110 protein-coding genes and 2 riboswitches are annotated in these 114681 nt (G+C 74.0%); of the genes, 62 read left to right on the plus strand and 48 right to left on the minus strand.

Annotation, left to right across the window (positions count from 1 at the left end; all coding sequences use genetic code 11):
* Positions 1-251: 251 nt before the first annotated feature.
* The 6 genes from CLV37_RS15910 (at position 252) to CLV37_RS15930 (ending at position 6564) form a co-directional block, all read left to right on the plus strand.
* Positions 252-1208 (plus strand): carbohydrate ABC transporter permease, encoded by a 957-nt coding sequence (locus CLV37_RS15910; protein WP_211298702.1) that lies wholly within the window; start codon positions 252-254, stop codon positions 1206-1208.
* Between the two features lie 4 nt (positions 1209-1212).
* Positions 1213-2049, plus strand: a complete 837-nt coding sequence (locus tag CLV37_RS15915; protein ID WP_106212157.1) for a carbohydrate ABC transporter permease — start codon at positions 1213-1215, stop codon at positions 2047-2049.
* A complete protein-coding gene (locus CLV37_RS27685; protein WP_170127300.1) occupies positions 2046-2777 on the plus strand; it encodes a VOC family protein in 732 nt (243 codons plus the stop codon). Before CLV37_RS15915 ends, CLV37_RS27685 begins: the two co-directional genes overlap by 4 nt.
* Before the next feature lie 65 nt (positions 2778-2842).
* Positions 2843-3796, plus strand: a complete 954-nt coding sequence (locus tag CLV37_RS27690) for a LysR family transcriptional regulator (RefSeq protein ID WP_170127301.1) — start codon at positions 2843-2845, stop codon at positions 3794-3796.
* Positions 3797-4019: 223 nt separating this feature from the next.
* Positions 4020-5357 carry an ABC transporter substrate-binding protein gene (locus tag CLV37_RS15925; RefSeq protein WP_106212161.1) on the plus strand — a complete coding sequence of 446 codons (1338 nt, stop codon included), beginning with the start codon at positions 4020-4022 and terminating at the stop codon, positions 5355-5357.
* 172 nt (positions 5358-5529) lie between these two features.
* Entirely contained in the window at positions 5530-6564 is a 1035-nt protein-coding gene (locus tag CLV37_RS15930) for a glutathione S-transferase family protein (RefSeq protein ID WP_106212163.1), read from the plus strand.
* Positions 6565-6579: 15 nt separating this feature from the next.
* Here the strand turns inward: CLV37_RS15930 and CLV37_RS15935 are convergent, their stop codons facing one another.
* The 6 genes from CLV37_RS15935 to CLV37_RS15960 are packed head-to-tail and all read right to left on the minus strand — an operon-like array spanning position 6580 to position 14099.
* Positions 6580-7536: a sugar phosphate isomerase/epimerase family protein gene (locus tag CLV37_RS15935; RefSeq protein ID WP_170127302.1), complete on the minus strand. Its 957-nt coding sequence runs from the start codon at positions 7534-7536 to the stop codon at positions 6580-6582.
* Positions 7533-8468: a sugar phosphate isomerase/epimerase family protein gene (locus CLV37_RS15940; RefSeq protein ID WP_211298703.1), complete on the minus strand. Its 936-nt coding sequence runs from the start codon at positions 8466-8468 to the stop codon at positions 7533-7535. The genes CLV37_RS15935 and CLV37_RS15940 overlap by 4 nt, the downstream gene beginning before the upstream one ends.
* Complete coding sequence (locus CLV37_RS15945) at positions 8465-10027, minus strand: GMC oxidoreductase (RefSeq protein ID WP_211298704.1); 1563 nt, start codon at positions 10025-10027, stop codon at positions 8465-8467. Before CLV37_RS15945 ends, CLV37_RS15940 begins: the two co-directional genes overlap by 4 nt.
* A complete protein-coding gene (locus tag CLV37_RS15950) occupies positions 10024-12420 on the minus strand; it encodes a glycoside hydrolase family 3 protein (protein WP_211298705.1) in 2397 nt (798 codons plus the stop codon). The genes CLV37_RS15945 and CLV37_RS15950 overlap by 4 nt, the downstream gene beginning before the upstream one ends.
* Positions 12417-13523 carry an LLM class flavin-dependent oxidoreductase gene (locus CLV37_RS15955; RefSeq protein ID WP_106212169.1) on the minus strand — a complete coding sequence of 369 codons (1107 nt, stop codon included), beginning with the start codon at positions 13521-13523 and terminating at the stop codon, positions 12417-12419. Before CLV37_RS15955 ends, CLV37_RS15950 begins: the two co-directional genes overlap by 4 nt.
* 27 nt (positions 13524-13550) lie before the next feature.
* Positions 13551-14099 (minus strand): flavin reductase family protein, encoded by a 549-nt coding sequence (locus CLV37_RS15960; protein ID WP_106212571.1) that lies wholly within the window; start codon positions 14097-14099, stop codon positions 13551-13553.
* A 170-nt stretch (positions 14100-14269) separates the two neighbouring features.
* On the opposite strand from CLV37_RS15960, the gene CLV37_RS15965 reads away from it, so the two are divergent.
* The 5 genes from CLV37_RS15965 to CLV37_RS15985 all read left to right on the plus strand — a co-directional run bounded on the left by CLV37_RS15965 (position 14270) and on the right by CLV37_RS15985 (position 18695).
* Positions 14270-14956: a TetR/AcrR family transcriptional regulator gene (locus CLV37_RS15965; protein WP_106212171.1), complete on the plus strand. Its 687-nt coding sequence runs from the start codon at positions 14270-14272 to the stop codon at positions 14954-14956.
* Between the two features lie 129 nt (positions 14957-15085).
* Positions 15086-16465: an MFS transporter gene (locus tag CLV37_RS15970; protein ID WP_170127303.1), complete on the plus strand. Its 1380-nt coding sequence runs from the start codon at positions 15086-15088 to the stop codon at positions 16463-16465.
* Positions 16462-17451: a sugar phosphate isomerase/epimerase family protein gene (locus CLV37_RS15975; RefSeq protein ID WP_106212175.1), complete on the plus strand. Its 990-nt coding sequence runs from the start codon at positions 16462-16464 to the stop codon at positions 17449-17451. The genes CLV37_RS15970 and CLV37_RS15975 overlap by 4 nt, the downstream gene beginning before the upstream one ends.
* Before the next feature lie 9 nt (positions 17452-17460).
* Positions 17461-17853: a C-glycoside deglycosidase beta subunit domain-containing protein gene (locus CLV37_RS15980; RefSeq protein ID WP_106212177.1), complete on the plus strand. Its 393-nt coding sequence runs from the start codon at positions 17461-17463 to the stop codon at positions 17851-17853.
* Positions 17854-17879: 26 nt separating this feature from the next.
* Positions 17880-18695: a TIM barrel protein gene (locus CLV37_RS15985; RefSeq protein ID WP_106212179.1), complete on the plus strand. Its 816-nt coding sequence runs from the start codon at positions 17880-17882 to the stop codon at positions 18693-18695.
* 4 nt (positions 18696-18699) lie between these two features.
* Here the strand turns inward: CLV37_RS15985 and CLV37_RS15990 are convergent, their stop codons facing one another.
* The 3 genes from CLV37_RS15990 to CLV37_RS16000 are packed head-to-tail and all read right to left on the minus strand — an operon-like array spanning position 18700 to position 21375.
* A complete protein-coding gene (locus CLV37_RS15990; RefSeq protein ID WP_106212181.1) occupies positions 18700-19608 on the minus strand; it encodes a MetQ/NlpA family ABC transporter substrate-binding protein in 909 nt (302 codons plus the stop codon).
* The gene (locus CLV37_RS15995) at positions 19598-20374 is read right to left on the minus strand and encodes a methionine ABC transporter permease (RefSeq protein ID WP_245885438.1); all 777 of its coding nucleotides are present in this window, start codon (positions 20372-20374) and stop codon (positions 19598-19600) included. The genes CLV37_RS15990 and CLV37_RS15995 overlap by 11 nt, the downstream gene beginning before the upstream one ends.
* Positions 20371-21375: a methionine ABC transporter ATP-binding protein gene (locus CLV37_RS16000; protein WP_106212183.1), complete on the minus strand. Its 1005-nt coding sequence runs from the start codon at positions 21373-21375 to the stop codon at positions 20371-20373. The genes CLV37_RS15995 and CLV37_RS16000 overlap by 4 nt, the downstream gene beginning before the upstream one ends.
* 144 nt (positions 21376-21519) lie before the next feature.
* Positions 21520-21629: riboswitch (SAM riboswitch) on the minus strand.
* Positions 21630-21766: 137 nt separating this feature from the next.
* Positions 21767-21849, plus strand: a riboswitch (SAM riboswitch).
* Between the two features lie 11 nt (positions 21850-21860).
* Here CLV37_RS16000 and sfnG point away from each other — a divergent pair.
* Genes sfnG through idi form a run of 3 tightly spaced genes read left to right on the plus strand, consistent with a single transcriptional unit; the run spans position 21861 to position 24418 of the window.
* Positions 21861-23006, plus strand: coding sequence for a dimethylsulfone monooxygenase SfnG (gene sfnG, locus CLV37_RS16005; RefSeq protein ID WP_170127304.1), 1146 nt, complete (start codon positions 21861-21863; stop codon positions 23004-23006).
* 55 nt (positions 23007-23061) lie between these two features.
* Positions 23062-23856, plus strand: a complete 795-nt coding sequence (locus CLV37_RS16010) for an N-acetylmuramoyl-L-alanine amidase (protein WP_211298706.1) — start codon at positions 23062-23064, stop codon at positions 23854-23856.
* 19 nt (positions 23857-23875) lie between these two features.
* Positions 23876-24418: an isopentenyl-diphosphate Delta-isomerase gene (gene idi / locus CLV37_RS16015; protein ID WP_106212187.1), complete on the plus strand. Its 543-nt coding sequence runs from the start codon at positions 23876-23878 to the stop codon at positions 24416-24418.
* A 28-nt stretch (positions 24419-24446) separates the two neighbouring features.
* On the opposite strand, the gene CLV37_RS16020 is transcribed toward idi, so the two are convergent.
* The 4 genes from CLV37_RS16020 to CLV37_RS16035 form a co-directional block, all read right to left on the minus strand.
* A complete protein-coding gene (locus tag CLV37_RS16020; protein ID WP_106212189.1) occupies positions 24447-28187 on the minus strand; it encodes an AAA family ATPase in 3741 nt (1246 codons plus the stop codon).
* Positions 28187-29443: a metallophosphoesterase family protein gene (locus CLV37_RS16025; protein WP_211298707.1), complete on the minus strand. Its 1257-nt coding sequence runs from the start codon at positions 29441-29443 to the stop codon at positions 28187-28189. The genes CLV37_RS16020 and CLV37_RS16025 overlap by 1 nt, the downstream gene beginning before the upstream one ends.
* Before the next feature lie 99 nt (positions 29444-29542).
* On the minus strand, positions 29543-29782 hold the full coding sequence (locus tag CLV37_RS16030; protein WP_106212191.1) for an acyl-CoA carboxylase subunit epsilon: 240 nt from the start codon (positions 29780-29782) through the stop codon (positions 29543-29545).
* A 13-nt stretch (positions 29783-29795) separates the two neighbouring features.
* Positions 29796-31418: an acyl-CoA carboxylase subunit beta gene (locus CLV37_RS16035; protein ID WP_106212193.1), complete on the minus strand. Its 1623-nt coding sequence runs from the start codon at positions 31416-31418 to the stop codon at positions 29796-29798.
* A 109-nt stretch (positions 31419-31527) separates the two neighbouring features.
* Between CLV37_RS16035 and CLV37_RS16040 the strand changes: the two genes are divergently transcribed.
* The gene (locus CLV37_RS16040; protein WP_106212195.1) at positions 31528-32742 is read left to right on the plus strand and encodes an NADP-dependent isocitrate dehydrogenase; all 1215 of its coding nucleotides are present in this window, start codon (positions 31528-31530) and stop codon (positions 32740-32742) included.
* A gap of 174 nt (positions 32743-32916) precedes the next feature.
* Here the strand turns inward: CLV37_RS16040 and ypfJ are convergent, their stop codons facing one another.
* Positions 32917-33837, minus strand: coding sequence for a KPN_02809 family neutral zinc metallopeptidase (gene ypfJ / locus CLV37_RS16045; RefSeq protein WP_106212197.1), 921 nt, complete (start codon positions 33835-33837; stop codon positions 32917-32919).
* Positions 33838-33903: 66 nt separating this feature from the next.
* A complete protein-coding gene (locus tag CLV37_RS16050; protein ID WP_106212199.1) occupies positions 33904-34413 on the minus strand; it encodes a hypothetical protein in 510 nt (169 codons plus the stop codon).
* Between the two features lie 194 nt (positions 34414-34607).
* Here CLV37_RS16050 and corA point away from each other — a divergent pair, with 194 nt between their 5' ends.
* Together corA and yidD are read left to right on the plus strand one after the other, a co-directional pair.
* On the plus strand, positions 34608-35735 hold the full coding sequence (gene corA / locus CLV37_RS16055; protein WP_211298708.1) for a magnesium/cobalt transporter CorA: 1128 nt from the start codon (positions 34608-34610) through the stop codon (positions 35733-35735).
* 36 nt (positions 35736-35771) lie between these two features.
* Positions 35772-36068 (plus strand): membrane protein insertion efficiency factor YidD, encoded by a 297-nt coding sequence (gene yidD / locus CLV37_RS16060; RefSeq protein ID WP_106212201.1) that lies wholly within the window; start codon positions 35772-35774, stop codon positions 36066-36068.
* A 15-nt stretch (positions 36069-36083) separates the two neighbouring features.
* On the opposite strand, the gene purU is transcribed toward yidD, so the two are convergent.
* Entirely contained in the window at positions 36084-36941 is an 858-nt protein-coding gene (purU, locus tag CLV37_RS16065) for a formyltetrahydrofolate deformylase (RefSeq protein ID WP_106212203.1), read from the minus strand.
* Between the two features lie 23 nt (positions 36942-36964).
* Between purU and CLV37_RS16070 the strand changes: the two genes are divergently transcribed.
* The 5 genes from CLV37_RS16070 to CLV37_RS16090 all read left to right on the plus strand — a co-directional run bounded on the left by CLV37_RS16070 (position 36965) and on the right by CLV37_RS16090 (position 42631).
* Positions 36965-38095, plus strand: a complete 1131-nt coding sequence (locus tag CLV37_RS16070) for an isochorismate synthase (RefSeq protein WP_146149442.1) — start codon at positions 36965-36967, stop codon at positions 38093-38095.
* Between the two features lie 174 nt (positions 38096-38269).
* Positions 38270-39568, plus strand: a complete 1299-nt coding sequence (gene glyA, locus CLV37_RS16075; protein ID WP_106212207.1) for a serine hydroxymethyltransferase — start codon at positions 38270-38272, stop codon at positions 39566-39568.
* Positions 39569-39683: 115 nt separating this feature from the next.
* Positions 39684-40571, plus strand: a complete 888-nt coding sequence (locus tag CLV37_RS16080; RefSeq protein WP_106212209.1) for a bifunctional methylenetetrahydrofolate dehydrogenase/methenyltetrahydrofolate cyclohydrolase — start codon at positions 39684-39686, stop codon at positions 40569-40571.
* Positions 40572-40620: 49 nt separating this feature from the next.
* Positions 40621-41445 carry an exodeoxyribonuclease III gene (locus CLV37_RS16085; RefSeq protein ID WP_106212211.1) on the plus strand — a complete coding sequence of 275 codons (825 nt, stop codon included), beginning with the start codon at positions 40621-40623 and terminating at the stop codon, positions 41443-41445.
* A gap of 106 nt (positions 41446-41551) precedes the next feature.
* Positions 41552-42631, plus strand: a complete 1080-nt coding sequence (locus CLV37_RS16090) for a methyl-accepting chemotaxis protein (protein ID WP_106212212.1) — start codon at positions 41552-41554, stop codon at positions 42629-42631.
* 21 nt (positions 42632-42652) lie between these two features.
* Here CLV37_RS16090 and CLV37_RS16095 read toward each other — a convergent pair whose 3' ends face one another.
* Complete coding sequence (locus CLV37_RS16095) at positions 42653-43939, minus strand: dihydrolipoyl dehydrogenase family protein (RefSeq protein WP_146149443.1); 1287 nt, start codon at positions 43937-43939, stop codon at positions 42653-42655.
* Between the two features lie 82 nt (positions 43940-44021).
* Here CLV37_RS16095 and CLV37_RS16100 point away from each other — a divergent pair, with 82 nt between their 5' ends.
* From CLV37_RS16100 to CLV37_RS16115, 4 genes are read left to right on the plus strand one after another with little or no spacing between them, the layout of a single operon-like run.
* Positions 44022-44960: an ABC transporter ATP-binding protein gene (locus CLV37_RS16100; RefSeq protein WP_211298709.1), complete on the plus strand. Its 939-nt coding sequence runs from the start codon at positions 44022-44024 to the stop codon at positions 44958-44960.
* Positions 44957-45820, plus strand: coding sequence for an ABC transporter permease (locus CLV37_RS16105; RefSeq protein WP_106212215.1), 864 nt, complete (start codon positions 44957-44959; stop codon positions 45818-45820). The genes CLV37_RS16100 and CLV37_RS16105 overlap by 4 nt, the downstream gene beginning before the upstream one ends.
* A gap of 16 nt (positions 45821-45836) precedes the next feature.
* Positions 45837-46775, plus strand: coding sequence for an ABC transporter ATP-binding protein (locus tag CLV37_RS16110; protein WP_106212217.1), 939 nt, complete (start codon positions 45837-45839; stop codon positions 46773-46775).
* Complete coding sequence (locus CLV37_RS16115) at positions 46772-47500, plus strand: ABC-2 transporter permease (RefSeq protein ID WP_106212219.1); 729 nt, start codon at positions 46772-46774, stop codon at positions 47498-47500. Before CLV37_RS16110 ends, CLV37_RS16115 begins: the two co-directional genes overlap by 4 nt.
* 12 nt (positions 47501-47512) lie before the next feature.
* Here CLV37_RS16115 and CLV37_RS16120 read toward each other — a convergent pair whose 3' ends face one another.
* The gene (locus CLV37_RS16120; protein ID WP_106212221.1) at positions 47513-47971 is read right to left on the minus strand and encodes a hypothetical protein; all 459 of its coding nucleotides are present in this window, start codon (positions 47969-47971) and stop codon (positions 47513-47515) included.
* 120 nt (positions 47972-48091) lie between these two features.
* On the opposite strand from CLV37_RS16120, the gene CLV37_RS16125 reads away from it, so the two are divergent.
* Together CLV37_RS16125 and CLV37_RS16130 are read left to right on the plus strand one after the other, a co-directional pair.
* Positions 48092-49249: a sensor histidine kinase gene (locus CLV37_RS16125; RefSeq protein ID WP_106212223.1), complete on the plus strand. Its 1158-nt coding sequence runs from the start codon at positions 48092-48094 to the stop codon at positions 49247-49249.
* 14 nt (positions 49250-49263) lie between these two features.
* Complete coding sequence (locus CLV37_RS16130; protein WP_211298710.1) at positions 49264-49908, plus strand: response regulator transcription factor; 645 nt, start codon at positions 49264-49266, stop codon at positions 49906-49908.
* Positions 49909-50037: 129 nt separating this feature from the next.
* Here the strand turns inward: CLV37_RS16130 and galK are convergent, their stop codons facing one another.
* Genes galK through CLV37_RS16145 form a run of 3 tightly spaced genes read right to left on the minus strand, consistent with a single transcriptional unit; the run spans position 50038 to position 53155 of the window.
* Positions 50038-51252 (minus strand): galactokinase, encoded by a 1215-nt coding sequence (gene galK / locus CLV37_RS16135; protein ID WP_106212225.1) that lies wholly within the window; start codon positions 51250-51252, stop codon positions 50038-50040.
* On the minus strand, positions 51249-52382 hold the full coding sequence (gene galT, locus CLV37_RS16140) for a galactose-1-phosphate uridylyltransferase (protein WP_106212227.1): 1134 nt from the start codon (positions 52380-52382) through the stop codon (positions 51249-51251). The genes galK and galT overlap by 4 nt, the downstream gene beginning before the upstream one ends.
* Positions 52379-53155 carry a DeoR/GlpR family DNA-binding transcription regulator gene (locus tag CLV37_RS16145; RefSeq protein ID WP_106212229.1) on the minus strand — a complete coding sequence of 259 codons (777 nt, stop codon included), beginning with the start codon at positions 53153-53155 and terminating at the stop codon, positions 52379-52381. Before CLV37_RS16145 ends, galT begins: the two co-directional genes overlap by 4 nt.
* 94 nt (positions 53156-53249) lie before the next feature.
* On the opposite strand from CLV37_RS16145, the gene trpS reads away from it, so the two are divergent.
* The 9 genes from trpS to CLV37_RS16190 all read left to right on the plus strand — a co-directional run bounded on the left by trpS (position 53250) and on the right by CLV37_RS16190 (position 62217).
* Positions 53250-54302: a tryptophan--tRNA ligase gene (gene trpS, locus CLV37_RS16150; protein ID WP_106212231.1), complete on the plus strand. Its 1053-nt coding sequence runs from the start codon at positions 53250-53252 to the stop codon at positions 54300-54302.
* Positions 54299-54826, plus strand: a complete 528-nt coding sequence (locus tag CLV37_RS16155) for a 2'-5' RNA ligase family protein (RefSeq protein ID WP_106212233.1) — start codon at positions 54299-54301, stop codon at positions 54824-54826. Before trpS ends, CLV37_RS16155 begins: the two co-directional genes overlap by 4 nt.
* 15 nt (positions 54827-54841) lie before the next feature.
* Positions 54842-55912 (plus strand): YihY/virulence factor BrkB family protein, encoded by a 1071-nt coding sequence (locus CLV37_RS16160; protein ID WP_170127307.1) that lies wholly within the window; start codon positions 54842-54844, stop codon positions 55910-55912.
* Positions 55913-55953: 41 nt separating this feature from the next.
* Complete coding sequence (locus CLV37_RS16165) at positions 55954-56202, plus strand: SCO4848 family membrane protein (RefSeq protein WP_106212237.1); 249 nt, start codon at positions 55954-55956, stop codon at positions 56200-56202.
* Positions 56203-56238: 36 nt separating this feature from the next.
* Entirely contained in the window at positions 56239-57255 is a 1017-nt protein-coding gene (locus CLV37_RS16170) for a LacI family DNA-binding transcriptional regulator (RefSeq protein ID WP_106212239.1), read from the plus strand.
* Positions 57256-57402: 147 nt separating this feature from the next.
* Entirely contained in the window at positions 57403-58755 is a 1353-nt protein-coding gene (locus tag CLV37_RS16175) for an ABC transporter substrate-binding protein (protein ID WP_106212241.1), read from the plus strand.
* Positions 58756-58833: 78 nt separating this feature from the next.
* Positions 58834-59811: a carbohydrate ABC transporter permease gene (locus CLV37_RS16180; protein WP_106212243.1), complete on the plus strand. Its 978-nt coding sequence runs from the start codon at positions 58834-58836 to the stop codon at positions 59809-59811.
* Entirely contained in the window at positions 59808-60701 is an 894-nt protein-coding gene (locus CLV37_RS16185; protein ID WP_106212245.1) for a carbohydrate ABC transporter permease, read from the plus strand. Before CLV37_RS16180 ends, CLV37_RS16185 begins: the two co-directional genes overlap by 4 nt.
* A gap of 25 nt (positions 60702-60726) precedes the next feature.
* Positions 60727-62217 (plus strand): GH1 family beta-glucosidase, encoded by a 1491-nt coding sequence (locus tag CLV37_RS16190; RefSeq protein ID WP_106212247.1) that lies wholly within the window; start codon positions 60727-60729, stop codon positions 62215-62217.
* On the opposite strand, the gene CLV37_RS16195 is transcribed toward CLV37_RS16190, so the two are convergent.
* Positions 62207-62830 (minus strand): MBL fold metallo-hydrolase, encoded by a 624-nt coding sequence (locus CLV37_RS16195; RefSeq protein ID WP_106212249.1) that lies wholly within the window; start codon positions 62828-62830, stop codon positions 62207-62209. The two genes, CLV37_RS16190 and CLV37_RS16195, sit on opposite strands and share 11 nt — an antisense overlap.
* Positions 62831-62886: 56 nt before the next feature.
* Here CLV37_RS16195 and CLV37_RS16200 point away from each other — a divergent pair, with 56 nt between their 5' ends.
* The 3 genes from CLV37_RS16200 to CLV37_RS16210 all read left to right on the plus strand — a co-directional run bounded on the left by CLV37_RS16200 (position 62887) and on the right by CLV37_RS16210 (position 65839).
* Complete coding sequence (locus tag CLV37_RS16200; protein WP_106212251.1) at positions 62887-63387, plus strand: MarR family winged helix-turn-helix transcriptional regulator; 501 nt, start codon at positions 62887-62889, stop codon at positions 63385-63387.
* A gap of 89 nt (positions 63388-63476) precedes the next feature.
* Entirely contained in the window at positions 63477-64739 is a 1263-nt protein-coding gene (gene fdhA / locus CLV37_RS16205) for a formaldehyde dehydrogenase, glutathione-independent (RefSeq protein ID WP_106212253.1), read from the plus strand.
* 80 nt (positions 64740-64819) lie between these two features.
* Positions 64820-65839 carry a TauD/TfdA family dioxygenase gene (locus CLV37_RS16210; protein ID WP_245885439.1) on the plus strand — a complete coding sequence of 340 codons (1020 nt, stop codon included), beginning with the start codon at positions 64820-64822 and terminating at the stop codon, positions 65837-65839.
* A gap of 133 nt (positions 65840-65972) precedes the next feature.
* On the opposite strand, the gene CLV37_RS16215 is transcribed toward CLV37_RS16210, so the two are convergent.
* The 6 genes from CLV37_RS16215 to sdhC all read right to left on the minus strand — a co-directional run bounded on the left by CLV37_RS16215 (position 65973) and on the right by sdhC (position 72041).
* Complete coding sequence (locus tag CLV37_RS16215) at positions 65973-67628, minus strand: ABC1 kinase family protein (RefSeq protein ID WP_106212257.1); 1656 nt, start codon at positions 67626-67628, stop codon at positions 65973-65975.
* A gap of 30 nt (positions 67629-67658) precedes the next feature.
* Positions 67659-68267, minus strand: a complete 609-nt coding sequence (locus CLV37_RS16220) for a class I SAM-dependent methyltransferase (RefSeq protein ID WP_106212259.1) — start codon at positions 68265-68267, stop codon at positions 67659-67661.
* A 151-nt stretch (positions 68268-68418) separates the two neighbouring features.
* Positions 68419-69258, minus strand: a complete 840-nt coding sequence (locus CLV37_RS16225) for a succinate dehydrogenase iron-sulfur subunit (protein WP_106212261.1) — start codon at positions 69256-69258, stop codon at positions 68419-68421.
* Positions 69258-71090, minus strand: coding sequence for an FAD-binding protein (locus tag CLV37_RS16230; protein ID WP_106212263.1), 1833 nt, complete (start codon positions 71088-71090; stop codon positions 69258-69260). Before CLV37_RS16230 ends, CLV37_RS16225 begins: the two co-directional genes overlap by 1 nt.
* A 22-nt stretch (positions 71091-71112) precedes the next feature.
* Positions 71113-71607: a succinate dehydrogenase hydrophobic membrane anchor subunit gene (locus CLV37_RS16235; protein WP_211298711.1), complete on the minus strand. Its 495-nt coding sequence runs from the start codon at positions 71605-71607 to the stop codon at positions 71113-71115.
* Between the two features lie 11 nt (positions 71608-71618).
* Entirely contained in the window at positions 71619-72041 is a 423-nt protein-coding gene (gene sdhC / locus CLV37_RS16240) for a succinate dehydrogenase, cytochrome b556 subunit (protein ID WP_106212265.1), read from the minus strand.
* 308 nt (positions 72042-72349) lie between these two features.
* Here sdhC and CLV37_RS16245 point away from each other — a divergent pair, with 308 nt between their 5' ends.
* The 8 genes from CLV37_RS16245 to CLV37_RS16280 all read left to right on the plus strand — a co-directional run bounded on the left by CLV37_RS16245 (position 72350) and on the right by CLV37_RS16280 (position 81847).
* Positions 72350-73528, plus strand: coding sequence for a mannose-1-phosphate guanylyltransferase (locus CLV37_RS16245; protein WP_106212267.1), 1179 nt, complete (start codon positions 72350-72352; stop codon positions 73526-73528).
* Between the two features lie 91 nt (positions 73529-73619).
* Positions 73620-74858, plus strand: coding sequence for an amidohydrolase (locus CLV37_RS16250; RefSeq protein WP_106212270.1), 1239 nt, complete (start codon positions 73620-73622; stop codon positions 74856-74858).
* Between the two features lie 133 nt (positions 74859-74991).
* A complete protein-coding gene (locus tag CLV37_RS16255) occupies positions 74992-76098 on the plus strand; it encodes a BMP family lipoprotein (protein ID WP_106212271.1) in 1107 nt (368 codons plus the stop codon).
* 32 nt (positions 76099-76130) lie between these two features.
* Positions 76131-77645 (plus strand): ABC transporter ATP-binding protein, encoded by a 1515-nt coding sequence (locus CLV37_RS16260; protein WP_106212273.1) that lies wholly within the window; start codon positions 76131-76133, stop codon positions 77643-77645.
* Positions 77642-78859: an ABC transporter permease gene (locus CLV37_RS16265; RefSeq protein ID WP_106212275.1), complete on the plus strand. Its 1218-nt coding sequence runs from the start codon at positions 77642-77644 to the stop codon at positions 78857-78859. Before CLV37_RS16260 ends, CLV37_RS16265 begins: the two co-directional genes overlap by 4 nt.
* Positions 78856-80160 (plus strand): ABC transporter permease, encoded by a 1305-nt coding sequence (locus CLV37_RS16270; RefSeq protein WP_106212277.1) that lies wholly within the window; start codon positions 78856-78858, stop codon positions 80158-80160. Before CLV37_RS16265 ends, CLV37_RS16270 begins: the two co-directional genes overlap by 4 nt.
* Entirely contained in the window at positions 80157-80570 is a 414-nt protein-coding gene (locus tag CLV37_RS16275; protein ID WP_106212280.1) for a cytidine deaminase, read from the plus strand. The genes CLV37_RS16270 and CLV37_RS16275 overlap by 4 nt, the downstream gene beginning before the upstream one ends.
* Positions 80567-81847, plus strand: a complete 1281-nt coding sequence (locus CLV37_RS16280) for a thymidine phosphorylase (protein ID WP_106212281.1) — start codon at positions 80567-80569, stop codon at positions 81845-81847. The genes CLV37_RS16275 and CLV37_RS16280 overlap by 4 nt, the downstream gene beginning before the upstream one ends.
* A gap of 35 nt (positions 81848-81882) precedes the next feature.
* Here the strand turns inward: CLV37_RS16280 and CLV37_RS16285 are convergent, their stop codons facing one another.
* The gene (locus CLV37_RS16285; protein WP_106212586.1) at positions 81883-82704 is read right to left on the minus strand and encodes a DUF899 family protein; all 822 of its coding nucleotides are present in this window, start codon (positions 82702-82704) and stop codon (positions 81883-81885) included.
* Between the two features lie 13 nt (positions 82705-82717).
* On the opposite strand from CLV37_RS16285, the gene CLV37_RS16290 reads away from it, so the two are divergent.
* The 3 genes from CLV37_RS16290 to yidC are packed head-to-tail and all read left to right on the plus strand — an operon-like array spanning position 82718 to position 84319.
* On the plus strand, positions 82718-83218 hold the full coding sequence (locus CLV37_RS16290; protein WP_245885440.1) for a DinB family protein: 501 nt from the start codon (positions 82718-82720) through the stop codon (positions 83216-83218).
* 55 nt (positions 83219-83273) lie between these two features.
* Entirely contained in the window at positions 83274-83576 is a 303-nt protein-coding gene (locus tag CLV37_RS16295; RefSeq protein WP_106212283.1) for a DUF6412 domain-containing protein, read from the plus strand.
* A gap of 59 nt (positions 83577-83635) precedes the next feature.
* A complete protein-coding gene (gene yidC, locus CLV37_RS16300) occupies positions 83636-84319 on the plus strand; it encodes a membrane protein insertase YidC (RefSeq protein ID WP_106212285.1) in 684 nt (227 codons plus the stop codon).
* On the opposite strand, the gene CLV37_RS16305 is transcribed toward yidC, so the two are convergent.
* The gene (locus CLV37_RS16305; protein WP_106212286.1) at positions 84276-84596 is read right to left on the minus strand and encodes a DMT family transporter; all 321 of its coding nucleotides are present in this window, start codon (positions 84594-84596) and stop codon (positions 84276-84278) included. The genes yidC and CLV37_RS16305 overlap by 44 nt on opposite strands.
* Positions 84593-84973 (minus strand): DMT family transporter, encoded by a 381-nt coding sequence (locus tag CLV37_RS16310; RefSeq protein WP_106212287.1) that lies wholly within the window; start codon positions 84971-84973, stop codon positions 84593-84595. Before CLV37_RS16310 ends, CLV37_RS16305 begins: the two co-directional genes overlap by 4 nt.
* Positions 84974-85217: 244 nt before the next feature.
* Here CLV37_RS16310 and CLV37_RS16315 point away from each other — a divergent pair, with 244 nt between their 5' ends.
* Complete coding sequence (locus tag CLV37_RS16315; RefSeq protein WP_106212289.1) at positions 85218-87509, plus strand: putative bifunctional diguanylate cyclase/phosphodiesterase; 2292 nt, start codon at positions 85218-85220, stop codon at positions 87507-87509.
* Here CLV37_RS16315 and CLV37_RS16320 read toward each other — a convergent pair.
* From CLV37_RS16320 to CLV37_RS16335, 4 genes are all read right to left on the minus strand, one after another.
* Complete coding sequence (locus CLV37_RS16320) at positions 87488-88048, minus strand: hypothetical protein (RefSeq protein ID WP_106212291.1); 561 nt, start codon at positions 88046-88048, stop codon at positions 87488-87490. The two genes, CLV37_RS16315 and CLV37_RS16320, sit on opposite strands and share 22 nt — an antisense overlap.
* A gap of 94 nt (positions 88049-88142) precedes the next feature.
* Positions 88143-89117: an intradiol ring-cleavage dioxygenase gene (locus CLV37_RS16325; RefSeq protein WP_106212293.1), complete on the minus strand. Its 975-nt coding sequence runs from the start codon at positions 89115-89117 to the stop codon at positions 88143-88145.
* Positions 89118-89160: 43 nt separating this feature from the next.
* Positions 89161-90552, minus strand: coding sequence for an MFS transporter (locus tag CLV37_RS16330; RefSeq protein WP_106212295.1), 1392 nt, complete (start codon positions 90550-90552; stop codon positions 89161-89163).
* A gap of 148 nt (positions 90553-90700) precedes the next feature.
* Positions 90701-91582 carry a LysR family transcriptional regulator gene (locus tag CLV37_RS16335; protein WP_106212297.1) on the minus strand — a complete coding sequence of 294 codons (882 nt, stop codon included), beginning with the start codon at positions 91580-91582 and terminating at the stop codon, positions 90701-90703.
* A 71-nt stretch (positions 91583-91653) separates the two neighbouring features.
* Here CLV37_RS16335 and CLV37_RS16340 point away from each other — a divergent pair, with 71 nt between their 5' ends.
* Entirely contained in the window at positions 91654-92595 is a 942-nt protein-coding gene (locus CLV37_RS16340) for a DMT family transporter (RefSeq protein ID WP_245885441.1), read from the plus strand.
* On the opposite strand, the gene CLV37_RS16345 is transcribed toward CLV37_RS16340, so the two are convergent.
* Entirely contained in the window at positions 92516-93037 is a 522-nt protein-coding gene (locus CLV37_RS16345) for a GNAT family N-acetyltransferase (RefSeq protein ID WP_106212299.1), read from the minus strand. The genes CLV37_RS16340 and CLV37_RS16345 overlap by 80 nt on opposite strands.
* A 27-nt stretch (positions 93038-93064) precedes the next feature.
* On the opposite strand from CLV37_RS16345, the gene CLV37_RS16350 reads away from it, so the two are divergent.
* A complete protein-coding gene (locus CLV37_RS16350) occupies positions 93065-93631 on the plus strand; it encodes a helix-turn-helix domain-containing protein (RefSeq protein WP_106212301.1) in 567 nt (188 codons plus the stop codon).
* Between the two features lie 19 nt (positions 93632-93650).
* Complete coding sequence (locus CLV37_RS16355) at positions 93651-94766, plus strand: adenosine deaminase (protein ID WP_106212303.1); 1116 nt, start codon at positions 93651-93653, stop codon at positions 94764-94766.
* Here the strand turns inward: CLV37_RS16355 and CLV37_RS16360 are convergent.
* Positions 94736-95713: a helix-turn-helix transcriptional regulator gene (locus CLV37_RS16360; protein ID WP_106212305.1), complete on the minus strand. Its 978-nt coding sequence runs from the start codon at positions 95711-95713 to the stop codon at positions 94736-94738. The genes CLV37_RS16355 and CLV37_RS16360 overlap by 31 nt on opposite strands.
* A 62-nt stretch (positions 95714-95775) precedes the next feature.
* Between CLV37_RS16360 and CLV37_RS16365 the strand changes: the two genes are divergently transcribed.
* Positions 95776-96354, plus strand: a complete 579-nt coding sequence (locus CLV37_RS16365) for a TIGR03086 family metal-binding protein (RefSeq protein WP_106212307.1) — start codon at positions 95776-95778, stop codon at positions 96352-96354.
* A gap of 162 nt (positions 96355-96516) precedes the next feature.
* Here the strand turns inward: CLV37_RS16365 and rsgA are convergent, their stop codons facing one another.
* From rsgA to CLV37_RS16380, 3 genes are all read right to left on the minus strand, one after another.
* On the minus strand, positions 96517-97590 hold the full coding sequence (gene rsgA, locus CLV37_RS16370) for a ribosome small subunit-dependent GTPase A (RefSeq protein WP_245885443.1): 1074 nt from the start codon (positions 97588-97590) through the stop codon (positions 96517-96519).
* A 243-nt stretch (positions 97591-97833) separates the two neighbouring features.
* Positions 97834-98529, minus strand: coding sequence for an aldehyde dehydrogenase family protein (locus tag CLV37_RS16375; protein WP_106212309.1), 696 nt, complete (start codon positions 98527-98529; stop codon positions 97834-97836).
* Entirely contained in the window at positions 98522-99913 is a 1392-nt protein-coding gene (locus CLV37_RS16380; RefSeq protein ID WP_106212311.1) for an aldehyde dehydrogenase family protein, read from the minus strand. Before CLV37_RS16380 ends, CLV37_RS16375 begins: the two co-directional genes overlap by 8 nt.
* 80 nt (positions 99914-99993) lie before the next feature.
* On the opposite strand from CLV37_RS16380, the gene CLV37_RS16385 reads away from it, so the two are divergent.
* Positions 99994-101559, plus strand: coding sequence for a PHP domain-containing protein (locus CLV37_RS16385; protein ID WP_146149444.1), 1566 nt, complete (start codon positions 99994-99996; stop codon positions 101557-101559).
* On the opposite strand, the gene CLV37_RS16390 is transcribed toward CLV37_RS16385, so the two are convergent.
* Positions 101526-102368 carry an MmyB family transcriptional regulator gene (locus tag CLV37_RS16390; RefSeq protein WP_106212315.1) on the minus strand — a complete coding sequence of 281 codons (843 nt, stop codon included), beginning with the start codon at positions 102366-102368 and terminating at the stop codon, positions 101526-101528. The genes CLV37_RS16385 and CLV37_RS16390 overlap by 34 nt on opposite strands.
* A gap of 100 nt (positions 102369-102468) precedes the next feature.
* Between CLV37_RS16390 and CLV37_RS16395 the strand changes: the two genes are divergently transcribed.
* A complete protein-coding gene (locus CLV37_RS16395) occupies positions 102469-103236 on the plus strand; it encodes an SDR family oxidoreductase (RefSeq protein ID WP_106212317.1) in 768 nt (255 codons plus the stop codon).
* Here the strand turns inward: CLV37_RS16395 and CLV37_RS16400 are convergent.
* From CLV37_RS16400 to CLV37_RS16415, 4 genes are all read right to left on the minus strand, one after another.
* Positions 103196-104185, minus strand: coding sequence for an SDR family NAD(P)-dependent oxidoreductase (locus tag CLV37_RS16400; protein WP_106212319.1), 990 nt, complete (start codon positions 104183-104185; stop codon positions 103196-103198). The two genes, CLV37_RS16395 and CLV37_RS16400, sit on opposite strands and share 41 nt — an antisense overlap.
* Positions 104186-104264: 79 nt before the next feature.
* Positions 104265-104507: a helix-turn-helix domain-containing protein gene (locus CLV37_RS16405; RefSeq protein WP_170127308.1), complete on the minus strand. Its 243-nt coding sequence runs from the start codon at positions 104505-104507 to the stop codon at positions 104265-104267.
* A complete protein-coding gene (locus CLV37_RS16410; protein ID WP_170127309.1) occupies positions 104504-105145 on the minus strand; it encodes a DUF2975 domain-containing protein in 642 nt (213 codons plus the stop codon). Before CLV37_RS16410 ends, CLV37_RS16405 begins: the two co-directional genes overlap by 4 nt.
* Before the next feature lie 46 nt (positions 105146-105191).
* Complete coding sequence (locus CLV37_RS16415; protein ID WP_245885444.1) at positions 105192-106847, minus strand: phospho-sugar mutase; 1656 nt, start codon at positions 106845-106847, stop codon at positions 105192-105194.
* A 23-nt stretch (positions 106848-106870) separates the two neighbouring features.
* Here CLV37_RS16415 and CLV37_RS16420 point away from each other — a divergent pair, with 23 nt between their 5' ends.
* From CLV37_RS16420 to CLV37_RS16430, 3 genes are all read left to right on the plus strand, one after another.
* The gene (locus tag CLV37_RS16420) at positions 106871-107878 is read left to right on the plus strand and encodes a CobW family GTP-binding protein (RefSeq protein WP_106212325.1); all 1008 of its coding nucleotides are present in this window, start codon (positions 106871-106873) and stop codon (positions 107876-107878) included.
* A 147-nt stretch (positions 107879-108025) separates the two neighbouring features.
* A complete protein-coding gene (locus CLV37_RS16425; protein ID WP_106212327.1) occupies positions 108026-109015 on the plus strand; it encodes an ATP-binding cassette domain-containing protein in 990 nt (329 codons plus the stop codon).
* Complete coding sequence (locus CLV37_RS16430; protein WP_106212329.1) at positions 109012-109812, plus strand: ABC transporter permease; 801 nt, start codon at positions 109012-109014, stop codon at positions 109810-109812. Before CLV37_RS16425 ends, CLV37_RS16430 begins: the two co-directional genes overlap by 4 nt.
* Here the strand turns inward: CLV37_RS16430 and CLV37_RS16435 are convergent, their stop codons facing one another.
* Entirely contained in the window at positions 109813-110640 is an 828-nt protein-coding gene (locus CLV37_RS16435; protein ID WP_106212331.1) for a purine-nucleoside phosphorylase, read from the minus strand. It abuts the gene before it with no gap.
* A gap of 135 nt (positions 110641-110775) precedes the next feature.
* A complete protein-coding gene (locus CLV37_RS16445; protein WP_245885445.1) occupies positions 110776-111237 on the minus strand; it encodes a gamma-glutamylcyclotransferase family protein in 462 nt (153 codons plus the stop codon).
* A gap of 29 nt (positions 111238-111266) precedes the next feature.
* Between CLV37_RS16445 and CLV37_RS16450 the strand changes: the two genes are divergently transcribed.
* Positions 111267-112706 carry an NAD(P)H-quinone dehydrogenase gene (locus CLV37_RS16450; protein ID WP_106212337.1) on the plus strand — a complete coding sequence of 480 codons (1440 nt, stop codon included), beginning with the start codon at positions 111267-111269 and terminating at the stop codon, positions 112704-112706.
* 65 nt (positions 112707-112771) lie between these two features.
* Here the strand turns inward: CLV37_RS16450 and CLV37_RS16455 are convergent, their stop codons facing one another.
* Positions 112772-114619: an ATP-binding protein gene (locus CLV37_RS16455; protein WP_106212596.1), complete on the minus strand. Its 1848-nt coding sequence runs from the start codon at positions 114617-114619 to the stop codon at positions 112772-112774.
* Between the last annotated feature and the right edge of the window lie 62 nt (positions 114620-114681).

Raw genomic sequence — 114681 nt, forward strand, 5'->3', positions numbered from 1 at the left:
GCACTCGGGTCCGGACGGGCCCGGCGACGGGCCGGAGGACCCGACCCCACCGTCGTCCCCATCGTGGCGGACGGGGGTTCGCCGTGGTGGTGGCGCACCCATCCGGGTCCGCGATGCGGGGTATACCGACTGGCTATTTCCCGGACGTGCGCCGGTGCCCGGAGACTCGGCGGAACAGTCACCCTGACGACGAGGTCCCGGGAGTTCGACGTGCACGAGTTCTGGATGTCCCCACGACCCGGGGTCCGCCGGTGAGCCCCGCCGCGGCGGTCCGCCCCGACGCCCCCGGTTCGGCCCAGCCCCCTGCGGCGAACGGCCCGCACCGCGCCGGCCGGCGCCGGCGCGCCGCCTCCCGGGTGGCCGCGTGGTGGTGGTCGCTGCCCGCGCTGGCGCTCATCGCGGCCGTGCACTACGCGACGACCATCGCGGGTTCGGCCTACGCCTTCACCGACTTCAACGGGTTCCGCGACCCGGAGTTCGTCGGCCTGGCGAACTTCCGGGAGATCCTCACCGGGGCGGCGCCGTTGCGGGCGCTGCTCAACACGGTGGTCATCGCGGTCGCGTTCCTGGTCCTGACGAACGTGCTGGGCATGGCCTTCGCGGTGGCGCTCAACCGGCAGCTGAAGACCCGGTACGTGCTGCGGACCGTGTTGTTCGCCCCGGTGGTCCTCAGCCCGCTGGCGGTCTCCTACGTCTGGAAGTTCCTGTTCCAGCAGGCCGGCCCGATCAACCAGGTCCTCGGGGCGGTGGGGCTGGAGTCGTTGCAGCGCACCTGGCTCGGCGATCCGCGCACGGTCGTGCCGGCCATCGTCACGGTGATGGTCTGGCAGCACATCGGCCTGACGATGGTCATCTACCTCGCGGGTCTGGCCGGGGTCCCGCCGGAGAACGAGGAGGCCGCGGCGATGGACGGGGCCGGTTCCTGGTCGAGGTTCCGGCACGTCGTCCTGCCGGCCCTGCGCCCGACGATCCTGGTGGCCAGCACGATGATCCTCGTGCAGGGGTTGCGCGTGTTCGACCAGGTGCAGGCCCTCACCGGCGGCGGTCCGTTCGGCGCCTCGGACACCCTGGCCACCAGCGTCTACAAGGAGACGTTCGTCAACGGCCGGTTCGGCTACGGCTCGGCCCTGGCCCTGGTGATGACGGCGATCGTGCTGCTGTGCGCCCTCGTGCAGATGCTCCTGCTTCGCGAACGCAAGGAGAAGTGACCCCGTGTTCCGCTACACCCGCCGCACCGCGGTCCGTGAGGTCCTCGTCGTCCTCGCCGCGCTCGTCGTCTTCTCGCCGTTGCTGATCCTGGTGAACGTCTCGCTGAAGACGAGCCAGGACTCGGTCAGCACGTCGGCGTTCTCGCTCGCGTCCCCGACGTCGCTGGACGGCTTCCGGCAGGCGCTGGGCGGCGAGGGGCAGAACAGCCTCCTCACCGGGGCGCTGAACAGCGCGATCATCACCGGGTGCAGCGTCCTGCTGCTCATCGCCCTCGGGTCGATCACGGCGTTCACGCTGACGCGCATCACGACCGGCTGGAGCCGGGCGGCCTTCGCCAGCTTCCTGATCGCCATCGTCCTGCCGGCCCAGCTCGGGCAGGTCCCGCTGTACAGCGCCATGCGGCACCTGGACCTGCTGGGGACCCGCACCGGCATGGTCCTGGCGTACTCCGGGATGCTCATGCCGCTGGCGGTGTTCCTGTACTCGGGGTTCACCCGCTCGCTGCCGCAGGAGTACGAGGAGGCGGCCCAGATGGAGGGGGCGAGCCGGTTCCGGATCTTCACCCGGATCGTGTTCCCGCTGCTGGCCCCGGCGACGGGCACGGTCGCGATCCTCGCCGGGCTGATCATCTGGAACGACTTCTTCACGTCGCTGGTCTTCCTCAACGGCTCGGACGCGGTGACGCTGCCGGTCGTCGTGTACAGCTTCGTCGGCACGCTCGTCTCGAAGTGGAACGTGGTGTTCGCCGCGGTCCTGCTGTCGATGGTCCCCGTCCTGGTCCTCTACCTGCTGGCGCAGAAGAAGTTCATCCAGGGCTTCGCGGGCGGGGTCAAGGGATGAGCACCGCGGCACGCCTCACCGAGGTCGAGATCACCACTCCCGCGCCGCGGGCGGACGCCGGGCTGCTGGCCGACCTCGGGTTCTGGCCCACCCGGGACCCGGGCGCCGGGCCGGACGCGTCCGTGCTGCGGACGTGCGCGGACCCCTACGGCTGCCGGGTCGTGCTGCGGCCCGGGCCGCGCGCCGAGGTGACCCGCCTGACGTGGCGCCCGGCCGACGGCGACCACCTGCAGCGCCTGGTGGAGCGCCTGGAGCAGCGCCGGGGCCCGGACGCGGAGCTGAGTGCCGTGGTGCTCTCGAGCGGGTGGGCCGGGGACGACTACCGCGTCGTGCACCCCGGTGGGGGCGAGTCGGTGCTGCTGTGGCGCCAGGACCGGGCGTGGGCGGTGGGGTCGGCGCTGAGCTGCCCGCTGCACCCGGACGGCAGCACCCGGCTGTGCGTCGAGGACCCGCCGTTGATCGTGGGGGTGGACGTCCCGGTCCCGGCCGCGCTCCTGGAGCTGTGGACGTCGCAGGTGCTGGGGCCGGCACCGCAGAGCCCCGCCCCCGCCGCCCGCGGGTCCCGGGGGCCGGCGCTGCGGGCGGGGGAGGGTCCGCCCCGGCTGCGGGTGAGCTGCGACCGCTCGCAGGACGGGCGGGAGTGGGCGACGCCGGGCGGGTGGGTCGTGAGCGCCGTGGCGGGGGAGCCGGTGCGGTCCGGACGCCTAGAATCAGAAGTCTTCTTCTGATACGGTCCCGGGGCAGACGCGGACCACCGGGGTCCGAGCCGGACGACGACGTCGGGAGCCGCCTCGTGGTCAACCTGCTCAACACCGACCTCAACCTGCTGGTGCCCCTGGACGCCCTCCTGACCGAGCGCAACGTCACCCGGGCCGGGGCGCGCATCGGGGTCAGCCAGCCCGCCATGAGCGCCGCCCTGGGCCGCCTGCGCCGCCAGTTCGACGACGAGCTGCTCGTGCGCGTCGGGTCGCAGTACGCGCTGACCCCGCTGGCCGAGGACCTCGCCGGCCGCGTCCGCGACGTGCTGCGCCGGGCGGAGGAGACCCTGCGGCCCACCCCGGGATTCGACCCCGCCAACTCCACCCGCGAGTTCAGCCTCATCTCCTCCGACTACGCCGTCGCCGTCCTCGCCCCGCTGTTCATGGCCCGGTTGCGCCACGAGGCGCCCGACGTCAAGGTGCGGATCGCCAGCGTCGACGCCACGGCCATCGAGTCCCCGCAGACGGTCCTGCGCTCGGCGGACCTGCTGTTCACCCCCCGGGGGCAGACCTCCGGCATCCCCAGCACCGACCTGTTCGGCGACCACTGGGTCTGCATCAGCGGCACGCCCCGGCCCGCCGGGCGGCTCGACGAGCAGGGGCTGCGGCGTTCGCGCTGGGCCCGGGCCTTCGCCGACCACGGCGGGACGGCCGCCGACCGGCAGGTCGACGAACTCGTGGTGGGAGCCCGCGTCGACCTCGTCGTCGACAGCCTGGCCCTGCTGCCCACCGCCATCGCCGGGACCGACCTGCTGGCGCTGGTGCCGAACCGCCTCGTGGCCCGCGCGGAACTGCTCGCCGTCGTGCACCGCGTCGAGGTCCCCCTGCCGCCGATGACGCTGCGCGAGGCGGCCTGGTGGCACCCGTCGGTCCACGACGACGCGGGACACCGCTGGTTCCGGCGCCTGGTCCGTGACGCCGCGCGGGAACTCCCCCCGGACTCGCCTGCGTCGCAACCGGAGCCGGTGGGTGTCGGCGTCCTCACCTGAGGGTTCCGAAGGGGTTCCCCGCGAGGTTTCCCGGAGTTCCCAGAGGTTTCCCGAGGGTTTCGAGCGGGTTCCTCGCGGCATCACCGGTGACGATGCGCACCATCCCGAACCACTATTTCCCCGTCGGTTCCCCGGCTCGGCACAATCGGGGCAGGCGCCGGGGAACCGGCGCACGGGACCCGGTGTCGTCCGGGGCCGCCCGACAACGCTGTCAGGAGATTCCATGACCACGTCGAAGTCCTCGCCCCTGCCCTCCCGCGGACCGGCGGGCCGTCGCCGCGCCGCGGCGGCCGTCCTGGCCGGGGTGGTCCTGGCGACCACCGCGGCCTGCTCGTCGGGCGACAAGAGCGCCTCCGGCAGCGGGCCGGTGACCATCCGCTTCGCGACCGAGACGCCGACCAACGGCGACGGTCCCTACCGTGCCCTGGCGAAGGCCTTCGAGGCCGCGAACCCCGACATCAAGGTCGAGGTCGTCGAAACCCCGCTGGACTCCTACGCGAACGTCCTGCGCACCCAGTTGCGCGGCGGGAACGCCCCCGACGTCTTCTACGGCTCGCCCGGCACGGGCAACACCAACGCCCTGCTCACCCTGGCCGACGCCGGACTCGTCGAGTCCCTGAGCGACCAGGCGTGGGCCGCGGACGCGGTCCCGGCCAGTTCCAAGAAGCTCTTCGAGAAGGACGGCAAGATCTACGCCGTCCCCCTCGACCTCTCGCCCAGCACCGAGATCATCAACCAGAGCGCCTACCAGGCGGCGGGTCTGCAGCCCGCGACCACGATGGACGAACTGCTGCAGCAGTGCGCCACCCTGAAGAAGGCCGGCAAGTCGCTGTTCGCGGTGGCCGGGTCGAACCCGGGCAACCTGTCGCTCATGGCGATGGAGTTCGCCTCCAGCTCGGTCTACGCGGCGGACCCGGAGTGGAACACCGAACGTGCCGACAAGAAGGTCACCTTCGCCGGCAGCGCGGAGTGGAAGCAGGTCCTCGACGACGTCGTGGCGATGAAGGACGCCGGCTGCTTCCAGGAGGGGGTCGCCGGTGCCGGTTTCGCCGAGATCACCCAGGCCCTGACCAGCGGCTCGTCCCTGGGCATCTTCGCTCCCGGCGGCGCGGCGGTGGAGATCGCCGCGTCCACCCCGGGCCAGGAGTTCGCCGTCGCGGTGCCGCCCGGCAAGACCGCCGACGACACCCGCCTGACCGTCACGACGTCCAACGCGATCGCCGTCTCGGCCGAGAGCGAGCACCTCGAGGCGGCCAAGAAGTTCGTCGAGTTCGCCACGCAGCCCGCCCAGCAGGACGCGTTCGCGAAGATCTCCGGCAACCTCTCCCTGACGTCGCTGAGCGACGAGGGGTCCGCGGCCGTGTCCCCGCAGCTCGCGAACATCTCCCCGTTCCTGGCCGACCAGGAGAAGCAGACCCCGCTGGGCTACATCACCTGGAGCTCGGGCGCCGTCACCGACGCCGTCGGCACCGGGGTCCAGGGGCTGCTCACCGGGCAGACGACCCCCGCGGACGTGCTGAAGGCCATGGACGCCGCGTACGACGCGGGTGCCCAGGGCTGAGGTCCCGTCACCGGCGCGGGGCCACGACGTGGTGGCCCGCGCCGGTGACCGGGCAGCGGGTTCGACGCCCACCTGCGCTCCCCGTCTCACGCGGGTGGCGCGGGCCGGCCCCGTCGGCCCACCGCGCACGCTTCGCCGCGCCCCCGCGACCGGTACCTGGTTCAGTGGTCGCGTGGGAACGCACACGGGAGGCAGCACGGGGTACGTGAACCCGACGGGGGACTTCCGCCGGGACCAGCGGTACCTGGAGACCCGCATCACCGCGGACGGTCGGGACGGCTACCCCGTCGAGGGGGGCCGCTACCGCCTCGTCGTCAGCCGCGCCTGCCCCTGGGCGAACCGCGCGATCGTCGTGCGCCGTCTCCTGGGGCTCGAGGACGCCCTGTCGATGGGCATCTGCGGCCCCACCCACGACGAGCGGTCGTGGACGTTCGACCTCGACCCGGACGGCCGCGACCCGGTCCTGGGCATCGAGCGCCTGCAGGAGGCGTTCTTCGCGCGCGTCCCCGGCTACGACCGCGGCATCACCGTCCCCGCCATCGTGGACGTGCCGACCGGGCAGGTCGTGACGAACGACTTCGACCGCATGACGATCGACCTGTCCCTGGAGTGGACGCAGTTCCACCGCGAGGGGGCGCCGCAGCTGTACCCCGAGCACCTGCGCGCCGAGATCGACGCCGTCAACCGCGACGTGTTCCGCGACGTGAACAACGGGGTCTACCGCGCCGGGTTCGCGGGGACGCAGGAGGCGTACCAGAAGGCGTTCGACCGGTTGTTCGGGCGGCTGGACGCGCTGTCGGAGCGGCTGTCCACCCAGCGCTACCTCGTGGGGGACACCATCACCGAGGCCGACGTGCGGCTGTTCACGACGCTCGCGCGGTTCGACCCCGTCTACCACGGGCACTTCAAGTGCAACCGCCAGAAGCTGGCCGAGATGCCGATCCTGTCGGCCTACTTCCGCGACCTGTACCAGACCCCGGGGTTCGGCGACACCATCGACGTCGAGCACATCAAGGCCCACTACTACGTCGTGCACCGCGACATCAACCCGACGGGCGTCGTCCCCGTCGGTCCGGACCTGTCCGGCTGGCTCGAACCGCACGGTCGCGAGGAGCTCGGCGGCCGGCCCTTCGGCGACGGCACCCCGCCGCCCCCGCCGGTGCCCGCCGAACTCGTCCCGGCCGGTCACGCCCCCGCGCGCGACTGACCGGGACGAGACCCCTCAGAGCCCCAGGCGGTGCTTCGCGCACCAGCCGTTGAGCATGACGCTCGAGGCCGGGTTCGGGGTCTGCTCGCTCTCGAACACCACCCAGCCGTCGTACCCGGCGCCGCGCGCGGCGTCCAGGACCGCGGGGGCGTCGACCAGTCCGTCGCGGGTGCCGACCTCGAAGAACCACCGTTCGACCTCGCGGTCGCCGCCGGCGGTGAGGAAGGCGTGCTCGGCGTGCGGGCGCAGCCGTTCGCCGGCGGTGTCGACGTACCGGGTGTCCTTCAGCTGCAGGTGGTCCAGCCGCGCCGCGTGCCGGTGGACGACCGCGACCGGGTCCAGCCCGGCCAGGGTGAGTTCGCCGGTGTCGACGGTCAGGCCGACCACGGCCGGATCGGTCGCGGCCAGCAGCCGGTCCAGCACCTCGTCGTCGGCGGCGGCCGACAAGACGTCGGCGTGCAGGCTGACGCGGACCCCGTGCCCGGCGGTCATCGCGCCCAGCGCGTCGAAGCACTCCGCGGCGGTCGCGATCGCCGCGTCGTCCACGGCCCCGACTTGCCAGGCCGCGGGCAGGGCCCGCACCACCAGGCGCGACCCGCCGAGTTCGGCCAGGGCGGCGGCGAAGGGGCGGGCCCACTCCACGATCGCGGCGTGCTGGCCGCGCTCGAGCACCGAGCGGCCGTGCGAGAGTTCTTCGTCGACGGGTTCGCCCGGGTCCACGGCCCAACTGCTCACCGCGGTCAGGCCCACGTCGGTGAGGAGCTTGCCGAACGTGGCCAGGGAACCGTAGGTGGCCTCAATCGAGGAGGGCCGGCCCAGCGGGTCCCACCGCCCCGTGCCCCCGCGCAGCTCCACGCCGGTGAAACCGGCCGCGACGACCGTCTTGAACGCGCGCAGGTGCGCGTCGGGCCGGCAGAAGTCGTCGAAGTTCGGCTTCCACTGGTTGAGCGCGTACGAACGGCGGATGCTCACGACGCCACCTTCCCCAGGACCTGCTTCGCGTACCACATGGACAGCGCGGTGCTCTCGGCGTAGTCGCCGCCGATGTTGGCCTTGTCGTGCTCGACGGTGACCCAGCCGTCGTAGCCGTGGGCGTCCATCGCCCGCACCAGGCGCTGGAAGTCGACCAGGCCGCCCTCGGTGCCCATCTCGTGGAACCAGCGGTCGGTCTGCGGCGCCATGAGCTCGGCGTCGGGACGGTGCTGGTAGGCGCCCGTGGTGTCCTGCTCACGGGTGTCCTTGAAGTGGAACCCGCTCACCCGGTCGTGCAGCCTCTCGTACAGCTCCACCGGGTCGACCCCGGCGATGCAGTGCTGCGCGGTGTCGCAGAAGAAGCTCACGTAGCGCGGGTCGGTCAGCTCGTAGAACCGCACGATGTCCTCGAACGTGCGGATCGCGCAGAAGAACTCGTGGTGCCCGGTGGTGCGGACGCCGAACTCGGTGAGGGACATCTCGCCGACCCGCGTCCAGCACTCCGCCGCCGCGGCGATCTTGTCGTCGGTGACCGGCGCGGTCGAGGTGTACAGGCTGGCCGGCATGACGATGAGGTTCTCGATCTGCAGGTCCGACCACATCCCGAGCATCCGGCGGGTGCTCTCGACGATCTCGTCGTGGGTGGCCCGCACGTGCGCGTCGGCGACTCGGGGGTCGTACATGATGCCCCGGAACAGGTTCACGATCTTGGTGATGCCGTGGTCCTGGAGGTACTCCTGGTACTTCCCGATCGACCCGAACATCCCGCTCAGCCCGTAGACCTGGAAGTCGAACATGTCCAGGCCCTCGAAACCGACCGCCGCGATCTGCTTCACGAAGTCGTCCATCAGGCGGCGGTTGGCGTACTGCGTCTGCGGTCCGCGCGGGGTGTCCACGCGCCAGTGGTCCATGTAGGCCCAGCGGTAGGTCACGAGCCGTCTCCTCCTTCGGTGCGGGTCGCGAGGTTCTTCGCGACGTGCCGGGCGCCGCCGACGGCGAGCGCCACGGTGGTCAGGGTGGGGTTGCAGGCGGTCTCGGTGGGGATGAGGCCGTTGCCGGCGACGAACAGGCCGGGGACGCCCCAGACCTCGCCGTTGACGTCGCACACGCTGGTGCCGTCGTCGGTGCGGCCCATCCGGGTCGTGCCCTGGTAGTGCAGGGAACTGCCGGCGGGCAGTTCGATCGGGGCGTCGTCGATGGGGCGGCCCAAGGCCCGGGCCGCCGCCGCGATGGCCGTCTTCGCCGCGGCGAGCCGCTGCGCGTCGACGTCCGTCAGTTCGTAGTGCACACGCGGGGCGGGCATCCCGTAGTCGTCGGTCGCGGACTCGTCGAACTCGACGCGGTCCTGCGCGCGCACGTCCTTGGCGCAGAACCAGCCCAGGCCCACGTAGGCCCCGGGCCGGTCGGCGGGCAGGTCGGGCCGCGGCACGGGGGAGGCGTCCATCTGCATGACCTGCCCGTGGAAGGGGTGCCGGTCGTCGTCGAAGGGGACCCAGCTCACGCCGCTGCTGCCGTCGATCGCGGTGCCGGCGTGCTCGTCCACGGCGTCCCCGGCCAGGACCTCGTCGGGCAGCCGCACGGCCAGCAGGACCTGCGGCTGGTCGTTGAGGTACCGGCCCAGGGCCGGGGGCCGGACGCCGGAGGCGAACAGCAGTTGCGGGGTGCGCAGGGCGTCGGCGGCCACGACGACGACGCCGGCGGCGACCTCGGCGGTGCTGCCGTCGCGGCGGTCGCGCACGGCGATCCCGCGCACGGCGCCGTGCTCGTCGCGCAGCACCCGCTCCACCAGCGTCTCGGGGTGCAGCCCCACGCCGTGCTCCAGGACGTCGCCGAGGACGACGGAGGGGCCCGACCAGTGGGCCCGGGCCGCGCCGGTCCCGTCCACCTCCCGCCGCACGGCCAGGGGCATGGGCTGGACGCGGCGGTCGGCCGGGCGGTCGGCGTCCAGCGCCGTCCCCAGCAGTTCGCGGACCTGCCCGGCCAGCGGGGCGCCGGCCAGGGCCCGCGCGTCCACGCCCAGGAGGCGTTCGGCCTCGTCCAGCAGCTCGTCGAGGTCCTCGACGAAGTCGATGCGCTCGGTGCCGCCGGGGCGCGGGCAGGCGCACGTCCAGTGCGCGCCCATGCCGCCGACGTTGCTCGACATCGCCCCCACGGGCAGCCCGGTGCCGCCGGCGGCGAAACCGTCGCCGAGCAGGAACGTGCCGGGCCGGCCGCGCCGGCCGTCGGCGCTGGCCGGCGGCTGGTCGCCGTCGGGGTCGGCGGCCGGGCCCTCCGAGGCGCGCTGGGCCCGGCGGCGGGCCTGCGGGTCGGCGATGTTCTTCACGTGGTCGCCGGCCGGGTCGGACAGGACGGGCCCGACCTCGAACACCGCCACACGCAGGTGCGGGGCGTTCTCGTGCAGGGTCCGGGCCCACGCCGCACCGGCCGGTCCGCTGCCGACGACGGCGACGTCCACCGCGTCGGGGTACCGGCTCTCCAGCCGTCCGGTCACCGTTCGACCTCCCTCTCCACCGCGTTCGGGTCCGTCGCCGAGCGGGCGACGGTGAGCACGTGCGTCCCGGCCGGGACGGTCCAGGTCCCGGCGGCGGTGTCCCATCGACGGAACGCACTGCGGGGCAGGCGGATCGTAGCCTCCACGGTCGATCCCGCCGGGGCCTGGACGCGGGCGAAACCCACCAGTCGCGTCCGGTCCTCGCCCGGGGCGCGGCCGTAGACCTGGACGACGTCGCTCCCGGGGCGCTCCCCGGTGTTCTCGACCTCGGCGTGCACCAGCACGTCGTCGCCGTCCACCGCGGTCCGGACGGCGCCGAGCCGCCACGTCGTGTACCCCAGGCCGTGCCCGAAGGGGTACGCCGGCACCGGCCCGCCGGCCTGGAAGTGCGCCGGGCCCGCGGGTTCGATCCGGCGGTAGTCGAGCACGAGGTCGTCGTCCAGACCCACCCCGTACCCGGGGTAGTCGGCGTCGGAACGGGCGAACGTCAGGGGCAGCCGCCCGCCGGGTTCGCGGTCGCCGTGCAGCACCTCGGCCAGCGCGGGCCCGAACTCCTCCCCGGCGTACCAGGGGACCAGGACGGCCCCGACGTCACCGGCCCACGACGTGTCGACCTGGTGCCCGGCGTCGAGGACCACGACGGTGCGCGGGTTGGCGGCCGCGACGGCGCGCAGCAGGGCGAGCTGACCCTCGGGCAGGTGGGTCGTGGTGCGGTCGGCGCTCTCGCGGGAGGCGTTGCGGTCGTCGCCCAGGACGAGGACCACGTCGTCGGCGCGGCGCGCGAGCTCGACCGCCTCGTCGAGCAGGTGCGGGGGCGCAGGGGGCCGGTGCCCGAGCGTGACGGACTGCACCCGGCCGGGGACGAGGTCGACGTCTGCGACGACGGTGATCGTCCGTCCCGCGACGAGGTCGACGTCCACGGCCACCGTGTCGGCGCGCGCGACGACGCCCATGACGTCCGCGGGGTCGGGTGCGGCCCAGGTCGCGACCGGTTCGCCGTCGACGGTGAGCACTGCGTTCCCCGTCCCGCCGACGAGCAGTTCGTGGCGCCCGTCCTGGGAGGCCGTGAACCGGGTGGTCAGCCGGACGCGACCGCCGACGGACGGGCCGCCGATGCCGGGGATCTCCCCGAACCACACGAAGGTCGAGGTGGGCCGGGTCTCGGTGGCGCCAGGGGTCTCGGCCCCGGGGGCGAAACCCTCCAGCACGACCTCGGCGAAGGGCTGCAACCCCGTCGGGGCGCTGCCCGGGGCCACGAGGACCTCGGCGCCGGGGAAGGCCGCGACGAGGGCCTGCGCCGGGGTGGTCGGCGGGGTGGCCGGGGTGACCTTGGCGAAGGTGCCGCCCTGCAGGCAGGGCACGACGGCGTTCGGGCCCAGGACGGCCAGCGTGCGGCCCGGCCCGGTGCGCAGCGGCAGCAGGCCGCCGTCGTCGTGCAGCAGGACGGTGCCCGCGGCGGCCGCGGCGCGCAGCAGTTCGACGCGCCCGGCCGCGCTCAGGGGAGCCGGGGCATGGGGAGCGGGGAACCCCGCGCGCCGGCCCACCCGTTCGGCGAGCCGCACGACCCGCTCGGCGGCGTCGGTGAGCCGGGCGTCGTCGACGTCACCGGCGCGCACGGCCGCGGCCAGCGCGGGGCCGAAGAACCGCGGGCCGCCGGGCATCTCCAGGTCCAGCCCGGCGCGCGCGGAGGCGACGGTGTCGCGGGTGGCGAACCAGTCCGAGACGGTGACCCCGTCGAAACCCCACTCCTCCTTCAGGACGCGCAGCAGGGCGGAGTTCTCGCAGCAGTGCTCCCCGCGCACCCGGTTGTAGGCGGTGAGCACGCTCCACGCCCCGGCCCCGACGGCGGCCTCGAACGGCGCGAGGTAGACCTCGCGCAGCTCGGTCTCGTCGACGGCGACGTCCATGGCCTGCCGGCGCGTCTCGGTGTCGTTGGCGACGAGGTGCTTGGCGCACGCGCCGACCCCGTGCTCCTGCAGACCCCGGATCCACGCCGCCCCGAGGACGGACGTCAGGTGCGGGTCCTCGGAGAACATCTCGAAGCTGCGCCCCGAGAACGGGGTGCGCGGCAGGTTGAGGTTCGGGCCGAGGACGACGTCGACACCCTCGGCGCGGGCCTCGGCCCCGAGCAGCCCGCCCACGCGGTGCACGAGGTCGGGGTCCCAGCTGGCGGCCAGCGAGGTGCCCGAGGGCAGCAGGGTGGCGGTGTCGCGCTCGTCCATGGTGCGGCTGACGAGCCCGAGGGGGCCGTCGAGGAGGGTGAGTTCGCCGACGCCGGCCTCGGGCAGTCCGTGCGCGGTCCAGCCGTTGACCCCGGCGGTCGCCGCGGCGCGGGCTTCGACGGGCAGAGCGGCGACCGGCACGTCCGTCTCGCGCCCGAGGTCGACCGTCACTTGCTGGTCCGGAAGTTCGGCATGACGCGCTCGGCGAACAGGCGCAGCGACTGGTCGGTGGCCCGGCGGCGCTCGGGGGTCAGTGGACCGCCCATGAAACCGCCCAGGAGGTTCCCCACGCCGAGGTCGGCGTACTCCTTGAGCTTGGCGGTGACCGTCTCGGGGGACCCGTGCAGGCACCAGACGCGCTTCCACTCCGGGGTCGTCCCGTCGGTGGGTTCCTTGAGGTCGACGCCGCTGATGGCCTCGGCCTTCTTGTTCGCGACGAACTCGCGCTCGACGGTGCGCTGGTACTGCCCGAGCAGCACGTCGAGCTCGGCCTCGGCCTGCTCGTCGGTCTCGGCGAGGTGGACGTACTGGTAGCTGTGGGTGGTCCAGTCCAGGGCGTGGTCGACGACGGCCTGCGGGTGGTCCTGCGCCTCCAGAGCGGTCCGGTAGCGCTGGTAGGACTCCGCGAACACCTCGAACGGGTTCTCCGGGGTCATCTGCTGCGGGGGCAGGAAGTTCAGGATGAACGCGGGCTGGCCGAGGCGCGCGGCGCGTTCGGTGCTGGAGGGGCGGGCCGCGACGGGCATCATCGTCGGCGTGCGGTTCCCGTACGGCGCCGGGCTGATGCGGCTGACGACGGCGCCCGAGTAGTGCGAGGTGGAGAACTGGACGGGCTCGTCCTCGGGCTTCTTGGCGAGGAGCCGGCCGACGATCTCGAGGTTCTCCTGCGACAGCCGGGAGGTGTCCTGGAAGTTCACGCCGAACCCGATGGACTCCTCCGGGGTGGTGCCCGACCCCACGCCCACGAGGAGCTTGCCGTCGGTGAGCTGGTCGAGCAGGGCCAGGCGCTCGGCGAACCGCACCGGGTGGTGCAGCGGGACGGTCTGCACGGAGAACCCGTACCAGAGCTCGGGGTGCCGGGCCGCGAGGTAGGCCGCGAACACGAACGGGTCGCTGGCCTGGGGGGCGTACCCGGTGAAGTGGTGGTCAGGCTGGAACACCGCGTCGAACCCGAGGGAGGCCCCGACGTCGACGTGCTCGACGAGGGCGTCCATCACGGCGCGGTCCTCCGACGGGGCGGTGGAACGGGTCGTCAGGAACAGGGAGAAACGCATCGTGGCCTCCGGGGGTGGCGAGGGGGATCAGAGCGGGGTGGGCGCGCCGTACGCGCCGCGGGAGAAGACGAGGGACTGCGCGACGTCGGGGTTCGCGCCCAGGGCCAGGACCCGGGCCAGGACGATGTCGTGGTCCCCTGCGGCGAGGACGTCGTGGATCTCGCAGTCCACCCAGGCGGCGGCGCCGGCGACGACGTGGCCCCCGGCACCGGTGCGGTGCCAGGCGAACCGTTCGAAGCGGTCCTCCTCCTTGCGGGCGAAGGCGCGGCAGACGTCGACCTGCCCGTGGCCCAGGACGCTGGCGGTGAAGCGGCCGTGAGCGCGCAGGAGGGGCCAGGTCGTGGAGGCGCGGTCGGGCATGAAGGCGACCAGGGGCGGGTCGAGGGAGACCGAGCCGAAGGTCCCCACCACCATGGCCGCCGTGGGGCGCGCGGCCGCCGCGTCCGCGGGGCCGGAGGTGACGAGCGTGACGCCCGTCGGCACGTGCCCGAGGACGGTGCGGTAGCTGCGGGGGTCGTGCGCGTCCTCCACCACCAGCGGGGCGGTCGGCGGGGGAGCGGTCGTGGGCTGGGGCATCACGGGGCCTTCCGGTGGGCGACGGTGCCAGGACCGAGCAGGAGTCGAATCAGAATCCGCGTTCTGAACAGTAGGTCGGAGTTCGGCCCCGGTCAAGCTCCGGGACCGGGTTCCGGCCGAACCCCCGTCCCGGGTTCCCCGGACCCCGCGCTCGGCTAGGTTCACTTCCCGTGCCGGAACCGAGAACCCCGCTGCCCGCCCCCGCCCGTGCGCAGGACGACCTCCCCGCGGTGCGAGAACCCCTGCAGGCCCGCAGCAAGGAATCGTTTGCGCGGGTCCAGGACGCGGCCCTGTCGCTGCTGCGCGAACGGGGCGACGACTCCTTCACCCTGGCCGAGGTCAGCGAACGCTCCGGGGTCTCCACGGGCAGCATCTACGGCCGGGTGCGCGGCAAGGACGCCCTGCTGCGCCTCGTCCACGAGCGCGAGCTGGAGCGGATCGACGCCGAGACCCTCACGGCCTTCGCGGCGGCCGCCACCGGGCAGGACACGCTCACGGGCAGCGTCCGCGCCCTCGTCACCGCCCTCGCCCGGATGCTGCAGGCCGAGGCCGGGGTCCTGCGCCCGTTCATGCTGCGCGCCGTCCACGACCCGGAGGTGGCCCGCCTGGGCCGGCACTACTCCGACCGGGAGATCGCGGTGTTCTGCGACGCGCTGCTGCGCCACCGCGCGCAGATCCGCCGTGCGGACCCCGAGACCGCGGTCGCGTGGTGCCACACCGTCGTCTACAGCGTCATCGCCCGCCGGCTCGGCCTGGGCAGCACCGCCGAGGGCGCCAGCGGTCCCGAGGTCGACGTCATGGTCGACCGGCTGTCCTCGATGGTGTCGTCCTACCTGCTCACCCCCGACGCGGACTGACCGTCCCCGGGCTCGGCCGGAAGGGTGGCATCGACGACGTCGATGGTCGCGATGCCGGATGGCGATTTCCGTCCCGGCCCCCGCTTCCCCCACTCTGAGCGCAGCACCCTGCGCGAAGGAGCGGAGAGCATGACCCACCTGTCGGTGCGGAGCGTCGAGGCCCCGCCCACCCCCCGTGAACGCCTGCGGCGCCGGGAGAAGCTCGCCTACGGCGCCGGTGACCTCGCCTCGAACCTCTCGTGGAACTTCGTCGGCTCGTTCCTGCTCTTCTACTACACCGACGTCGCCGGGGTCCCGATCGCCCTGCTGGGCACGCTGTTCCTCGTGGCCCGCCTGCTCGACGCCGTCGTCGACCCCTTCGTCGGCGTGCTCGTCGACCGGACCCGCACGCGGTTCGGCCGGGCCCGGCCCTACCTGCTGTTCGCCGCCGTGCCCTTCGGGGTCCTGGGGGTGCTCACGTTCGCCGTCCCCGACGTCGGGGACACCGGCAAGCTCGTCTACGCCTTCGTCACGTACCTGACGCTGGGGATCCTCTTCTCGACGGTGAACGTCCCCTACAGCGCGCTGATGCCGATGATGACCCGCGACCGCGAGGAGCGGATGCAGCTGGGTGCGCTGCGCAGCGTCGGCTCCTCCGTCGGCACGATCGTCGTCACCGCGGCCACCACCCCCCTCGTCGCGGCCCTCGGCGGCGGCCAGCACGGGTGGACGGTCGCCACCGTCCTCTACAGCGCCCTCAGCGTCGTCTTCTTCGCCCTCACCTTCGCCGGCTGCCGGGAACGGCACGCCGTCGTCGAGCCGGTCGTGGCGGACGTGCGGGCCGACCTGCGCGCGAGCCTGCGGGGCCTGCTGCGCAACCGTGCGTGGGTCGTCACGTCCGTCTACGGGGTGCTGAACTTCGTGCGTTTGGGGCTGGTCCTGGCCGTCACGGTCTACTACGCCCTCGTCGTGCTCCAGCGGCCGGCGGCCATCTCCGTCCTGCTCCCTCTGGTCTCCGGTGCGATGCTCGTCGGCGGCCTGCTCGCGCCGCGGTACTACCGCCGGTTCGGCATCCGCCGCGGGAACCTGCTCGCCCTCGCCGTCGGCGGCGCCGGGTGGGCGGCGCTGAGCCTGGTGGAGTACCGGTTCGGGCTGTTCGTCGCGGTGTACGCCGTGGCGACGCTGGCCATCGGGCTGTCCATGACCTCGATGTTCACGATGGTCGCCGAGGCCGTCGAGCACCAGGAGCAGGGCACGGGGCGCCGTGACGAGGGGCTGGTCTCGGCCAGCGTCAGCTTCGCCGTCAAGGTGGGTTCGGCGCTGGGTGCCGCCGCCGTCGCCTACGCCCTCGCCGGCGCCGGGTACGACCCCGCCGTCCACGGGTCGGCCGCCGGGACGATCGGCGCGCTCTACCTCCACGTCCCGCTCGTCCTCGTCGCCGCGCAGGCCGTCGTCGTGCTCCTGTGGTCCGACGCGCCGGCCGCCACCCACCCGTCCCGCCCCCACCAGTCCCCGGAGGACGCACGATGAGCCACCGCATCACCCGCGGGGTGAGCCTGTACAGCTTCCAGGAGGAGTTCTTCCTGCGGACCATGACGGTGCGCGACGCCGTCGCGGTCGCCGCGAAGATCGGCGCCCTGGACATCGAGATCATCCCCGAGCAGTCGATCCCCGGCTTCCCGCGCGTCAGCGACGAGTGGGTCCGGGACTGGCACGACACCATGGCCGAGTTCGGCACCCGGCCGCTGGCCTACGACTTCTTCCTCGACACCCTGCGCCACCCCGGCCGCCGGCTCACCCACGACGAGCAGGTCGCCTCGGTGCGCCGCGACGTCGACCTCGCCGTCCGCCTCGGCACGACGAAGCTGCGCGCGATCATCAGCACCCCGGCGGAGGTCCTGCGCGACGCGGCCCCGTACGCCGAGGAGGCCGGGGTCCAGCTGCTGCTGGAGGTGCACGCCCCCTTCCACTACGCCCACCCGTGGGTGCTGCGGCACCTGGAGGTCATGGACGCCCTCGACAGCCCCGCGCTGGGGTTCATGCCCGACCTCGGGTGCTTCGTCGAGCGGTTCCCCCGCGTGGCCTCCGAACGCGCGCTGCGCGAGGGCGCCCGGCCCGAGGTCGTCGACCTGGTCGTGAAGACCTACGACGACCACGGCGACGTCCACGGCCTGATGGACACCGTGAACTACCTGGGGGGCGGGCCCGTCGAGATCGGCCTGGCCCGGCAGGCGACCCACTACACCTGGCGCGACCCGCGGATGCTGCTGGAGCAGATCCACCGTACCCACCACGTCCAGGCCAAGTTCTACGAGATGACCGACGAGGGGACGGAGTACTCCATCCCCTACGACCGCATCGTCGACGTCCTCGTCGAGGGCGGTTTCTCCGGGTGCCTGTCCAGCGAGTACGAGGGCAACCGGCACATCCAGGACGTCCACCCGGTCGACTCGGTGGACCAGGTCACCCGCCACCACGCCATGCTCGAGCGCCTCCTGGCCCGGCACGAGAACTGAGGAGACGACGTGTTCGAGAAGTACGTCATCGTCCCCGGCACCCTGCGCAACGTCGTGGAGTCCGGGCGCACCACCGGGTTCGAGCTCGGGGTCCGGATGCCCTACTACCGCGGTCTGGGTCTGTCCATGGTCGAGGACGTGGCGCTCACCGTCGACGGTGTCCGCGCCGCCCCGGAGGGGACCACGTTCACGGTGCACGGCAACAGCTACCCGCTGACCGGCCTGGGCGAGGTCGTCGACGACCGCTGGGAACTGGGCGAGGTCGCGACCGTGCGCGTCGACCACCCCGGCGGCCTCGCCCCCGGCGTGCACGACGTCGAGGTCAGCCAGCGCCTGCGCATCTCGTACATGCCCGTCCCGGGCGGCGGCCGGGCCCGCGCCGCCGTGGAACTGTCCGCCTGAACCCCCACCCGTTGCAGGAGAACCCCGTGACCCACCGACTCGCACCGAACGTCGAACTGCTCTTCACCGAGCACGGCGACTACCCCGACCGGGTCCGCGCCGCCGCGGCGGCCGGTTTCACCTCCGTGGAGATGTGGGGCCCCACCGGCAAGGACGCCCCCGCCAAGCCCAAGGACCTGCCGGCCCTGAAGGCGGCCCTGCAGGAGACCGGCGTCCGGCTGGAGGCCCAGCTGGCCGAACCGCGGACCCAGTTCATGATCCCGCCGAAGGACCACGGCGACTTCTACCGGGGCATCGAGGAGGGCGCCCGCATCGCGGCCGACCTGGGCTGCCCCCGCATCGTGGTGCAGGGCGGCACCGGGTTCGGCGGCCGCAAGCGCCAGGACCAGCACGACGAGCTCGCCGGGATCTACACCCGCGCCCTGGAACTGATCGAGGGTTCGGGGGTCGTCCTGGTCCTGGAGGCCGTGAACACCCGCGTCGACCACCCCGGCACCCTGCTGGACCGCACCACCGACGCCATCGACGTCGCCCGCACCGTCGGCTCCCCGCAGTTCGGGGTCCTGGTGGACGTCTACCACTCCCGCGTGATGTCCGAGGACCTCGTCCAGGTCCTCGCCGAGGCCGGCCCGCTCGTGCGGTACGTGCAGGTCGCCGACGTCCCCGGCCGGGGGGAACCCGGCACGGGGACGATCGACTGGCCGGGCGTCTTCCGGGCGCTGACCGCGGCCGGGTACGACGGCCCGGTCGGGCTGGAGTACGTCCCGACCGTGGACTCCGAGGAGTCCACCCGCCACCTACGCTCGGTCCTGGAGGACCTGGGGGCCCTCGCCCGCGGCTGAGGGGTCAGTGGGCGGACAGCGGCAGCAGGACGTCCTTCACGTCGGGGTTCGTCGCCAGGTACTCCTGCACCCTGGGGTCCTGGAAGGTCTCGACGAGCTTGACGACGTTCTCGCTGTCCTTCCACCGCGACCCGATGGTCAGCTGGCCGGCGAACTCGTCGGGCGCGGTCGGGGCGAAGATCTGCTGCTCGATCGGGATCTTCGCCGCGAGGTAGTACTCGGTGTACCCGACGGCCGCGTCCAGGTCGGGCAGGGCGCGGGACTGGGCGCCGAAGTCGAGCAGCGTGAACTTCAGGTCCTTCGGGTTCGTGGCGATGTCGTCCACCGTGGCGGAGCCGACGTCGGTACCGGGCTTCAGCGTGATGAGCCCGGCCTTCTGCAGGACGAACAGGCCCTGCGACTCGTTGGCCGGGTCCGAGTAGAGCGAGACCGTCCCGCCGTCCGGGATCTCCTGCGGCGTCTTCCACTTCGACGACCACAGACCGAAACCCCACCGGAACACCGGCGTCGCCGCCTCCTCGCGGAAGTCCGGGTTCGCCTGCAGCACCTGCCCCAGCCAGAGCTCGTGCTGGTAGATCGTGCCCGCGACCTCGCCGTCGCTGACGGCGCGGTTGATGGTGTTGGAGTCGGCCAGGGCCTTGAACGCGACCGTGATGCCGTGCGCGGGAGCCACGTCCTTCGCGATGTACTCGATGAGCGCCTGCTCGCGGGCGTTCCCCTCGGCCGTGGCGACGTACAGCGTCGCCCCGGCCCGGGTGTTCGCGGTCTGCTCGCCACCGAGGCGGGGGACGACCAGGGCGGCGGCGACGCCGAGGACGACGACGGCACCGCCGGCGACGAACGGCCAGAGCCTGCGCCGGCGGACCTCGAACCCGTGGTCGTCGGTGGGGGTCGGGCGGGTTTCAGTGGACAAGGGTCTTCTCCTGGACGGTGTCGCGGGGGGCGGTGCGGGTGCGCGCCGGACGGCGGCGGGTGCGGGGGTCGGCGGCGCGGGCGACGGCGTCACCCACGAGCTGGACGGTCGCGACGAGCGCGACGAGGACGACGATCGTGGCGAGCATGACGGCGTGGTCGAAGCGCTGGTACCCGTAGGTGACCGCGACGTACCCGATGCCGCCGGCGCCGATGGTCCCGGCGATGGCCGAGTACTCGATCATCGCGATCGTGTTGATGGTCAGGCCGCCGATGATCGACGGCGCCGCCTCGGACAGCTGCACGGTCGTGATGACCTGCAGCGGGGAGGCGCCCGACGCCTGGGCGACCGCCACGAGGTTCGGCGGCACCGAGCGCAGCGAGTTCTCCACGATGCGGCTGAAGAACGCGGTCCCCGCCAGGACCATCGGCACGACGGCGGCACGGATCCCGATGTTCGTCCCGGTGACGAAGCGGGTGAACGGCACGAGCGCGGCCATGAGGACGAGGAACGGCAGCGACCGGCCGGTGCTGACGACCCAGCTGAGCACCGTGTGCGCGGCGCGGTTCTCCAGCAGTCCACCGGGGGCGAGGTTGTGCACGAGGACGCCGATCGGGACCCCGAGCAGCACGACGACCGCCATGACGATCCCCACCATGAGCAGGGTGTCGACGAGCGCGGGGGCGATCAGCGCCGGGATCCGGTCCAGCGGGGTGTCGAGGCTCGAGGCGGCCGCGAACGTCGAGGGCAGGGCGAGGGGGATCACACGAGGTCCAGTTCCCGGGCGGTGGGCGCGACCTGCGCGTGCAGCCCGCGGCGGGTGAAGGCGGCCCGCAGGGCCGCGGCGTCGAGGGCCCGCGGCACGCCGAGGGTGGCGTGGCCGACGGTGCTCCCCGCGACGGTGCCGACCGACGCGCCCAGCAGGGCGAGGTCGTGGCCCAGTTCCCGGGACGCGCTCGTCAGCCAGTCGGCCGGCACGTCGTCGCCGCGGTAGTGGACCTCCCACACGACGAGGCCGGCGCTCGCGGCGACCGGCCGCCGGGGCAGCAGCGCCGCCCCCACGGGCGACCCCGGGTCGCGCAGGACGTCCAGCAGGGGGGCGTTCTCGACGATGCGGCCGTGGTCCAGACGTGCCACGGTGTCGGCGACGTCGACGATGGTGTCCATCTCGTGGGTGATGAACAGGATGGCCAGGCCCAGGTCGTCGCGCAGGCCCCGCAGCAGGGCGGTGATGGACGCGGTGGCCTGCGGGTCCAGGCCCGACGTGGCCTCGTCCGCGAGCAGGACGGTGGGCCGCAGCGCCAGGGCGCGGGCGATGCCGACGCGTTGGCGCTGCCCCCCGGACAGTTCGTGCGGGTAGCGGTCGGCGAACCCGGCCAGCCCGACGCGGTCGAGGAGTTCGGCGACCCGCCTCCTGCGGTCGCGGGGGACCACGCCGAGGTAGCGCAGCGGGAGTTCCACGTTCTGCGCGGCCGTGCGGCGGGTCTGCAGGCCGTCGGACTGGAAGATCGTCCCGATGCGGCGCCGGGCCTCGCGCAGCCTGCTCTCGCCGAGGCCGGTGAGGTCCTGACCGGCGACGACGACCGACCCGGAGGTGGGCCGCGTCAGCAGCGTCACGCACTGGGCGAGGGTGCTCTTGCCGGCGCCGCTGGGGCCGACGACGGCGGTGATGCTGCCGGCGGGGACGGTCAGGTCGAGCCGGTCGAGCACGGTGGTGACGTGCGGCGCGTCGCCGTACGTCTTGGTGAGGTGGCGCAGTTCGATCACGTCGTCCTCCGGGGCGGCGTCCGGGTGGTGGGGGCACGGGCGTGCGGCAGCGACCGGGCGACGGCCCGGCTGCGGAGATTTCAGGGGAGGTTCAGGGAACGCTCAGCGCGAGCGTCGACAGGCCTTCGGCACACCGGTCTCCGGGTCTCGTCCTTGTCCGTGGCTCCCACGGACCTGGTCCTCACCCGGAGCACCCCACGACGGATCAGGGTTGCCGGCCAGCGAGCCGGGGCTTGACGCTGGCGCTCATGACCTGGGCTGACCATGGCAGGTCCGCCCGAAGGACGTCAAGCGGTTCGGGTGTTCGACAACCGTTGTGCGGCAACATGTTGAGACTGAGTACCGAAAAGAGGGGCCGCGGTGGCCGTCCGGGACGGGGTACGCTGCGGCGATCCCATCCAGAGCGGCTGAGAGACCTGGCTCGACGACGCCGCAGCAACCCCACGGGGGTGCTACCGCCAGGACCGATGGAGGAGTGCCGCGTCATGTCCCTGCACGAGCCGCTCAAGTTCGCCTACTGGGTCCCCAATGTCTCCGGCGGCCTCGTCGTCTCCACGATCGAGCAGCGCACCAGCCACGACCCCGCCTACAACGTCGAGGTGGCCCGCGCCGCCGAGCGCGTCGGTTTCGAGTACGCCCTGACGCAGGTGCGCTACCTCGCCTCCTACGGCGCCGACGCCCAGCACGAGTCGACCTCGTTCTCCCTCGCGCTGCTGCTCGCGACCGAGCGGCTGAAGGTCATCGCGGCCGTCCACCCGTTCTTCTGGCACCCCGGCGTGCTCGCGAAGTTCGCCGCCACCGCGCAGGAACTGACGAACGGCCGTCTTGCGCTGAACGTCGTCTCCGGCTGGTTCAAGGACGAGGCGACGCAGCTCGGCGTCACCTGGCACGAGCACGACGACCGGTACCGGCAGTCCGAGGAGTTCATCGAGCTGCTGCGCGGGGTGTGGAGCCAGGACGGCTACAGCCAGTCCGGAGAGTTCTTCAGCGCCTCCGACATCACGTTCCGCCCGCAGCCGAAGGTCGCCCCGGAACTGTTCCAGGGCGGGAACTCCACCGCGGCGCAGGCCATGGCGGGGCGCGTGTCCGACTGGTACTTCATGAACGGCAAGTCCCTGGCCGGGGCCGCCGCCGGGGTGCGCGAGGTGTCGGCGCAGGCCGCGCTGAACGGCCGCTCGATCCGGTTCGGCCTGAACGGTTTCGCACTCGTGCGCGAGACCCGCGCCGAGGCCGAGGCGGTCCTGGAGGAGATCATCGCCAAGGCCGACCGCACCAAGGTCGAGGGGTTCGGGGCCGCCGTGCGCGAGGCGGGGAACTCCACGAAGGACGGCAGGGGCATGTGGGCCGACAGCGAGTTCCGCGACCTCGTGCAGTACAACGACGGTTTCCGCACCGGCCTGGTCGGCACCCCCGACGAGGTCGCCCGCCGGGTCCTGGCCTACCGCCTCGTCGGCGTGGACCTGCTGCTGCTGGCCTTCCTGCACGTCAAGGAGGAGGTCGAGGCGTTCGGCGAACTCGTCATCCCCCGCGTGCGCGAGCTCGAGGCGCGGCTGGCGGCGGGCGAGGACCTGCAGCTGGGGGCCGAGCTCGACGAGGCCGTGCGCGCGGCCACCACGCCCGTGCCGGCCTGAGCCCGCGGCGGGCGCGGTCGTGCAGACCGTCGCCCGCCCGTGGTTGGCTGAGGGCGTGCGGTGCGTCCCGGTCCTCGTCCTCCTCGCGGGTCTGCTCACCGCGTGCTCGGCCCCCGCTCCCGCGCAATCCCCGCCGTCCTCCGACCCGGCCCCCGTCGCGGCCACCCCGGCCCCGCCCGCCCCGGTCGTCGTCCTCGACCCCGGGCACAACGGCGGCAACGCGACGCACCCGGAGCAGATCGGCGCGCTCGTGCCCGCCGGGGGGTTCGAGAAGCCCTGCAACACCACGGGGACGTCCACGGACGACGGCTACCCCGAGCACGCCTACGCCTTCGACGTCGCCGTCCGCGTCGCCGACCTGCTGCGGGCGCGGGGGACCACGGTCGTCATGACGCGGACCGACGACACCGGGGTCGGTCCGTGCGTCGACGCCCGGGCGGCGCTGGCCGACGACGCGGGCGCCGCGCTGGCCGTCTCGATCCACGCCGACGGCGCCGCCGCGGCCGCCACCGGGTACCACGTGATCGAACCCGGACTCGCGCCCGACGGGCGGAACGCGGCGGTCCTGGACGCCTCCGACGTCGCCGCCCGCGACCTGCTGGCCGCGTTCGGGGCCGCGACCGGCCTGCCGCGGGCGACCTACCTCGGTGACCTCGTCGAACCGGGTCTGACCCGGCGCTCGGACCTGGCCGGCCTGAACCTGGCGCGGACGCCGTCGGTGCTGCTGGAGTCGGGGAACATGCGCAACGCCGGCGAGGCGGCGCTGCTCACCGACCCCGCGTGGCGCCAGCGCGCCGCGCAGGGGATCGCCGACGGGATCTCGGCGTTCCTCGTGCGCGATCACCCCTGAGACCGCTTACGGTGCGGGGGTGACCCTCGCCCCCGCTGATCCGACCGCGCAGACCGGCGTCGAGCTGGTCGTGCTCCTGACCGACGACGGCACCCCGTGCGGGACCGCGCCCAAGGCCGACGTCCACCACACGAGCACGCCCCTGCACCTGGCGTTCTCGTGCTGGATCTTCGACGCCGAGGGGCGCACGCTGCTCACCCGCCGCGCGGCCGTCAAGCGCACGTGGCCCGGGGCCTGGACGAACTCGTTCTGCGGCCACCCCGGGCCCGGTGAGGAACCGGCCGACGCCGTGACCCGCCGCGCCGTCCAGGAGCTCGGCGCCCCCGTCGCGGGCGTCGAGCCGCTCCTGCCGAGCTTCCGCTACCGGGCCGTCATGGACGACGGGATCGTGGAGAACGAGATCTGCCCGGTGTTCTCCGCGCGCCTGGACGGTGACCTCGTCCCCGACCCCGACGAGGTGGACGCGGTCCGCTGGGTCGGGCTCGACGAGCTGCGCGCCGAGGTCGCCGCCGACCCGAGCCCCTTCAGCCCGTGGATGCTGCTGCAGCTGCGCGGGTTCTGAACCCGCCCGACCGGAGCACGCGGCGGCGTCAGCCCGGTTCGTCCAGGCCGTGGGCGGCCCGGTAGTCCCGCACCAGCTGCTCGCTCACGCGCCCCCGGTCGGCGACGGCCAGCCCCTGCTCCCGTGCCCAGGCCCGCACCAGCTGCGGGTCGACCCCGGAGGGCCCGCGCCGGGCCGCACCGGCCGTGGACGGGACGGTCCCGGGGACCGGCGCCTGCGGGACGGGCAGGCGCGTCACCGTCACGGGTTCCCCGGCCGCCCCCAGGTCCTCGGCCTGCTCGGCCACGTCGGCGTGGTGGGTCAGCAGCACCACCTGCACGTCGCGGGCCAGGTCGGCCAGCGCCCCGAGCGCCGCCCGCGTGCGGCGCTCGTCGAACGTCATCAGCACGTCGTCCAGCACCACCGGCAGCGCACCCCGCCCGGCCGCGACGAGCTCGCGGTGCTGGGCGGCCACCGCCGCCAGCCGCAGCGCCAGGAAGACCTGGTCGGCGGTGCCCTCGCTGAGGGCGTCGGCCCCCTCCAGCAGCTCCCCGTCGGAGCGGCGCACCGCCAGCCGCCGGTCCCCGCCGTCGTCGAGGGCCACCAGAGCGGTCCACCGGCCCTCGGTCAGCCGCGTCAGCACGTGACCGGCCTCGGTCAGCAGCGGGTTGGCGCGCGCGGCCGAGAACTCCTCCAGCTGCCGGCGCAGCACCCTGCGCTGCAGGTCGACCACCACGTAGCGCTCGGTGTCGGCCTGCAACCCGGCCAGCGCCTCGGCGCGCCGGGCGGCCAGCACGTTGGCGTCCGCGCCGCTCGTCAGCCGTTCCAGCTCCACCTCGGCCCGGGCGACGTCCTGGCGGGTCCGGCCCCACACCTCCTGGGCCTCCTCCACCGCGAGCGCCGCCTCCTCGTCGTCGGTGCTCAGGTCCACGTCCGAGCGCGCCCGGACCTCCTCCACCAGCCGCGACGCGTCCGCGGCCGAGGCCGCCTCCTGCTCCAGGGCGGCGGTCAGGGCCCGTTCGGCGTCCTGCAGGGTGAGCAGGTCACGGCTGTCGCGCGCCCGCGCGGCGAGCCGGGCGAGGTCCTCGCTGCCGGGCCGGTCGTCGGGCCGGTCGTCGGGCCGGTCGTCGGTCCGGTCGTCGCTCAGCAGGGCGCTCAGCCGGGCCAGCGCCTGCCGGCGCCGGGCGCGGGCGGCCGCGGTGTCCGCCGCCGCCTGCTCGATCCGCTGCTCCAGGTCCGCCGCGGTGCGCTCGTCCGCCCGGCTGCGGCGCAACCGGTCCGCCACCGCGGTCAGCGCGGCCTCGACCTGCTCGGGACGCCCCGCCGCGCACGGGGTCCCCAGGTCCGTGGCGAGCGCCGCCACCTCGGCGGCGAAGGCGGCCACCCGGTCCTGGCGGACCCGCGCCCGGTCCTGCTCGCGCCGCGCGGTGGCGGCGGCCTCGGCCGCGGTCTCCAGGACCCGGGCGCGCGCGGTCCAGCCCGCCGGCCCGAGGTCGGCCGGCAACCCCGCGGCCCCCGCCGCGGCGCGGAAGGCGCGCTCGGCGTCCTCGACCTCCCGGCGGTGCCGGTCGTGCCGCTGGGCGACGGCCTGCGCGGTGCGGTCGCGGTCGGCGTCGAGCGCGCGCTGCACCGCGGCGTCGTCGGCGGCCGCGACGAGCGTGCGGGCCCGTTCCAGGGCCACGTCCAGGTCGGCCCCCTGGTCGGCCCCCTGGTCGGCCCCGTGGTCGGTGGGGGTGTGGTCGGCGGCCGCGCCGCACCGGGCCAGCACCGCGGCCAGGGCGTCGAGGTGGGCTCGCACCTCGGCGCCGAGCTCGTCCGCCCGCCGGTCCCAGGCGTCGGCCGCGGCGCGTTCGGCCCCCAGCCGCTCCAGCGCGCCCAGCACCTCCGCGGGGACGCCGTCGGGCACCCGCAGACCGGCGACGGTGAACAGGGCCGCGTGCTCCGCGCGGGCCCGGGCGGCGACGGCGACGGCGGCCGCCGCCTCGTCCCCGGCCGCCGCTGCCCGCGCCGCGGACCGGTCGGCGGCGCGGCGCAGCTCCCGCAGCCGGGCGGTGGCCTCGGCGTGGTCCAGCAGGGCGTCGGCGGCCTCGTCGGCCCGGGCCACCGCGTCCAGCAGCGCGGACCCGTCGACCGGGCCGCCGTCGCGCAGGGGGGCCAGCAGCGCGTCGCGGGCCGCCCGGGTGGCGCGCAGGGCCTCCTCGTCGCTGCCGCCGACGCCGCGCTCGGCGTCGGCCAGCTCGTCGGCGGCCGTGCCCGCGGCCGCGGCGCAGCGGTCGTGCTCGGCCTCGGCGCGCGCCCGTTCCTCCGCGGCCGCCGCGAGGGCCGCGTGGGCGGCACGGACGGCGTCGGGGTCCAGCGCGGGCCGGGCGTCCACCGCGGCGTCGGGGTCCACGGCCCCCGCCGCGACGGCCGCGGCGCGGGCGGCGGCCCGGTGCTCGTCACGCGCGGCCAGCGCCGCCCGCCGCTGCCGGGCCGCCGACCCGTCCCGGTCCGCGGCGGCCACCAGGGCGCGCAGCGTCTCGACGTCGTCCTCGGCGACGTCCGGCAGCGGAGCGCGCCCGACGGCGGCCGCCTCCCGGGCCCGCTGCAGCTCCTCGGCCGACCGGGTCGCGTCGGCCACCGCCGCGGTGTGGGCCGCGGCGAGCTGCGACAGGTCGGCGGCCCTGTCGGCGGGGACCCGCGAGCGGGCGACGAGCTCGGGTACGACGTCGGCGACCGGTCCGTCCGGCACCGGTCCGAGGGTCTCCAGCGCCTGCCGGGCCGCGTGCAGCGCCTCCTCGGCGCTCGCGCGGGCCCGCACCGCGTCGGCGTCGTCCTCGGCGCGGGCCTGGCGCGCTTCGAGCAGGGCGTCGATCTGCGGGCCGGCGGCCAGGACGTCGTCCTCGACGGTGCAGCGGGCGCGCTCGTCGCGCAGCGCGGCGCTGCGGGCGGCCAGGTCGGCCAGGTCGGCCTCGGCCCGGGCCAGGTCGGCGGCGGCCTCGTCGTGGGCGTCCACCCGGGCCGCGGACAGCGCCCCGCCGGCGGCGCGCAGCTGCGCGGTGGCGGCCGCGACCTGCTCGCGGGTGCGCAGCAGCTCCCGGACGCGGGGGGCCAGCCGCAGCCGCAGCGCCGCCTCCTCCCGCCCGGTCCGCACGAGCCGCAGCTGCGCCTGGGCGCGGTCGGCGTCAGCCCGCGCGGCCTCGGCCGCGGCGCGGGCCGCCTCGACGTGCCCGGCGCGGGTGGCGGTGCGCGCCAGCTCCTCGTCCAGCTCTCGGACCTGCCTCGCGCCGTCCTTGACCGCCGACCCGCCCCGCGGGCGCCACAACCGCTCGGCCTCGGCCTCCAGGGCGGCCAGCAGTTCCTGCGCGCCGCTGCCGTGGTGGGCGCTGAAGACCAGCCCGGCCAGGTCACCGCCGCCGCGCAGCACTGCGCGCCCGCCGTGGCGCAACCGCTCGTGGTCCAGCCCCAGCCGGTTCGTCCACGCCCCGCGGTCCCAGCCGTCCTGGGGCCAGGGCGCCTCGACCGGTTCCTCGTCCTCCAGCAGGCCGCGCGAGGACCGCACCAGGTCCCGCGCCCCGCCGTCGTCACCGCCGCCGGTCTCCCAGCGGGCGCCCACCCGCAGCCGGGCCCGGGCGTGGACGAAGGCGTAGCGGGGGCTCTTCTCGAACCCCCACAGCAGGTCGCCGACGGCGGCCAGCAGGGTCGACTTGCCCGACTCGTTGGGCCCCAGGACGACCGTCAGGCCCGTGCCGAGGTCGACCGCGGCGGACTCGAAGGCGCCGTAGGGCGCCAGGGTCACCCTGCGCAGCATCAGCGCCCCTCCAGGCGGGTCGAGAGGTCCTGCGCGGCCTGCCGGGCGAGCTCGGCCAGCGCGCGGGGGTCGGCGAGGTCGAGCAGGCCGGCGTCGGACAGCAACCGCCCCGTCTCGGCCCGCACCCCCCGCACCAGCTGGGTCAGCGCCGGGTCCTGCGCGAGGGCGTCGGCCGCCGCCCGGACCGCCGCGACCAGCTCGGGGTCGTCCGCACCGCCCGCGCGCGGGGGCCGGGCGCGCGAGCCCACCTTCTCCAGGACGACCCCGGCCGCCTCGGCGACCTGCTCGGCCTCGTGGCGCAGGCGTTCGGCGTCGGCCAGGTCGGCCGCCGCGGCCGTCGGGCCCTCCAGCGCCACCCGGACCACCAGGGGCCGGTCCCCGGCGTCGCGGCGCGCGTCGAGCAACCGCCCGCGCAGCAGCCCCATCGCGTCGGCGACGTCGGAGGCGTCGGTGACGTCGACTTCCAGCGACTCCCAGCGGGCCACGTCCAGGGGGTGGAAGGTCAGCTGCGCCGGCTCACCGGGCGCCAGGTCCACGACGTAGGCGCCCTTGGCCCCGGTCTCGCGGGGGTGCCGGCCCTGCAGGTTGCCGGAGTAGGCGACCGTGGTGCGCCCGGTCGCCAGGACCTCCCGGGCGTGGACGTGCCCCAGGGCGACGTACTCGTAGCCCAGGGCGGTCAGGTCGTCGACCGAGCAGGGTGCGTACCGCTCGTGCTCGCCGCCGCTGCGGCTGCCGTCGACGGTGGCGTGCAGCAGGCCGACGTTGACGACGCCGGGCACCTCGCGGGGGTACCCGGCGGCGAGGTTGGACGACACCGCCCGGGTGCGGTAGCCCTGCCCGTGCACGGCCAGCCCCAGGTGCTCCTCCACGACGGTGCCGGGGGAGTCGACCCCGAACCGGTGCACGTTGGGCGGCAGGGTGAGGGAGTGGGTGATCTGGCTCTCCGCGTCGTGGTTGCCCGACACGACGAAGACCTTGATCCCGGAGTCGGCCAGCCGCTGCACCTGCCGGGTGAAGAACCGGCCGGTGGCGTAGTCGTGCCACGTCCCGTCGTAGAGGTCGCCGGCCAGCAGCAGCGCGTCGGCGCGCTGGTCCTCGCACAACGCGACGAGGGCCTCCAGCGCGCCCCGGGTGGCCGCGCGCAGGGTGTCGGCGACGGCGTCGTCGCCCAGGCGCCGCAACCCCCGCAGCGGGGAGTCCAGGTGCACGTCGGCGGCGTGGACGACCCGCACCACGCCGGCTGCCTGTTCCGTCACCCGTTCTGTCACCAGGCGTCACCCGCACCGAACGTCACGTGGCGATCCTAGGCTGCCGGTCCGGGCGGTGGACCCGGACCCGCAGGGCGCGCGCGGAGGTCAGCGGGGCAGCCCGCTGGCGCGCCAGGAGCCCTGGCCGGGCAGCGGCGGCAGTCCCAGCACGTGCCGCCGGTCGGCCCAGCGCGAGCGCGGCGCCGGCACCTCCTGCACCACCGGGGCCCGCCGCAACGTCGACGTGAGGACGACGGTCAGCGCCGCCAGTTCCTCCGGTTCGGGGTTCCCGCGCTCGATGCGCAGGGAACCCAGGAGCTCGGTGACGTCCAACGGTTCCTCGCTCATCCGGTCCTCCGGGTCACAGGGGGATGTTCCCGTGCTTCTTGGCCGGCAGCGTCGCGCGCTTGGTGGCCAGCGCCCGCAACGCCCGGACGACCTGCACGCGCGTCTCGCTGGGCGCCACGACCGCGTCGACGAACCCGCGCTCGGCCGCGACGTAGGGGTTGGCCAGCTGCAGCTCGTAGTCGTCGACGAGTTCGCGCCGTTTCGCGTCGACGTCCCCACCCGCCTCGGCGGTGGCCTTCAAGGCGTTGCGCTGCAGGATGTTCACCGCGCCCTGCGCGCCCATGACGGCGATCTGCGCGCTCGGCCACGCCAGGCACACGTCGGCGCCCATCTCCTTGGACCCCATGACGATGTACGCGCCGCCGTAGGCCTTGCGGGTGATGACCGTGACGAGCGGGACGGTCGCCTCGGCGTAGGCGTAGAGCAGCTTCGCCCCGCGGCGGATGATGCCGTTCCACTCCTGGTCGGTGCCCGGCAGGAACCCCGGGACGTCGACGAACGTCAGCACCGGCACGTTGAACGCGTCGCACAACCGCACGAACCGCGCGGCCTTCTCCGAGGCGTCGATGTCCAGGGTCCCGGCCAGCTGCTGCGGCTGGTTGGCGACGATCCCGACGGGCCTGCCCTCGACGCGGGCGAAACCGGTCAGGACGTTCGGGGCGAACAGTTCGTGGACCTGCAGGAACTCCTCGTCGTCGACGACCGCGCCGATGACGGCGGTCATGTCGTACGGCTGGTTCGGGGAGTCCGGGACGATGGTGTCCAGCTCGAGGTCGTGCTCGTCCACGGCGAGGTCGCGCACGTGCGCCGGCGGCAGCAGCGGGGTCTCGGACAGGTTGTTCGAGGGCAGGTACGACAGCAGCTCGCGGACGTAGGCGATGGCGTCGTCCTCGGTGTCGGCCAGGTGGTGGGCGACGCCCGAGCGGGTCGCGTGGGTGCGCCCGCCGCCGAGCTCCTCGAACCCGACGTCCTCGCCCGTGACGGTCCGGATCACGTCCGGGCCGGTCACGAACATGTGCGACGTCTCGTCGACCATCACCGTGATGTCGGTCAGGGCGGGGGAGTACACCGCACCGCCCGCGCTCGGCCCCAGGATGAGCGAGACCTGCGGGACGACGCCCGAGGCGTGCACGTTGCGGCGGAAGATCCGCGCGTACTGCACGAGGGAGGCCACCCCCTCCTGGATGCGGGCCCCGCCGCCGTCGTTGATGCCGACGACCGGGCAGCCCGTCGTCGCGGCGAAGTCCTGCAGCTCGGCGATCTTGGCGCCGTGCTCCTCGCCGAGGGAGCCGCCGAAGGCCGTGAAGTCCTGCGCGTACACGCACACCGGCCGCCCGTCCACCGTGCCGTAGCCCGTCACGACCCCGTCGCCGTCGACGTGCTTGGAGGCCATCCCGAAGGCCGTCGCGCGGCTGCGCACCAGGCCGCCGCGCTCGACGAAGGAGTCCTCGTCCAGCAGGGCCGCGATGCGCTCGCGGGCGGTCTTCTTGCCGCGCGGGTGCTGCTTGGCGGCGGCCCGCTCGTCGGCGGCGCGCACGGCCGCGTCGGTGCGCGCGTGCAGTCCCGCGAGCTGGCCGGCCGTGGTCCGCGGGTCGAGCCGGTCGTCGATCGGCTGCGGGGTCTCGAGACTGCTCACGGAGCCGCAGCGTACGTGACAACGGGCACCCCGCGGTGAAGGCTGTACCCGACGGGAGCGGTAGCTTGACGTCGAGAGACATGCCCAGTGAGTCGGAGGAGACAGCACAGTGGCCAAGATCAAGGTTCAGGGTCCGGTCGTCGAGCTCGACGGCGACGAGATGACCCGGATCATCTGGCAGTTCATCAAGGACCGCCTGATCCACCCCTACCTCGACGTGGACCTCGAGTACTACGACCTCGGTGTCGAGCACCGCGACGCCACCGACGACCAGGTGACCATCGACGCGGCGCACGCCATCCAGAAGGCCGGCGTCGGCGTCAAGTGCGCCACCATCACGCCCGACGAGGCGCGGGTGGAGGAGTTCGGCCTCAAGAAGATGTGGCGCTCCCCGAACGGGACGATCCGCAACATCCTCGGCGGCGTGATCTTCCGCGAGCCGATCATCATCAGCAACATCCCGCGCCTGGTGCCGGGCTGGACCAAGCCGATCATCGTCGGCCGCCACGCCTACGGCGACCAGTACCGCGCCACGGACTTCAAGTTCCCCGGCGAGGGCACCCTGACCGTGACCTTCACCCCCAAGGACGGGGGTGAGCCCATCGAGCACGAGGTCTTCCAGGCCCCCGGTGCCGGGGTGTCGCTGTCCATGTACAACCTCGACAGCTCCATCGTCGACTTCGCCCGCGCGTCGCTGAACTACGGCCTGGCGCGCAACTACCCGGTGTACCTGTCCACGAAGAACACGATCCTGAAGGCCTACGACGGCCGCTTCAAGGACATCTTCGAGGAGGTCTTCCAGAACGAGTTCAAGGACAAGTTCGCGGAAGCGGGCATCACCTACGAGCACCGCCTCATCGACGACATGGTCGCCGCGTCCCTGAAGTGGGAGGGCGGCTACGTCTGGGCCTGCAAGAACTACGACGGCGACGTGCAGTCCGACACCGTCGCGCAGGGCTTCGGCTCCCTCGGCCTGATGACCTCGGTGCTGTCCACCCCGGACGGCTCGGTCGTCGAGGCGGAGGCCGCGCACGGCACCGTGACCCGCCACTACCGCCAGCACCAGCAGGGCAAGCCGACGTCGACGAACCCGATCGCGTCGATCTACGCCTGGACCCGGGGCCTGGCGCACCGCGGCAAGCTGGACTCCACCCCCGAGCTCATCGGCTTCTCCGAGACGCTCGAGGACGTCGTCATCAAGACCGTCGAGAGCGGCAAGATGACCAAGGACCTCGCGCTGCTCGTCGGGCCGGACCAGGCCTGGCAGACCACCGAGGAGTTCCTCGGCTCGCTCGACGAGAACCTCGCAGCCCGTCTGGCCTGATCCCCGGACTCACTGCGGCGCACCGGCCCCGCGGTCCTGCACCGGACCACGGGGCCGTCGTGCGTCCCGGACCAGCCGCGTCCGGAGTGGACCGTTGACGCATCGGTACGATCCTTCGGCACCATCGCGTCAACGGTCCGCACGGGGCAGCCGCCAGACCTGGGTCCCGCCGGCTCAGAGGCTCTGCGCGGCGAACGTGTCGCACTGACGGGGGTCACCCGTCCGCAGGCCCGTCGTGAACCAGCGCTGACGCTGCTCCGACGTGCCGTGCGTGTAGCTGCCGGGGTCGGCGCGCCCGCCGCCGAGGTTGGTCTGGATGTAGTCGTCGCCGATGCGCGCCGCGGCGTCGAGGGCGCGGGTCACGTCGTCGTCGGTGAGCTCGGCGATGAGCGGCGCCCCGGAGTCGTCGGGGACGGTCGTGGCGTGCTGGGCCCAGGTCCCCGCGTAGCAGTCGGCCTGCAGCTCCAGCCGGACGCTGCCGCTGTCGGGGCCGGAGACGCCCGCCTGCACCTGCTCGTTCGTGCCGAGCAGGTCCTGGACGTGGTGGCCGTACTCGTGGGCCAGGACGTAGGCGTCGACGAACGCGCCGCCCTGCGCGCCGAACGTCGAGGTCAGCTCGTCGAAGAAGGACAGGTCCAGGTAGACGAGCCGGTCGGCCGGGCAGTAGAACGGCCCCGTCCCCGACGAGGCCGCCCCGCACCCGGTCTGCGTCGAGCCGGAGAAGTAGACGGTGTCGGTCGGGACGTAGCGCGAGCCCAGCACCCCGCCCCAGTAGTCCTGGATGGACTCGATGTCGGCGACGACGGCGCACTCGCGACGCGCGTTCGCGTCGGCCCCGGTGCGGCACGAGGCGGCGAGCTGGGCGCCGTCGGCGCTCTGCACCTGCCCGGAGCCCATCTGGTCGAAGACGGAGGCGTTCTGCCCGCTCGGGCCGTCCGACTGGCCGCCGAGCACCTGGAAGAGGATCAGCACCAGGACCCCGACGATCCCGAGACCGCCCCCGCCGAGCGCGATGGTCCGGCCGCCCCCGCCCCCGCCGCCGCGGCGGTCCTGGACCTCACCGGGGTCCAAGCTCGCGTCGTCCCGGTACCTCATGGCCGATCCCTCCGTCGTGCAGCCCGTCGGAGCGATCCTGCCCGAGGTACCGGGGGTCGGCAGCCCCTAGAGGACGGAGGAGTAGAGGGTGTGGCGGTACTGCCGCTGGTTCACCTGCGTCGTGGCGTCCAGGCCGGAGTCGAGGATCTGGCCGCGGAACCAGTACGGGCCGGCGGCTGCGCGGCCCACCCCCACGTCGCAGCGCGGGAAGGCGCCCTCGAGGGTGATGACGCCGCGGCGCTGCTGGACGCGCACCGGGCCGTCGCACTGGACGTCGCTCACGTAGGTCTTGCCGCCCGTGGCGGCGTCGTACTGCTCGGTCGTCATCTCGACGAAGGCCCACGTCCTGCCGTCCTTCGGCGCGGTGGTCCACGAGACCACCCGGCACGTCGGGTGCGCGGCGTCGACCTCGCCCGGGCACGTGCTGGCGCGGACGAAGGGCGTCACCTCGAGCTGGGCGGCCTGCGGGCTGCGGTGCTGCGGTGCGGCCAGGGCCGGCGCGGCCGTCGCGACGAGGACGGGCCCGGCCACGAGGGCGGCGGCGGCGCGGGCGAGGTTCTTGGACTGACGGTTCACGGTGATCCCCCCGGATCGATCGGCCGCACCCCCCCGGGTAGCGGTCCGTTGCAGAGCGTATCCACACAGCGAGCGCGGTGGAGGCGATTCGGCCGAACGGGCAGGCGCCCGGCGCGTCGCGTCACGCTCCGGAGGCGGCACACTGGCCCGGGCGCGCGGTGACGCGCGCCGTCCGAGAACCCGAGGAGGTCACCGTGCCCCGACGCCGTCTGCCGTTGCCGTCGATGGGACGACGGGGCATGGTCCCCTCACGCAACCTGGCCCTCGACGGCGCGATCCCGTCCGGGCCCATGGCCCGCGGCAGCAGCCTCATCGACAGCGGCGTGTACCGCGACGGGCACCGCGTCGAGTCCCCGACCGACCTCGTCGGCACCGTGCGGTCGTTGCGCGCCGAGGACGGGCGCATCGCGTGGATGGGGTTGTACCGGCCGGCCGAGGAGGAGCTGAACTCCCTCGCGGCCGAGTTCGACCTGCACGAACTGGCCGTCGAGGACGCCGTCCTGGCCCACCAGCGGCCCAAGCTGGAGCGCTACGGGTCGACGCTGTTCGTCGTGCTGCGCGCCGCCCGGTACGACGACGAGTCCGAGAAGGTCGAGTTCGGCGAACTCCACCTGTTCATCGGGCACGACTTCCTGCTGACGGTCCGGCACGCCGAGTCCCCGAGCCTGGCCCAGGTGCGCAAGCGCATGGAGGGCGACCCCGACCTGCTGCGCCGGGGCACCGAGGCGATCCTCTACGCGATCCTCGACGCCGTCGTCGACGGGTACGGGCCGGTCCTGACCGGCCTGGAGAACGACATCGACGAGATCGAGACGCAGGTGTTCACGGGCGACCCCACGGTGTCGCGGCGCATCTACGAGCTCTCCCAGGAGGTCGTCGACTTCCAGCGGGCGGTGACCCCCCTGACGGCGATCCTGTCCGGCCTCACCGCGGGTTTCCAGAAGTACCGCGTCGACGAGGAGCTGCAGCGCTACCTGCGCGACGTCGCCGACCACGTCACCGTCGCGATCGAGCGCATCGAGAACTACCGCAGCCAGTTGCGCGACATCCTCACCGTCAACGCCACGCTCGTCGGGCAGCGGCAGAACGAGGAGATGCGCTCGCTGACCGAGGCGAGCTTCGCCCAGAGCGAGGAGGTCAAGAAGATCTCCTCGTGGGCGGCGATCCTGTTCGCCCCCAGCCTGGTCGGCGGCATCTACGGCATGAACTTCCAGAACATGCCGGAACTGTCGTGGCACTACGGCTACCCGCTGGCGCTGCTGCTGATGCTCGCGCTGAGCGTGACGCTGTTCGTCATCTTCAAGCGGCGCGGGTGGCTGTAGCGCGCGGGCCGCGGGGTCCGCGCCTAGCGTGAGGCGATGGAGAGCCTGCCCGCCCGTCTGGCCGACCGCGCCATCGCCGCCTACCAACGCCGGTGGTCGCCGCGCAAGGGCTGGTCCTGCGCCCACCGCGTCGCCCACGGCGGGCCGTCGTGCTCGGCGGCGGTCCGGGCACAGGTGCGCCGGCGGGGCCTGCTGGGGGCCGCCGTGCCCACGGCGCTGCGCTTCGCCGCCTGCTACCGGGCGGCGGCGCTGCTGACTCCGATGGAGGTGCAGGGGGTGTGCTGCCTGGGCGGCATCCCCGTCCCGTTCCGCTTCGGGGGCCGCCGCCGCTGAGCCGCCCCCGCCGCGTCAGCGGAAGACGACCGTCCGGTTCCCGTCCAGCAGCACCCGCTGCTCGGCGTGCCAGCGCACCGCGCGCGCCAGCGTGCGCGCCTCCACGTCCTGCCCCAGCCGCACGAGCTCGGACGCGGTCGCCCGGTGGTCGACGCGCTCGATCTCCTGCTCGATGATCGGGCCCTCGTCCAGGTCGGCCGTGACGTAGTGCGCCGTCGCCCCGATGATCTTCACCCCGCGGGCGTGGGCCTGGTGGTACGGCCTGGCGCCCTTGAAGCTCGGCAGGAACGAGTGGTGGATGTTGATCGCGCGACCGGACAGGCTGCGGCACAGGTCGTCGGACAGGACCTGCATGTAGCGGGCCAGGACCACCAGCTCGGCGCCGTGCTCGGCGACCAGCTCCAGCAGCCGCGCCTCGCCGGCCGCCTTCGAGGCCGCGTCCCCCGTCACCACGGGCACGTGCACGAACGGGATCCCGTAGAACTGCGCCAGCGGCTGCAGGTCGGTGTGGTTGGACACGACCGCCCGGATGTCCACCGGCAGGTGGCCCGACCGGTGCCGGAAGAGCAGGTCGTTGAGGCAGTGCCCCTGCTTGGAGCACATCACCAGCGTGGGCACCGGCTCGTCGGCGGCCGACAGCTTCCAGTCCAGGTCGAACCGGTGCGCCACGACCTCCAGGTTGGCCCGCAGCGCCTCCTCGCTCGCCGTGGCGTCGAACGCCACCCGCATGCAGAACAGACCCGTGTCCGGGTCCCCGTACTGCTGGCTCTCGGTGATGTTGGCGTCGAGGGCCACGAGGGCCCCCGTCACCGCGTGGACGATGCCGGGACGGTCGGGGCAGGACAGGGTCAGGACCCTCGGGCGCGTGCTCACGCGTTCAAGCCTAGGCTGGCGGGGTGTCTGATCCAGAAGCGGTGGCGCGCGCCGTGCGTGGCGGGGCCACCGTCTTCTCCGGGGAGAAGTCCACCCTCGTCCAGACCGGGCCCCGGCCGCTGGTGCCCGGCGGTTCGGGCGCCGAGCAGCTGCGCCGCGCGACCGCGGCCCTCGACGGCGCCGAACGGGGCGTCATCGTCGCCGGCGCGGTCCCGTTCGACCTGTCCCGGCCCGGCGCGCTGCGCCTCGGGCCGGCCGACATGACCCCCGGTCCGCTGGCCGTGCCGCTGGGGTCGCGCGCCCAGGTCACCGTCGCCCGCAGCCGCCCGGTGCCCTCACCGGCCGGCTACGCCGACGCCGTGCGCGCCGGGCTCGACCGCATCCGCGCGGGGCGCGTCGACAAGGTCGTCCTGGCCCGCACGCTGGAGCTGGAGGCGCTCGACGACTGGTCCGTCCCCCAGCTGCTGTCCGAGCTGGTGGCCCGCAACCCGAGCGCCACGGCGCTGGCCGTGCCGCTCGACGACCCGGCCGACCCGGGCGCGCGCTGGCTCGTGGGCGCCACCCCCGAGCTGCTGCTGCGCCGGCGGGGCCCGAGCGTGCTGCTGCGGCCCCTGGCCGGTTCCATCCCCCGCTCGCCCGAACCGGACGAGGACATCCGCCGCTCGGACGCGCTGATGAACTCCGACAAGGACCGCCGCGAGCACCAGTTCGTCGTCGACGCCGTGGTCGAGGCCCTGTCCCCGTTCTGCCGCACCGTGAACGCCCCCGAGCCCGAGCTCGTCGCCACCCCCGCCGTCTGGCACCTCGCCACCCGCGTCACGGCGCTGCTCAACGACACGGACACGACGTCGGTGGACCTCGTCGCGGCCCTGCACCCGACCCCGGCCGTGGGCGGCTCGCCCCGCAAGGAGGCCCTGAAGGTCATCGACGAGGTCGAGGGCCTGGACCGCGGCTGCTACGCCGGGGCCGTGGGCTGGCAGGACGTCCACGGCGACGGGGAGTGGGTCGTCGCCGTCCGCTGCGCCGAGGTCCGGGGCCGGTCCCTGCGGATCTTCGCCGGCGCCGGGATCGTCGAGGGCTCCGACCCCGACGCCGAGGTCGCCGAGACCGCCGCCAAGATGCGCACCGTCCTGGACGCGGCCACCGCGCGGTAGCCCGTGGCCCGGGCCCGGTCGGCTGGGCTAACCTGGCCGGGCCGCGACTGGCGTCGAGGTGGGTCACCACCGGGGAGCGGCACCAGGACCCCCGCCTGCGGGGGACCTGCCGTTCACGGGGTCGTCCGCCTGGGCTCCGCGTCGCCACCACCGCCCGCCGCACGAGGAGCGAACGTGACCGACGTCCAGCCCACCACCGCCTCCGGCGTGACCGACCTCCCCCTGAGCGAGGTCGACCCCGAGATCGCCGCCGTGCTCGACGCCGAACTCGGCCGTCAGCGCGACACCCTCGAGATGATCGCGAGCGAGAACTTTGCGCCGCGCGCCGTCCTCGAGGCGCAGGGGTCCGTCCTGACCAACAAGTACGCCGAGGGCTACCCCGGCAAGCGCTACTACGGCGGCTGCGAGCACGTCGACGTGGCCGAGGAGCTGGCCCGCACCCGCGTCAAGGAGCTGTTCGGCGCCGAGCACGCCAACGTCCAGCCCCACTCGGGCGCCACCGCCAACGCGGCGGCCATGCACGCCCTCATCCGCGGCGGCGACGGCATCCTCGGCCTGGAGCTGGCCCACGGCGGCCACCTCACGCACGGCATGAAGATCAACTTCTCGGGCCGCATGTACGACGTGTCGGCCTACGGCGTGGACCCGCAGACGTTCCGGGTCGACATGGACGTCGTGCGTGCCACGGCCCTGCAGGCGCGCCCGAAGCTGATCATCGCGGGCTGGTCGGCCTACCCGCGCCACCTCGACTTCGAGGCGTTCCGCTCCATCGCCGACGAGGTCGGTGCCTACCTCATGGTCGACATGGCCCACTTCGCGGGCCTGGTCGCCGCCGGGCTGCACCCCAGCCCCGTCCCGCACGCCGACGTCGTCACCTCCACCGTTCACAAGACGCTGGCCGGCCCCCGCTCGGGCGTCATCCTCAGCAAGGCCGAGCACGCCAAGAAGATCGACTCCGCCGTGTTCCCGGGCCAGCAGGGCGGCCCGCTCATGCACGTCATCGCGGGCAAGGCCGTCGCCTTCAAGGTCGCCGGGTCGCCGGAGTTCGCCGAGCGCCAGCAGCGCACCCTGGAGGGCGCCAAGATCGTCGCCGAGCGCCTCACCGCCTCCGACGCGGCCGAGGCCGGGATCTCGGTCCTCACCGGCGGCACCGACGTGCACCTGGTCCTGGTGGACCTGCGGAACTCGCAGTTGAACGGCCAGGAGGCCGAGGACCGCCTCCACGAGGTCGGCATCACCGTCAACCGCAACGCCGTCCCGTTCGACCCGCGCCCGCCGGTCGTCACCTCCGGCCTGCGCATCGGCACCCCGGCCCTGGCCACCCGCGGTTTCGGGGCGGCCGAGTTCACCGAGGTCGCCGACGTCATCGCGCTGGCCCTCAAGCCGGAGTTCGACGCCGACGCCCTGCGCGCCCGCGTCGCCAAGCTCACGGCCGAGTTCCCGCTGTACCCGTCCGCGAAGAGCTTCGCGTGAGCGACGAGCGGCGCGACGGCGCCTGGACCGAGGGAACGCGCCGACGGAGTCGTTGCGCGGTCCTGAGGGAAGGCGGCGTCACCGGCGCCGCGACGGAGCGAACGGATCAGACGCTGTGAGCGCGGTCGTCCTCGACGGCAAGGCCGCCGCGGCGGCCGTCAAGGCGGACCTCGCCGAGCGCGTGGCCACGCTGCGCGAGCACGGCGTCGTCCCGGGTCTGGGCACGGTCCTGGTCGGCGACGACCCGGGCTCGGCCAGCTACGTGCGCGGCAAGCACCGCGACTGCGCCGAGGTGGGGATCGCCTCCATCCAGGTCGAGCTGCCCGCGAACGCGACGCAGGGCGAGATCGAGTCGCAGATCGCGCAGCTGAACGCGAACCCCGACTGCACGGGGTTCATCGTCCAGCTGCCGCTGCCGAGGGGGATCGACGCCAACGCCGTCCTGGAGATGGTGGACCCGGCCAAGGACGCCGACGGCCTGCACCCGACGAACCTGGGCCGGCTGGTGCTGCGGGTCAAGGAGGAGATCACCTCCCCGCTGCCGTGCACCCCGCGCGGGGTCATCGACCTGCTGCTGCGTCACGACGTCCCGCTCGACGGGGCCGAGGTCGTCGTCCTGGGCCGCGGGGTCACGGTCGGGCGGCCCATCGGCCTGCTGCTGACCCGTCGGCACCCGAACGCGACGGTCACGTTGTGCCACACCGGGACGCGGAACCTCGACGAGCACCTGCGCCGCGCCGACGTGATCGTCGCCGCGGCGGGGGTGCCCGGTCTGGTCACGAAGGAGAACGTCAAGCCGGGCGCCGCGGTGCTCGACGTGGGCGTCTCCCGCGTGTTCGACGAGGCGACCGGCAAGAACAGGCTGACCGGTGACGTCGCGCTCGACGTCGCCGAGGTCGCCGGGTTCATGGCGCCCAACCCCGGCGGGGTCGGGCCCATGACGCGCGCGCTGCTGCTGACCAACGTGGTCGAGTCGGCCGAACGGGCCGCCGGCCTGCGCTGAGCACGGGTGCCCGGCCCCTCCCGTCGGAGGGGTCGGGTACCGTCCGCGGGTGCCTGCGAAGAAGAAGCTGCTGACCGTCGCGACGGTGAACGTCAACGGCGTCCGCGCCGCCGTGCGCCGGGGGATGCACTCCTGGCTGGAGGCCCGGGACCCCGACGTGCTGCTGCTGCAGGAGGTCCGCGCCCCGGACGCCGAACTGCGCAAGGCCCTGCCGGGGTACGCGCACGTCGCGCACACCGAGGCCGCCGCCAAGGGCCGCGCCGGGGTCGCGGTCGCCGCCCGCGCGGAGTTCTCCGCCGTCCGCATCGGGTTCGCCCACGACCCGCACTTCGAGACCTCGGGCCGCTGGGTCGAGGTCGACGTCGAGACCGCCGTCGGCCCGATGACGTTCGTCAGCGCCTACGTCCACTCCGGGGAGGTCGGCACCCCCCAGCAGGACGACAAGCAACGCTTCCTCGACGCGATGGACGTGCGGCTGGCCGAACTCGGCGAGGTCGCGCGGGACACGGGCCGGGAGGCCCTCGTCGCGGGCGACCTGAACGTCGGGCACACCGAGCGCGACATCAAGAACTGGAAGGGCAACCGCGGCAAGGCCGGGTTCCTCGAGGGCGAGCGGGCCCACTTCGACCACTGGTTCGACACCCTCGGCTGGGTCGACACCCAGCGCCGGGTCGCCGGGGACGTCGACGGTCCCTACGCGTGGTGGAGCTGGCGCGGGCAGGCCTTCGACAACGACACCGGCTGGCGCATCGACTACCAGCTCGTCACCCCCGGCCTGGGCGCGCGGCTGAAGACGGTGCAGACCGACCGCGCCGCCAGCTACGCCGAGCGGTTCTCCGACCACGCCCCCGTCGTCGCGACCTACGGCCCCTGACGAACGCCGGGTGCCGCCGTTCGGGTGAGGGACGTTGTTCCGGCACCCCGACACGGCCGATGGAGGGGAGACCGCCCCGCTCCACCCCCCACCCCGGAGGTTCCCCGTGTCCCGCGCCCTGTCCTGCACCGTGTCCGGGGCCGTCGGCTGCCTCGCCGTCGCGGGCACCGGTCTGCTCGACCTGCCGGGCCTGGTGACCGCCGGCGTGGCGGTCGTCGCGGCCGCCGCGACGGGTGTCCTGGGCGCGCGTGCCGTGCGGGCCGAGCAGGAGCTCGCCGCCGAACTGGACGCCGGAGCCTCCGGCCTGGCCCGCGGCGACCTGTCCGCCGCCGCCGGTCCGGTGCTCGGCGCGGCCGTCGCGTCCCTGGGCGAGCGGCTGCGGCCGCTGACCGGCTCCGTCGACCTGCTCGGCGCCGCCGGCCAGGAGATGAGCGCCGCCGGCCGCACCATCTCCGACGGGGCCCGGGACACCTCCGCCTCCGCCGAGCGCATCGCCGCCGCCAGCGACGAGGTCTCCGCGAAGGTCTCCGCCATGGCCGCCGCCGGTGAGGAGATGCAGGCCGCGATCGCCGAGATCTCCCGCAGCGCCGACCAGGCCGTCGACACCGCGAACCAGGGGGTGGCGGCGGTGGAGTCGGCCGAGACGACGATGACGGCGCTGGAGGAGTCCAGCGCCCGCGTCGGCAACATCGTCAAGGCCATCACCGCCATCGCCGAGCAGACCAACCTGCTGGCCCTGAACGCCACCATCGAGGCCGCCCGCGCGGGTGAGGCCGGGAAGGGTTTCGCGGTCGTCGCCAGCGAGGTCAAGGAACTGGCCCAGGAGACCGCCCGCGCGACCGACGAGATCGGGTCCACCGTCTCGCGCATCCAGGGCGACACCGCCTCGGCCATCGAGGCCATCCGCACGGTGCGCTCGCTCATCGACGCCATCAGCGAGTTCCAGCACTCCATCGCCTCCGCCGTCGAGGAGCAGACGGTCACGACCCAGGAGCTGACGTCCAGCACGGGGGAGGTCGCCCGCCAGGCCGAGGAGATCGCCGGTTCCGTGGGGGTCGTCGCCGAACGCGCCGCCGCCACCTCCACGGCCGCCTCCCGCAGCCACACCGCGGTCGCCGAACTCACCCGCCTCGTCGCGGACCTGCAGCGCACGACCTCCCAGCTGCGCCTGCCCGCAGCGGGGTAGGGCGCGAGGACCTGCGCCCCGTCAGCCGCGCAGCTCCTCCAGCGCGGGGAAGATCGCCTCCGACCACGTCGGGAACGCCCGCACGTGGTGCCACAGCAGGTCCACGTCGAGCCGGGCCCGCACCGCCAGTGCGAGTTCGGCGCCCCAGGAGTCGGCGTCGGGGCCCACGCAGGCCGCCCCCACGAGGACCCCGGCGTCGTCGACGAACAGTTCCACCGCCCCCGTGACCTCCCTGCGCCGGGACAGCTCCACGAGCGCGGCCCGCTCCACCCCGCCCACCTCGAAGCGCGCCGAGCGGGCCCCCGACGTCGCGCCCACGCAGAACACCGTGGGGTCGGTGTAGACGGCGCGGGGGATCGCGGAGTAGTCGGCGTCCCGGCCGCGGCCGAGCAGTTCGCCGACGACCGTGCGGGCCTGGTGGTTCGCCGTGTGGGTGTACGGCGAGATCCCCGTGACGTCGCCGACCGCGTACAGGCCCTCGGTCACCCGGCAGCGCGCGTCCGTGCGCAGGGCCCCCGAGTCCGTGAGCCACGCCGCGTCGAAGCCGAAGCCGTCGGTGACCGGCGCGCGGCCCGTGGCGACCAGCAGCCGGTCGAAGGCCAGCGCGGCCCCGGACTCCAGCCGCAGCTCGCCGGGCGCCACCCCGGCCGCCGGGTCCCCGGTCCGCACGTCCACCCCGTCGGCCGCCAGGGCACCGGCGACGACGTCGCCCACCCAGGCGGGTTCCTTCGACAGCAGGTGCGCCCCGCGCTGCACGAGCGCCACCTCGCTGCCGAGCCCGCGGTAGGCCTGGGCGAGCTCGACCGCGACGGCCCCGCCGCCGAGCACCACGAGCCGGGCCGGCAGGTCGGGGGAGGCCAGGGCCTCCTCCGAGGTCCACGTGGCCGCCGCGACGTCGGCGTCGTCCAGGCCGGGCAGCGGCGGCCGCACCGGGGAGCTGCCCGTGCCGACCACGACCGCGTCGGCCTCCACCACCCGGTCGTCGAGCTCCACGCGTCCCGGGCCGATCCGGCGCGCCGCGGCGCGCACCACCTCCACGCCGTCCCCGGCGAGCTCCGCGGCGGCCGCGGAGTCGTCGCGGTGCGCGGACGCCTCGTCCCGCACGGCCCGCGCCGCGACCCACGACAGCTGCGAGCGGGCCGACAGCAGCAGCGACTTCGCCGGGACGCAGGCCAGGTAGGGGCAGTAGCCGCCGACGAGCCCGCGCTCGACCAGGACCACCCGGCGTCCGGCCTGCGCGAGCTGCTGGGCGACCATCTTGCCGCCGGAGCCCGACCCCACCACGGCGACGTCAGCACGAGTGATCACCTCGTGATGGTTCCCGAAGGATTGACGCGCCGCGCGTCGAAGGGGGGACGCACGGGCACCCTGTGAGTGCTCTGATGGTCGCGTGGACGAACCAGCCGGGTTGGAGTGTGTCGACGTCGCCAAGCGCTTCGGCACCGTGCAGGCCCTCGACGGCCTGACGATGACGCTCGACGCGCCCGCGACGGGGTTGCTCGGGGCGAACGGGGCGGGCAAGTCGACGCTCCTGCGCACCGCGCTGGGGCTGACCCGGCCGGACTCCGGGACGGTGCGGATCCTCGGCCTGGACACCGTCCGGGAGCGGGCCGAGGTGCGCCGGCGGGTGGGTTTCATGCCCGAGCACCCGTGCCTGCCGAACGACATGTCCGCCCAGGACGTGTGCGTCGCGCTGGCCCGGATGCGGGGCCTGGGCCGGCGCGACGCCGTCCGCCGCACCAGCGAGGTCCTGTTCGCCGTGGGCCTGGAGGAGGAACGGCGCCGGCCCGTGGGTTCCTACTCCCTCGGCATGCAGCAGCGCACGAAACTCGCCCAGGCCCTCGTCCACGGACCCGACCTGGTGCTGCTGGACGAACCCACCTCCGGCCTGGACCCCGCGGGCCGCGAGGAGATGCTGGCCATCGTGCGGCGTCTGTCCACCGAACTGGGCATCCGCGTCGTCGCCAGTTCCCACGTCCTGGACGACATCGAGCGCACGTGCGACGAGGTCGTCGTCCTGCGGTCGGGAACGCTCGCGGCGCAACGCCCCGTCGCCGTCGGCCGGGACGCGTCCGGACCGGCCGAACTGCGCGTCACCGGGGACGTCGGCGCGTTCGCCGTGGCGCTGGAACCCCGCGTCGCCCCGTACGGCGTGACGCTCGCCCCCACCCGCAGCGGCGACATCGGCCTCAGTGCCAGCCCCGACGCCGCCCTGGACGCCGTGCAGGACCTGGCCGCCGAACTCGGCGTCGGGATCGAGCGGCTCGTCCCCGCCGCCCGCGGCCTCGAGGACGTCGTGGTCGACGCGATGGCGGGAGGCACCCGGTGAACGAGACGCCCCGCGCGGTCCTGCACGACATCCGCTACTCCCGGTTCACCGGGGCCCTGCGGCCCCGGCGCTCGGCCGTGGGCAGTTTCGTCGCCAGCGGCATCCGCCGGCCGCTGGGGTTGCGGCGCAGCGCCGGTGCGAAGGTCTGGCCGTTCCTGCTGCTGGCCGTCGCCTACCTGCCGGCGCTCGCGGTGGTCGCCGTGCCGCTGCTCGTGCCGGCCGTGACGGTCCAGCCGACGGACCTCATCAGCTACGCGCAGCTGCTGGGCACGAACTCGGTGGTCCTGCTGGCGTTCGTCGCCACGTCGGTCCCCTCGATGCTCACGCGCGACCGCCGGGACCGCGTCCTGTCGTTGTACTTCGCGACGGCGCTGTCGTGGTTCGAGTACGTCGCGGGGGTTTTCCTGGCGGCCGTGTCGCTGCTGGCGATCATCGTCCTGGGCCCGCTGCTGGTCCTGTTCGTGGGGTCCATCGCCACGGCCGACGCGCCCGCGACGTGGTTCGGCGACCACCTGGGTGACCTGCCGAAGATCCTGGGCGGGGCCGCGATCGTCGTGCTGTTCCACACCAGCCTGGGCCTGGCGATCGGGTCGCTGACGGCCAAGCGCGTGTTCGCCGTCGGCGGCTACCTCGCCGTCGTCCTCGTCGGTCCCGCGCTGACCGGGGCGATCGCCCTGGTCACGGGCGCGGACTGGCCGCTGTCGCTGGACCCGGCCAGCGGGCCGGTCCGGCTGGCCGCGTACGTCGCGGGGGAGAACCTCGCGAACCCCGGGAACCTCGCGTGGGTCGTGTGGACGATCGTCGTCGTCGGCGGCCTCGCGGTCCTGGCCGGCCGGTACCGGAAGGGGAACGACGCATGACCCGGAGGGAGTCGGCATGAGCACCATCGAGTTCGAGAACGTCAGCAAGTGGTTCGCCGACACCGTCGCCCTGTCCGACGTCACCGTCCACATCGACGCCGGGGTGACCGGTCTGCTGGGGCACAACGGCGCGGGCAAGTCGACGGCGCTGCAGCTGCTCGCCGGCGCCACCCGGCCCAGCCAGGGCACCGTGCGCGTCCTGGGCCGGGACCCGCACGCCGACCCGGCCGTCAACTCCGGCCTCGGGGTCGTCGCCGACGGCGAGGCCACCTGGGCGCACGCGTCGGCGCGCACGCAGGTCGAGTTCCTGGCCCGCCAGCGGGGGGTGCGCAACCACCGCGCGGCGACCGCGGACGTCCTGCAGCGGGTCGGCCTCACCGACGCCGCCGACCGCCGCGTCGGGGGTTTCTCCAAGGGCATGCGCCAGCGCGTGAAGCTGGCCCAGGCCCTCGTCCACGACCCGCAGGTCCTGCTGCTCGACGAACCCCTCAACGGACTGGACCCGGCCCAGCGCCGGGCCGACGTGGACCTGCTCGCGGCCCTGGGCGCCGAGGGCCGGACGGTGCTGGTGAGTTCGCACGTGCTGTCCGAGGTGGAGCGGATGGCCGCGCGGGTCCTGGTCGTCGTCAACGGCCGCCTCGTCGCCGAGGGGGAGCCGGCGGGCATCCGCGAACTGCTCGTGGACCGGCCGCGGACGGTGCGGCTGGAGGGTGACCGCGTCCTGGAACTGGCCGGGGCGCTGCTGTCGGAGGGACTGGTGGAATCGGTGCGTCGCGAGGGTGCGGGCCGGCCGGGGGTCCTCGTGGAGGCCCCGCGGGCCGTCGCGCTGGCCGAGGCCGTGCCCCGGCTGGCCCGGGTCAGCGGAGCCAGGCTGCGGCGGGTCGAGGGTGTCGGGGAGGACCTGGAGAGCGTGTTCGCCCACCTGGTGCGCGCGGCGAGGGGAGCGGGCCGATGAGCACCACGCTCTACGGGTTCTCGCTGCGGGGCATCCTGTTCCGCGGCCGCACGGCGGGGTTCGCGGTGCTGCCGCTCGTCGTGGCGGTCGTCGTGTTCGTCGTCATCGCCATCACGAGCGTGCAGAACCGCTACGGCGTGCAGAACACCTTCACCGGCAACCTGCTGACCGGTCTCGTCGTGCCCATCGTGGCGCTCGTGCTGGCCATCGGGGCCTTCGGCGACGAGCGCGACGCGCGGACGCTGCCGCTGCTGCGCGCGATCGCCCGGCCCCGCTGGCACACCGTCGTCGCCCGGTTCGCGGCGGCGTGGACGGCCACGGTCGTCGTGTCGGCGCCGGCGGTCATCGCGTGCGCGGTGCTGGGGATCTCGGTGAACCAGCCCGCGGGCCGGGTCGTCGGCGGCGTCCTGCTCGCCACGGTCCTGACGTCGGGCGCGTACTGCGCGTTCTTCCTGCTGCTGTCGCTGCTGACCCGCCGCGGGCTGCTGGCCGGGCTGGCGTACCTCGTGCTGTGGGAGACGTTCCTGGCCGGGCTGGCGCCCGCGCTGCGGGGGTTGTCGATCGGGTCCTACGGGCGCCGGGTCGCCGCGCTCGCGATCCCCGGCGACGTCCCGCTGGGGACCGTGTCGTCGCTGGGGGCCACGGGGGCGTCGCTGGTGCTGGCCGGGATCACCGTGGTCGCCGTCGTGCTGTCGGCCGTGCGGCTGCAGCGCATGGACGTGTAGTCCGGCGGACGCTCAACGGACGGCCAGCGGGCGCTGGGTGCGGGTCGCCACGACGGCCGACTCGGCGAGCAGGCTCAGGCCGAGGGCGAACAGGACCGACTGCCCCACGGTGGCCGAGGCGACGCCGAGCGGGACCGCCCCGGCGTCCAGACCCAGGCGCACGACGACCAGCAGCCCGAACAGCCCGAAGCACGCCGGGCCCCAGCTGGTCAGCAGCTGCGACCCCTGCCGGTGGACGCGGACGAGGGAACCGCGCGCCGCGCCGAGGCCGAGGGCGAGCGCCCCGGTCAGGACGAGGAACGCGACGTCGGGGGCGGCGAGGACGACGTCGCGCAGCAGGAACAGCCCCACGAGCGTCAGGACCAGGGGTTTGCGGAACGACTCCTCGGCGACGGGCCTGGGCCTGGCCCGGCGGACCACCAGGAGCGCGACGACGGCGAGGGCGACGAGGACGGAGAGGATCGTGTTCACGCCGTCGACCCTGGCCGGGACCGCTCCGTCGCGGATCGGCCCGGGAGTGGAACCCGGGTGGAGAGCGGGTGGAGGCGCGGGTCGACGACGACGCGGGGCGCGCTGGCTAGGGTTCTGGTCGTGCTGAACCGCCTGCGCGCCGAGTGGAAGCGGTCGACGGTCCTGTTGCGGGCCGTCGAACTGCTGGTGGCGGTCGTCCTGTTCGCCGTCGTCCGTCCGCCCCTGTCGGGAGCCTCGACGAGCTTCGCGGTGTCGTTCACGGTCGCGGCGCTGGCGTGGATCGGCTGGACGGTCGCCGACCCCCTGTCGCTGCGGCGTCCGCAGGCCCTGACCGGCCGCCGGGCGGTCGTCGTGTCGGTCCTGCTGTGCGTCGTCGCCGGGTCCGCGAGCTTCGCCGCCGGCCGCACCGAGGTGGGGTGGGTGTTCGCGATGGCGATCGTCGCGGCCCTCGCGGCCGGGCGGGACGTCGGCGTCACCAGCGCCTTGGCGCTCCTCGTGGTCGGGACGGCCGGGGTCGAGCTGGGGTTGCTGGCCGCGGGGTCCTTCCCGCTGTCCGCCGTCCTGGGCTACCCGGCCGGGCTGCTGTCGGCCGTGCTCGGCGGCGTCCTGCGCGCCGGGCGCCGCGACCGGGAGGAGCAGGCCCGGCGGCTGCTGACCGAGCAGGCCCGGGGCGCGGCGCTGGCCGAACGCGCCCGCATCGCCCGCGAGGTCCACGACGTCCTCGCGCACTCCCTGGGCGGGCTCGCGATCCAGCTCGAGGTGGCCGACGCGCTGCTGTCGGGGGACCTGACCGCGACGGCCCGCGAGGCTGCGCTGCAGCGGGTCCGGACGGCGCACGACCTCGCCACCTCGGGGCTGGAGGAGACCCGGCGGGCCGTCCACGCCCTGCGGGTCGACGCCCCGCCGCTGCCGGACTCCCTCGCGTCGCTGGCGGCCGGGGCCCGTGAGAACGGCACCGAGGTCCGGCTCGACGTGCGGGGTCGTCCCCGTCCGCTGGGGGCGGGGGAGGTGGCGCTGCTGCGGACGGCGCAGGAGGCGCTCGTCAACGCGGCCAAGCACGCCGCCGGGTCTCCCGTGGCGGTGGAGCTGGAGTACGGCGAGGCCGACACGACGCTCGTCGTCACCGACTCCGGGTCGCAGCGGACCGCGACGCTGCGGACCGTCGACGGGGGTTTCGGGCTGGCGGGGTTGCGGGAGCGGCTGGAGCTGGCGGGCGGCTCGCTGGCGGCCGGGCCGCACGGTGGCGGGTGGCGGGTCACGGCCCGCGTCCCGCTGTGAGGCAGGATCGGACCGTGCCCGCCCTGCGCGTCGTCGTCGCCGACGACCAGACCATCGTCCGCGACGGGCTCGTGGCCCTGCTGGACCTGCTGCCCGACGTCGAGGTCGTCGCCACGGCCGCGGACGGCGCGCAGGCCGTCGCCCGGGTCGCCGAGCACGCTCCCGACGTGGTGCTCATGGACCTCGGGATGCCGAGCGTCGACGGCGTCGAGGCGACCCGGCGGATCACCGCGCAGCACCCGGACACCGCCGTGGTCGTGCTCACGACGTACGCCGACGACGCGTCCATCCTCGGTGCGCTGCAGGCGGGCGCGCGCGGGTACCTGACCAAGAGCGCGGGCCGCGCCGACATCGCCCGGGCCCTGCAGGCCGCGGCCGCGCGCCAGGTCCTGCTCGACGCCGACGTGCAGGCCCGGCTCCTGAGCGCCGCGGCCAACCCCGCCCCGCCCGCCCCGGTGGAACTGCCCGACGGCCTCACCGAGCGCGAGGCCGACGTGCTGCGGCTCATCGCCCGCGGCCGGTCGAACTCCGAGATCGCCCGCGAGCTCGTGGTGTCGGTGGCGACCGTCAAGACGCACGTGAACCACCTGTTCGCCAAGACGGCGTCCCGCGACCGCGCCCAGGCCGTCGCCTACGCGCACGCCCACGGCCTCGTCTGACGCCCTTCCCGCGCATCGCACACTCTCGACCTTCCTCCGGCGTTCGGAGGGGTCGAAAGTGTGCGTTGCGCGGTCCCCGGGCCTCGTGGAGGGTCGAGAGTGTGCGATGCGCGGGGAGGCGGGGGTGGGTCAGAGGTCCCGGTCGGCCCCGGCGGACGGCAGCGCGGACAGGAACCGCGGGGCGGTCAGGCCCTGCTCGGCGAACGCGGCCGCGACGGCGTCGGCGACCGCCGCCACGTCCTGCGACCGGACGAGGGCGATGGCCGACCCGCCGAACCCCCCACCCGTCATGCGGGCCCCGAGGGCGCCGTGGGCGCGGGCGACGTCGACGGTCAGGTCCAGCTCGCGGCAGGACACCTCGTAGTCGTCGCGCAGCGAGTCGTGGGAGGCGTTCAGCAGGTCGCCGATCTCCGCGGGACGCCCGGCCCGCAGCAGTTCCGCGGTGCGCCGGACGCGCTCGATCTCGGTGACGGCGTGCTTCACCCGGCGGCGCAGCACGTCCCCGTCGAGCCGGTCCAGCGCGGCGTCGAGGTCGGCGAACGGCACGGCGCGCAGGTTCGGCACCCCCAGCACGTCGGCGGCGTGCTCGACATCCGCGCGCCGCGCGCCGTACTCCCCGCCGGCGTGCGAGTGCTCGGCGCGGGTGTCGACGACGAGCAGCGCCAGCCCGGCCCCGGCGAGGTCGAGGGGGACCTGCGCGACGGAGTCGTCGTCGGTGTCGAGCAGGATCGCCCCGCCCTCGTGGCAGCGCAGGGACGCGGCCTGGTCCATGCCCCCGGTGTTCGCGCCCGCCACGACGTTCTCGGCGAGCTGGCAGGCGCCGGCCAGCCCGGCGCGCCCGGTGTCGTCCAGCGGTGCCTCCACCAGTTCCCCGAGCGCGACCGCGACGGCGCACTCCAGGGCCGCCGACGACGACAGGCCCGAGCCGTACGGGACGTGGCCGTCGACGAGGGCGTCGAAACCACCGGTCAGCGCGAGACCCTCGAAACCCTTGCGCAGCAGCGCCCACGGGACACCCGCGACGTAGGCGGCCCAGCCCTCGGGGGAGCCCTCGCCGACCTCGTCGAGGGGCACGGCGACCTCGTCGGGTTCCTGCACCGAGCGCACCCGGACGACGCCGTCGGTGCGCGGGCGCAGCGCGACGAACGTGCGGTGCGGCAGCGCCAGCGGCAGGCACAACCCGCCGGTGTAGTCGACGTGCTCACCGATGAGGTTCACCCGGCCCGGCGCCGACCAGACACCCTCGGGGTCGGTGCCGTAGGCGGCGCGGAACGCCTCGGCGAGCGCCTGCGCGGTGGCGGTGCGGTCGGGGGAGTCGAAGAACTCGGTCGTGGGAGTGCTCACTGGGAAACCTCGCGGAGTCGGGCCGCCACCTTCTCGGGCGTCGTGTCGTTGATCCAGGCCGCCATGGCCGATTCGGACCCGGCGAGGAACTTCACCTTGCCGGGGCCGCGCTGCACGCTGAACACCTGCAGGTGCAGGCGGAACTCATCGCGCCCCTCGTGGGCGGGGGCCTGGAACCAGCCCGCGATGTACGGCATGGGGTGGTCGTCGGGGTAGTACCGGTCGAGGCGGCCCAGCAGGTCGAGGTAGGCGCCGACGAGGTCGGTGCGCTCGGCGTCGGTGAGGGCCGCCAGGTCCGGGACGTCGCGGTGCGGGGCCAGGTGGACCTCCACGGGCCAGCGCGCGGCGGCGGGCACGTAGGCGGTGAAGTGCTCGGTGGAGAGGACGACGCGGTGCCCGGCGCGGCGTTCGGCGTCGAGGACGTCGCGGAACAGGTTGCGGCCCGTGGCCTCGCGGTGCTCGCGGGCGCGGCGCAGCATGGCGGTCGTCTTCGGCGTGACGTAGGGGTAGCCGTAGATCTGCCCATGCGGGTGGGGCAGGGTGACGCCGATCTCCGCGCCGCGGTTCTCGAACACGAACACCTGCTCGACGCCCTCGGTCGCGTTGAGCGCCTCGGTGCGGTCGATCCACGCCTCCAGCACGGTCCGGGCGCGGTGCGGGGGCAGCGTCGCGAACGAGCCGTGGGTGTCGGAGGTGAAGCAGACGACCTCGCAGCGCCCGGCGGCCGGGCGGGTGGGCCACAGGTCCTCGCCGTCGAGGAACCCGGCCTCGCCCCCGATGCGGTTCGAGAACGACGGGAACCGGTTCTCGAAGGCGACGACGTCGTAGCTGGAGTCGGCGATCTCGGTGGGGAACCCGCCGGGGACGGTGGGGGCCAGCGGGTCCTGGTCCGGCGGCGGCATGAGGGTGCGGTCGTTGCGGTGCGAGGCCATGGCGATCCAGTCGCCCGTCAGGGGGTCGAACCGCACCTGCGACCCGCCGCGCAGGGTCTCGTCGGCCGGGGCCAGCGGCCGGTGGTCGACGGCGTCGCGGACGCGCTCGCCGGACAACCAGGGTTCGGTGTCGTCGAAGTACAGCAGTTCCCGCCCGTCGGCCATGGGGACCGACGTCTTGCGGAACGGGTGGCTCATCTCAGGTCCTCCAGGGGCTCTGCGATCACGAGTTCGCCGACGTGGTCGGCCAGGGTGGTGCGGTCGGTGGGGTCGAGGGTGTCGTCGGTCACGAGGACGTCGACGGCGTCGAGGCCGGCGAACGACGTCAGCCCGACGACGCCGTGCTTGGAGGCGTCGGCGACGACGACCACCCGGGCGGCGCAGTCCATGAGGGCCCGGTTGGTGTCGGCCTCGAGCAGGTTCGGCGTCGTGAGCCCGGCCCGGACGTCGAGGCCGTGGACGCCGAGGAAGAGGACGTCGACGTGCAGGCCGGTCAGCGAGGCGCGCGCGACGGGGCCGACGAGGGCGTCGGAGGGGGTGCGGACGCCACCGGCCTGGATGACGGTCGGGCCCTGCCCGTGCAGGAGGTCGGCGACGCGGGGGGAGTTGGTGAGGACGGTGAGGCCGGGGACGGCGGGCAGCTCGGCGGCCAGCGCCGCGGTGGTCGTGCCGGCCGACAGCGCGACGGAGGCGCCCGGTTCGGCGAAGCGGAGGGCGGCGCGGGCGACGGCGCGCTTGGCGTCGGTGCGCAGGGTCGACTTGGCGGCGAAGCCGGGTTCCTCGCTGGAGCGGCCGAGGGCGGCGGCCCCGCCGTGGACGCGGGCGACCAGGCCCTGGCGGGACAGCTCGCCGATGTCGCGGCGGACGGTCATCTCGGAGACGCCGAGGCGCTCGACGAGGTCGGCCACGCGCACGCCGCCGTGCGCACGGACCGCGTCGAGGATCAGCTCCTGCCGCTGATGGGCCAGCACGGGACGAGGATACGCCCAGAGTCGATCAGGAACGAACACGACCGAACAGGCACCGGGGGACGGGGCCGTCGAGCGCGACTGGCAGGATGGAGGCATGTCGGTGCAGGCAGCTCACACGGTCACCAGCTCGGGGCGTCCTCGCCTGCTGTCGGGCATGCAGCCCACCTCCGGGTCGCTGCACCTCGGCAACTACCTCGGCGCGCTGAAGCAGTGGGTGGCCCTGCAGGACACCCACGAGGCGCTGTACTGCGTCGTCGACCTGCACGCCCTCGAAGCGGGACCCGACCCGGCCGAGCTGCGCGAGCGGTCCCGCTGGACCGCCGCGCAGTACATCGCCGCGGGCATCGACCCCGAGCGCTCGGCGCTGTTCGTCCAGAGCCACGTCCCCGCCCACGCCCAGCTCGCCTGGGTGCTGAACTGCATCACCGGCTTCGGCGAGGCCAGCCGGATGACGCAGTTCAAGGACAAGTCCGCCAAGCGGGGCACCGACTCCATCACCGTCGGGCTGTTCACCTACCCGGTCCTCATGGCCGCCGACATCCTGCTCTACCAGGCCGCCGAGGTCCCCGTCGGCGAGGACCAGCGCCAGCACCTGGAGCTGACCCGCAACCTCGCGCAGCGGTTCAACTCCCGCTTCGGCGACACCTTCGTCGTGCCCGAGCCCTTCATCCCGAAGGAGACGGCGAAGATCTTCGACCTGCAGGACCCGACGGCCAAGATGAGCAAGTCCTCCTCCTCGCCCAACGGCATCGTCGACGTCATGGACGACCCGAAGGTCACGGCCAAGAAGATCCGCTCGGCCGTCACCGACACCGGCCGCGAGGTCCTGTTCGACCCGGTGGACAAGGCCGGCGTCTCCAACCTGCTGTCCATCCACTCCGCCCTGTCCGGTCGCACGATCGCCCAGCTCGAGGCCGACTTCGCCGGCCGCGGCTACGGGGACCTGAAGAAGGAGCTCGCCGAGGTCGTCACCGACGCCCTGGGCCCGGTCCGCACGCGGGCCACCGAGCTGATGGCCGACCCCGGCGCCCTCGACGAGCTGCTGGCCCGCGGGGCCGACCGCGCGAACGAGATCGCCGAGCAGACCCTGGCGACGGTCTACGACAAGGTCGGTCTCGTCGCCCGGCCCGCGGGACGGGGCCGGTGACGTCAGAACGGGTCCAGGTCATCGGGGTCTCGATCCCGGTGCCGGACCCGCACGCCGCCGAGCTCACGGCGTGGCGCGAGGAGTTCGGCGACCCCCTGGCGCGCAGCATCCCGCCGCACATCACCCTGCTGCCGCCGTTCGAGCTCGCGTGCGCCGACCTGGACGCCGCCCGCGAGCACCTGGAGGCCACGGCCGCCGCCGGTGCGCCCTTCGACGTGCACCTGCGCGGGACGGCGACGTTCCGCCCCGTCTCGCCCGTGGTCTTCGTCCAGCTCGTGCGCGGGATCTCCGAGTGCGAGCTGCTGCAGGCCGCGATCCGCACCGGCCCGCTGCGCGCCGACCTCAACTTCCCGTTCCACCCGCACGTCACCGTCGCCCACGACGTGGCCGAGCCGTCCCTGGACCGCGCCGAGCTCGTGTTGCGGGACTGGGAGGCGACCTTCACCGTGAAGGGGTTCAGCCTCTACGAGCACGGCGCCGACGGCGTCTGGCGGCCACGGGAGGACTTCACCTTCCTGCAGTGAGGGGTGTGGCCCGACGTGAGCGGCGCGGTCGACCAGGCGAAGAGCGCGGTCAGCACCGTGCAGCGGACGTTCCCGGCCCGGGTCTACAAGCGGTACGGGGACGCGCGCGGCAACGTGCTCGCCGGCGGCATCGCGTACTTCGCCTTCTTCTCCGTCTTCCCGGCGCTGGCCCTGGCCCTGACCGTCATCGGGCTGGTGATGAACGGGGTGCCCGAGTTCCGGGACTTCATCACCTCCAACCTCGTCAGCGGGCTCAACAGCTACCTGCCGGGCCTGATCCACGAGGGGTCCTCGAAGGCCGTCGAGGCGGCGGGCGACCAGCCCAAGGGCCTCTACATCGACGACTACCTCTCCGGCGGCGCCCTGACCTGGGGCCTGGTCATCTCCGCGGTGACGTTCGTGTTCACGGGCCTGGGCTGGATCGACGGCATGCGCCAGGGCGTCCGCGCGATCTACGGCGAGGACACCGGCGGCGGCAACTTCCTCGTCGTCAAGCTGCGCGACCTCGGCGGCATGGTGATCATCGGCTCCGGCGTCCTGCTCTCGGTCGTCTCGGTGCTCGCCACCAACGGCGCGGGCGGCGCGCTGCTGGACCTGCTCGGCTTCGAGCCGTCCACGTGGTCGCGCTGGCTGCTGGCGGTCCTGGGCTTCGTCGTGGCCCTGGCCATCGACACCCTGACGTTCCTGGCCGTCTTCCGCTTCCTGCCCGGGGCCGACCTGCCGGTCCGCGACCTGCTGCAGGGCGCGGTCGTCGGGGGCGTCGGCATCGGGCTGCTCAAGCAGTTCGGCACGGCCATCGCCGGGCGCAGCGCCTCGGGCAACGCCTTCCTCGGCGCGGCGGCGACGTTCGTCGTCCTCCTGGTCCTCATGCAGCTCATCGCCCGGCTGGTGCTGCTCGCCGCGGCGTGGGCCGCGACCCGCGCCGAGGACTCCGGCTCGCTCGCCCCCGACCTCATGGCGGCGGCGCGGCTGCTGCCCCCGCTGGGGCCGGAGGAACCCGCCGACCACAAGGGTCGCGTGCCGTTCGTCTCGGGGCTCGTCCTCGGGGTCGTGGGAGCGCTGGCGCTGCGGCGGGGGCGGCGCTGACCGCGCGCGGCGGTACCCCGGCGGGCTGAGAGACTGGACGGGTGCGCCTGTCCAAGCCCGTGAGCTGGTTCCTCGTCCTGTTCGGCGTGTGGAGCTGGTTCATCTGGCCGAACTTCCTGCGCAACATCTGGAACGACCCGCGCTCCTTCGACCACGGCGCCCAGCCGTTCTTCCTCGTCCACCTCGTGCTGGTGGTCGTGAGCCTGGTGCTGGGGACGGCCATCGCCGTCATCGGCGTCCGCGGGCTGCGCGGTCTGCGAGGATCGGCGCGCCGCCCCGGCGGCGACTGACACCGCCCGACCAGCCAGCGACCAGCGGGAGACACCGTGCCGAGCCCGAGCGCGCCGACCCTGAGCTCCGTCGCCGAGCGGGCGGGGGTGTCGCGGGCCACGGCCGGACGGGTGCTCGCCGGGTACGGCAGGGTCAGCGACGCGGCGCGCGACGCAGTCCTGCGGGCCGCCTCGGAACTGGCCTACGTCCCCAACCAGGCGGCCCGCTCGCTGGTGACCCGGCGTGCCGGGTCGGTGGCCCTGGTCGTCGTCGAGCCCGTCGAGCGGTTCTTCGCCGACTCCTACTTCCCGCTGGTCCTCAGCGGGGCCCAGTCCCAGCTCGCCGAGCGGGAGGTCCAGCTCGTCCTGGTCGTCCTGTCGACCGAGCGCGAGCGCGAGCGGTTCGAGCGCTACGCCCGCGGCGGGCACGTCGACGGGGCGATCATGGTCTCGGTGCACGGGCCGGACCCGCTGCCGCAGCACCTGCGCGACGCGGGCATCCCCGTGGTGCTGTCCGGGCGCCCCTACGACGAGGCCAGCACGGTGCCGTTCGTCTCGGCCGACAACGTCGGCGGGGCCCGGACCGCGACCCGCCACCTGCTGGAGCGCGGCTGCCGGCGGGTGGTGACGGTCGCCGGGCCGATGGACATGCGGGTGGGGCAGGAGCGCCTGGACGGTTTCCGCGCCGAGCTGCGGGGCCAGCGCCGCCGGTACGGCGCGGGGCTGGCCGAGGTGGGCGACTTCACGGTGGACGGTGGGAGGGCCGCGACGCTGACCCTGCTGGAGCGCTGGCCCGACCTGGACGGGGTCTTCGCGGCGAACGACCTCATGGCCGCGGGGGCCCTGCAGGCGCTGTCGGCGGCCGGCCGATCCGTGCCGGGGCAGGTCCGCGTGGTGGGTTTCGACGACGCCCCGCTGGCGGCGGCCGCGACCCCGCCCCTGACGACGGTGCGCCAGCCGGTGGTCGCCATGGGGCGCGAGCTGGCGCGCATGGTGCTCGCCCTGGTCGACGGGGCCGCGCAGGTCGAGGACGTCGTCGTCCCGACGGAACTCGTCGAACGAGCCACCTCCTGAGGCGTTGACACGGGTACGCGCCCAGGTCCACTCTGTGAACACCCCTTGAGAGCGCTCTCACGATCTGCACCCTGGTGATGAGAGCGCTCTCACGGACCCCCGATCATCGACGATCCGCCGCCCGGCGGGGCCCGAGGAGTTCCAGCCATGCCCATCGAACGGACCACTGAACGGACCGCTGAACGGACCACCGCACGCACCAGGCGCAGCAAGGCCCTCGCTGCCGCCGCGACCACCCTCGTCGGCGCGCTGCTCATCACCTCCTGCAGCACCGCCTCCTCCGGCGCGAACGGCGCCAGCGCCTCCGACGGCAAGACCCACCTGACGGTGAGCCTGTTCGGGACCTTCGGGTACGAGGAGGCCGGTCTGTTCGACGAGTACCAGAAGCAGAACCCCGACGTCACCATCCAGTACGAGTCCACGCAGGGGGAGAGCACCTACTGGCCGGCGCTGCAGACGAAGCTCGCCTCCGGCAACGGCGCGGCCGACGTCCAGGGCATCGAGGTCGGCCGCATCGCCGACGTCGTGGCCAACCAGGGCGACGAGTGGACCGACCTGAAGGGCACCGCCGCGGGGGAGCAGGTCGCGAACTACCCGACGTGGAAGTCCGCCGCCGCCACCACCGAGGACGGCAAGGTCCTGGCCGTCGGCACCGACATCGGCCCCATGGCGCTGTGCTACCGCAGCGACCTGCTCGGACAGGCCGGGTTGCCCACGGACCCCGCGCAGTTGGCCGCGAAGATGGGCAGCTGGGACGACTACCTCGCCCTCGGCCGGGAGTTCAAGGGCAAGGCCGCCGCCGGGACCGCGTGGACCGACTCCGCGGGCGGCCTCTACAACGCGATCATCTCCACGCAGGAGGAGATCTACTACGACGCCTCGGGCAAGCTCGTGTGGAACAGCAACCCGGCGGTGAAGAAGGCGTTCGACACCTCGGCGACCGCGGCGACGGAAGGCCTCACGGCCAAGCTGGACCAGTTCAACGACCCGGCCTGGGACAAGGGTTTCGGCGGTGGTGCGTTCGCCACCATCGCCTGCCCCTCCTGGATGGTCGGCTACATCAAGGGCAAGGCCGGTGACGCCGGTTCGGGCAAGTGGAACATCACCTCGCTGCCCGGCGGGGCCGGTGGGAACTGGGGTGGTTCCTACCTGGGGATCCCCAAGTCCAGCAAGAACACCGAGGCGGCCGCCAAGCTCGTGAAGTGGCTCACCGACCCCGAGCAGCAGGCCAAGGTGTTCGAGGTCGGCGGGAACTTCCCGTCGAACACGAAGGCGTTCGACCTCGTGTCCGGCGCCACCGACGAGTACTTCCAGGGCGCCCCGATCGGCAAGATCTTCTCCGACGCCGCGCAGTCGGCCCCCACGCAGGTCCTGGGTCCGAAGGACGCCGTCGTGAAGACCTCGCTGGTGCAGTCCCTGCTGTCGGTCGAGACCAACGGCGTCTCGCCGGCCGACGCCTGGCAGGCCGCGTCGAAGGACCTCGCCAACCAGATCGGCTGACGCCGTCCCGGGACGGTCGCCGCGCGCGGCCGTCCCGGCCCGGTCACCGAACTCCACCGATCTCGCGAGGAGACCTGCGTGAGCACACCGAGCACGACCGCGCCCCCGGCTCCCGCCGGTCCCCGCGCGACCCCCGCGCCGCACCTGAGCCTGCGGTCGCGGCTGTTCCGCCTCGAGGGCGTCAGCGCTCCCTACGCCTACGTGGCCCCGTTCTTCCTGCTGTTCCTCGCCTTCGGGCTCTTCCCGCTCGTCTACACGATGTGGATCAGCTTCCACCGCTACGAGCTGGGGTCGCAGCCGGAGTGGACGGGGCTGGACAACTACACCTGGCTGTTCTCCAACCCGAAGTTCTACAACGCGCTGCTGAAGACCATCACCATCGGCGTCCTGTCCACCGTCCCGCAGCTGCTGCTGGCCATCGGGCTGGCCCACCTGCTGAACTACCGGATGCGTGCCCGCAACCTGTTCCGCGTCTCGATGATCATGCCGTACGCCACCTCCGTGGCCGCGTCCACCCTCGTGTTCGCGCAGATCTTCGGCCGCGACGGCGGGCTGGCGAACTGGCTGCTGTCCCTCGTCGGGCTCGGCGGGCTGGACTGGCGCAACGGCGACCTGAGCGCGCAGATCGCCATCGCCGTGATCGTCACCTGGCGCTGGACGGGGTACAACGCCCTCATCTACCTGGCCGGGATGCAGTCCATCTCCGCCGACCTGTACGAGGCGGCGGCCCTGGACGGGGCGAACCGCTGGCAGCAGTTCCTGCACGTCACCCTGCCGGGACTGCGCCCCACCATCCTGTTCACGGTCGTGGTCTCGACGATCGGGGCGACGCAGCTGTTCGGTGAACCGCTGCTGTTCGGCGGGGTCAACGGGGGAGCGCTGAACCAGTACCAGACGCTCGGGTTGTTCATGTACCAGCAGGGCTGGGTGTTCGGTTCCCTGGGCCGGGCCGCCACCGTCGCCTGGGTGACGTTCCTGCTCATCGTCGTCCTCGTCCTGGTCAACACCGGCCTGGCCCGCTGGCGCGACCGCGACACCGAAGGAGCCCGCCGATGAGCGCCACCTCCGTCCGCGAGGCCGCCTTGGCCGCGCCGCCTCCCCCCGGGGGGCGCCGCCGCCGCTACCGCGCCCCCGACGCCGCGGGCCCGGCGACGTACGTGCTGCTCGCCGTCACGGCCGTCCTGTTCGTCGTGCCCTTCTACTACATGATCGTGGCCGCCAGCCGGCCCATGGCGGAGATGAACACCTCGCCGCCGCCGTTCCTGCCCGGGCCGTACCTGTGGCAGAACATCACGACCGCCCTGAACCAGCAGGCCATCGGGCTGTCCATCGTGAACTCCCTCGTCGTCTCGGGGATCACCACGGCGGGGACCCTGCTGTTCTGCACTCTCGCCGGTTTTGCGTTCGCCAAGCTGCGGTTCCGCGGCAAGAAGGCGCTGTTCGCCATCACCATCGGGACCCTGATGATCCCGCCGTCCCTGGGCGTCGTGCCGCTGTACAAGCTGATGTCGGACTGGCACCTGGCGGGCCGGCTGGAGTCGGTGATCCTACCGTCCCTGGTCAGCGCGTTCGGGGTGTTCTTCATGCGGCAGTACCTCGTCCAGACGCTGCCCGACGAACTCCTGGAGGCCGCCAAGGTCGACGGGGCGTCCTCGACGCGCACCGTCGTCAGCATCGTGCTGCCCATCGCCCGCCCGGGCATGGCGGTCCTGGGGATGCTGACCTTCATGACGAGCTGGAACGACTTCTTCTGGCCCGTCATCACCCTGAACTCCACGACCCCGACGGTCCAGGTGGCGCTGAACAACCTGGGCAGCGGCTACGTCCCGGACACCTCGATCATCATGGCCGGCACCCTCGTCGGCACCCTGCCCGTCATCGTCGTGTTCCTGCTGCTGGGCCGGCAGATCGTCGGCGGCATCATCGCCGGCGCCGTCAAGGGCTGAGCGCCCCCCTTCCCGAGAGGACCCCGTGACCACCACCGAAGAGAACCCCGCCGTCGAGACCCCCGGCGAGACCGCCGAGGGCGCCGGGGCGCGCCGCTTCCCGCCCGGTTTCGTCTGGGGGACCGCCACCGCCGCCTACCAGGTCGAGGGGGCGGTGGCCGAGGACGGCCGCACCCCCTCGATCTGGGACACCTACAGCCACACCCCCGGCCGCGTCGCGGGCGGGGACACCGGCGACGTCGCCGACGACCACTACCACCGGTTCCGCGAGGACATCGCCCTCATGCAGCGGCTGGGGCTGACCTCCTACCGGTTCTCCGTCGCCTGGCCGCGCATCACCCCGCAGGTGGGCGCGGACGCGCTCGGCCCCGTCAACGAGGCGGGCCTGGCGTTCTACTCCACGCTGGTCGACGAACTGCTGGCCGCCGGGATCGAACCCGCGGTCACGCTCTACCACTGGGACCTGCCGCAGGCCCTGGAGGACGCGGGGGGCTGGACGTCGCGCCGCACCGCCGAGCGGTTCGCCGAGTACGCCGGGGTCGTCGCCGGCGCCTTGGGGGACCGCGTGCGGACGTTCATCACGCTCAACGAGCCGTGGTGCTCGGCCTACCTGGGCTACGCCTCCGGCGTGCACGCCCCCGGGCGCACCGAACCGGCCGCTGCGCTCGCCGCGGTGCACCACCTCAACCTGGCCCACGGGCTGGGAGCGGCGGCGGTCCGCCGGGCGGCACCGGGCGCGCGGGTGGCCCTGACCCTGAACCTGGCGTGGGTGCGCACCGAGGGGGCGCGCAAGAGCGACGCCGACGCGGTGCGCCGCGTCGACGGGTTGCAGAACCGGGTGTTCCTCGACCCGGTCCTGCGGGGCAGCTACCCGGCCGACGTGCTGGCCGACACCGCGGCCGTCACCGACTGGTCCTTCGTGCGCGAAGGCGACCTGGCCCTGATCCACCAGCCGCTGGACGTGCTGGGCGTGAACTACTACAGCCCGACCGTCGTGCGCGCCTGGGACGGCACGTCCCCGCGCGCCGAGGCCGACGGGCACGGGAACAGCGCGCACAGCCCCTGGGTGGCGTGCGCGGACGTCGAGTTCCCCGAACTGCCCGGCGACAAGACGGCGATGGGCTGGAGCGTCGACCCGCGCGGCATGACCGAACTGCTGCTGCGCCTGCACCGCGAGCACCCCGGCCTGGAACTGCTCGTCACCGAGAACGGGGCGGCCTACGACGACGTCGTCGTCGCCGGCCCAGTCACCGGGCAGGTCCACGACGTCGAGCGCACCCGCTACCTGCGCGACCACCTCGCGGCCGTGCTCGACGCCGTGGAGGCCGGGGCCCCCGTGACCGGCTACTACCTGTGGTCCTTCCTGGACAACTTCGAGTGGGGGTACGGGTTCTCCAAGCGGTTCGGCATCGTCCACGTCGACTACGCGACCCAGGAGCGCACCCTGAAGGACAGCGCCCTGTGGTACGCCTCGGTCGTGGGCGCGAACGCGGTGCCGACGGCGCTCAGAGGCTGACGGTGGAGCCGACCGGGACGATCTCCAGCGGCGTCCCGGTCAGCTGCCCGGTGAACTGCGACGTGCTGCCCCGGCCGGTCTCGGAGAGCATGAGGTCGTGGACGGCGATGGCCCGCTGCGGCTTCACGGCGCGCACGAAGTCGACGCCCTCGCCGAGCTTGGCCCACGGCCCGCTCGTGGGCACCAGCAGCGTCCGCACCTCGACGCCGGGGACCTCGTAGGAGTCGCCCGGGTGGTACACGTCGCCGTCGACGAGGAACGCGACGTTCTGCATCGGCGGCAGGTCGGCGTGGATGACGGCGTGCTGCCCGCCGAAGACCGAGACCGCGAAACCGGCCGCGTCGAAGCTGTCGCCGGCGCCGACCGTGCGGACCTGCGGCACCGCGTCGGTGACGCTGGCCGGGCCGAAGACGGGCAGGTCGGGGCGCCGGCCCAGTTCGGCGCGCAGGGCGTCGACGTCGACGTGGTCGGGGTGGTCGTGCGTGAACAGCACCGCGTCGGCCGCGGCGAGCAGCTCGGGGGTGTTCGGCGTGTAGGCACCCGGGTCGATGAGCAGCGACGCGCCGTCCTTGGTCAGGACGACCGTGGCGTGGGTGTGCTTGGTGAGCTCCATGCCGGAACCGTACAGTCGGAACTGTTCAGCTTCCACTGAAGGACTAGGGTGCCGGGATGAGCACCGAGGACCTGGCCCACGACCTGCGTCTCGTCGTCGGGGCGCTCAGCCGCTCGGTCAACGCGCAGAACACCCTGTCGCCCATCCGCTCCGTCGTCCTCGGGACCCTGGCCCGCGAGGGCGCCATGACCAGCTCGGACCTCGCCGCCCGCCGCCGCGTGCGCCCCCAGACGATGGCCGTCACCGTCAAGGAACTCCTCGGCCTGGGCTACCTCACCACCCGCGCCCACCCCGTCGACGGCCGCAAGGTCCTGCTCGACCTCAGCCCCGCGGGGCGGGAGGCGATCGCGGCCGACCGCGCCGGACGCGTCGGGCGCCTCGCCGACGGCCTGCGCGCTCACGTCGGCGCGGGCGACCTCGCCGTGCTCACCGACGCCGTCCACGTCCTCGCCGCCCTCGCCGAGCGACTCGGCGGCCCCCTCGACGAACCCCTCGCCACCGTCCGGCCCACGCCGTGGGACGCGCCGGGGGACGGCTCGGCGGCCCGGGACGACTGATCCCGCCCTTGCGTGCCGGACCCGGGCAGGGTTGGCTGAGCCCCAGTGCACCGACGCCGGTGTCGGTGCCCGTGAGAGGGGTTACCGCCATGTCGACCACCACCTCGTCCGACCTCAGCGGCAGCAGCAGCACGCCCAGCGGGAACCGCGCCGTCGCCTACCTCGGGCCCGGCCGGGTCGAGGTCCAGACCATCGACTACCCGACCTTCGAGCTCAAGGACGGCCCGGGCGTGAACCCGGCCAACGTCGGCCGCAAGGTCGACCACGGCGTCATCCTCAAGCTCGTCGCGACGAACATCTGCGGTTCGGACCAGCACATGGTCCGCGGCCGGACGACCGCCCCGCCGAACCTCGTCCTCGGCCACGAGATCACCGGTGAGATCGTCGAGGTCGGCCGCGACGTGGAATTCCTGAAGGTCGGCGACCTCGTCTCCGTGCCGTTCAACATCGCCTGCGGCCGGTGCCGCAACTGCAAGGAACGCAAGACGGGCATCTGCGAGAACGTGAACCCCGACCGTCCGGGATCGGCGTACGGGTACGTCGACATGGGCGGCTGGGTCGGCGGGCAGGCCGAGTACGTGCTGGTGCCCTACGCGGACTTCAACTGCCTGCGGTTCGCCGACAAGGACCAGGCGATGGAGAAGATCCTCGACCTGACGATGCTCTCGGACATCTTCCCGACGGGTTTCCACGGCGCGGTCACCGCCGGCGTCGGCGTGGGGTCGACGGTGTACGTGGCCGGGGCCGGGCCGGTGGGTCTGGCCGCAGCCGTGGGCGCGCAACTGCTCGGTGCCGCCGTCGTCATCGTCGGCGACCTCAACGCCGAGCGCCTCGAGCGCGCGCGCAGCTTCGGCTGCGAGACCGTCGACGTCTCCAAGGGCGACCCGAAGGACCAGATCGAGCAGATCCTCGGGGTCCCCGAGGTCGACTCCGGGATCGACGCCGTCGGTTTCGAGGCCCGCGGCCACGGGGCGGGGTCGGCGACGGAGGCCCCCGCGACGGTGCTCAACTCGCTCATGGGCATCACCAAGGCCGGCGGGGCGCTGGGCATCCCCGGGCTCTACGTGACCGGCGACCCCGGCGGGGTCGACGAGGCGGCCAAGCGCGGGTCGCTGTCGCTGGACCTGGGGACCGGGTGGGCCAAGTCGCTGTCCTTCACCACCGGTCAGTGCCCGGTCATGAAGTACCACCGGCAGCTCATGATGGCGATCCTGCACGACAAGGTGCAGATCGCGAAGGCCGTCGGGGCGACGCCGATCTCGCTGGACGAGGCCCCCGCCGCGTACGCCGAGTTCGACGCCGGGGCGCCCAAGAAGTTCGTCATCGACCCGCACGGGATGATCAAGCGCTGACAATCTGCCCAGAGCCCGAAGGGTGAGCTGGGCAGACTGCCCATCGTCGACGCGCTACGGTGTGACCCTTGCACGTTGGTGTGCGTCGACGATGGGAGCTGCTCGTGTCCTCGGTGTTCCTCGACTCCTCGGCCGTGGTGCCGACCGTCCGTGAACTGGCGACGGAGGAGCGTTCCGCGCTCGCCGCGCTGGGCTCACGGGTGAGCGCCGACCCCGTGACCGACCCCGAGGCCTTCGGCCGCCAGGCCCGGCTCCTGGCCCGCGAGCTGCCGCAGGGCCTGGCCGAGACCCTGTGGGCCTTCGAGGAACGCGGCTCCGACTCCGGCGTCCTCGTCCTGCGCGGTCTCGACGTCGGCGACCTGCCCCCGACGCCGCCGGACAACACCGGCGGCGTCGGCGGGCGCACCCTGCTCGCCCGGCAGCAGGCCGTCGTCAGCCACGCCCTCGGGCACATGGTCGGCTACGCCGCCGAGGGCCACGGGCACCTGCTGCAGGACATGGTCCCCAACGCCAAGCTCGCCGCGACCCAGCAGTCGCAGGGCTCGCGCGTCGAGCTGGAGGCCCACACCGAGCAGTGCTTCTCCGCGCTGCGCCCCGACTACGTCGTCCTCGGCTGCCTGCGCGGCGACGCCGACGCCGCCACCTACGCCTTCCGCGCCCTCGACCTGCTCGGGCACGTCGACCCGACCGAGGTCATGGAGCTGTTCCGGCCGCTGTGGACGACCCTCGTCGACGAGTCGTTCGCCGACTTCCTCGACACCCGCGAGGTGCGCGGCCCGTTCTCGATCCTGTCCGGCGAGATCGACGACCCGACGATGCTCATCGACCAGGACCTCATGCACGGCATCACCAAGCGCGCCCAGGCGCTGCTGGAGCGGGTGCTGGAGATCTACGTCGCCCACCGGCACGCCGTCGTCCTGCAGCCCGGCGACGTGCTGCTGCTGGACAACCTGCGCGCCATGCACGGACGGTCCCCGTTCACCCCGCGCTTCGACGGCACTGACCGGTTCATCTCCCGCGGTTTCGTCGTGCGCGACCTGCGCCGTTCCCGCTTCGCCCGCCCCGGCGGCGGCCGCGTCGTGCAGGCCAGCTTCTCCTGACGCCCGCCTCCCCGCGCAGCGCACACGAAGGACCCCGGAACAGCGCCTCCCGGGGTCCTTCGTGTGCTTCGGGCCCTCGTGCGCGACCCGCGGGGGTCGAACGTGGGCGTCGCGCGGGACGGCGGGGGAGGGGTCAGCGGCGGCGTCGGTGCCCGCGGGCGGTCCAGCCCAGGTAGCCGGTGAGCGCCGCCAGGGCCGCCCCACCCACCGCGACGACCTTCGTCTCGTGCGGCTTCAGCCGCTCGGGGTCGGTCGAGCCGAGGGTGGCCAGGGCCCCGATCCCCGCCGAGACGACCAGGCCGACGACGAGGCGGTTGCCGATCCGCTCCAGCCGCGCCACGACCGGGTCCAGCTCGTCGGTCCGCAACGAGACGGAGATCCCGTCGCGGTCCAGGACGTCGAGGAGCCGGCCGAGCTGACCGGGCAGCTCGACGCCGAGCTGGGCGACGTCGACCCCCGCCTGCCGCACGCGCTTGGCCAGCACGACCGGGTCGAAGTGCCGCCTGACCAGGCGCCGCGCGTACGGGCCGAGGATGCGCCCGAGCTGGAAGTCCGGGTCCAGGCTCGCCCCGAGCCCCTCGGTCATGACGATCATCTTGACGACGAGGGCCAGGTTGCGCGGCAGCGCCAGGCGGTGCCGGCGCAGGATCTCCAGCACGTCCCGGACGATGTCGCCGACCTTGATGCGCCCCAGGGGCAGGCCCTCGTACGTCTGCAGCAGGTGCGCGCAGTCGGTCGTCAGGCGCACCCGGTCGACGCGGTGCTCGGTGACGCCGATGGTCGCGAACGCCGCCGCGATGCGGGCGGGGTCGCGGCGGTCGAAGGCCGCCAGCAGCATCGCCAGGTGCTCGCGGGACCGTTCGTCGACCTCCCCGACCATCCCGTAGTCGAGCAGCCCGATGCGTCCCGACGGCTCGATGAGGAAGTTCCCCGGGTGCGGGTCGGCGTGGAAGAACCCGTGCTCGAAGACCATGTCCGCCAGCAGCCGCGTCGCGCGCGCGGCCAGGGCCGAGCGGTCGATCCCGTGCTCGGCGAGCCCGGCCTCGTCGCTGATCTTGACGCCGTGCAGGCGTTCCAGCGTGATGACGCGCGACGTCGTCGTCTCCCAGTAGACCCGGGGCACGCGGATGTCGGGGTCGCCGTCGAAGTTGCGCGCGAAGCGCTCGGCGTTGTGCCCCTCGGACAGGTAGTCCAGCTCGGCCCGCAGGGTGTCGGCGAAGTCCGTGGCCAGACCGACGACGTCGTAGTCGGCCGCCACCGACCAGCGGCGCGAGGCCTGGACGGCGAGGGTCCGCAGGATCTCCAGGTCGCCCTCCACCTCCTCGACGACCCCGGGGCGGCGGACCTTGACGACGACCTGCGTGCCGTCCTCGCGCACCGCGGTGTGGGCCTGCCCGATCGAGGCGCTGGCCAGGGGCTCGCGGCTGAAGTGGACGAACAGCTCCTCCGGGTCCGCGCCCAGCTCCTCCTCGACGGCGCTGCGGACGACTTCCCACGGCACGGGGCTCGCGCTGTCCTGGAGCTTCTCCAGCTCGCGCTGGAAGGCGGGGGACAGCAGGTCGGGACGGGTGGAGAGGATCTGCCCGATCTTGACGGCCGTCGGGCCGAGCTCCTCCATGACGAGCCGGACGTGCTCGGCGCGGGTGTGCCGTTCCCGTTCGCGGGGACGACCGAACAGGTCCCAGTCGGTGCGGACCCACCGCTCGAGCCCGAGGGCGTCGATGAAGTACCCCAGACCGTGCCGGGACAGGATCCGGCTGATCTGCAGGTAGCGGTCCTGGTGGCGCATGCGACTCCCCGAGGTGGCCCTGCCCGCACTCTACGCAGCGGCGCGCAGCCGGTGGATCGTCACCTCGGAGGGGCCGGTGTGCGCGAGGCGGTCCACCGACCAGTCCGCGCGGGCCCGCGCGACGAACTCGTCCGCGGCCGGCCGGCCCGGGTCGGCGACCCAGACCTGCCCGCCCGGCGCGACGAGCGCGGGCAGCGCCGCCAGCACCGTGTCGACCTGCCGCCGTTCGTAGAGCACGTCGGCGGCCACCACGAGGTCGAAGGGCGGCCGCAGCGGCGCCGGATCGGTCGTCCAGTCCCAGGGCAGGGCGGTGAGCGCGACCGCGTTGCGGGCGGCGTTGCGGGTCAGCAGGTCGATCGCGGTCGGGGTCCAGTCGGTCGCGGTGACGGCGTGACCGGCCCGCGCCGCCCGGATGGACGGCACGCCCAGCCCGCACCCGAACTCCAGCAGCCGGGCCGGCGCGGCGCCGGCCACCGCGTCGGCCAGGGCCAGCGCGCTAGGCCACAGCTCGGCCCAGTAGGGCGCGAACCGCTCGTCGGCGTACGCCTCCTCGGTGAACAGTTCCTCCAGGTCGCCCGGGAGCAGCAGGTCCAGGTGCGCACCGGCCACGAGCAACGAACGTTCGACGAGCTCCGGCACGCGGGGAGCTTACGGCTGACGGAATCGGCATGTTGACTCCCCGGTCCCGTTCAACGGGACCGGGGAGTCAACGTGCCGATTCCGCACGAGCCCACCCGCAACGGCGAAGGGCCCGCCCGGACGATCCGGACGGGCCCTCGTGCGCTGGGACTCAGAGCTTGCGGGAGATCAGCGCCTGCTTGACCTCGGCGATGGCCTTCGTCACCTGGATCCCGCGCGGGCAGGCCTCCGAGCAGTTGAAGGTCGTGCGGCAGCGCCACACCCCTTCCTTGTCGTTGAGGATCTCCAGGCGCAGGTCCGACCCCTGGTCGCGGGTGTCGAAGATGAACCGGTGCGCGTTGACGATCGCGGCCGGCCCGAAGTACTGGCCGTCGTTCCAGAACACCGGGCAGCTCGACGTGCACGCGGCGCACAGGATGCACTTGGTGGTGTCGTCGAAGCGTTCACGGTCGGCCTGGGACTGGATGCGCTCGCGCGTCGGCTCGGCGCCCTTGGTGATGAGGAACGGCATGACCTCGCGGTAGGCCGCGAAGAACGGCTCCATGTCGACGATCAGGTCCTTCTCGATCGGCAGGCCCTTGATGGGCTCGACGACGATGGGCTTCTTGATGTCGAGGTCCTTCAGGAGCGTCTTGCAGGCCAGCCGGTTGCGGCCGTTGATGCGCATGGCGTCCGAACCGCACACGCCGTGCGCGCAGGACCGGCGGAACGTGAGGGTCCCGTCCTGCTCCCACTTCACCTTGTGCAGGGCGTCGAGCACGCGGTCGGTGCCGTGCATCGTCAGCTGGTAGTCCTCCCAGTGCGGCTCGGAGTCCTTCTCCGGGTCGTACCGGCGCAGCTTCAGCGTGATCGTGAACGAGGGGACCTCACCGGCGCCGCCCTGACCCTCGACGGGGCCCTTGCGGCCGGGGAGGCCGCTGGCGGTCTCGGCGGACTTGGCCGAGGCCGCCTCGCCGTTCGTCTCGCGGGGGCTCGTCTCGAACGTCGACATCAGTACTTGCGCTCCATCGGCTGGTAGCGGGTCTGGACGACGGGCTTGAAGTCCAGGCGCGTCGAGTAGGACCCGTCGGCGGCGTACTCGCGGTAGACCATGGTGTGCCGCATGTAGTTCACGTCGTCGCGGTTGGGGTAGTCCTCGCGGAAGTGCCCGCCGCGGGACTCCTTGCGCTCCAGCGCCCCCAGGCACATGGCCTCGGCGAGGTCGAGCAGGAACCCGAGCTCGAGGCCCTCGAGCAGGTCGAGGTTGAACCGCTTGCCCTTGTCCTGGACCGAGGCGCGCGCGTAGCGCTCCTTCAGGCGGTCGATGTCGGTCAGGGCCTGCTTGAGCGTCGCCTCGGTGCGGAAGACCTGGGCGTTGGCGTCCATGGTCTCCTGCAGCTCGCGGCGGATGTCGGAGATGCGCTCGCCCTGCGGGCGGTCGCGCAGCTCGGCCATCCAGTTGATCACCGGCAGCTCCGACCCTTCGGGGACGGCGATCCACTCGGCCTTCGTGGCGTACTCCGCGGCGGCGATGCCGGCGCGGCGGCCGAAGACGTTGATGTCGAGCAGGGAGTTCGTGCCCAGGCGGTTGGACCCGTGCACGGAGACGCAGGCGACCTCGCCGGCCGCGTACAGGCCCGGCACGACGCGCGTGTTGTCCTGCAGCACCTCGGCGTCGATGTTGGTCGGCACCCCGCCCATGGCGTAGTGGGCCGTCGGGTACACCGGGACGGGCTCGGTGTACGGCTCGACGCCCAGGTAGGTGCGGGCGAACTCGGTGATGTCCGGGAGCTTGGCGTCGATGTGCGCGGGTTCGAGGTGGGTCAGGTCGAGCAGGACGTAGTCCTTGTTCGGCCCGGCGCCGCGGCCCTCGCGCACCTCGTTGGCCATCGAGCGGGCGACGATGTCGCGCGGCGCGAGGTCCTTGATCGTGGGGGCGTAGCGCTCCATGAAGCGCTCGCCGTCGGCGTTGCGCAGGATCCCGCCCTCGCCGCGCGCGGCCTCGGACAGCAGGATCCCCAGGCCGGCCAGGCCCGTCGGGTGGAACTGGTAGAACTCCATGTCCTCCAGCGGCAGGCCGCGGCGGTACGCGATGCTCATGCCGTCACCGGTGAGGGTGTGCGCGTTGGAGGTGGTCTTGAAGACCTTCCCGGCGCCGCCGGTCGCCAGGACGACCGACTTGGCCTGGAACACGTGGATCTCGCCGGTGGCGAGCTCGTACGCCACGACGCCCGCGATGCGCTTGTCGCCGGGGACGCCGATGGTCGGCGGGGTCTTCAGCTCCGGCTGGTCGGCGGCGCCCTCGATCTCGGTCCCCGTCTTCGCCTCGGCGGCGTCCACGAGCAGCAGGTCGAGCACGTAGAACTCGTTGAAGAACTCCACCTCGTGCTTCACGCACTGCTGGTAGAGGGTCTGCAGGATCATGTGACCGGTGCGGTCGGCGGCGAAGCAGCTGCGGCGCACGGGGGACTTGCCGTGGTCGCGGGTGTGCCCGCCGAAGCGGCGCTGGTCGATCTTGCCCTCGGGCGTGCGGTTGAACGGCAGGCCCATCTTCTCGAGGTCGAGGACCGCGTCGATGGCCTCCTTGCACATCACCTCGGCGGCGTCCTGGTCGACGAGGTAGTCACCGCCCTTGACGGTGTCGAAGGTGTGCCACTCCCAGTTGTCCTCCTCGACGTTGGCCAGCGCGGCGCACATGCCGCCCTGGGCCGCGCCGGTGTGCGACCGGGTCGGGTAGAGCTTGGTGAGCACGGCCGTGCGGGCGCGCTGGCCGGACTCGAGGGCCGCGCGCATCCCGGCGCCGCCGGCACCGACGATGACGACGTCGAACTGGTGCGTCTGCATGGGTTTCTCCTCCGTCGTCTCGTCAGTTCGTGATGCTGGGGACGTTCGCGCTGCCGGCCCGGCAGATCTCGAGCGTCGAGTTCGGGTCGGCGCACGGGTCGAAGGTGAAGATGACCAGCGTGCCGACGACGATGACGACGACGGTCGCGAGGTAGAGCGCCATCTTCAGCCAGAAGCGCGTGCGGTCGCGCTCGGCGTAGTCGTTGATGATGGTGCGGACGCCGTTGGTGCCGTGCAGCTGCGCCAGCCACAGCATCAGCAGGTCCCAGACCTGCCAGAACGGGCTGGCCCACTTGCCGGCGACGAAACCCCAGTCGATCTGGTGGATGCCGTTGCCCGTCATGAGGTTGACGAACAGGTGCCCGAAGATCAAGACGATGAGGACGACGCCCGACATGCGCATGAACAACCAGCCGTACAGCTCCCAGTTGGTCCGGGTCGGCTTGTTGCGCTTGTACGGCGAGCGCGGGGTTTCGAGGGCGGGCGCGAGGCCCGCGGGAGTCTGCTCGGTGCTCACGGCGCGATCCCTCAGTGCGAGAAGACGTTGATGAGGTGGCGGGGCAGGAACCCGGCCATCAGGAGGACCCAGACCACGACGACGCCCCAGAACAGCTTGCGCTGGTGCTTGGTGCCGCCGGACCAGAAGTCGACCAGGATGATGCGGATCCCGTTGAGCGCGTGGAAGACCACGGCGCCGACGAGGCCGGCTTCACCCAGGCCCATCACGGGGTTCTTGTACTGCCCGATGACCCCGTTGTAGACCTCCGGGGAGACCCGCACCGTGGCGGTGTCGAGCACGTGCACGAAGAGGAAGAAGAAGATCAGCACACCGGAGATGCGGTGCATGACCCAGGACCACATGCCCTCACGGCCGCGGTAGAGGGTCCCTGCGGGCTTCCTGCTCCCGGTGGGCGTCGTCCCCTGTCCGGGTGGGGTCAGGCTCGTGGCCACCAGCGTCCTCCTCGAGTGCTCCTCGACGCCGGGTCCACCGGAGCTACGGCGCGCAGGCGGCGGCGTCAGCGTCCACTGTAGGCGCGCGGGCACGCCGGAGCCGCCCCGCGGGAGGGCTGTAGAGCTTTTGTGATGAAGGACTCACGGCGTCGTGAGTCCTGGGTCACGCAGGCCAGCCTCACCTACCGTGGACCACCGGCGCGCCGGACGCAACCTCCTACGGCGTGTCGGAGGAGGTTCACCCGTGTGACCCAGCGCACTCCCGGCGGCTCCCGGCGCGGTGGTGCCGCCCCGGTAGGTTCCCGCCCATGACTGAGGCAGGACAGCAGAGCGGACCCGGCTCGTGGGCGTGGTCGGACGACGACCTCGAGGACGCCCAGATCGACCTGTCCGACTTCCACGCCGTCGTCCCCGCCGGCGGGGCCGGGACGCGGCTCTGGCCGCTGTCGCGCAGCGACCGGCCCAAGTTCCTGCTCGACCTCACCGGCCGCGGGCGCACCCTGCTGCAGCAGACGTGGGACCGCCTGCTGCCCCTGGCCGACGCCGACCGGCTGCTCGTCGTGACCGGCCGCTCCCACGCCGACGCCGTCGCCGCGCAGCTGCCCGACCTGCCGGCCGCCAACGTCCTGCGCGAACCCGCCCGCCGCGACTCCGCCGCCGCCATCGGGCTGGCCGCCGCCGTGCTCGTGCGCCGCAACCCCGACGCCGTCCTCGGGTCCTTCGCCGCCGACCACAACATCTCCGGGCGCGACGACTTCGAGAGCGCCGTCGAGGAGGCCGTCGTCACGGCCCGCCGCGGGTTCGTCGTCACCATCGGCATCGCGCCCTCGCACCCGGCCACCGGCTTCGGGTACATCCGCCTGGGCAAGCGGCTGCGCCTGCAGGGCGCGCCCAACGCCCGCCGCGTCGTGCAGTTCAAGGAGAAGCCCGACGCGCGCACCGCCGCGGCGTACCTGTCCACCGGCGACTACCGCTGGAACGGCGGCATGTTCGTCACCCGCGCCGACGTCCTCCTCGAGCTGCTCGCCCGCCACGCCCCCGCCCTGCACGCGGGGCTGCAGCGCATCGCCGACGCCTGGGACACCCCGCAGCGCGACGCCGTCCTGGAGGAGCAGTGGGCGGCGCTGCCGGCCATCGCGATCGACAACGCCGTGGCCGAGCCGGCCGCCGAGGAGGGGCGCGTCGCCGTCGTGCCGGCGACCTTCGGGTGGGACGACGTCGGCGACTTCTCCTCCCTGGGCGACCTGCTGCCCGCCGACGAGGAGCGCCCCAAGGTCCTGGGCGACGCCGACCTGGTCATCACCGAGTCCGTCGCCGGGGGTCTGGTGGTGCCCGCCAACGGCCGCGTCGTCGCCCTGCTCGGGGTCGACGACCTCGTCGTCGTCGACACCCCCGACGCGCTGATGGTGACGACGCGCGCGCGTGCCCAGGAGGTCAAGAAGCTCGTCGAGCGGGCGCAGGAGGCCGGGCACGAGAAGGTCGTCTGAGCCGGCGCCGGCCGGACCGTCGACGCTCCGGCGCGGGTGGGGGCCGGGTGAGGTCGGCGCGGTCGGGGCGGCACGAGTAGCGTCGGGTGCCGTGACCAGCGACACGAGCACCCCGCGCACCTCGACGGGCCCGGGGGATCTCGCGGAACGGGTCGCCGACCTGGTCGTCACCCACGAGCCCACCGCCCGCGCGCTGCGCCGCGAGCTGCACGCCCACCCCGAGCTGGCCCGCACCGAGCACCGCGCGACGGCCCGGGTGGCCGCGGTGCTCACCGACGCCGGCGCGCACGTCAAGCTGCTGCCCGGCACCGGCCTCATCGCCGACCTCGGCCCCGCCGGCCCCCGGGTGGCCGTGCGCGCCGACCTCGACGCCCTGCGCACCCCGGAGTCCACCGGACTGCCCTACGCCTCCTCCGTCCCCGGCGTCGCCCACGCCTGCGGCCACGACGTGCACACCGCCTCCGTCCTGGGCGCGGGGCTGGTGCTGGCCGACCTCGCCCGGACGGGTGATCTGCCGCACGGCGTCCGGCTGGTCTTCCAGCCCGCCGAGGAGGTCATGCCCGGCGGGGCGATCGACGTCGTGGGGGCCGGGGCCCTGGAGGACGTCGCCGCCATCTACGGCCTGCACTGCGACCCCACCCTGGACGTCGGGACCGTGGGCCTGAAGGCCGGGCCCATCACCTCGGCCTCCGACCACGTCACCGTCCGCCTGCACGGCACCGGCGGGCACACCTCGCGCCCGCACCTGGCGGGCGACCTGGTCTTCGCCCTCGGGCAGGTCGTGACCCAGCTGCCCGCGGTCCTGGCCCGCCGCGTCGATCCGCGCGCGGGGGTGAACCTCACGTGGGGCGCCGTCCACGCCGGCGACGCCCCCAACGCCGTCCCCGCCGAGGGGTACGCGTCGGGGACGTTGCGCTGCATGGAGACCGAGGCGTGGCACCACGCCGGCGAGCTCGTCGAGGACGTCGTGGCCGACCTCGTGCGGCCCTACGCGGTGCGCGCCGAGGTCGACCTCGTGCGCGGGGTGCCGCCGGTCGACAACGAGGTCCACTCCACGGCCGCCCTCGACGCCGCGGCCCGGACGCTGCTCGGCGACGACGGCGTCCTGCCCACCCGGCAGTCGCTGGGCGGGGAGGACTTCGCCTGGTACCTGCACCACGTCCCCGGCGCGATGGTGCGCCTGGGCACGCGCACCCCCGGCGGGCCGACGTACGACCTGCACCGCGGGGACTTCGCCCCCGACGAGGCGGCGCTGGCCGTGGGGATGGGCGTGCTGGCCCTGACGGCCCTCTCGCCCCGGGCCCTGCCCGCGCACGTGTCCAGCTCGTAGGTCTCGATCTGGACAACCTGCACGCCGGGACGTCCGGGGGAGGCGATTCCGCCCATTACGATGACGGCGCGTTCGCACCAGCTCGCGCCCGCGAAGCGTTGACGCGATCCACTCGACCTGGAGGACTCCCCGCATGAAGACGATCCACCGCTTCGCTCCGGTGGCCGCCGTGGGCGCTGCCGCCCTGCTGCTGGCCTCCTGCGGCAGCCGGCCCACCGACACCGCCGGGTCGGGCGACGCGAGCGCCAGCTCCGGCTCGGGGTCGGGCAAGAGCTTCTCCGCGTGCATGGTCCTGGACACCGGCGGCGTCGACGACCGCTCGTTCAACCAGAGCTCCTACGCCGGGTTCACCGCGGCGCAGAAGGAGAACGCCGACATCAAGATCTCCTACGTCGCCTCCAACAGCGACGCCGACTACGTGCCGAACCTCACCGCCGAGGTGGGCAAGGGCTGCGGCACCATCGTGGCCGTCGGCGGTCTGATGTCGGACGCCGTCAAGGAGGTCGCCGGCCAGAACCCCGACCAGAAGTTCGCCGAGATCGACTCCGCGCCCGTCGCCGACAACGTCTACGGGTTCGAGTACAACACCGTCGAGGGCGGTTTCCTCGGCGGGTACCTCGCCGCGGGCATGACCAAGACGGGCACCGTCGGCACCTGGGGCGGCTTGAACATCCCGCCGGTCACCATCTACATGGACGGCTTCTGGGAAGGCGTGCAGTACTACAACCAGCAGAAGGGCAAGAGCGTCAAGGTCCTCGGCTGGGACGAGAACAACCCCAGCGGCGGCACCTTCTCGAACTCCTTCACCGACCAGGCCGCTGGCCGGTCCATCACCGAGACCCTCGCCTCCCAGGGCGCGGACATCGTCATGCCGGTCGCGGGCCAGTCCGGCCTCGGCGCGGGCGCGTCGGCCGAGGCCGCCGGCGGCAAGCTGAACCTCATCTGGGTCGACACCGACGGCTGCGTCAGCGCCGAGCAGTACTGCAAGTACTTCATCTCCTCGGTGACCAAGAACCTCACCGACGCCGTGAAGGACTACACGCTCAAGGCCGCCCAGGGCCAGGCCCCGACCGGCGCCTACGTCGGCACCCTGGAGAACGACGGCACCGGCCTCGCGCCGTTCAACCAGTGGGACGCGCAGGTCCCGGCCGAGCTGAAGACCGAGCTGGACACGGTCAAGAAGGGCATCATCGACGGCAGCATCGAGATCACGTCGAAGAGCGCCGTCAAGGCCGGCTGAGTCGACGGGCGACGAGGGGAGACGCAGCGCACGTGCAACTCGAACTCAAGGGCATCACGAAGCGCTTCGGGCCCCTCGTCGCCAACGACTCGATCGACCTCGTCGTCCGCGAGGGCGAGATCCACGCCCTCCTCGGCGAGAACGGGGCCGGCAAGAGCACGTTGATGAACGTGCTCTACGGCCTGTACACCCCCGACGCCGGGCAGATCCTCGTCGACGGCGAACCCGTGGAGTTCTCCTCCCCGGGCGACGCCATGGCCGCCGGGATCGGCATGGTGCACCAGCACTTCATGCTCGTCCCGACCTTCACCGCCACCGAGAACATCGTCCTGGGGGCCGAGCTCACCAGCGGCGGCGGCTTCCTCGACCGGCGCCGGGCGCGCCGGCGCGTGGAGGAGACCTCCCGCCGCTTCGGGCTCGCGATCCCCGCCGACACCCTCGTCGCCGACCTCGCCGTGGGCGTGCAGCAGCGCGTCGAGATCGTCAAGGCGCTGCTGCGCGACGCGAAGGTCCTCGTCCTCGACGAACCCACGGCCGTCCTCACCCCGGCCGAGACCGACGACCTCATGCGCGTCATGCGCGAACTCGCCGACGCCGGGACGTCCATCGTCTTCATCACCCACAAGCTGCGCGAGGTCAAGGCCGTCGCCGACCGCATCACCGTCATCCGCCGCGGCAAGGTCGTGGGGGAGGCGTCGCCGCAGGACTCCCCGGAGGAGCTCGCCGCCCTCATGGTCGGCCGTGACGTCCGGTTGCGCGTCGAGAAGGCCGTCGCCGACCCCGGCGAGAGCGTCCTGCAGATGGCCGGGGTCCGCGTCGTCGACCCCGCCGGCACGGTGCTGCTCGACGGGATCGACCTCGACGTGCGGGCCGGGGAAGTGCTCGCGGTCGCCGGCGTCGACGGCAACGGGCAGACCGAGCTGACCCGCAGCATCGTCGGCCTGCAGCCCGTGGAGTCCGGGACCGTCCGGATCGCCGGCACCGACGTCACCGGCCGCGACATCGCCGGCGTGCTCGGGCTCGGCGTCGGGTACGTCCCCGAGGACCGCCTGCACGACGGTCTCGTCGGGTCGTTCAGCATCGCCGAGAACCTCGTCCTCGACCTCGTCGACTCACCCGCCTTCGCCTCCGGGCTCGCGGTGGACCGGGACGCGGTGGGCCGCAACGCCGCCGAGCGCATCGCCGAGTTCGACATCCGCACCCCCTCGGCGCAGGCCGCGGCCACCACCCTGTCGGGCGGCAACCAGCAGAAGGTGGTGCTGGCCCGGGAGATGTCCCGGCCGCTGAAGCTCCTCGTCGTCGCCCAGCCGACCCGCGGCGTCGACGTGGGCAGCCAGGAGTTCGTGCACCAGCGGATCGTCGCCGAGCGCGACCGCGGCGCGGCCGTGCTGCTGGTCTCCACCGAGCTCGACGAGGTGCGCGCCCTCGCGGACCGGATCGTCGTCATGTACCGGGGGAAGGTCGCCGGCGAGGTCGGGCCGGACGCGACGCAGGAGGAACTGGGGCTGCTCATGGCGGGCGCCACGACCGGGAAGGACCACGCGTGAGCGTCGAGCAGACCGTCGAGCAGGAGGCGCCGCCGGCCCGGCGGCGCCGGTTCCACTGGGGCGGCAGCTGGCTCGTCACCGTCTTCGCCGTCGTCGGCGCGTTCGTCGTCGGCGGGGTGCTCATCGTCATCGGCGACAAACCCTCGCGCGACAGCGCCGGGTACTTCTTCACCTACCCGTGGGACTTCTTCGCCAACGTCTGGTACTCCGTCCGCGACGCCTACGTCGCGCTGCTGCAGGGCGCGGTCTACAACCCGAACTTCACCGGGATCACGGCCCTGCGGCCGATCTCCGAGACCCTCGTCAACGCCACCCCGCTGATCCTCGCCGGGCTCGCGGTCGCCCTCGCCTTCCGCGTCGGGCTGTTCAACATCGGCGCGCAGGGGCAGATCATCGTCGGCGCCGTCGCCGCGGCCTGGGTGGGTTTCGCCCTCGACCTGCCCGTCGTGCTGCACCTCGTCGTCGCGCTGGTGGCCGGCGTCGCCGGCGGGCTCGTCTGGGGCGGGGTCGTCGGGCTGCTCAAGGCCCGCACCGGCGCCCACGAGGTCATCACGACGATCATGCTGAACTACGTCGCCGTCAACCTGCTGACGTACCTGCTGAGCGTCCACGGGTTCCAGCGGGCCCCCTACACGCAGGCCATCTCCGAGCAGGTCGCGAGCACCGCCGTGCTGCCCAAGCTCCTGGGGTCCTCGCTGCGCGTCAACCTCGGGCTGCTGCTCGCCGTCCTGGCCGCCGTGTTCGTCTGGTGGTTGTTCGACCGGTCCCGGCTCGGGTTCCGGTTGCGGGCCGTCGGGGCGAACCCGAACGCCGCGCGCACCGCCGGGATGAACGTCGGCCGGCTGCAGGTCGTCTCCATGGCGCTCGCCGGCGGCCTCGCCGGGCTGGCCGGGGCGACGCAGGTCCTCGGCGTCACCGGCAGCGTCACCGGGTCCGTCGCGGGCAACATCGGGTTCGACGCCATCACCGTCGCGCTGCTGGGCCGCAACAACCCCTACGGGATCATCGCGGCCGGGCTGCTGTTCGGCGGGATGCGCGCGGGCGCGGTCCAGATGCAGTCCGTGACGGGTGTCCCCGTCGACCTCGTCGGGGTGCTGCAGGCCCTCGTCGTCCTGTTCATCGCCGCCCCGGCCCTCGTCCGGGCGGTGTTCCGGCTCCGCTCCGGCGGCGGCGCCGGCGTCGGTTCCGAACTCGCCGGAGGGTGGACCCGATGAGCGCCCCCGTCAGTCCCGAGACCCCCGCCGCGGTCGTCGAGCTCGCCCGCGTCGAGCCGCCCGTCAGCCTGCGCAAGCGGATCGTCACCGGCGTCCTGCTCGTCGTCGTCGGCCTCGTCACCGTGCTCGGCTGGGGCCTGGGCTCCGGCTCGGCGGACGCCACGTTCCGCTTCGGCGGCGGCTCGTCCGTCACGCTGCCGGACCTGACCGTCCCCGGCACCGTCACCCCCGTCGTCCTCGGCGCGCTCGTCGTGGCCCTCGGCCTGTTCCAGCTCGCGAAGGGCTTCCGCGCCCGGCGCAGCCCCGTCGTCGTCGCCGTGACGCTGCTCTGCTTCGTCGTCGCGTTCCTGTGCTGGGTCATGTCCGGGCAGGACGCCCAGTCGATGGACCTCGTCAAGCTCCTGCAGCAGACGGTCTTCCTGGCCACCCCGCTCATCCTCGGTGCGCTCGCCGGGGTGCTGGGGGAGCGCTCGGGCGTCGTCAACGTCGCCATCGAGGGGCAGATGCTCACCGGCGCGTTCGCGGGGGCGCTCGTCGGCTCGATGGCCGGCAACCTCGGCGCGGGCGTCGTCGGCGCGGTCGTCGCGGGCGCGGTCGTCGGCTGGCTGCTGGCGGTGTTCGCGATCCGCTACCGCGTGAACCAGGTCATCCTCGGGGTCGTCCTCAACGCGGCCGCGCTGGGGTTCACCGGCTGGGCCTACAAGGCGCTCATGCAGACCGACACCCAGCGGTTCAACTCACCCGGGGTCCTGAACCCGGTCCGCATCCCGGTCCTGGCCGACATCCCGGTCGTCGGTCCGCTGCTGTTCCAGGCGAACGTCCTCGTGTACGCCATGTACGTCGTCATCGTCGCGCTGCAGGTCGTGCTGTTCCGCACCCGCTGGGGCCTGCGGACGCGCGCCGTCGGGGAGCACCCGAAGGCCGCCGCGACCGTCGGGATCCCCGTGCTGCGCGTCCGGTACGTCAACGTCGTCGTCGCCGGCGGCATCGCCGGGCTCGCGGGGGCGTACCTGTCCATCGGGACGATCGGGCCGTTCACCGAGAACATGTCGGCCGGCAAGGGGTTCATCGCGCTCGCCGCCGTGATCTTCGGTCGGTGGAGCCCGCGCGGGGCCGTCGGCGCCTCCCTGCTGTTCGGGTTCTTCGCCGCGCTGCAGACCCTCGTCGGGATCCTGCAGGGCCCGGCGGCGGTGCCCTCCAGCTTCCTGTCGATGCTGCCGTACCTCGCGACGATCCTGGCCGTTGCCGGGTTCGTCGGGCGGGTCCGGCCGCCCGCGGCCTCCGGGGAGGTGTACCCGTGACCGAGGTCGACTGGGACGGGCTGCGCGCCGCGGCCCGCGACGCCCTGCAGCACTCCTACTCGCCGTACTCGAACTTCGCCGTGGGGGCGGCCGCGCTCGTCGAGGACGGGCGCGTCGTGTCCGGCGCGAACGTCGAGAACGCCTCCTACGGCGTGACGCTGTGCGCCGAGTGCACCCTCGTCGGGCAGTTGCAGATGACCGGCGGCGGCAGGCTCGTCGCGTTCGCGTGCGTCGACGCCGTCGGGAACGTGCTCATGCCGTGCGGCCGCTGCCGCCAGCTGCTCTACGAGTTCGGCGGCCCGGACCTGCTCGTGGACTCCCCGTCGGGGATCGTCCCCATGACGCAGGTGCTGCCCGACGCCTTCGGGCCGCACGACCTCACCGACCCCGCCCGGAAGGCCGCCCCGTGAGCCAGCAGTTCGCCGCCGTCGACGTCATCCGCACCAAGCGCGACCGGGGTGAGCTGTCCGACGCGCAGATCGACTGGGTGATCGACGCCTACACGCGCGGCGAGGTCGCCGAGGAGCAGATGTCCTCGCTGGCGATGGCCGTCCTGCTCAACGGCATGACGCGGCGCGAGGTGTCGCGCTGGACGGGCGCGATGATCGCCTCGGGCGCGCGGCTGGACTTCACGGACCTGCCGCGGCCCAGCGTCGACAAGCACTCCACCGGTGGTGTCGGGGACAAGGTCACCCTGCCGCTGGCCCCGCTCGTCGCGGCCTGCGGCGCCGCGGTCCCGCAGCTGTCCGGGCGCGGCCTGGGCCACACCGGCGGGACCCTCGACAAGCTCGAGGCCATCCCCGGTTGGCGCGCGTCCCTGACGCTGCCGGAGATCCGCGCCCAGCTCACCGACCTCGGCGCCGTCATCTGCGCCGCCACCGGCGACCTCGCCCCGGCCGACAAGAAGCTGTACGCGCTGCGCGACGTCACGGGCACGGTCGAGGCGATCCCGCTCATCGCCAGCTCCATCATGAGCAAGAAGATCGCCGAGGGGACCAGCGCGCTCGTCCTCGACGTCAAGACCGGCTCCGGCGCCTTCATGAAGTCCCTGGAGGACTCCCTGGAGCTCGCCCGGACCATGGTCGACCTCGGGACCGACGCCGGGGTCCGCACGGTCGCCGTCGTCACCGACATGTCGACCCCGCTGGGCCGGACCGCGGGCAACGCCCTCGAAGTGCGCGAGTCCGTCGAGGTGCTCGCCGGCGGCGGCCCCGCCGACCTCGTCGAGATCACCCTCGTCCTGGCCCGGGAGATGCTCACGGCCGTCGGGATCGACGTCGACCCGGCGGACGCCCTGAAGGACGGCCGCGCGATGGACGCCTGGCGGCGGATGATCTCCGCCCAGGGCGGCGACCCCGACGCCCCGCTGCCCGTCGCCCGGCACACCCAGGAGGTGCTGGCGCCCGCCGACGGTTTCCTCGACGTCGACGCGATGGCCGTGGGGGTCGCCGCGTGGCGGCTCGGGGCCGGCCGCTCGCGGCGCGAGGAGGCCGTGCAGGCCGGTGCGGGCGTCGAGCTGCACGCCGTGCGCGGCGACGCCGTGCGGCAGGGGCAGCGCCTCATGACGCTGCACACCGACACCCCCGAGCGGTTCGAGTGGGCCGCGCAGGCGCTGGACGGCGGGTTCACGGTGAGCCCCACCGCCCCCGCGCAGGTGCCGCTCGTGCACCAGCGCGTCACCGCCTGACGCGCCCGACCCCCGGCCCCGCGCAGCAGGTCCGGTCAGTGCGACCCGTGGCGCCCGAGGTCGGTCTGCGGGGTCGCGCCGGGACGCGTCCACTGCGGCACCGGGCGCCCCGTGCCGCCCCAGGTCGGGTGACCGTCGACGTCGGTGCGCCAGGTGCCGCTGGGGCTCACGGGCTCGGGCCAGCCGTCGGGGGTGTCCTCCCACGCCTCGCCGCGGCCGCGCACGGTCATGTCCAGCAGCCCCATCGAGGAGTTCACCCGCTCGTTGCCGCGCCCGGTCGTCGCGTACGTCATGAACGCCCGCTCGCCCTGGCGCAGGAAGCACTTCAGGTACCCCATCTCCCCGCCGATCGGCGCGGGGACGTCGCGCACCGAGAACCACGGCTGGCGGTAGCCCATGAACTCGACGAACGGCGCCACCTCGTCCCAGGCGCCCGTCGTCAAGACGGCGAACGAGACGCCGCGGGCGTGCAGGTAGGAGGCGTCCTGCAGGTGCCAGGCCGTCGTCGTGCACCCCTCGCACTGCCCCTGGTGGGGCGCGCCGTCCCACCACATGTGCTGGTACACGACGAGTTCGTCGCGACCGTCGAACAGGTCCAGGAACGGTACCTCGCCGCCGGCGCCGACGAGCCGGGCCGCGGCGTCGACCTCGACCATCGGCAGGCGGCGGCGGGCGGCGGCGATCGCGTCGCCCTCGCGGGTGTGCGCCTTCTCGCGCACCAGGAGGTCGTCGCGGGCGGCCTGCCAGGTGGCGAGGTCGACGACGGGTGGGCTGCTGGGCACGGTGGTCCTCCAAGGATCGGCGGCGGGTCGACGAACTCGGTCGTCCCGGGGACTCGCGCCGCGACGGGAACTCATCGATGATCGCGCCGTGACCCCGGACCGGACCCCCGACGCCGAGGACGCGATCTCCGGCGACCTCGCCGCGCAGTTCGCCGTCTTCATCGACCAGCACCGGGTGATGCTCGCGTCCTGCCTCGACGGGCTGACCGAGGAGCAGGCCCGGCGGCGGCTCGTCCCGTCCAGCACCACCCTGCTCGGGCTGGTCAAGCACGTCACCTTCGTCGAACGCGTGTGGTTCGCCGAGGCCGTCACGGCACGCAGCCGCGCCGAGCTCGGGATCGAGGCCGGGCCCGAGGAGTCGTTCGCGCTGCGCCCGGAGGACACCGTCGCGAGCGTCCGCGCGGCGCACCGCGCGGCCTGCGAGGACTCCCGCCGCGCGGTCGCGGGTCTCGGGCTCGACGACGTGCTGACCGGGAACCGCCGCGGCCCGTTGCCGTTGCGGTGGGTGCTGCTGCACGTCCTGCGCGAACTCGCCCAGCACTGCGGGCACGCCGACGTCCTGCGCGAGCAGGTGCTCGCGCGGCCCTGACCCCCGGGGCCGTCCTCCTGGCCGTCGGCTCGGACGCGGGGGTAGGGTCGATCCCGTGGTCCGGGGTTTCACCGAGTTGAGCGCGCGGTCGTCCGTCGCGTTCCTCGTGCTGCCCCTGCTCGCCGCGGTCGTGCTGCTGGGGAACCACGGCGTCCTGCTCGCGACCCTCGCGGTCGCCGCGTCGTTCCTCGCCGGGGTCGTCGTGCTGCGGGCGCTCGTCGCCGAACTCGTCGCCGCCGTCGTCCCGTCCCGGCCGCACGAGCGCCGGGAACCTTCGGACACGTTGCCGCAGAACGCACCCGCGGCGGCGGGGAACCCGCAACCCCGAGCGCCGGGGACGAACCCGCTCCCGTGCTGAGCTGAGCCGGCCCGGGAGCCCCTCGTCTCCCGCCCCCGCTCACCCCACGGAGTTCCGCTGTGCTCGAAACGCTGCACGCTGCCCTGAAACCCGTCGAGGACGCCGTCACGTGGTTCCTCCTCACCCTGCACGAGGCGGGCCTGACCTGGCCGGCGGCGATCGTCGCCCTCGTCGTCGTGGCCCGCACGCTGCTGGTGCCGTTGTTCGTGCTCCAGCAGCGGTCGGCGCGGCACGCCGCCGCGCTGCGGCCGAAGGTCCTCGCGGTGCAGGAGAGGTACCGCGGCCGCTCGGACCCGGCCTCGCGCCGGCACCTGCAGGCCGAACTGCTCGACCTGCACCGCGACGCCGGGGTGAACCCCCTGACCGCCCTGTGGCCGGCGCTGGTGCAGGCCCCCGTGTTCCTGGCCCTGACCCTGACGCTGGAACACCGCTCGTTCGGCGACGCCACGCTGTTCGGCGTCCCGTTGTCGTCGGTGCCGACCCAGGACGCGAGCCTCGTCGCGGTCGTCCTGCTCGTGCTGACGGCGGGTTTCCAGGCGCTGACGTCGCTGGCCGCCGCCCAGCGACCCCCGGTGCCGCTGCTCGTGGGGGTCCCCGTGCTGGTCGTCGTGACGACGGCGCACTTCCCGGTCGGGGTCCTGCTGTACTGGGCGACGTCGGCCGGGTGGTCGGCCGGGCAGCAGCTGGTCGCGCGGGGCCTCAGTGCGCGCCGAGCTCGACGAGCAGCACCCCGCCGGCGATGAGGACGATGCCGGCCAGCATCGTGCGGGTCAGCGGGTCGCCGAACACGGCACGGGCCAGCAGCGCCGTCAGGGCGACACCGACCGCGGACCACACGCCGTACGCGACGCCCACGGGCAGGCCCGCGCGCAGGGTCAGGGACAGGAAACCGAACGAGACGAGGTAGCCGGCCCCCACGACGGGGATCCACCGGCGCACGCGGCCGCCGTCGGACAACCTCAGGACGGCGGTCGCGGCGACCTCGAACGCGATGGCGCCGGCCAGGAACAGCCAGCTCACGACGACTCCCCGGACGGTTCCGCGGGTGCGTCCCCGGGGTGGCGGGAGCCCAGTTCGACGAGCAGCACCCCGCCGATGATCAGGGCGATGCCCAGGAGCATCAGCGGGGTGAGGGGTTCGGCGAACAGCAGCGCCCCGGCGAGGGCGGTGAGCGTCACCCCGGACGCGGCCCACAGGCCGTACGCGACGCCGATCGCCGTCCCGCGGCGCAGGACCGCGGCGAGCAGGACGAACGCCGCGACGTACCCGACGACGACGAGCGCGTACCAGGAGGGGCGGTCCGAGGCGGCCCGCAGGGCGAGCGTCGCGCTGACCTCCGAGCCGACCGCGCCGGCCAGCAGGCCCCAGGTGGAGGGGCGTGTCCTGGGTCCCGGCACGCGCTCACGGTACCGGCCGGCCGGCGGCGCCCGGCGGGTCCGTCCTGCCCGGGCCGCCGGGGGACTCGCGCCGCGGGCCGCGGTCGTCGATGATCGCGCCGTGCGCCCACCGTCGACGCCCACCGGGAGCGGGGCCGCCGCGCCGCCCGCGAGGGACCGCGGCGGGGGACCCCCGTGCCAGGGTGGGGAGGACCGGGCCGCCGAGGACGTCCCGACGGTCCGCCGGGCGAGGGGAGGGTACCGCGTGGTCGAGCGGTCGAAGGCCGGCGCCGCGGGCTGGGTCGTCGCGACGGCCGCGATCGCGGGGGCCTACCTGGCGCCCGTGCCCGACCTGGTCCGGTCCGTCCTGTACGGGCTCCTCGCCGTCGGCGTGCTGCTCGTGTCCGTCGCCGTGGTCCGTCGCCGCCGCCCGCAGCCCGCGTGGTCGTGGTCCCTGGTCCCGATCAGCGCCACCCTCTTCCTCGTCGGCTCGGGCCTGCGGCCATGGGCCGAGGCGCTGACGGGACCGCTGGCCTTCGCCCCCGACCCCTTCTCCCTGGCCGGGTACGTCGTCCTGTCGGTGGGCCTGGCCCGGCTGGCCCGGGCGGCGGGCGGGCTGCGGCGCGAGGTCGTCATCGACGTCCTCGTCGCGGGCCTGGCCGGAGCCGCCGCGGCCGTGCAGTTCCTGGTGCTGCCGGTGCTGGAACTGCCCGGCCGTTCGACCACCGGCGGGATCCTCGCCGGTGTGTACCCGCTGCTGGACGTCCTCGTCCTGCTGCTGGTCCTGGACCTGCTGCTCACGTCCCCGCAGGTGGTGGCCTTCCGCTGGCTGGGGGCGTGCCTGGGGTTCATGCTCCTCGGCGACCTCGGGTACGCCGTCCTGGGGCGCCGGGGCGAGTTCGTCGCCCCCACCTCGTTCGACGCCCCCTTCGTCGTGTCCTACTTCCTGCTCGCGGTGGCGCTGGTCCACCTGCCCCGGCACGTGGGCACCGGCCGGACCCGCACGGCGCGCTTCGACGCCTGGTCCCCGGCCCGTCTGGCGGTGCTGTGCCTCTCGCTCCTGGGGGCGGTCTACCTGGCCAGCGTCCGCGGCGACGCGAGCCCCGCCGGGCAGGTCGCGGCGTTCGTGCTGCTGTGCACCATGATCGGCCTGGTGCTGGCCCGGGCGGTCGTGGCGGTCAACGGGCACGCCGCGGCCAAGGCAGTCCTGGAGCACCGCGCCACCCACGACGCGCTCACCGACCTGCCGGGCCGCGACGAGTTCGAACGACGCGTCGACGACCACCTGCGGGCGCGCGCCGGTGAGCTCGCCGGCGGGGACGGGACGCGCTGCTGGCTGCTGTTCGTCGACCTCGACGGGTTCAAGCTCGTCAACGACTCCTACGGCCACGTCGTGGGGGACGAGTTCCTGTGCGAGGTCGCGGCCCGGCTGCGGCGACTGGCCCCCGCGGGCGCGGTCGTCGGCCGCCTGGCCGGTGACGAGTTCGTCCTCGCGGTCGGCGGTGGGCCGGGCACCGCCGTGGACCTGGCCACCGACCTCCTCGGCGGGTTGCGCGTGCCGGTCCGCCTGTCGGCCGGGGAGGTCGCGGTCTCGGCCTCCCTGGGCATCGCCGAGCTCACGTCGTCGTTCGCCCTCGCGCTGCGCGAGGCGGACGCCGCCATGTACCGCGCCAAGGCGCAGGGGCGCAACCGGTTCGTCGTGTGGGACGAGTCGCTGCGCAGGGAGATCGGGGACGAGGTCGAGTTCGAGCTCGACCTGCGCAGCGCCGTCGCGGAGCACTCCCTGGAGGTCCACCACCAGGCCATCGTCTCCCTGCGCACGGGCGCGCCGCGCGGGGTGGAGGCCCTGCTGCGGTGGAACCACCCGCTGCACGGTTCCATCTCCCCGGTGCGGTTCATCCCGGTGCTGGAGGAGACCGGGCTGATCGTCGACGTCGGCCGGTGGGTCCTGGACACCGCGCTGGCCGACCTGCGCCGCTGGCGTGAGCGCGGGCTGGTCGGTGCCGGTTTCGTCCTGTCCGTCAACGTCTCCCCGCGCCAGCTGCTCGACCCGTTCTTCGCCGACACCGTCGGGGAGCTCCTGCAGGCGCACCGCGTCGAGGGCGCTTCTCTCATGCTGGAGATCACCGAGTCCTCGGTGCTGCACCAGGACCAGCGGACGCTGGACCTGCTGCACCGGCTGCGGGCGCTGGGGGTGGGGCTGGCCGTCGACGACTTCGGCACGGGGTACTCCGCGCTGAGCTACCTGCGCAGCTTCCCCGTGACGCGGGTCAAGATCGACCGCAGCTTCGTCTCCGGGGTGGGCCGCAGCGTCGGCGACGAGGCGGTGCTGCGGGCCGTCGTGGCCGTCAGCGACGCGCTCGAGCTCGCCGTGACCGCCGAGGGCGTCGAGACCGAGGAGCAGCGGGAGGTGCTGGAGCGCCTCGGGGTGGCCCACGGGCAGGGGTGGTGGTGGCACCGTGCGCAGTCGGCGGAGGAGACCGCGCGGTTCCTCGCCGCCTGGGAGCCGGAGGCGCTGCAGCCGCCCCCCGCCCCTCAGCGCCGGCTGAAGTCGTAACCCCAGTACGTCTGCGTGTCGAGGCGTTCGCCCTCGGCCCCGAACGTGCGCGTGATGCGGTCGATGAGCCGGGGCAGCGCGAGCGACTCCTCGTTGTACTGGCAGACGTCGATCGCGGCCACCCCGCCCAGGTCGTGGATCCCGCGGCAGATCTCCTCGACGACGCGCACGAACGCGCCGCTGCTGCGGTAGGACGGGTGCACCCCGATGCAGCCGATGTAGCAGATGGTCCGCTGCGCGAACTGGTGCGGGTACCGGGCCGCGTAGAAGTCCAGCGACACCATGGGGACCGCGGACAGGTCGTAGGTGGCGGTGCCGAAGGCTCCCACGGTGCCGTCGCGGTCGAGGTCGCGGACGACGTACTTGCGCCAGCGCTCGTCGAGGCAGACGTCCTCGAACTCCTCGCGGGTCATGAGGTGCTGCGACGCGGCGCGCGCGGCCAGCGGTGAGAAGGCCTGCTCGTAGGCCTTCCAGGCGTCTTCGACGTCGTCACCCTCGAGGCGGTGCGTGGAGTCCAGGCTGGTGTTGGCGCGCGGCACGGGGCGTCCTCCGGGGTGCTGGTGTGGTGACCGCATCTTGTCATCAGACATCCACGGGACGTCACCACTCGGGAGCGGTGACCGGACGGGACGCTCAGGCGGTCCCGGCCGCGCCCGTCGGCGGCGTCCCGCCCCCCGGCCCGCCCGCGGGGTGCCCGGAGGTGTCCGACCCCATGCCGGCCATGGTGCCCGCCGTCGGGGTCGTCGTGGTGTCGACGCCCACCGTCAGTTCCAGCGCGTACCCGTTCGTCACGTCGCCGGTGGCGGTGGGCGTCTGGCTGGCGCCGCTGTCGTCGCCGAACACGTTGTCGGTCGCCAGCGTCACCTGGGACAGGTTCGTCACCGACGCCTCGTAGCCGGTCGTGGCGTAGACGAGCCTGCTGACGTCCTCGGGCAGCGCGACCTGGGAGGTGGCGATGCAGTTGGCGACGTCGGTGATGCTCGCCTGGTCGGGGTAGACCTCGAAGTGGACGTGCGGCCACCGCCCGGAGTAGCAGGCCGGGTAGACGCTCGTGAAGGTCACCGCCCCGTCCTCGTCGGCGATCTGCACGCCCCGCAGGTAGTTCTCGTCCGTGATCCCGTCCCCGTACAGGGAGTACTCGCCGTCGCGGTCGCAGTGCCAGACGTAGACGGCGACGCCCTCGAAGGGCACGTTCCCGCCGGCCAGGTCCACGACGTCGAGGGTCAGGGTCATCGGGACGCCCTCGGCCGTCGTGGTGCTGGAACCGAAGCTGGAGCGGATGTCGCTGCGCACCACGCCGCTCTGCTCCAGGACGTCGGGCCCGTTGGACCCGTCCCCGGGGTACGGGCCGGCGGTCTCGTCGGGGATCTCGGTCAGGGCGCTCGTGCCGGTCGTCGCGCTGGTGGAGCTGGAGGTCGAGGAGGCGGCGGTCGTGTCGTCGCTGCCGCACGCGGCGAGCGTCAGGCCCGCGGCGCCCAGGCCGAGCAGGCCCAGCGCGCGGCGGCGGTCCAGCATCGTCGTGAGGTCGAACGCCAGGCCCTGGTCGTCGACGTCCTCGTCGGGGCGGGGGAGGGGGCGGCCCTCGTAGCTGCGGCGGGTGTCCGTCATGGGACCACCGTCGGGGAGCCGACCCAGGAACGGCGGTGTCCCGTCAGTGCGTTCCCTGTGAGACGCGGCGGGCGACGACGAGCGCCGCGACCGCGAACACGACGCACAGCGGCAGGGTCGCGGCGAACCCGGCCCAGGCCGAGGCCGCGGCGGCGGTGGCGAACACGAGCCCGGTCAGCGCCATCGCGGTCCCGCCGCCGGCCGCGTCGCAGATCGTCAGGGCGGCCGACCCCGCACCCTCCTGGCCCGGGGCGGACTGCTCCAGCACGAGCACCGTGGTGCGCGGGAAGCTCAGGCCCATCCCCGCCCCGGCCACGAACCACCCCGCCGTGCTGGCGAGGGCGGCGAGCACGGCGGCCGGGTCGACGACGGCGACGACGGCCTGCGCGCCGACGCCGACCAGCAGCAGCGCCGTGCCGATCCGCACGGCGCGCGCGTGGGGGAGGCGCTCGCCCAGGCGGCCCTGGACGGCCGACCCCGACGCCCACGCGATCGCGGCGGCCGTCAGCACGGCCCCGGCCAGCGTGAGCCGCACCCCGAACCGCTCGTGCAGCATGAGCGGCAGGTAGACCTCGGTGCTGAAGAACGTCGCGGCCAGCAGCCCCCGCAGCAGCACCGTCGCGGGCAGCCCGCGGTGCGCGCGCAGGGTCCCGGCCGGCAGCAGGGGACGGACGGCGACGACGAGGAGCGCGAGCGCGACCGCCGCGAGCGCCCAGCGCCAGTTCCCGGCCGAGGACGCCGAGCTCAGCGCGACCACCGCGATGCTGACCCCGGCGGCGGCGAGGAAACGGCTGCGCGGGAACGGGTCCGCCGTCGTCGAGGAGGAGCGGACGCGCCGCAGCGTGGGCAGCACTGCCCCCGCGGCCACGAGGACGAGCAGCAGCACCCCGGTGAACACCCAGTGCCAGCTGAACGTCTCGGCCACCAGGGCGGCCAGCGCGGGCCCGACGAGGGAGGGCACCACCCAGGCCGCGGCGAAGGCGCCGAACACCGCCGGGCGCAGCGCGGGCGGGAACGCGAGCGCGACGAGCACGTAGAGCGTCACGCTGATCCCGCCCGAGCCCAGGCCCTGCAGGAAGCGGGCCGCGACGAAGACCTCCACCGAGGGGGCCAGGGCCGCGGCCAGCAGCCCGGCGCAGAACACCGCGAGGGACACCAGCAGCGGACGGGCGGGTCCGCGCCGGTCCGACCAGCCGCCGGCGGCGACCATCCCCAGCACGGACGCGGCCAGCGTCGCGGCGAAGGCCGTCGCGTAGGAGGCGCGGCCCCCGAGGTCGGCGCTGACGAGCGGCATGACGGTGGTGACCGCCAGGCTCTCGAACGCCGAGAGGAACACCAGGGCCGTCGTCCCGAGGGTCGTCACGAGGTGGCGGCGGGAGAAGATCCCCGGGGCCTTCGCGGGGGTGGTGGCTCGGGCGGCGGTGCTCTGGGTCACTCTCGCCACGCTAGGACCTCCAGCGCGCTTGAGCTCAAACCCGTTCCCCGCCGCGATCGAGGAACCCCCCGCCGCGATCGAGGAAACGGTGTTCCGTCCAGGGGCCCGGCGTCCTCGATCGCGGTGGGGGGTTCCTCGATCGCGGAGGTCAGGGACGGGTGAGGTCGCGCAGCGCGTCGAGCACGGTGCGGACCCCGCGGCGGGCCAGGGCCTCGGGCCGCAGCAGGGCGTCGACGCGGCGGTTGACCGACACGTCGGCCAGGGGGCGGACGACCACGCCGGGTTCGGGGCGCGTGGTCCGCGCGGGCAGCAGGGCGAGCGCGTCGCCGGAGGCGACGACGGAGGCGGCGACGAAGACCTCGTTGATGCGGTGCACCACGTCCAGGGGCCGGCGGGCGGCGGTGGCGACCACGTCGAGCGCCCCGGCCAGCGGGAACCCCTCGTGGACGGAGATCCAGCGCTCGCCCGCCACGTCGGCGACGGTGAGCTCGTCGCGGCCGGCCAGCGGGTGGCCGGCGGCGAGGGCGACGTGCAGCGGTTCCAGCAGCAGGGGCACCACGTGCACGCGCCTCGTCCAGGCCGGGCCCGCCTCGGGGCGGTGGGCGATCACGACGTCGTAGTCGGCGACGAGGGCGGCGAACTCGTCCTGGGCGACGTCCTGGTCGGCGCAGCGCAGGGGCGGGGTGCCGGCCAGCGCCGCCAGCAGCGGGCCGAACCAGGCGAGCGCAGCGGAGTGGAAGGCGGCGACGCTCACCGCCGCGTCGGGGGACTCCAGGTGCTCGGCGACGGCCCGGCGGGCGGCGTCCATGGCGGTCGCGACGTCGACGGCCGCGGCGGCCAGCGCTTCGCCCGCGGGCGTCAGGGCCAGGCTCCGGCCGCGCTTCTCGGTCAGGGGGACGGGGCAGGAGCGTTGCAGCGCAGCCAGTTGCTGGGAGACGGCCGAGGGGGTGACGTGCAGGGCCCGGGCGACGGCGACGAGGCTGCCGCGTTCGGCGAGTTCGCGCAGCACCGTGAGCTGCCGTTCGTCCATGAAGCGATGCTAAATCCCAGGTTCAGGAAGTGTCGCTGGACTGGACGGTTGTCGTCCCGCACCCTCGAGAGGTGCGTGATCGACGGGTGGACGCCCTGCTGCTGGGCGTCGCGGTGGTGTGGGGCAGCAGCTACCTCGCGGCGAAGCTCCTCGTGGACGTGGCGGGGGTCCTGCCCGTGCTGACGCTGCGCTACGCGGGGGCGGCGCTGGCCCTGGGGCTCGTGGTGCTCCTCACCCGCGCGCGGGTGGGCCGCGAGGAGCTGCGGTGGGGGCTCGTCCTCGGGCTCTCGCAGGCCGCGATCCTGCTGCTGGAGACGTTCGGCATCGCGGGCACGTCGGCGACCAACGCCGGGCTGCTCATCTCGACGACCATCCTGCTCACCCCGGCCGTCGAGGGGTTCGTCGCGCGGTCCTGGCTGCCGCCGGCGTTCTTCGCCGCGTCGCTCGTCGCGGTCGTGGGCGTCGTGCTGCTCGTCGGCGGGGGCGGGTGGCGCGTCCCGACGGGCGGGGACCTGCTCGTGCTGGCCGCCGCGCTCGTGCGGGCCGCGCACGTCACGGCCATCGGCCGGGTCACGCGCCGGGTGTCGCTGGACCTGCGGGGGCTGACGTTCGTGCAGATGGTCGTCGGGGCCCTCGTGGGGTTGGTCCTGGCGCCGGGGGCGACGCTCGCCGCGGTGGGCGCCGCGACCCCCGCGCAGTGGGGCGGGATCGCCTACCTGGCCCTGGGGTGCAGCGTCTTCGCGTTCGTGGCCCAGTCCTGGGCGGTCCGGCGGACCTCGGCGGCGCGCGCGAGCCTGCTGCTGGGGACCGAACCGCTGTGGGCCGTCGTCTTCGGCCTGCTGCTGGCCGGGGACGCGCTCGGCGTGGCCGGGGCCGTCGGGGCGGTGCTGCTGCTGGGGGCGACCCTCGCCGGGCAGCGCATCGAGACCCGTTTCAGCGCAAGGGTCCCGGCGCTCCGCGCGGACCCAGCGGTTTCTGCAGGCGGTGCACGTCCCACCAGCGATCGAGTTTGAACCCGATCTGCGTGAACGTCCCGACGTCCGTGAAGCCCATCGAGCGGTGCAGGCCCAGGCTGGCCTCGTTGGGCAGCGTGACGCCGGCGACGAGCATCCGGAAACCCCGGCGCTGCAGGCGGTCGAAGAGGTCGGTGTACAGCGCGCGGCCCGCTCCGGAGCGCCGCAGGCCCACCTCGAGGTAGACGCTCACCTCGGCCGACCAGGAGTAGGCGGCGCGCGCGGCGTACGGGCCGGCGTAGGCGTAGCCGCGCACGACGTCCTCGCCGGTGAGGTCGTCGACGAGGACGACCCACTCGTGCGCGGCGGCGATGCGGGAGGCGAACTCGTCGGCGTCGGGCGCCTCGACCTCGAAGGTGGTGGCGGTCCCGTCCACGTAGGGCGCGTAGAGCGCCGCGCACGCGGCGGCGTCCTCGGCGGTGGCCGGTCGGATCGTCCTCATGTCACCACAGTAGACGAAAAAGTCACTATGGTGTCTACCGTGGACCTGTCGACCTCCCTCGCCGAGACCGTCCTCGCCGTCCGCACGGCCCGCGGCCTGTCGGTCGCCGCGCTCGCCGAGGCGTCGGGGGTCTCCCGCGCCATGATCGCCAAGATCGAACGCGGTGCGGCGCAACCGACCGCCGTGCTGCTGGGCCGGCTCGCCGGCGCCCTCGGCCTCACGCTGTCCCAGCTCGTGGCCCGCGCCGAGGGCGACGAGCAGAGCGTGGCGCGCCGCGCGGACCAGCCCCTGTGGACCGACCCCGCCACCGGCTACGTGCGCCGCGCCGTGACGCCCGGGACCGGCGGTCCGCTCGAACTCATCGAGGTGCGGTTGCCGCCCGGGGCGCGCGTGGGGTTCCCCGCCGGCACCTACGCCGGCACGCACCACCAGGTCTGGGTGCTGGAGGGCGGGCTGCGCTTCCACGAGGGCGCCGTCGTGCACGACCTCGGCGCCGGGGACTGCCTGCGGCTCGGACCGCCGCAGGACTGCGTCTACGAGAACGCGTCCGCGCAGGAGTGCCGCTACCTCGTCTGCCTCGTCCGCACCGCGTGAGGACTGGCAGGATCGGTCCGTGAGCGAAACCACCAGCACGATCGACCGGATCCGCGCCCTCCCGAAGGTGTCGCTGCACGACCACCTCGACGGCGGGCTGCGCCCCGCGACGATCGTCGAGATCGCGGCGGCCAACGGCCACCGGCTGCCGACGACCGACCCCGAGGAACTGCGCGCCTGGTTCCGCGACGCCGCCGACTCCGGCACCCTCGTGCGCTACCTCGAGACCTTCGACCACACCATCGCCGTCATGCAGGACCGCGAGTCCCTGGCCCGCGTCGCCACCGAGGCCGTCCTCGACCTGGCCGCCGACGGCGTCGTCTACGGCGAACTGCGCTACGCCCCCGAGCAGCACCTGCAGCAGGGCCTCACCCTCGACGAGGTCGTCGTGGCCGTCGAGGAGGGCATGCGCCGCGGCGAACAGCTCGCGGCCGAGGCCGGCACCCCGATCAAGGTCGGCACCCTCGTCACCGCCATGCGCCACGCCGACCGGGGGATGGAGATCGCCGAACTCGCCCTGCGGCACCGCGACGCCGGGGTCGTCGGGTTCGACATCGCCGGGGCCGAGCTCGGGTTCCCGCCCTCCAACCACCTCGCGGCCTTCGACCGCCTGCACGGCGACGACTTCCCCGTGACCATCCACGCCGGGGAGGCCGACGGCCTCGCCAGCATCGCCGACGCCCTGCACACCTGCGGCGCCGAACGCATCGGTCACGGCGTGCGGATCGTCGAGGACGTCCAGCTCGGGGAGGGCACCGACGCCCACGGCCTGCCCAACGCCACCCTCGGCCGGCTCGCGACCTGGGTCCGCGACCGCGGGATCGTCCTGGAGCTGTGCCCGTCCAGCAACGTCCAGACCGGCGCCGCGACCAGCGTCGCCGACCACCCGATCACGGTGCTGAAGGACCTCGGCTTCTCCATCAGCGTGAACACCGACAACCGGCTCATGTCCGGGACGTCGCTGTCGCGCGAGTTCGCCCTGCTCGTCGACGAGGCCGGCTGGGACCTCGCCGACGTCGAACGCGCCACCATCACCGCCCTGTCGGCCTCGTTCCTGCCCTTCCCGGACCGGCTGGCGCTCGCGAGCGACGTGATCCGCCCCGCCTACGCCTCGGCCCTGTCCGCGTCGGCCTGACCGTAGGTCCTGAGCACGTCGCGGGCCGTCCGCACGAGGTCCGCGACGAGCTCGGGAGGGTCCAGCACCGTCAGCAGCGGGCCCAGCCCCAGCAGCACGGCGCGCGCGGCGGGCAGGGCCCGGAACGTCGCCGCGACCAGGAGGAACTCACCGGTCCCGCTCACCTCGGGTTCGGCCACGAGCTGGGCGTCGGCGATCCGCAGCACCAGCCCGACGTCCTCCGGCCGCACGCGCAGCCGCACCGCGACCCCCGGGACGTGCTGCCGCTCGACCTCCGCGCGCAGCCGGGCCCAGACCCCCGGCAGGTCCGGCAGGTCCGCGGCGACGGGGTCGTCGAGCACCGCCACGTCCTCGACGCGGTCGACGCGGAACAGGCGTTCCCCGGTGGCCGTCACCGCGACCAGGTACCAGGTCCCGCCCTTGGCGACCAGACCCACGGGGTCCAGGCTCCGGGTGGAGGCCCGGCGGGCGCCCGCGGACCGGTAGGTCAGCCGCACCCGGCGCGCGGAGAACACCGCCTCCTGCAGCCCGGGCAGGTGCGGGGGGTCCTGCTGCCGGGCCCGCCAGCCGAGGGGTTCGACGAGGATGCGCTCGGCGGCGCGGCGGAACGGTTCCCGGTGCGCGGCCGGGGTCGCCGCGAGGAGCTTGCGGACCGCCGACTCCCACGCGGGCCGCTGCGGGTCGTTCGTGCCGACGGCCCCGGAGAACAGGGCGCGCGCCTCGTGCGTGGTGAACCCCGTGACGTCGGTGCGCCAGTTCTCCACCAGGGAGATGCCCCCGCCGCGCCCGCGCTCGGTCCACACCGGCACCCCCGCGCTCGACAGCGCCTCCACGTCGCGCAGGACCGTGCGGGTCGACACCTCCAGGGTGCGCGCCAGGTCCGGGGCGGTCATCCGCCCGTTGGACTGCAGGAGGAACAGCAGCGAGAGGAGGCGGTCGGCGCGCACGGTTCCGAGGATCCCACCAGAACACGACAGGAGGTGTCACCTTCACCGGGAAAGCTGTTCCCGTGACCGATCCCCGTGAGTCCCTGTCCCGCGCCGCCGACCTCGCCGGCCTCCTCGTGGCCGCCGTCCCCGCCGACGCCCTGGAGAACCCGACCCCCTGCACCGAGTGGGACGTCCGCGCCCTGCTCGGCCACCTCGTCGCCGTCACCCACCGCGTCGCGCACATCGCCCGCGGCGGGTACGCCTACGACGTGCCCAGCGTCCTGGCCACCGACCCCGCCGAGGGTTTCGCCGCCGCCTACGCCGCGGGACTGGCGCCGATCCGCGAGGCGTGGGCCGACGACGCCGTCCTGACGACGGTCCTGCACCACCCGGCCGGGGAACTGCCCGGGGCGGTCGCCGCGACGATCTACACCCAGGAGTTCGCCACCCACGCCGTCGACCTGGCCGTCGCGGTCGACCGCCTCGACCTGCTCGACGAGGAGTTCCTCGCCGAGGTCGACGCGATCGCCCGCCGGGTCGTCCCCGCCGAACGCGAGGGTTTCCCGTTCGGCCCGCCCGTCGCCGTCCCCGACGACGCCCCCGCCCACGTCCGTCTCGCCGGCTGGCTCGGCCGGGCCCTGCCCGCGCCCGTGGGCTGAAACCCGGCGATCAAGGACTGCATCGCGGTGATCAAGGACTGCATCGCGGTGATCGAGGACGGCTGGGTGCTCGTGATGGTCGCGGGTCCTCGATCGCGGAGAGCGGTTCCTCGATCGGCGTGGGGATTTCCCCGATCGCCGTGGTGGGTCGGGGAGGCCGGGTCAGGCGTGGCGGTCGCGGTGGGCCCGGACGACCTTCTTCCACTCGCGCCGGCGCTCGGCCGCCAGCCGGGCGTCGGTCCGCGAGGCGAACCACGCCTGTTCCCGTTCGAGCTTGCGGAAGCTGTCGAGCCGGCGCTGGTCGAACACCCCGGCGCCGATGGCGGACAGCACCGCGCAGCCGGGTTCGGAGGTGTGCGAGCAGTCCGAGAACCGGCAGTCCACGGCGACGTCCGCGACGTCCGCGAACGTCGTGCCGAGGGCGTCGCCGAGTTCGGCGACGCCCAGGCTGCGCAGACCCGGGGTGTCGACCAGGACCAGCCCGCCGGGGACGGGAACCAGTTCCCGGGTCACGGTGGTGTGCCGGCCCTTGCCGTCGACGGAGCGGACGTCGCCGACGGCGAACCGGTCCTCACCGACCAGCAGGTTCGCCAGCGTCGACTTCCCGGCGCCGGAGGACCCGAGCAGGACCACGGTGCCGCGCAGGCGGTCCCGCAGTGCCGCGACGCTCGCCGGGTCGTCGTGCCGCACGGGGACGACCTGCACCCCGACGGCGTCGGCGCGCACCCGGTCGAGCACCTCGTCGAGTTCCGCGTCGTCGAGCAGGTCGGACTTGGTGAGGGCCACGACCGGCTGCGCGCCGGAGTTCCACGCCAGGGCGAGGAAGCGTTCGACCCGCCCGAGGGTCGTGCGCGACTCCGCGCCGATGGCCACCACCACCGTGTCCACGTTGGCCGCCAGCTGGTGCTCGGCGGACCGGCCCGTCACCGACGCCCGGGCGAGGACGGTGCGCCGGGGCAGGACCCCCACCGCGCGCGCCCCGTCGGGGCCGTCCAGGGACAACCCGACCCAGTCGCCCGTCGTGGGGCCGGGCACGAGGTGCCCGGCGGGGATCTCCACCCGCTGCGGACCCAGGGGCGTCTCGACGTCGCACGCACCCCGGTGCACCCGGACCACCCGCGCGGGCAGCAGGTGCTGCTCGGGACGGGCGTCCTGGAACGCCGCCCAGCGCCTGGTCCAGTCGTCGTCCCAGCCGAACCGGACCAGGGGGTCGGTGGGGTTCACCTCGGTCTGCACGGCACGAGGCTAGGTTTCCCGCCGACGACCCGGCGAGGGGTTTTCACAGGGTGATGACGACGCGGCCCGGCGCTGGTTCTGCCGACCACGGGTGCGGCAGGCCGGACCGGCACGTTGACTCCCCGGTCCTGTTGAACGGGACCGGGGAGTCAACGTGCCGTTCTGCGTTCGGGGACGGCACGATCGTCGGCCACCGGTGGTCCGGCCCGTCCGCAGCGTCACCGGGCCCGGGGTCGGCGCGGCTCAGGCCGGCCGGACCGCCCCGGCGAACAGGTCGCCCACGAGGGCCAGGTCGTCCAGCGCGGCCAGCCGTTCGGCCGGCAGCGGGGGCAGCACGCGCGTGCCGGCCTCGGCGCAGGCCAGCCGCAGGTCGGCGTCGAACTCCGCGGCGGCCGCGCGCGCGTCGAGCAGCGCCACCGTCGTCGCCAGCTCCCGGACGGTTCCCGGGTCGCGGGCCACCACCGTCACGGCCGCGGGCGGGAACTCCGCGGCCACGACGTCGACCAGCGAGGCCACTGCGGCCGACTCGTGCGCCACGACGCACCGGGCGCCCGCGGCCAGCGCCGAGCACAGGGCGCGGGTCGCGCCGCCGAAGTCCCCCGGCGGCAGGATCGCGACGGGCGGCGGCCGCCGGCCACCCGCGGCGACGGGCAGCAGCAGGTCGAGCTTGTCGGCCCACCCCGCCCAGCGCACGATCGTGTCGACGCAACCGTCGACCTGCGCGACGGCCTCGGAGATCCGCAGGTGGTGGGCGCGGCGGACCTGGTCGACGAACCGGTTGCGCCGCCGCTCGACCTCCGAGGCCGCCGCGAGCAGCGCCCGGCCGCGGCGGGCCGCGCCCTGGGCCACGCTCACGACGACCGCACCGTTCGCCGAGCCGGTCACCGCCCCGTTCGCGGTGCCGGTCGCCGGCCCGGCCCCGCGGACCGGCTCAGCCACGGCAGGCCCGGACGAGGTCCAGGGCGTCGCGGCGCGCGTCCGGCGGTGCGGGGACCTCGGTGCCCAGTTCGCCGCCCCACACCGTCACCGACCCGGCGTCGCGCAGGTGCGGCAGGGCGTCGGCGGCCGAGCGGATCGAGCGCACGCCGAGCACGGGCCCGGGGGGAGGCCAGGCGCTGTGGCGGCCGACGGTGGCCAGGCCGGGGGGTGCCCACCAGCCGCCGGGAGGCAGTCCGGCGGGCAGGCCCGCGGTGGAGTCGAGGACCTCGCGCGCGGCGCGGGCCAGGTGCGGGGTGGGGACGGGGCCGACGGCCGTCGCCCGGTCCAGCGGGTGCCCGGTGCGCAACCGCGCGACGACGGGGGCCACCCGGGCCACCAGCGCGTCGGCGACCGGCCGGACGACGAGGACCCGGGAGCCGCCCGGACGCAGGTGGGCGCCGCCGGTGCTGGCCTCGACGAGGGCCGCGGCCACGTCCTCGAGGTTCGCCCCGGCGAGCACGACGTCGACGTGGGGGGCGTCGAGGCGTTGCAGGAGAGGCGTTCCCCGGTGGGCCAGGGCGACCCCGACCGCGCGCAGGTCGTCCGCGGACCCGTCGGCGCGCACGGCGACGAGGTCGGGGTGCGACCACAGCGCCGCGTCGGCGGCGGCGTCGGCGCCCGGGGCGGAGCGGACCAGTCCCGCCGGGACGCCCGCCTCCTCCACGAGCCGGACCAGTTGCCGGGCGGTCGCGGCGGTGGCCGGCCGGGCGCGCAGGACGACCCCGCAGCCCGTCGCCAGGGCCGCGACGACGGCGCTGAGGGCGTCGGCGGTGCTCGTGCGCCACGTCGTGACGACGACGACGACCCCGCCGGAGGGGCGGTGCCCGGCCCCGACGGCCGTGAGCTTGTCGGCCCAGCCCGCCGCGGAGAACGCGGCGGCGTGGGCGGCCGGGGCGTCCTGCCGGAACCCCGCCCCGAGCGGACGTCCCGTCGTCAGGGCGGCGGTGACCGCCAGGGCGCGGACGTGGTCGGCGAGGACGTCGGCGACGGCGAAGAGGAACCGGGCGCGGTCCTCGGCCGACAGCCACGACCAGTCGGTGGTGCTCGTGGTGGCGACCGCGGAGGCGATGTCGCGCACCAGGTCCGGGCTCGTGTCCTCCACGCGCAGCAGGCGTTCGCCGGTGGTGGGGGCAAGGACGTCGAGCAGTTCGCCCGTGGCGGCGCCCGGCGCGGCGGGGCCGTCGGCCAGGACGAGGTCGGGGACCTCGTCCGGCAGCGCGGGGGTGGGGGCGGGCACCGCGGCGAGCGAGGCGTCCGGGGCGGGCAGGTCGAGGGTGGTCACGCGCAGGGGCGACTCCCGCGGGGCCGACAGGCCCGCGAGAGCGTCCGGTAGCGAGGTGCTCACAACGAGTGAGTCTACTGAGGTTCGTGAGGTCCACGAGGGCCGTTCGAGGGGTCGACCGACCTCCCTGGCAGGGTGTGGCCGTGCCCGCCCACTCGCACGGCCCCGACGCGACCCCGCACACCCACACCCCCTCGCCGCTGCCGCCGGACCCCGTGAGCACGGACGGCGACGACCGCGACTTCGCCTGGTACGCGGGCGACCACCACATCCACACGACGTTCTCGCGCGACGCCATGTACTCCGTGGACGACCAGGTGCGCCGCGGGCACGAGTGCGGGCTGGACTGGATGGTCATCACCGACCACGGCGGCCCCGACCACGCCAAGCAGTCCGTCGCCCTGCAGACCCCGCTCATCGCGCAGGCCCGCCGGCGCCACGACGTGCTCGTGTTCCAGGGCATGGAGTGGAACATCCCCGGCGCCGAGCACGCCACCTTCATCGCCCCCGAGCACGCCGACACCCCGGTCCTGCTGCAGCGCTTCGAGCGGATGTTCGACGGCGACGTCCTGGCGGCCCGGCAGAACCCCACCGGACCCCGGCTCATCGAGCACTCCGTCGAGGGCGGCCCGGTCGCCGAGCAGCTCGGCCTGGACGCCCTGGCCTGGCTCGCCGAGGAACTGCGGACGGGCACCGTCGGCGAGGCGCTGATCCTGTCCAACCACCCCATGCGCACGGGCCGCGTCTCGCCGTCGAAGGTGCGCGGCTGGCGCGACGCCGCGCCCGGGTTGTTCGTCGGCTGGGAAGGAGCCCCCGGGCACCAGGCCGCCGCCCTGCCCGCACCGCTCGGGCGCGGACGTGGCCGCGGCCAGTACGACGAGGTCCCCGGCGCGTGGTCCTTCCCCGGCTACGACCTCGACCAGTACCGGACGTGGGGCGGTTTCGACGCCGCCACCGCGCGCCTGGGCGGGTTGTGGGACTCGCTGCTGGCCGAGGGGTTGCCGTGGTGGATCACGGCGAACTCCGACAACCACTTCGACATCGGCGACACCGTGCGGGTGGGGAACCTCTCCCAGGAGTTCTACCGCGAGCACGGTTCGCGCGGGGAACCCGTCGAGACCGGCGTCGTGCAGCACGGGTACGTCGACTTCGCCCCGGGGTTCTACTCCCGCACCTGCGTGGGTTCGACCTCCCGCGACTACCGCTCCGTCATGGCCGCCCTGCGTTCCGGGCGCGTCTTCGTCGTGCACGGCGGGCTCGTCAAGGCCGTCGAGGGGCGGGTGCGCGCGGCCGGCGCCGGGCCGGGGGTGACGTTCGGGGCCCGCACCACGGTGCGCCGCGGCGGGGACGTCGAGGTCGAGCTCACCGTCGACCCGGCGACCGAGGCCAACGGCAGCGGTTCCGTCCCGAGGTCGGCGCGCTGGGACGTCATCGTCGGGACCGTCACCGGGCGGGTCACGGACCGCGACCTGTTCGAGGCCCCGGGCACCCGGGTGGTCGAGAGCTTCGAGATGCCCCGCTCCGGGGGCCGGCAGGTGTTCCGGACCGTCCTGCGCGGCGTCGCCGACCCGCTCTACGTGCGGTTCCGCGGCAGCGACGGCAAGCACGCCCGCCCCGACGGGCACCCGGAGGTGGACCGGATCGGCGACTCCGACCCGTGGGACGACCTGTGGTGCTACACGAACCCGGTGTTCGTGGACGTGGTCTGAGTCCCGCGCTGGGCGGCGAGCATGCCCAGCAGGGTGAGGGCGTCGGCGGACGGGGTCCCGGGAGCGGCGTGGTAGACCGCGAGCTGCTGGCCCGCGCCGTCGCGGACGTCGAAGGTCTGCACGTCCAGCGTGAACTCACCCGCCCGCGGGTGCGCGAACCGCTTGCGCTCGGCCGTCTTGCCGCGTGCGTCGTGCCGGTCCCAGAGCCGGGTGAACTCCTCGCTGTCCCGCAGGGCCTCGCGGACGGCCCGGAGGCGGGGATCGCCCGGGTGCGCGCCGTCGGCGAGGCGGAACGCGGCCACGGTGTTGCGGGCCACGACGTTCCAGTCCGGGTACAGCGTGCGGGCCTGCGGGGCCAGGAACACGAACTCCACGAGGTTGCGCGTCGTCGGGAAACCCCCGAAGAGTTCCTCGGCGAGGTCGTTGGCGGCCAGGACGTCCAGGGCCCGCCCCAGGACGACCGCGGGGGTTCCCGGCCACGCGGCCAGCAGCGTCGTCAGGCGCGGGTCCACCCGTTCGGGGCCCACGTCGAGCGGCGCGGGGGCGAGCCCGGCGAGGCGGTAGAGGTGCTCGGCGCCGTCGCGGGTCAGCCGCAGCGCGGCCGCCAGCGCGTCGAGGACGGCGGGTGACGGCCCGCGTTCGCGGCCCTGCTCCAGGCGCACGTAGTACTCCACGCTGATCTCCGCGAGCAGGGCGACCTCGCTGCGCCGCAACCCGGGGACCCGGCGACGGGTCCCGGCCGGCAGACCCGCCTCGGCGGGGGAGACGGCGGCGCGGCGGGCGCGCAGGAAGTCACCGAGAGCGCTCACCGGTCCACGGTACGACCGCCCGCACCGCTCAGGGTGGGTGCGCCGCTACCACCCTCACCGCGGTCTGCCGCCCGGGCGGCGGCGCACCGAGGGTCGGGGCATGACCGAACAGCAGCCCGAACAGCAGCCCGAACAGCAGACCGAGCAGAAGATCGTCCTCGTCACCGGCGCCTCCAGCGGGATCGGTGACGCGACCGCCCGCGAACTGGCCGCCGCCGGCCACCACGTCGTCCTCACCGCCCGGCGCGCCGACCGCCTCGAGGAGGTCGCGGCCGGCATCCGCGCGGCCGGGGGCCGGGCGTCCGCCGCCGTCCTCGACGTCACCGACGCGGCGGCGTTCCGCGCCGTCGTGGATTCCGTCGTCGCCGAGCACGGCCGGCTCGACGTCCTCGTCGCCAACTCCGGGGTGATGCTCCTGTCGCCGATGGCGTCCCTGCTGACGGGGGAGTGGGACCGCATGGTGGACGTCAACGTGAAGGGCGTCCTCAACGGGATCGCCGCCGCCCTGCCGCACTTCCTGCGCTCCGGCAGCGGGCACTTCGTGACCACGGCCTCCGTGGGGGCCCACGAGGTCGTCCCGACCGCCGCCGTGTACTGCGCCACCAAGTTCGCCGTCTGGGCCCTCGTGGAGGGGCTGCGCCAGGAACTGCCCCCGAGCGTGCGCGTCACGACCGTCACGCCCGGCGTCGTCGAGAGCGAACTGGCCACCCACATCACCGACCCGACCGCGGCCGAGGCGATGGTCGGCTACCGCCGCACGGCCATCGCCCCCGCGGCCATCGGCCGGGCCGTCGCGTACGCCGTGGCGGAACCGGCGGACGTCGACGTCAACGAGATCGTGGTGCGCCCGACGGGGCAACGCCCGTGAGCTCCTCGCTCCACTCCCACAACCGGTGCGCGGTCGCGGGGTCGAGCGCGGCGGAGGTGACCTCGGACGGGATCGCGTCGGCGGTGAGTTCACGGGGTTCGTCGTCGACGCGGGACACGTCGGCGTCCTTGAGGTAGACCCCGCCGACGTCGGCGAGCAGGGGGTGGGTCGCCGCGAACACGACGGTGCTCGCCCCCTGCTCGGGCGTCTTCTTGCCGCGCTCGGGGTCGATGACCGGGTTGCCGTCCTCGTCGAGCAGGCCCTGGTCGCGCAGGGTCGCCGCCCAGGCGGGGTTGTCGGCGGCGCCCATGACGATCACGCCGGGGTGGACGGCGTACCCGCGGATCTGCTCGTCCCGGAACCGCCGGTCGAGTTCCACGGAGAACAGCACGTTGGCGAGCTTGGTCTGGGCGTAGGCGGTCATCGGGTGGTAGCCCGTGCTGAACCCCGGGTCGCCCCAGCGGATCTCACCGAACCGGTGCGCGCCGGACGACAACGTGACGACGCGGGCACCGCCCGCGGCGCGCAGGGCGGGGAGCAGTTCGACGGTGAGCTGGAAGTGGCCGAGGTGACCGGTGGCGAACTGCTTCTCGTACCCCCGCCCGTCGCGCTCGACCTCCTGCGGGGCGGGGAAGTTCGCGCAGTTCACCAGGACGTGGACCTCGTGCTGGGTGCGGGCGAAGGCGCTGATCGAGGCGGGGTCGAGCAGGTCGAGCCGTTCGACGCTGACGCCGTCCACCCCGGCGAACGTCTCTGCCGCCCGCTCGGGGTGGCGGGTGGCGACCGTGACGGAGGCGCCGGCGGCCGCGAGCGCGCGGGTGGTGACGAGGCCGAGCCCGCGGTGGCCCGCGGTGACGACGACGTGGGTTCCGGTGAGGTCGCGGCCGGCGAGGACGTCGGCGGTGGTGGAGGCCGCGGTGAACCCGGAGCCGAGGGGTTGCTGGGGCACGGGAAACTCCTGTCGTTGAAACGGAACGTTCGTCCGCTACTGTAAGCGGATCGACGTTCCACTTGCAAGGGCTGTTCCCTCAGCGGCCCCGCACCGAGAGCACATCGCCGGGCTGGCAGTGCAGGACGTCGCAGATCGCCGTCAGCGTCGAGAAGCGCACCGCCCGCGCCCGGTCGTTCTTCAGGACCGACAGGTTCACCACCGTGACCCCCGCGCGGGCGGCCAGTTCCGCCAGGGTCATGCCCCGCTCGGCCAGCAGGCGGTCGAGGTGGCACTCGACGCGGTGCGGGTTCTCGTCCTCGTCGCCGGACCGGGGGGTCACACGAGCCCTTCGCTGTCCAGCTGCAGGCGCCGGCCCTCGGCCAGGGCCCCGGCCAGCAGCAGGAGCAGCAGCACCACGAGCAGCGACGGGTGCACCGGGGAACCCCACACCGGGGCCAGACCCCCGATGCCCAGCCGGGCGATGACCAGGTGGGTCGCCAGCGGCTTCAGCAGGGGGGCCACGTGCGTCGCCACCAGGACGCACGCGGCGAGGCTGCGCAGCCGCTGGGCGTTCCCGGGGGCGAACGGGTCCCCCTCGGCGAAGCGGCGGAGCAGGGCGGCCGACCAGATCGCGCCCAGGCCGACGCACAGCCACACCAGCCACAGCGAACCTCCCGCGAGCGCCCCCTCGAGCCGGGTGGGGTCGACCGTGATCGTCGCGATGCCGTCGAGGTTGGCCGACCCGTCGACGTACGCGACGCCCTCCGGGACGATCGGGCTGATCAGCGTGCCCGGACCCCCGGCGCCCTGGACCGGCAGGCTCTCCGGTCCGGAGTTGACGGCCTGGAGCGCCGCGACGACCAGGCACAGGATGCCGATCCGGCGCGCGAAGAACGCGCACAACGCGATGACGTGCGGCCGGGTGTGGACGCCGAACCGCCGCGCGATGCGCGGAGCCATCGACAGTCGATATGCCATGACCGCACCATGGCACATCGACAGTCGATGTGTCAGCCGAACGGCGTCACGCCATCCCGGTGGCCGCCCGCACGTCCGCCCGCACCCGGTCCAGGCGCTCGCGGGCCGCGCGCCGCACCGCCGCGAGGTCGTCGCCCACCTCGGCGACGACCTCGCAGTAGCACTTCAGCTTCGGCTCGGTCCCGCTCGGGCGGACCACGACCCGCGTGCCGTCCGCGGTCCGGAACCGCAGCCCGTCCGTCGGCGGCAACCCGTCCAGCCCGTCGGCGAGGTCCTCCACCGACGTCACCGCCGAACCCCCGAGAGAGGCCGGGGGCTGCGACCGCAGCCGCGCCATCGCGGCCGGGATGAGCGAGAGGTCCTCGACGCGGATCGTCACGGGCGCGGTCAGGTGCACCCCGTCGGTGCGGTCGAGGTCGTCCAGCACGTCGCGCACCGTCCGGCCCGCGGCGAGCTCGCGGCGCACGATACCCGCGACGAGCAGCGACGCCGAGATCCCGTCCTTGTCCCGCACGACCTCGGGGGCCACGCAGTACCCGATGGCCTCCTCGTACCCGAACGTCAGCTCCGGGACCCGGGCGATCCACTTGAACCCCGTCAGGGCCGCGGCGAACCGGGCCCCCGTGCGGGCCGCGACCGCCCGCAGCGCCTGGGAACTGACGACCGAGCACGCCAGGACCGCGCCGGGGCGGGCCAGCTCGGACCCCAGGACGCGCCCCAGGTCGTCGCCGGACAGCTGCGTGAAACCGCCCGGCCCGGGGACGGCGACGCAGCAGCGGTCGGCGTCGGGGTCGACGGCCAGCACGACGTCCGCACCGAGGTCGGCCGCCAGCGCGACAGCGCGGTCCAGCGCGCCGGGTTCCTCGGGGTTCGGGAACGGGACCGTGGGGAAGTCCGGGTCCGGATCGGCCTGCTCGGGCACGGAGTGGACGTCGGTGAAACCGTTGCGGCGCAGCGCCTCCAATAGGACCGGGTTGCCGACGCCGTGCATCGCGGTCACGACGATCCGCGGGTCCCGTCCCGGGGCGGGGGCCACGGCGGCGCTGATCGCGGACAGGTAGTCCTCGACGACGTCGGGACCCAGGACGGTCCACCCGTCGCTCGCCCGGGGCAGCTCGGCCAGGGGTCCCACCGCGGCGATCGCGGCGGCGATCTCGGCGTCCACGGGCGGCACGATCTGCACCCCGCGGCCCTCGGCCGGTGCGGCGCGCCCGCCCAGGTAGACCTTGTACCCGTTGTCGCGCGCCGGGTTGTGGCTCGCGGTGACCATGACCCCCGCGTCGGCGTCGAGGTGGCGGACCGCGAAGGCCAGCACGGGGGTGGGCAGCGGGCCGGGCAGCAGCAGGACCTCGCACCCGGCCGCGGTCAGCACCGCGGCGGAGTCGTCGGCGAACTCGTGCGAGCCGTGCCGGGCGTCGAGGCCGATCACGACGCGGGGACGGTCCCAGCGCGCCGTCAGCCACGCCCCCAGCCCCGCCGCCGCGCGCTGCACGACGGCGCGGTTCATGCGGTGCTCACCCGCGCCGACGACCCCGCGCAACCCGGCGGTGCCGAACTCCAGCGGCCCGGAGAAACGGTCGGCGAGGTCGGCCAGCGCCTGCGCGGACCCGTCGTCGAGCAGGGCCTGCAGCTCGGCCCGGTCGTGCGGGGAGGGGTCGTCCGCGATCCACGCGCGGACCCGGTCCGGCAGCTCTGCATCCACGGGCGTCACCCTACGATGGGGGCGTGAGCCTGCCGGTCGTCGTCCTCGCGGGGTTCCTCGGCGCGGGCAAGACGACGGTGCTCAACCAGTTGCTGCGCTCGGCCACCGACGTGCGGCTCGGGGTGGTCGTCAACGACTTCGGGGCCGTGGGCGTCGACGCCCTCCTCGTCGCCGGCTGGGCCGACAGCACCGTCTCCCTGGAGAACGGCTGCCTGTGCTGCTCCACCGACGACGGCACGATCGACGAACTCCTCACCCGGCTCACCACGGCCCGCGGGCCCGCGCTGGACGCCGTCGTCATCGAGGCCAGCGGTGTCGCCGAACCCTCCGCCATGGTCCGGCAGGTCCTGGCCAGCACCGTCCCCGGCGTCCGCTACGGCGGGCTGGTCGTCGTCGTGGACGCCGTCGAGTTCGAGACGACCCGGCTGCGGCACACCGAGCTCGACGACCACGTCGCGATGGCCGACGTGGTGATCCTCACCAAGACCGACCTCGTGCCCGAGCCGGACGTGGCGCGGGTCGCCGCGCGGTGCCGCGAGCTCAACGCGTGGGCGCCCGTCGTGCCCGCCGCGAAGGGACGGGTCGACCCCCGGCTGCTGTTCGACGCCCGGCCCGCGCGCCAGCGCCAGCTCGCGCTGGGGGAGGTGGTCACCGACCCCGCGGACCACGCCGAGCACGTCCACACCCTCTACGACGCGGTGGAGTTCCGCAGCGAGCACCCGCTGGACCCCCGCGCCTTCGTGCGGTTCCTCGACGCCCGCCCGTCCGGGGTGTTCCGCGTGAAGGGTTTCGTGCGGTTCGCCGTCGAGGGTTTCGGGCAGCGGTACCTGCTGCAGACCGTGGGGGCGGCGGTGCGCTTCGAGCGCAGCGCCTGGCCCCGGGGGTCGGCGCGGGCGACCGAACTCGTCCTCATCGGCGCCGGGCTGGACGAGGCGGAGCTGCTGCGGGGGCTGCGGGCGTGCGTCCACGAGGGGGAACCGCTGGACGACGACCTGGCCATGATGGGCGTCCTGCGCAGCACCGAGGACTGACCCGGTCCGCCGCCACCGCCGTCCGGTGTCCTGGGGCAAGGAGTTCGGGCCGATGAGTTCCCGGCGCCCCCGGGGTCGGAGGGGGGACGGGTCGGGCAGGGCGAAAGGACGGGCGTGGTGTCGGTGGTCTCTCCTAGGGTCGGGGACATGGCGACCTCGGTGGCGGTGCAGTCCCCAGCGGTTCAGGCGCAGGGGTTGGTGAAGCGGTACGGCGACGTCACCGCGGTGGCGGGGGTCGACCTCGTCGTCCCGGAGGGCACGGTGCTCGCCCTCCTGGGACCGAACGGCGCGGGCAAGACGACGACGGTCCGGATGCTGACGACGCTGCTGGTCCCCGACGAGGGGACGGCCACGGTCGCCGGGGTCGACGTGGTGAAGGACCCGCAGGAGGTGCGCCGGCGCATCGGGCTGTCGGGGCAGTACGCCGCGGTCGACGAGAACCTGACCGGGTTCGAGAACCTGGACATGGTGGGGCGGCTGTACCACCTGGGGCGCCGGCGCTCGCGCGAGCGCGCGAACGAACTCCTGGAGCAGTTCCGGCTGACCGACGCGGCCAACCGCGTCGCCAAGACCTACTCCGGCGGCATGCGCCGCCGCCTCGACCTCGCCGGGGCGCTGGTGGCCAACCCGCCGGTGCTCTTCCTCGACGAGCCGACGACGGGCCTGGACCCGCGCTCTCGCAACGACATGTGGGAGCTGCTGACGACGATGGTCGCCGCGGGCACGACGCTGCTGCTGACGACGCAGTACCTGGAGGAGGCCGAGCGGCTCGCCGACGACATCGTCGTCATCGACCACGGCCGGGTCATCGCCCGCGGCACGGCGGACGAGCTGAAGACGCAGGTCGGCGGTCAGCGCGTCGAGCTCGTCGTCGCCGTCGACCCAGAGATCGCCACCGTGGTCGAGGCCCTGGAACCGCTGGCCGTGGGGGAGGTCCAGGTCGACCGGCGCGCCCGGCGCGTCACGGTCCCGGTCAGCGGCGGGACCCCGACCCTCGTGGACGCCCTGCGCCGGCTGGAGTCGGTCGGGGTCGTGCCGCTGGACGCCGGGCTGCGCCGTCCCACGATGGACGACGTCTTCCTCACCCTCACCGGCAAGCCCGCGGAAGAACTGGCGCAGGAGGAGCAGAACGCATGAGTTCCCTCGGGATGGTCCTGGCCGACGGCTCGGTCGTCGCCAAGCGCAACCTCATCAAGATCAAGCGGATCCCGGACCTGCTGGTCGGGACGCTCATCTCGCCCATCATGTTCATCCTGCTGTTCGGCTACGTCTTCGGCGGCGCCATCGAGGTCCCCGGCATCAACTACCGGGAGTTCCTCGTGCCGGGGATCTTCGCCCAGACCGTCATCTTCGGGGCGACCATCACCGGCGCCGGGCTCGCCGACGACATGCAGAAGGGCATCATCGAGCGGTTCCGCTCGCTGCCCATGGCGCAGTCGGCGGTGCTCGTGGGGCGCACGGCGTCCGACGTGGTGACCAACGTCATCGTCGTGGTCATCATGTCGCTGACCGGTCTGATCATCGGCTGGCGCATCCGGACCTCGGTGCTGGACGCGGTGATCGGGTACGCGCTGCTGCTGCTGTTCGCCTACGCGATCTCGTGGTGCATGGCCCTGCTGGGACTGCTGATCCGCACCCCGGAGGCGTTCAACAACCTCACGTTCATCACGATCTTCCCCGTCACGTTCCTCAGCAACGGGTTCGTCCCCATCGAGAGCTACCCGGCGGTCCTGCGCACGATCGCGGAGTGGAACCCGATGTCGACGCTCGTGCAGGCCGCGCGGGAGAGCTTCGGCAACGTCGGCCCCGGGCCGGCGCCGTCGTCGTGGCCGCTGCAGCACGCCCAGCTCTACACCCTCGGCTGGATCGTCGTGATCCTGCTGGTGTTCGTGCCGCTGGCGACCCGCCAGTACAAGCGGGCTGCCGCGCGCTGATCAGAGCAGCTTCACGACGCCCGCGAGGAGGGCCGCGCAGCGCGGGGCCGCGTCCCGGCCCGCCTGCAGGACCTCCTCGTGGGACAGCGGCTGGTCGGAGACCCCGGCCGCCAGGTTCGTCACGAGGGAGAACCCGAGGACCTTCATCCCCACGTGCCGGGCCGCGATCGCCTCCAGGGCCGTCGACATCCCCACCAGGGAGGCGCCCATCACCCCGGCCATCCGGACCTCGGCGGGCGTCTCGTACTGCGGGCCGTGGAACTGCGCGTACACCCCCTCGCGCAGCGACGGGTCGACCGTGCGGGCCAGGTCGCGCAGATCGGCGGCGTACAGGTCGGTCAGGTCGACGAACGTCGGCCCCTCCAGCGGGGTGGCGCCCGTGAGGTTGAGGTGGTCGGAGATCAGGACGGGGGAGCCGGCCGGGACCGTGCGGTCCAGCCCGCCGCAGCCGTTGGTCAGCACGATCGTGCGGCAGCCCGCGGCGGCGGCGACCCGCACGCCGTGCGCGACGGCCCGGGGGCCGTGGCCCTCGTAGTAGTGGCTGCGGGGCAGGACGAGGGCGCGCAGGGGCTGCGCGCCGTCCCGCGCGACGAGGATCGAGCGGATCGTCCCGGCGTGCCCTACGACGGAGGGCGGCACGAAACCGGGCAGGTCCGTGGCGGGCAGGGTCGCGACGACCTCACCGAGCTCGTCGGCGGCCGCGGCCCAGCCGGACCCCAGGATCAGCGCGACGTCGTGCCGGGGGACGCCGGTCCGCTCGGCCAGGTCGGCGGCGGCCTCCTCGGCGACGGTGAAGGGGTCCTCGGGCGCGGTCGCGGTCTCGGTCACGGGGGGCAGCCTAGTGAGCGCCGTCCCGCCGCCGGCGCACCTCGCGCCCGCCGCCGTCCCCGCGCAGCGCACACGTCGGACCCCCGCCGGGCTCGGGGACGGGTCCGACGTGTGCGCTGCGGTGGCGGAGGGCGCTCAGGCGTCGTTCGAGCGGCAGGGCCGGGCGCGCAGGCCCAGGACGTAGTCGTGCGGGGCGCCCCCGGCCTCGGCCGCGTCGGCGAGCCCCCCGAGGTAGCGGGCGGTCGGCAGCCCGCCCTCGTAGTCGTCGAGGACGTACGTCCACGCCACGACGTCCCCGTCGAGGGTCTTCACCCGCACCCTGATCTTGCGGAACAGGCCGATGTCCATGCCCTCGGCGGCGTCCATGCGCACCTCGTCGGCCTCGGTCAGGTCGTACAGCGCCACGTAGACCTGCTCGCCCGGCGCCTCCACGACGGTGGCGATCGGGCCCTCCCAACTGCGGTCCTCCCCGCCGAAGGTCAGCCGCCAGTCCTGCAACCACCCCGTCGAGCGCAACGGGGAGTGCGGGGCTTTGCGGGACATGACCTCGGGGTCGAGGTTGGTCGCGTACGCGGCGTAGGCGGGCGAGGCAGGCACGGAGATGAAGGGTAGGGGAGCATGGGGGTGTGAGTCCCACCAGTGCGCACCCCACCAGCAACGCGACCCGCGTGGCCGTCCTCGGCGGCGGCCCCGGCGGGTACGAAGCAGCGCTCGTCGCGGCCCAGCTCGGCGCCGACGTCACCGTCGTCGAACGCGACGGCCTCGGCGGGTCCACCGTCCTGACCGACGTCGTCCCGTCCAAGACCCTCATCGCCACCGCCGAGCTCATGGCCACCGTCGACGGCGCCTCCGAGCTCGGGGTCCGCTTCCCCGGCGGCGGCACCCCCACCACCGAGCCCGAGGGCGCCGTCACCGTCGACCTCGCGCGCGTCAACGGCCGCGTCAAGACGCTCGCCGCCGCGCAGTCCGCCGACGTCCGCGCCCGGCTGGAGAAGGAGGGCGTGCGGATCCTGTCCGGCTCCGGCGCGCTGGAGGGCCCGCACACCCTCGTCGTGCGCGACGGCGAGGACGCCGGTGCCCGCGTCGAGGCCGACGTCACGCTCCTGTCGGTCGGGGCCAGCCCGCGGGTCCTGCCCGACGCGCAGCCCGACGGCGAGCGCATCCTCACCTGGAAGCAGGTCTACGACCTCACCGAGCTGCCCGAGCACCTGATCGTCGTCGGCTCCGGCGTCACCGGCGCCGAGTTCGCCAACGCCTACGACGCGCTCGGCGCGCACGTCACCCTCGTCTCCTCCCGCGACCGGGTCCTGCCCGGCGAGGACGCCGACGCCGCCGAGGTCCTCGAGGGCGTGTTCCGCCGCCGCGGCATGGACGTCCTGTCCCGCTCGCGCGCGCAGAAGGTCGAACGGCACGGCGACACCGTCGTCGTGACCCTTGCCGACGGCCGGACCGTCGAGGGGTCGCACTGCATCGTCGCGGTCGGGGCGATCCCCAACACCGCGGGCCTCGGGCTGGAGGAGGCGGGCGTCTGGACGACGGAGTCGGGGCACGTCGAGACCGACAAGGTCTCGCGGACCTCCGCGCGCGGCGTCTACGCGGCCGGGGACTGCACGGGCGTGTTCCCGCTCGCCTCCGTCGCAGCCATGCAGGGCCGCATCGCCATGTGGCACGCCCTCGGCGACTCCGTCGCCCCGCTGAGGTTGCGGTCGGTGGCCTCCACGGTGTTCACGTCCCCGGAGATCGCGACGGTCGGCTGGACGCAGGCCCAGATCGACTCCGGTGAGGCGCAGGGCGAGATCGTCAAGCTGCCGCTGGCGACGAACGCGCGCGCCAAGATGCTCGGCATCCACGACGGGTTCGTGAAGCTGTTCTGCCGCACCGGGTCCGGCACCGTCATCGGCGGGGTCGTCGTGGCGCCGCGGGCCAGCGAGCTCATCTTCCCCGTGACCCTGGCGGTGGAGAAGCGCCTCAACGTCGACGACGTCGCGCACGCCTTCACCATCTACCCGTCGCTGTCGGGCTCGATCGCCGAGGCCGCGCGGCAGCTGCACGTGCTCGGCGACTAGGGACGCCACCCGCGCGAACGGCCCCGCGGTGCGGCACCGCGGGGCCGTTCGTCAGCGGGGCAGCCTCAGGCGTCGACGATCTCGCAGAGCACCGCGCCCGTCGTCGTCGTGTCGCCGGCCTTGGCCGACAGGCCCGCGATCGTGCCCGAACGGTGCGCCAGCAGCGGCTGCTCCATCTTCATCGCCTCCAGGACCGCGACGAGGTCACCCTCGGCCACCGTGTCCCCGTCCGCGACGTCGATCTTGACGATCGTGCCCTGCATGGGCGTCACGAGGGCGTTCGGGTTCGCGACCGAACCACCCCCGGCCTTGCTCTTCTTCCCGCCGCGGTGCGTCGCGGACCGGTACGCCCGCGCGACCGCCGCGCCCGTCGCCACGCCCGCGCGGGAGATCTCCTGCCCGGCCCGCGAGAGCTGCGCGTTCAGCTGCTCGACCGGGATCGAGACCTCCAGCCGCTTGCCCGCGACCTCGACGACGATCGTCTCCCGGTGCGGCGCCCCCTCGCCGGCCGCCTCCAGGGCACCCGACCCCGGCATCTTCGACGCGTCGAACTCCGGGGACTCGATCCAGCGCGTGTGGACCGTGAAACCCTCCGCGCTCGACGCCGCGAACGCCGGGTCCGTCACCACCGTGCGGTGGAACGGGATGACCGTGGGAACCCCCTCGACGACGAACTCGCCCAGCGCGCGCGCCGCCCGCGCCAGCGCCTGCTCGCGCGTCGCCCCCGTCACGATCAGCTTGGCCAGCAGCGAGTCGAAGTCCTGGGAGATCTCCACGCCGCCGCTCACGGCCGCCGCGCGCGGGTCGATCCCCGTGTCGACCCGGACCCCCGGGCCCGACGGCAGGGAGAACCGGGTCAGCTTGCCCGGGCGGGGCAGGAAGTTCGCGCTCGGGTCCTCGCCGTTGATGCGGAACTCGATCGCGTGGCCGCGGGTGGCGACCTCGGAATACCCCAGGTGCTCACCGCGGGCGATGCGGAACTGCTCCACGACGAGGTCGATCCCGCTGATCTCCTCCGTCACCGGGTGCTCCACCTGCAGGCGGGTGTTCACCTCCAGGAAGGCCAGCGTCCCGTCGGCCGCGACGAGGAACTCCACCGTGCCCGCCCCGACGTACCCGGCCTCCTTGACGATGGCCAGCGACGCGCGGCGCAGCTCGGCGTCCTGCTCGGGCGTCAGGAACGGCGCGGGCGCCTCCTCGACGAGCTTCTGGTGCCGGCGCTGCAGCGAGCAGTCGCGCGTGGAGACGACCACCGCCCCGCCGTGCGCGTCGGCCAGCACCTGCGTCTCGACGTGCCGGGGACGGTCCAGGTAGCGCTCGACGAAGCACTCGCCGCGGCCGAACGCGGCCTCGGCCTCGCGGACCGCGGAGGCGAACAGCTCCGGGACGTCCTCGCGCTCGCGGGCCACCTTCAGCCCGCGGCCCCCGCCCCCGAAGGCCGCCTTGATGGCGATGGGCAGACCGTGCTCGTCGGCGAAGGCGAGCACCTCCTCCGGGCCCGACACCGGGTCCGGCGTCCCCGCCACCAGCGGGGCCCCCGCCCGCGCCGCCAGGTGACGCGCGGACACCTTGTCGCCCAGCGCCTCGATCGCCGCCGGCGGCGGACCGATCCACGTCAGCCCCGCGTCGATCACGGCCTGCGCGAACGCGGCGTTCTCCGACAGGAACCCGTAGCCCGGGTGCACGGCGTCGGCCCCGGCGCGGTGGGCGACCGCGATGATCTTCGCCGCGTCCAGGTAGGACTCCTTGGCGGTCCTGCCGCCCAGGGCGTACGCCTCGTCGGCGCTGCGCACGTGCAGCGCGTCGCGGTCCCCCTCGGAGTACACCGCCACGGACTTCAGCCCCGCGTCGCGGGCGGCGCGCACGACGCGGACGGCGATCTCCCCGCGGTTGGCCACGAGGACCTTCGTCACCGGACCGGTGATCCCCGAGGACACGGCGGCGGGCTCGGGGGAGGTCATGCGGCGTCTCCGGG

This window comes from Kineococcus rhizosphaerae (assembly GCF_003002055.1).
In the GTDB taxonomy this organism is placed as follows: domain Bacteria; phylum Actinomycetota; class Actinomycetes; order Actinomycetales; family Kineococcaceae; genus Kineococcus; species Kineococcus rhizosphaerae.

Bases quoted from the DNA above. Each gene is read 5' to 3' on its own strand.
- CLV37_RS27685 (WP_170127300.1), top strand. From the start codon at position 2,046: ATGAGCACCGCGGCACGCCTCACCGAGGTCGAGATCACCACTCCCGCG.
- CLV37_RS15925 (WP_106212161.1), top strand. From the start codon at position 4,020: ATGACCACGTCGAAGTCCTCGCCCCTGCCCTCCCGCGGACCGGCGGGC.
- CLV37_RS15955 (WP_106212169.1), bottom strand. From the start codon at position 13,523: ATGCGTTTCTCCCTGTTCCTGACGACCCGTTCCACCGCCCCGTCGGAG.
- CLV37_RS15960 (WP_106212571.1), bottom strand. From the start codon at position 14,099: ATGCCCCAGCCCACGACCGCTCCCCCGCCGACCGCCCCGCTGGTGGTG.
- CLV37_RS15970 (WP_170127303.1), top strand. From the start codon at position 15,086: ATGACCCACCTGTCGGTGCGGAGCGTCGAGGCCCCGCCCACCCCCCGT.
- CLV37_RS15975 (WP_106212175.1), top strand. From the start codon at position 16,462: ATGAGCCACCGCATCACCCGCGGGGTGAGCCTGTACAGCTTCCAGGAG.
- sfnG (WP_170127304.1), top strand. From the start codon at position 21,861: ATGTCCCTGCACGAGCCGCTCAAGTTCGCCTACTGGGTCCCCAATGTC.
- CLV37_RS16020 (WP_106212189.1), bottom strand. From the start codon at position 28,187: ATGCTGCGCAGGGTGACCCTGGCGCCCTACGGCGCCTTCGAGTCCGCC.
- CLV37_RS16030 (WP_106212191.1), bottom strand. From the start codon at position 29,782: ATGAGCGAGGAACCGTTGGACGTCACCGAGCTCCTGGGTTCCCTGCGC.
- ypfJ (WP_106212197.1), bottom strand. From the start codon at position 33,837: ATGAGGTACCGGGACGACGCGAGCTTGGACCCCGGTGAGGTCCAGGAC.
- yidD (WP_106212201.1), top strand. From the start codon at position 35,772: ATGGAGAGCCTGCCCGCCCGTCTGGCCGACCGCGCCATCGCCGCCTAC.
- CLV37_RS16110 (WP_106212217.1), top strand. From the start codon at position 45,837: ATGAGCACCATCGAGTTCGAGAACGTCAGCAAGTGGTTCGCCGACACC.
- CLV37_RS16115 (WP_106212219.1), top strand. From the start codon at position 46,772: ATGAGCACCACGCTCTACGGGTTCTCGCTGCGGGGCATCCTGTTCCGC.
- galT (WP_106212227.1), bottom strand. From the start codon at position 52,382: ATGAGCCACCCGTTCCGCAAGACGTCGGTCCCCATGGCCGACGGGCGG.
- trpS (WP_106212231.1), top strand. From the start codon at position 53,250: ATGTCGGTGCAGGCAGCTCACACGGTCACCAGCTCGGGGCGTCCTCGC.
- CLV37_RS16175 (WP_106212241.1), top strand. From the start codon at position 57,403: ATGCCCATCGAACGGACCACTGAACGGACCGCTGAACGGACCACCGCA.
- CLV37_RS16185 (WP_106212245.1), top strand. From the start codon at position 59,808: ATGAGCGCCACCTCCGTCCGCGAGGCCGCCTTGGCCGCGCCGCCTCCC.
- CLV37_RS16195 (WP_106212249.1), bottom strand. From the start codon at position 62,830: ATGGAGCTCACCAAGCACACCCACGCCACGGTCGTCCTGACCAAGGAC.
- CLV37_RS16200 (WP_106212251.1), top strand. From the start codon at position 62,887: ATGAGCACCGAGGACCTGGCCCACGACCTGCGTCTCGTCGTCGGGGCG.
- fdhA (WP_106212253.1), top strand. From the start codon at position 63,477: ATGTCGACCACCACCTCGTCCGACCTCAGCGGCAGCAGCAGCACGCCC.
- CLV37_RS16215 (WP_106212257.1), bottom strand. From the start codon at position 67,628: ATGCGCCACCAGGACCGCTACCTGCAGATCAGCCGGATCCTGTCCCGG.
- CLV37_RS16225 (WP_106212261.1), bottom strand. From the start codon at position 69,258: ATGTCGACGTTCGAGACGAGCCCCCGCGAGACGAACGGCGAGGCGGCC.
- CLV37_RS16230 (WP_106212263.1), bottom strand. From the start codon at position 71,090: ATGCAGACGCACCAGTTCGACGTCGTCATCGTCGGTGCCGGCGGCGCC.
- CLV37_RS16245 (WP_106212267.1), top strand. From the start codon at position 72,350: ATGACTGAGGCAGGACAGCAGAGCGGACCCGGCTCGTGGGCGTGGTCG.
- CLV37_RS16255 (WP_106212271.1), top strand. From the start codon at position 74,992: ATGAAGACGATCCACCGCTTCGCTCCGGTGGCCGCCGTGGGCGCTGCC.
- CLV37_RS16270 (WP_106212277.1), top strand. From the start codon at position 78,856: ATGAGCGCCCCCGTCAGTCCCGAGACCCCCGCCGCGGTCGTCGAGCTC.
- CLV37_RS16285 (WP_106212586.1), bottom strand. From the start codon at position 82,704: ATGAGTTCCCGTCGCGGCGCGAGTCCCCGGGACGACCGAGTTCGTCGA.
- CLV37_RS16325 (WP_106212293.1), bottom strand. From the start codon at position 89,117: ATGACGGACACCCGCCGCAGCTACGAGGGCCGCCCCCTCCCCCGCCCC.
- CLV37_RS16335 (WP_106212297.1), bottom strand. From the start codon at position 91,582: ATGGACGAACGGCAGCTCACGGTGCTGCGCGAACTCGCCGAACGCGGC.
- CLV37_RS16345 (WP_106212299.1), bottom strand. From the start codon at position 93,037: ATGAGGACGATCCGACCGGCCACCGCCGAGGACGCCGCCGCGTGCGCG.
- CLV37_RS16350 (WP_106212301.1), top strand. From the start codon at position 93,065: ATGGTGTCTACCGTGGACCTGTCGACCTCCCTCGCCGAGACCGTCCTC.
- CLV37_RS16395 (WP_106212317.1), top strand. From the start codon at position 102,469: ATGACCGAACAGCAGCCCGAACAGCAGCCCGAACAGCAGACCGAGCAG.
- CLV37_RS16410 (WP_170127309.1), bottom strand. From the start codon at position 105,145: ATGGCATATCGACTGTCGATGGCTCCGCGCATCGCGCGGCGGTTCGGC.
- CLV37_RS16425 (WP_106212327.1), top strand. From the start codon at position 108,026: ATGGCGACCTCGGTGGCGGTGCAGTCCCCAGCGGTTCAGGCGCAGGGG.
- CLV37_RS16430 (WP_106212329.1), top strand. From the start codon at position 109,012: ATGAGTTCCCTCGGGATGGTCCTGGCCGACGGCTCGGTCGTCGCCAAG.